Source organism: Pseudomonas sp. CFBP 8770 (assembly GCF_014841705.1).
Lineage (GTDB): Bacteria > Pseudomonadota > Gammaproteobacteria > Pseudomonadales > Pseudomonadaceae > Aquipseudomonas.
The window spans coordinates 1027954-1110161 of the sequence record NZ_JACYUL010000001.1; the positions used below are offsets into that span (position 1 = coordinate 1027954).

Here is an 82208-nt window from a genome sequence, read left to right on the forward strand (position 1 = left end):
CAGTCGGACACCGGCTTCATCTTACTCCGCGGTGCCGCGCGGCGGTCAACGTCCGTCGCCACAAAAACTCCAATGCAGTGAATCGCTTGGCAGCGCACCGGGTTACCTGTGACACTTACGTTGACCGAGTCGTGAACCTTACACCCGCACGCCCGGTCGATAGCTGCGGCCCATTGGTTTACTTGTGCCGCTTTCGGGTCAATGCTGTGGATACCTGCCAGCGGTTGTCATGGCCCGTCTACTTCCTGGAGAACACCCCGTGATACTGATCAGACCCTCGGCCACGCTCAAAGCATGGGGCGCCCACGGCTTCACCGCCACCGGCGTGGTGCTGGCCTTTCTTGCCACACTAGCGCTGTTCGACGGCCAGCCGAAAATCTGCCTGCTGTGGCTGGGCCTGGCGCTGGTGGTCGACGGCGTCGACGGTGCACTGGCACGCAAGCTCAACACCCAGTCGTTGCTGCCACACTTCGACGGCTCGACACTCGATCTGGTGATCGACTACCTGACCTACGTGTTCATTCCGGCACTGTTCATCTATCGCTACATTCCATTGCCCGAATTCACCTTGCTGATCACCGTCAGCATCATTCTGGTGTCGTCGTTGTTCTGCTTCTGCAACGTCAACATGAAGAGCAAGGACAACTACTTCGTCGGCTTCCCCGCGGCCTGGAACGTGGTGGCGCTGTGCATGTACATCATCTCGCCGTCGCCGTGGATCGCGCTGCTCACCGTCGTCGGGCTGGCGCTGCTGACCGTTACCAAGATGAAGTTCCTGCACCCGTTCCGGGTTCGTCGCTTCATGGCGGTCAACATCGCGGTGACGTCGATCTGGTTGCTGTGCACCTTCGTGCTGATCCTCAACCACCCCGCCAGCAACCCGGTGGCCATGGGTCTGTGGAGCTTGATGTCGGCGTACTTCCTGGGTGTCTGCTTCTGGCGCACGGCGGTCGAATGGATCGGCCGCACGCGCACCTAGCAGGCGATCAAGCACTAGCCGGTCAAGCGCCCGGCAGATTCAACATCTCGATCCACAAGGCGCCTTTGCCCGAAGGCGCTTCTGCCGTACGCGTCAGCGCACCCGCTGCGCCCACGGCATAGCTGCCCACCTTGTCGGCCTTTTCCCCGGTCACCAGCAACCAGCGTCCGCTGGGCGAGAAGGCGATGTTGCGCGGCTGCTTCTCCTGCAGTGGGTAGTTGCCCTGGAAGCTCAGCGTGCCGCTGGCAGGATCGGCCTTGAACGCCGAGACCGAACTGGTGGTGCGTTCAGTGATGTAGATCAGCTGACCGTCAGGCGATACGCGAATGTCTGCAGCCCAGATACGTGGCGTCGGATCATCCTTGAGGTCGTTGTTGCCAGCATTGCGAATCTCGCCATGCACCAGATTCAGCGACTTGGGCACGCCTTCGACATGGGCGACCTTGGTCAGGGCGCCGGTCTGCGCGTCGATGGAAAAGCTGTCGACCGTACCGCTCAGTTCGCCCACCACATAGAGAAACTTCCCACTTGGCGCAAATGCGATATGCCGCGGCCCGCTGCCGGCAGTCACCGAGGCATGGCCGTTGCCGATGGGTTCCAGGGCACCGCTGCTGTCATCCAGCGTGAACTGCAGCACCTGGTCCACGCCCAGATTGCCTGCGTAGACGAAGCGGTTGCTGGGGTCGCTGCGCACGGAGTGGGCGTAGGGGCCGGTCGGGTAGACCTTGATGTCTTCGCTAGGGCGGTGCTCGGCATCTATGGGTTGTACGGTCAGCACATTGCCGCCATAGGAGGCGCCCATCAGGTAGCGGCCGCTGCGATCGGTGCTCAGGTAGGCCAGGCTGGCCGCCAACGGGGCCTCGGCGGCGGCGTCCAGTTGGCCGCTGGCCGGGTCGATGCGATAGGCCATGACGCGGAACGGCTTGACCCGAAGGGCGGCGTACAAGGTCGAACCGTCGGGGCTCAGGGCCATGGGGTTGACCTGGTCGCCCGCGTGAGTCTGGTGCACCAGCGTCAGCGATCCAGTGTTCTCGTCCAGGCGGTACTGGGAAATCATGCCGTCCTCGGGGCTCGAGATATAGGCGAAGGTACTGGCCTGGGCCAGGCCGCCGGCGCAGCCGATGGCGGCGGCAAGAAGCAGATGTTTACGCATGGAAGAACCTCGGCTTTGTTGTTGTAGTCAGTCATCCTATGAGTGCGTGGTGACGAAGTAAAGCGCCCCGGCTGGGTACGCTGGGCCGATGGCCAGCGTGCCCAGCCAGGCGCCGCCTACAGGGTGTAGTGGACCAGGTGCGGTGCCAATGGGATGCGCGCGACACCTTCATCCAGCACCAGTGGCTTGCCGTCCAGCAGGCAGCCACGACCACCGTCGTCGCTGCGCTCCACACTGATGTGCACGTGCCCCCCGGACACGCGAACCTGCACGCTGAACCCTGCCCACCGGGCCGCGATACGAGGGTCGAGCAGCAGCCATTGTTTCTCGCGGCGCACACCGAGAATGCCCTCGATGCCGGCGCGGTACATCCAGCTGGCCGAGCCGGTGTACCAGGTCCAACCACCACGCCCGACATGGGGCGCAACCGAATAGACATCCGCGGCGATCACGTACGGCTCGACCTTGTAGCGTTGCACGCTGGCGGCGTCCAACGCATGGTTGATGGGATTGAGCAGGTCGATCAAGACCAGTGCTTCATCACCGCGGTGCTGCCTGGCGAAGGCCAGGATTGCCCACATGGCCGCATGGCTGTATTGCCCGCCGTTTTCGCGCAGGCCGGGTGGGTACGCCATCAAATAGCCGGGATCGTGCGGCGAGTGCTCGAACGGCGGAGTGAACAGCAGCGCGATGCCGTCTGCCGGTCGCACCAGATGTTCATTCACTGCGCTCATGGCCTGCTGGGCTCGTTCGGGCTGCGCGGCGCCGGACAGCACGGCCCAGCTCTGTGCGATCGAGTCGATGCGACATTCCTGATTGCCGTCTGCACCCAGCCACGTACCGTCGTCGAACGTTGCGCGGCGATACCACTGGCCATCCCAGGCGTGGGTTTCCAGGGCGCTCTGCAACTGCAGGTAGGCTTGCTGCCAGCGCCGTGCTCGCGGGCAGTTGCGCCGAGCGGCCAGAGCGATGAAGCGCTCCAGGCTGGCCAGCAGCATCCAGCCCAGCCAGACACTCTGGCCGCGACCCTGCTCACCGACGCGGTTCATGCCATCGTTCCAATCGCCGCTGCCGATCAGCGGCAACCCCATGTCGCCCATCTGCTCCAGGCTGCAGTCCAGCGCCAGGGCGCAATGCTCGTACAAGGAAGCGGATGAGGCACTGGTTTGCGGCAGGAAGAAGCGATCGGTTTCGCCGCTGGCCAAGGGTTCGCCTTCAAGGAAGGTCACAGGGGCGTCGAGCACGCCTTCGTCGCCGCTGCTGCGGACGTACTCTGCCGTGCAGTAGGCCAACCAGGCCCGGTCATCGCTGATGCGGGTGCGCACCCCCTGACCGGAGTGAGGCAGCCACCAGTGCTGCAGGTCGCCTTCGACGAACTGCCGAGCGGCCGCGCGCAGCAGATGTTCGCGGGTCAGGTGCGGTGCTGCCAGGCTCAAGGCCAAGCCATCCTGCAGCTGATCGCGCAAGCCGTAGGCGCCACTGGCCTGGTAGAACGCCGAACGTGCCCACAGGCGGCAGACGATGGTCTGGTACAGCAACCAGCCGTTGAGCATGATGTCCAGTGCCCGGTCCGGGGTGCGCACCTGCACGGCTTCGAGCTTGTCGGCCCAGCTGTCGCGGACGCGTTGCAGCACACCGTCCAGGTGTTCGTGGCGGTACTTGAGCACCAGACGCTGTGCTTGCTCCAGCGACGGTGCCTGGCCGACCAGCCATACCAGCTCGATCTGCTGCCCGGCTGACAACAGCACCTCATGCTGCTGGGCGGCACAGGGATCGAGTCCGGCGGCGCTGGCACCGCTCAGCGGCGTCGAAGAGGCCAGCGCAGCCGGGGCAGCGTAGCGGCCGTGGCGGCCAAGAAACTCGGTGCGGTCGGCCGTCCAATGGCCGATACCACCGGCCAGGTCGGAAAATGCCACGCGTCCGGCAAAGGCGATGGCGCACGGGTTGCGTGCCAGCAGGGCACCGGTACGGGCATCCACCTCGCTGATGAGCCCCGCCGCAGTCGCCGCGCGCGACGCGCCCAGCACCCATTCCAGGTAGCTGAACACACTGAGCCGGCGCGGTTTGTCGCTGAGGTTGCGCACGCTCAGACGGCTGATCTTGACGGCATCGTCCAGCGGCACGTATTGCAGCAGACCCATGTGCAGCTGATTGGCAGTGTGCTCGAAGCGGCTGTAGCCGAAGCCGTGCCGCGCGCTGTAGCGCCCGTTGTCACGTACGGGCCACGCACAGGGCCCGGTGACGACGCCGTTGGCGTTGTCGCGCACGTACAGCGCTTCGCCACTGGGGTCGCCTACCGGGTCGTTGCACCAGGGGGTAAGCTGGTTTTCCCGACTGTTCTGCGCCCACGTGTAGCCGGCGCCCTGGGTCGAGACCTGGAAGCCGAAGTGCTGATTGGCGATGACGTTCAGCCAGGGTGCCGGGGTACGCGCGCCTCGCTCGAGCACGGTAACGTATTCTCGGCCTTCATCGGCAAAACCGCCCAGGCCGTTGAAGCACTCAAGCACTTCCTCGGCCACCTCGGGGGCGCCTGCAGTACTCGCAGCGCTGGTCGCCCGCTGTGGCCACTGCGCTTCGCCTTCAGGTACGACATGTGGCGGACGCAGACCGATTTGCGCGTGGATGTCGCCGCTGTGGGCGCGCAGCACCAGCCGCGCGGTTGCCAGCAACAGGCTGCGCGCATCGCCCGGCAACAGGTCGGCCCGCAGCGTGTAAACCGCGCCGCGGCTCAATACCGCGCTGGGCCCGGGTCGCGATTGACTGCTGCGTACCGCCGTTTCCACGGCAATCTGCAGGTCCTGCTGATAGCTGGCGTCACGCTCGTTAAGGATCACCAGGTCCACGCTCAGGCGCTTCATCCGCCAGTATTCGTGGGCCAGCAGCAATTCGCGCACTTGCGGCAAGTCCTCGGTGTCATCGATCTGCAGCAGTACGATGGGCAGATCACCCGAGATGCCCATTGGCCACAGGCCGGCCTGGCTGCCTGCACCGCGCAGGATGCTCAGCGCGGGTGCGCGCCATCGAGCGTCAGCGTACAACAGGGGCGCGCTGAGGCGTTGGAAGTCGGCTGCCGCCTCGGCGTCGATATCCAGATGGCGCAGTTGCACTTGCGCCTGGGTCCAGGCCAGGGTCTTGGCACGCTCGTAGGCACTGTGCTCATGGTGCTTGTCGATCAGGCCCAGCAGGGCTTCGCGGCTGTCGGCAACCACGGTCCAGAAGGCGATGTCCACGCTCTGGCCTGGCGCGATGCTGAGGCGGTGACGCAAGGCGAACAGCGGGTCGAGCACCGTGCCGACGCTGTTGGACAGTGTTGCGCCGGACGCCAGGGCCGTGGCCTGCAGCAAGGTGTGCTCCCGGCCAAGAAAGGCGGCACGGTCACTTTCGTATTGCACCGGGCTGTCCAGTGGCGTGTCGAGCACTGCGAAGTGAGCGGCCCAGATCTGTGGCTCCTCACTGCTGCGAGGTCGACGAGTAGCCACCAATGCGGCGTATTCGGGCAGGTACTCGGTCACCACGAACAGCTTGGCGAAGGCCGGGTGAGCGCTGTCGGCTGCAGCGACGCCCAGTACCAGCTCGCTGTAAGTGGTCAGCTCCACGGGCCGGATGCGCTGGCTGCGGTTGGTCAAGGTCAGAGAGCGCACTTCGCTGTCGTCCTCGCCGGACACCAGCACAGTCAGGGTACTGGTCAAACCGTCACGGTGGCTGATGAACTGGGCATGGTCCTCGGCGAACGTGACCTCGCCCAGGCAACCGTGCGCGCGGGTGTCGGCGGCGGACCACAGGGTGCCCCGATCCAGATCACGGACGAACACGTGCGAGCCCCACGGGTCCAGTACCGGGTCCTCGCGCCAGCGCGTCACGGCATAATCGCGCCAGCGGCTGTAGCCAGTGCCGAGGCCAGTCAACATCACGCAATAGCGCCCGTTGGACAGCAGATGCGTAATGGGTGCAGCCACCGGCAGACCATCGAGGGCGCGTTGGGTGCGACCTTCCGACGTCTCTGCGGCGAGGTTGTGGCCATGTTCGGCAGCCGCCTGCAGGGCTGCGACATTGGCGGGCATGCGCTCCTGCAACAGCAGCTCGCTGGCCTGGATCATCGGTTCGCGGTGAAAGCGCTCGCGCATGGCGCCGTCGAGCAGCACGTTGGCGATGGCCACTACCGTCATGCCCTGGTGGTGAGCCATGTAGTTGCACACGATTGCCTGCGAAGTGTCTTCGGGCAAGCGTGTCGGGGTGTAGTCGACCGCTTCGTAGAAGCCGTATTGGCCGAGCGCGCCCAAACCCCGCAGCTTGGCGAAATTGGCCCAGGCGCCGGGAGCGTCGACCATCGTTGCCAAAGCGGTGGCATAGGGCGCGATGACCTGGTCATCGCCCAGTCCGCGCTTGAGCCCAAGGCCGGGCACGCCGAAGTTGGAGTATTGATAGGTGAATTCCAGATCGCGCGCGTTGTACGCCGATTCGGAAATCCCCCACGGGATGCCCAGCGACTTGCCGTAGGCCTGTTGACGCTCCACCACCAGGCGTTGGGTCTGGGTCAGCAGGCTGCCGGCGGGGGCGCGCATCACCAAAGACGGCATCAGGTACTCGAACATCGACCCGGACCAGGAGATCAGGGCCGAGCCATTGCCCAACGGTGTGGCGCTGCGGCCCAGGCGGAACCAGTGCCGCGTGGCGACATCGCCTTTGGCGATGGCGAACAGGCTGGCCAGGCGTGCTTCGGAAGCCAGCATGTCATAGCAGTTGCTGTCCAGCTGCTGCTCGGCGACGCGGTAGCCGATCGACAGCAATTGGCGTTTGCGATTGAGCAGAAAGCCGAACTCCATTTCCATTGCCATGCGCCGCGCGGCGTCGGCCAGCGTCCGCAGGCGCGCCGAGGTGTCGCTGTGCAGTTGGCGATCATCCAGATGATCAGCGAAAGCCTGTTTCAATGCTGGCAGCCAGACGCCCTTGGCAGGGCTGGCCGGAATATCCTCCAGCAGCCTGGCGACTGCCTGCTGAGCGAGATCGAACGGGGTCTGCAGGTGCGCTTGTAGCTGGGTTAGTGGCAGGCTGCGGCCTTGCTCTTCGATGACCAGCAACAAGGTGTCGTGCAGGCCGGAGGACGGGTCGAGCGGGCCTTGCTCGGCCCACTGTTCACAAGCGTTGGCCAACGCGATCAGGTGCCCGGCCAGATTGCCGCTGTCGACCGCCGACACGTACACCGGTGGCAGCGGACGCAGGTCCTGGGTGTCGTACCAGTTGTAGAAATGCCCGCGAAAGCGTTCCAGCGTCTGCATGACTGCCAGGCTTGCCTCCAGACGCAACAAGGTCTGGCGGGTGCCCGCCCAGCCGAAATCCCGTGCACTGGCGGCCGTCAGCAGGTACAGGCCCATGTTGGTCGGTGAGGTGCGGTGGGCCACCACCGGGTGGGGCTGTTCCTGGAAATTGTCGGGTGGCAGATGGTTGTCGTCGGCCGTGACAAAGGTTTCGAAGTAGCGCCAGGTACGTCGGGCAATCAGCCGCAAGTCTTGCGCCTGCGTGGCGTTCACCTTGGCCGAGGGGGTAATCGAACTGCTGCGGCTGACCCACTGTGCGATGAATGGGGCCGTTAGCCACAGCAGGGCAAACGGCACGATCAGCCCGGCATTGCCAGGCGCCTGGGCCAGCGCCACGGCGCAACCGGCCACGGCCAGCAGCAGCCCCGGCGCCATACGACGAGCGTGTGCGCCAATACCCGGGCGGGGCGCGGCACCGGCCTGGGCGGCAGTGGTCCACTCCAGCAACAGGCGCTTGCTGTGAAAGACCCGGTACAAGCTGCGGAAAATGGCATCGAGCATCGACCAGGCCTGGTCGGGCAACCACGCCAGGTCGAGCACGAACTGCCAACTGGCCAGGCGCAGGTCATGGGTCAGGCGCTGGCCATGGCTGCGCCAGAGTACCGCCGGGCGCTTGCGCGGCGCGGCCAGGAACAGCGCCAACACCGCGGGCAGGGCGCTGCAGGCGAGCACGGCGAGGGTTGCGATCCAGGCCGCCGGCCCAGGCAGGCACCAGGCGACCAGCAGGGCGCCCAACGTGGCCGGCGCGACCAGCGAGCGACGCAGGTTGTCGATGATTTTCCAGCGGCCGAGTGCCGGCAGTCGCGACTTCATCAACCACGGCAGCAACTGCCAGTCGCCCCTCGTCCAGCGGTGCTGCCGGCGCATCGCAACGTCGACCCGCGCCGGAAAGGCTTCGACCACTTCGATCTCGCTGACCAGCCCGGCCCGCGCGTGAATCCCTTCGAACAAGTCATGGCTGAGCATGCTGTCGTCCGGTACACGGCCGTCCAGGGCGGCCTCGAAGGCATCCACATCGTAGATGCCCTTGCCGGTATAGGACCCCTCGCCGAACAGGTCTTGGTAAACGTCCGATACCGCTGCCGCATAGGGATCCACCCCGCCTGGGCTTGAGAACACTCGCTGGTAGAGGGAGCCTTCGGCGTCGAGCGGCAGGCTCGGCGTGACCCGTGGCTGGAGGATGCCGTAGCCGGTGACTACGTTGCGTCCGTCGCGACTCAGACGCGGTCGGTTGAGTGGGTGCGCCAACTTGCCCACCAGCCGCTGCGCCGCGTCGCGGGGCAGGCGGGTGTCGGCGTCCAGGGTGATCACCAGACGCACGTCCGCCGGCACGGTCTGCTCACCGAAACTGGTGTGCGCATCGCCGCGCAGCAGTCGGTTGAGCTCGTGCAGTTTGCCGCGCTTGCGCTCCCAGCCCATCCAGCACCCCTGTGCAGGGTTGTAACGGCGCTCGCGGTGCAGCAGCATGAATCGCGCGCCGGCCTCGCCAGGCCCGTGCCGCCGGTTGAGTGACGCCACGGCCGCATGGCCGGCCTCGAGCAGGGTCTGATCGCCGGGCCTGTGCTGTTCAGCGGCATCACCGCCATCGACCAGCAAGGCGAAATACAGCTCGCCACAGTTGCCCGACAGGTAGTGCACTTCCAGTTGCTCGATCTCTTCCAGCAGATCTGCCTCGCTGCCCAGCAACGTGGGCACGGCCACCAGGCTGCGCCATGGGCTGGGCACGCCCTCGAGCATGTCCAGCCCCGGCAGGGCGATGGCGCCGAAGGATCGCGTCACCACTCGGTTGAGCAGGGCGCTGGCCAGCTGTGAGGCGGGCAGGGCGCCCAGCACCAGCAATGCCGTCAACCACAAGGCCGGCGCGGCGGGCAGCAGCGCCAGCAGGATGCCCAGCAAGCCTGCAGTCAGTGCCAGCAGCAGGCCGACATAGCCGCCGACGCCCAGCTGCCGTTGCCAGCGCAGCCAACGCAAGCCGACTGATGGGCGAAAGTCTATTGCCGCTTCCAGCAGGGGTCGGCCTTCGGCGATCAGTACGTGGCCAGGATCGGCCTCGCGCTCCTGCTCGGGCCTGGCGCTGGTCAACTGCAGGGCCTGCTCGGCAATCTGCAGTTCGGAAAAGGTGGAGCCGCGTGCCAACTGTTCGATGGCACTGCGGTAAAGATTGCGCGTGGTGAAGTCCATGGCGGCGAAACGGCTGCCCGCACGCAGCCTGGTGTCCACCAGGCTGACGTCTTCGAACCATTGCGCCCAATCCAGTGAAGAAATCTGCCGCAGGCTGGTGATCACATTGCGCACACTGAGGTTGGAAGCTCCCTGGCGCTGCTGGGCGTGACTGACGGCCTGGCCGACGCTGCTGTTCTGTTCGTGCAGGCGTTGCGCAAGCCAGGCCAAGGCCGGGGTCGTGATCGGGTCCTTGTCGCGCAGGCGCTTGGCCAACTGCGCGGCGAACAGTTCCGACAATGGCTCGGCGTTGCGGCTGCGGATGTCCTCGTCCAGCGCACTTTGCGCGCAGCCGGCAGCGAACAGGCGGTCGGCCAGGGCTTCGGCATCCAGGCGGGCGAGGTCAGCGGCGGTGATCTGATCGGTCAGCCGTCGCAGGTTCTCGATCAGCACGATCCGTAGGGTGATCGCCACTGCCCACAACTCGCCGATGGTCAGCGGCTGGACCTTTTGATAGGCGTCGATGAAGCGTTGCAGCGTCGCTGGATCGAAGAAGCTGTCGGTGTGCGCGACGAACGCCCAGGCCAGGCCGAACACCCTTGGGTAGCCGGCGAAGGGCCCGCTCCCCAGCTTGGGCAACTGGCGGTAGTAGCCCACGGGCAGGTCCTCGCGGACACCGCGTACGTGCTCTTCGACCAGAGGGTAGTTGTCCAGCAGCCACTGGGCGGCGGGCACCACGGCGATTCCATCGGCCACGGCCGCCGCGCTGGCACGGTAGGCCACCAGCAGCACCTGGGCGTTATCCTTGAGGCGACGTTGCAATGACAACACCCGTGGCGGCCGGGCGCTCACGGTCTGCGCGGCAGCCAGGCTCTGGGCATGCTGCTCGAGGCGTTCGATACCGAACAGTTCTTCACGTACGGGGGCGGTGGCAAGCCAGGGATCGCTGCGCAGGGCAGCTCGGAAGGGGGTATTCAGAAACGCGTTCATGGCGGTTGTCCGTTACCCGAAGGGGCCATGCAGCATGGCACATCCAGGGATGTGCCATTGGACAGTTCGCCGTCGTTGCGGAGAAAGGCGGGTTACAGGCTGGAACGCAGGGGGATTTCTTCGCGCATGACCTGGTGGCCTTCTTCGGGGTTGCCGATCATTTCATCGTGGGCATTGCCCTGCACCAGAAACAGCTTGATATCGGCGACACCGGACAGCACCTTGCGCGCTTCCTCCACCGAGGCCACGTGCAGGGTCGCACCCTTGGCATCGGCGACCGGCTGTGACACGCCTTCCAGGATGGCGTGCAGCACGTACGAGCCACCTTCCATGGACACCAGGTTCACTTCGCTGACGTCGCCATTGTTGACGTGACTACTCAATTTATCGATGTTCATGCACGACCTCGAAACGGCGTGATGGACCGGAATGGCCATCGCTCTTGCCTCATGCAGGGTTTGAGGCGGGCCACACCGACGGAGTTCAATCCAGTGGCGGCGTGCGGCCCATGGCTGCAACCGAGGTCAGATCTTCCAGCGCCCGGAGGTCCTGGCCAGCAGTTGCTGCAGTCCATCGAGGTTGTTGACCAATTGCAGGGTCAGCAGGCGATAGCCGATCAGCTCACCGGGTACCACATTGGGCGCGTCGGCATCGACGCTGGCATAGTTGCGCTCGAGCCGTTCGGTGGCGCCGTCGCGCAGCGCGCGGGCCATGCCCACCAGTTGCCGGCGAATGTGTCGGTGTTCGCCGCTCAGGCACTGCTGCAGCTGCGCCATGGCATTGCGGTCGCTGCCGCTGGGGCGCAGGTTGGCGAGGATTTCCAGGGTGCTCAGGCACATGCGGAAGTGGCCCTGGATCGCATCCAGCTCGGTCATGGAAATCTTCACTTCCTTGGATACCGACGGCAGCAGCGAGCGCAGCTGGACCATGTTCGCGTTGAGCTTGGACATCAGCTTCAAGTGCTCGTCGGCCGACACCGGCTGGCCACTGATGATACGGCTATGGATGGTGGCGCAGCCGCGCAGGCCGGTGGCCAGGTTGTAGCGCCATGAATACACCGCGTACAACGGCAGGGCGAACGAGAACGCCAGCGCCAGGGCGATACCGATGAGAATGTCTACGGTGCGCCACAGGCCATCGGTGATCGGATTGTCGCCGTGGCCAGCGACGATGAACAGGGTGATGGCCGAAAGCAGCGCGGTATAGCCGCCCTTGCCGATGGCATGGTAGGCGAAGAATCCACACGCTACCGACATCAGCAGGTAGGTCACCATGGGCATTTCGAAGTAGTTCTGCTGGGCCACCACCGCCAGCCCGAGCGCGGCACCGATGAGCGTGCCGTAGGCACGTTCGACCGATTTCTTGCCGATGTTGCCGTGATGCTGCAGGCCGCCGATCACGATCAGCAGGGTGACCGAAGCCCATTCACCGTGCGGCAGGCTGAAGCCGCTGGTCAGCAGAATGGACACCAGCAGGGCAGCGACGATGCGCGCCGCGTGGATCAGGCGGGCGTGCCGATAACGGCGGTAGGGATCGAGCAATGGTCGCAGGACGCGACGCAACCAGACGGGTAGGGCGATAGATTTGAATGCATTCATCCGTTAAATGACCATGGGTGCCTGGAATAAGTCCGCCACGCAGTTGTCGACTTTGGGCTGGAACCTAAATTGTGTCATGGCCGCGGCCATTTATCTCGTTCAAGGAATGCTTTCGTCGATGCCTGCCTTCTCCCGCCTCAAGACTTTTCTGGGCCAGGCCCGGCGCGCCCTGCAACTGGTGTGGGCGACCTCGCCCGGCCTGTTGCTGGGGCTGGTGCTGGCCACGCTGGCTGCGGGCATCCTGCCGGCGCTGGCCGCCTGGCTGGGCCAGCGCATCGTCGATGCGGTGGTGGCTGCCATGCAGTTGCACCAGCAGACCGGCGCGGCACCCTTGTGGCCGGTGCTGCGCTACGTGCTGATGGAAGCCGGCGTGCTGGCATCGCTGGCGGCGGCGCAGCGCGGCCTCTCGGTGCAGCAGGCGCTGCTGCGGGTGCAACTGGGGCAGAAGGTCAATACGCTGATTCTGGAGAAAGCCCAGACCCTGTCGCTGATGCAGTTCGAGGATTCGGAATTCTACGACAAACTGGTACGGGTACGCCGTGAAGCGTCCACGCGGCCGCTGGCGTTGGTAAGCAAGTCGCTGGGCCTGGTGCAGAACCTGATCTCGCTGATCAGCTTCGGCGTCTTGCTGGTGCATTTCTCGCCTTGGGCGTTAGTGATTCTGGTGGTAGGCGCGTTGCCGGTGTTCTTCGCCGAAGCGCATTTTTCCGGTGACGCATTCCGCCTGTTCAGCCGTCGCGCACCGGAGACGCGCCGGCAGAATTACATCGAAACCTTGCTTTCCCACGAAGGCTATATCAAAGAGGTGAAGCTGTTCGGTTTTGCGCCGTTGTTGCTGCAGCGCTACCGCGACACCTTCACCAAACTGTATACCGAGGACCGCCGGCTGACCTTGCGCCGTGACGGCTGGGGCTTCGTGCTGGGCCTGCTGGGTACGGCGGCGTTCTACCTGGCCTACGGTTGGATCGTCATCGATACGGTGAACGGCCATATCACGCTGGGCCAGATGACCATGTACCTGGTGTTGTTCAAGCAGGGCCAGAGCGCGGTGAGCAGCAGCCTCACGGCGATCGGCGGCTTGTATGAGGACGGCCTCTACCTGGCTGATCTGTATGACTACCTGGCTTACCCGGTGCAGCCTGCGCAGGGCGATATCACCCAGGGTGTGATGCCCGGCGACGGCTTGCGTTGCGAAGGGCTGGGTTTCAGCTATCCCGGCGCGAGCCGCGCGACCCTGCAAGGCATCGACCTGCACCTGGTGCCTGGCAAGAGCCTGGCGCTGGTGGGTGAGAACGGGTCGGGCAAGACCACCTTGATCAAGCTGCTGACGCGTCTGTACCGTCCGGACCAGGGGCGCATCCTGCTCGACGGCAGCGACCTTCAGGAATGGCAGGAAGACGCGCTGCGCCAGCGTATCGGCGTGATTTTCCAGGATTTCATCCGCTATCAGTTCAGTGTCGGGGAAAACCTGGGGGTCGGTGACACGCGCGCGTTCGACGATACGCAACGCTGGCGCGAGGCCGCGGTGCAGGGCACGGCCGAGCCGTTCATCGAGGGTCTGGAGCACGGCTATGCGACGCAGCTGGGGCGCTGGTTCGCGGGCGGTCAGGAGTTGTCCGGCGGGCAATGGCAGAAGTTGGCCTTGTCCCGCGCCTACATGCGCCGCGATGCCGACATCCTGATACTCGATGAGCCCACCGCAGCGCTCGATGCCAGCGCCGAAGCGGCGGTGTTCGAGCATTTTCGCGAGTACGCCCAGGGCCGTATGACACTGTTGATTTCCCATCGCTTTTCCAGCGTGCGCAACGCCGATCATATCGTGGTGCTGGAACAGGGCAGGGTGCTGGAGCGCGGCGATCACGAACAATTGATGGCCCAGCGCGGACGCTACGCCGAACTGTTCGACCTGCAGGCGCGAGGTTATCGCTGACCGGCCCACCGCATCACGCCCTTCGCGGCCGATGACCGCTCCCACAGGGGAAGCGCGGTCACTTGTGGGAGCGGTCTGTGGCCGCGAAGGGTGCGCTGCGGTTTTACCGGTTCACCGCGTGCCATTCCTCGCGGGCAGAGCCCGCTCCCACAGGGGATCTGTGATTCGGTCGCGAGAGCCGCCGTCTATGGCTTGATCCCATGATGCGAGTAGCCCGATGCAAGCGCTTTTGGTTGAAATACTGGATGCCGTCCGCCCCTTGATCGGACAAGGCAAGGTTGCCGATTACATCCCGGCGCTGGCCGATGTGCCTGCGGCGCAGCTGGGCATCGCCGTCTACGGCAACGACGGTGAGGTGTTCAGCGCAGGCGATGCGCACACGCCGTTTTCCATCCAGAGCATCTCCAAGGTGTTCAGCCTGGTCCAGGCGATTGGCCATTCGGGTGAAGATATCTGGCAGCGTCTGGGCCACGAACCCTCCGGACAACCCTTCAATTCCCTGGTGCAGCTGGAGTTCGAACGCGGTCGGCCGCGTAACCCGTTCATCAACGCCGGTGCACTGGTGATCTGCGATATCAATCAGTCGCGCTTCGCCGCACCGGCGCTGTCCATGCGCGATCTGGCGCGACGGCTGTCGGGCAATCCACAGGTGATCGTCGACGGTCGGGTAGCGGAGTCGGAATACCAGCACCGCGCGCGCAACGCTGCCATGGCATACCTGATGAAGTCGTTCGACAATTTCCACAACGATGTCGAGGCCGTGCTGCGCAGCTATTTCAGCCACTGTGCACTGCGCATGGACTGCGTCGACCTGGCTCGCGCGTTCTGCTTCCTGGCCAATGATGGCTACTGCAAGCACAGCGGCGAGCAGGTGTTGAGTCGGCGCCAGACCCAGCAGGTCAACTCGATCATGGCCACCAGCGGTTTGTATGACGAGGCCGGCAACTTCGCCTACCGCGTCGGCTTGCCTGGCAAGAGCGGCGTGGGTGGCGGCATCGTCGCGGTGGTACCAGGGCAGTTTACGGTTTGCGTCTGGTCGCCGGAGCTCAATCCTGCCGGCAATTCCCTGGCCGGCATGGCGGCCCTCGAGCTGCTCAGCGAACGGATCGGCTGGTCGGTCTTCTAGAAGTGCGCGGAGCCCCGGCACCTCCGTAGGAGCGGTCATCGGCCGCGAAGGGCGCGACGCGGTATGCCTGAATGACCGCGCTGCCCTTTTCGCGGCCACAGACCGCTCCCACAGAGCATCCCGGCACCTCCGTAGGACCGATCATCGGCGCGATTAAACAAAATGTGACAGGTTGCGGTGCCCAAGCCTGGCGTTGGCCTTTAAACTGCGGCCCTCTCCAGAGGGCACAATGGCATGAACGATTTTCCGACCCGCCGCCGAGTACTCGCCGGCATGGGCATCCTCGGTCTCGGCGCGCTGGCCGGATGTGGCGACAGCAACAAGCTGTCGTTCAAGCACGGCAAAGACCTGAGCAACGAGATTCTCGGCCGCACGTTCCGGCTCAAGGATCCGCAGGGCAACGAGAAGACCCTGTCCAGCTTCCGCGGCATGATGCCCATGGTCTTCTTCGGCTTCACCCAGTGCCCGGCCGTCTGCCCGACCACGCTTGCGCGGGCGGTCCAGGCCAAGAAGCTGATGGGCCGCGACGGCGACCGCCTGCAGGTGATTTTCATCACCCTGGACCCCGAACGCGACACGCCCGAAGTGCTCGACGCCTACGTCACACTCTTCGACCCCACCTTCGTGGCCTTGCGCGGCACCCTGGAACAAACCGCCGATGTCGCCAAGGAGTTCAAGGTGTTCTTCGAAAAGGTCCCGGTCGGCGACACCTACACCATCTCCCACACCTCGACCAGTTACGTCTTCGACTCCCGCGGCGTACTGCGCCTGGGGTTGTCCCATTCCCTCACCGCACAAGAGTGCGCCGAGGATCTGCTCACCGTAATGGAAGTCTGCTGATGAAACCCGTCGCCAAGAAGAACACCGTCCGCCAACTCGCCACGCTCGTTGCAGCCCTGAGCCTGACTGGCTACGCCATGGCCCAGACCACGGTCGAAGATGCCTGGGCGCGCGCCACCGTGCCGGGGCAACCCGCCACGGGCGCGTTCATGACCCTGAAAGCTGACTCCGACAGTACCCTGATCAGCGTACAGTCGCCTGTCGCCAAAGACACGCAGATCCACCAATCGACCATGAATGGCGATGTCATGAGCATGCTCCCGGTCGACGAAGTCAGCCTGCCAGCAGGCGAACCCGTGGTATTCGATGCCAATGGCTATCACGTGATGCTGATGGGTTTGATAACGCAGGTGAAGGAGGGCGACGCGGTGCCATTGACCTTGAAGATCAAGAACGCACAAGGGGAGGAGGAAACTCTGGAAGTTGAAGCCGTGGCCAGGGCACTGAATGCCCCCGACCACGCTCATGCTCATTGATGCACTGACGCGGGGCTGGTGCCAGCGTCAAACACCTACCATCGGCATCATTTGCCGACGGTCTGACCCAGGAACCAGGCGCGTTCTTCCGCCTGGTCGATCCACTCTTCCAGCAGGCTGGTAGTGGACAGGTCGTTGGCTTCGTCGGTAACGCCGTGGGTGGTACGCATGTAGGCAGCCAGTGACTGGTTGTCGTCATGCAGCTCGGTCAGCATATCTTCTGGCGACAAGTCGGCCACGTCGCTGCTGGCAAGGCGCTTGAGTTGCACCATCTGCTCCAGCGAACGCACGGTTGGCTCACCGATCTTGCGGGCACGCTCGGCGATCACGTCGGTGATGGCGTAGATCTGGGTCGCTTGCTCTTCCAGCAGCAGATGGTAGTCGCGGAAGTGCGACCCTTTCATGTGCCAGTGGTAATTTTTGGTCTTGATGTACAGCGCGAACACGTCAGACAGCAATACTGCCAGTTCCTGACCGACCTGGGCCTGGTTCTGCAAGCTGGCGCCTTCGCCTTTCTCGGCCTTGGCCTTCACGGACGATACGGTCTTGAGTTCCTGTTTCACATTGGCAACGGCCATTTGAAATCTCCTGGTACGGGTTTGCGGGATTGGGTCTGTAACCACTATGGAAATCGACCGCAGCAAAACCGGTATTGCTCAGAGATATTTTCTATCCAGCCGATGAAGTGTCGCTATGACGCCCTGCCTCATGGTTTCAAGGCGTCTGCTGCGGGGAAGCTCAAGATGAAGCTCGTTACGCCCTCAGCGCTATGGACACTGACGCTGCCGCCCACCAGAACCATGATCGACTGCACGATGGCCAAGCCCAGGCCACCTGAGTCTCCCGGTTCCGTGCGCGACGGATCGACGCGAAAGAACCGATCGAACAGTCGGGCCAGATGCTCGGGTGCAATGGTGTCGCCTTCGTTACGCACCGTCAGACGAACGAACCCTGCCTCGTCGTGCCGGCTGAGCAGCACCGTGGTGCCGGGGCGGGCATGGCGGACCGCGTTGGCGAGCAGGTTGCCCAGCGCCCGCTGCAGCAATTGCAGGTCGGTCTGCAGGGTGCCGTGCAGCGCGTGCTGCAGGGCGGCGCCGCGCTCGTCAGCGAGCAGCTGGAAGTAGTCACACAGTTCTTCGCCCAGGTGAGCGAGGTCAATGACCTGCAGGTGCACCGGTCGCTGCCCATGGTCGGCACGTGCCAGAAACAGCAGATTTTCCACCATGCGGTTCAGCCGCTCGTACTCTTCGATGTTAGAGCCGAGCAGTTCCCGGTATTCGTCCACGCTACGAGGCTGGTTGAGTGCCTGGCCGGTGCTGCCCAACAGGGTATGCAGCGGCGTGCGGATTTCATGGGCCAGGTCTGCCGAGAACTGTGACAGCCGTTCGAAGCCCTGTTCGAGCCGCACCAGCATGCCGTTGAGCGCCTGGATCGGCGCCTGCAGCTCAACCGGCGCGGCGGTATCGGCCAGTCGCCGGTGCAGATTGCGCAGATCGATCAACGCCAGCGCGTCGGCCATTTCGCGCAACGGCGTCAGGGCGCGACGCACCAGCAACAGGCCGATGACCCAGGCCAGCAGCGCACCGGCAGCCACCGCCAGGTACAGGCGCAGCCGGTAGCTGGCCAGGATCGCCTCGCGCTCGTGCAGGCGTTTGCCAACCATCACCGTCAAGGCTTCGCCGGCTGGGCCCACAGCGTCGCCGGCCAGCAACGAGGCGCCGTGGTCCAGGCGAATATCGGCCCGGCTCGGCTGCCGAGCCAGACCGATGCGCGGTGGATCGCCCAGTGTCTCGCCGTGGGGGTTGATCTCGAACACCACGCTGCCATCGGCGCGCCGTACGCGCAGCACGCTTTCCTGATTGCCGAGCATGTTCTGATACAGCTGCGGGCGCTGCTGCAGCGCGCCCAGGCTGTCGCTGTCGTGCAGCAGGGTACGCACCTGCTCGAGCCGTCCGAGCAGCGCGATGTCGTCGCGGTAGGCGATCTCGGCCGCCAGCGAGCGGTAGAGAAACACCGCGACCACGCTCATCACCAGCGAGCAGACCACCGCCACGGCCAGCGCCAGTCGCCACGCCAGGGAGTGGCGGCGTTCACTCATCCAGGTGCTCCAGCCGGTAGCCCACGCCACGCACGGTATGAATCAGCTTGGGCATGAACGGGTCGTCGACCTTGGCCCGCAAGCGCCGGACTGCCACTTCCACCATGTTGGTGTCGCTGTCGAAATTCAGTTTCCACACCTGGGATGCAATCAGCGTGCGCGACAGCGCTTCGCCAGGCCGGCCGATCAGCATATGCAGCAGGGCGAATTCCTTGTTGGTCAGGTTGATGCGCTGCCCACCGCGGCTGACCCGGCGGCGCAGCACGTCCACCTCCAGGTCTGCCACCTGGTAGTGCTCGACCTCGCGCACCGCGCCCCGGCGCAGCAACGTCCGTACCCGCGCCAGCAATTCGGCGAAGGCGAACGGCTTCACCAGGTAGTCGTCGGCGCCCAGTTCCAGCCCACGCACACGGTCTTCGATGGCGTCCTTGGCGGTCAGGAACAGCACCGGTGTCGCGCCCTGCTGGCGAATCAGCTTGAGCAACTGCCAGCCGTTCAGGCCGGGCAGCATGACGTCCAGGATCACCAGGTCATACGCCTGCTGTTCGATCAGGTAGCGCCCATCCAGCCCATTGAGCGCCACGTCCACGGCAAAGCCGGACTCACCCAGTCCCTTGGCGAGAAAATTCGCCGTTTTCGCTTCGTCTTCAACCAGCAACACACGCATCGTTCAGCTCCTGTACCCGCGCATAGGCTAGGCCTCCGGCGGCCGATTGCCTATTACAAAGTTGTAATCGCTGCGACGGGGTTCTGTCGTGACCGGGTTGCTAAGGTGCCAGCCACTGATCACGGAGACGCTCGATGAAAGCCCTTTGCATGACATTCACCCTGGCTTGCCTGCTGACCACCCAGGCCCACGCCGCGCTGGCCCAGCACCCAGACCTGGACCTGGCGACCGCGCAGCGGCTGGCCAATGGCAGCGGCTGCATGGCCGCCGTGGCGGTGCTGGACCGTGGCGGCAACCTCGTCGTCCAGCAACGCAGCGATGGCGTTGGCCCGCACAACACCGAGGCCGCGCGGTTGAAAGCGTACACCGCGCTGTCGACCAAGACGCCGACGCGGCTGTTCGCCGAGCGTGCCCGCAACAACCCCGAGGCCGCCAATCTGACCTCGCTGGGGCAATTGCTGCTGCTGGGCGGCGGCGTGCCGGTCTACGAAGGCAAGCAGTTGGTCGGTGCGATCGGCATCGCCGGTGCCGGCGGTGCCGAGCAGGACGAAGCCTGTGCGATCAAGGCCACCGAATCCGTCGGTCTGGCCATTCATTCTTGAAGGAGCAATACACCATGTTGAAGAAAATGCTTTTGGCCGCCAGCCTGGCCTCCCTGTCCAGCCTCGCGATGGCCGCCAACCCTCTGAGCGTGCACGTACTGAACCTGGAAACGGGTGTGCCTTCGGCCGGTATCGAAGTGACCCTGGAGCAGCATTCGGGTAACCAGTGGCAACCGTTGGGGCAGGGTGTGACCAACGAGCAAGGCCGGATCGCCGGCCTCTACCCGGAACAGCGTACCTTTGCGCCCGGTGAATACCGGGTCGTGTTCAAGACCGGCGACTACTACCGCAAGGTCGGGCATGAAACCTTCTTCCCGGAAATCCCGGTGATCTTCGAAGTGAAGAACACCGAGCAGCACTATCACATTCCCTTGCTGCTCAGCCCCTACGGCTTCAGCACCTATCGCGGGTCCTAGTCGCAAGCCGCTGCCGTCATCCTTTCACGGTGCCCGGAAAACTATTGCCCTGTAGATGCGGTCTGTTGCACCAGAGCGAGCGTCGCAGGGCAGGGCGCCGGCACATTGCGCAGGACGATGACGGGTATCAATAGATGAAGCAGCTTGATCTGCAGGTCATACAGCAGGCGCGGGCCTGGCTCGGCCAGGGCCGGGGCGTTTGGCTATGCACGGTATTGTCGACCTACGGTTCGGCCCCACGCGGACCGGGGGCGATGCTGGTCGCGCTGGACAACGGCGAACACTGTGGGTCGCTGTCCGGCGGCTGTGTGGAAGACGACTTTCTGGAGCGTGTCGCTGCTGGTTATTTCACACCGGTCAATCAGGTCGTGCGCTACGGCGACGGCGGCCTGGCGCCGACCATGGCGCTGCCTTGCGGCGGCGTTCTCGACGTACTGGTCGAATACCTCGCGCCTGATGCAGGCACGCTGGAGCATCTGGCGCACATCGAGCAGGCGTTCGCCGGCGGCGAACTGGTGGCGCGGCAGGTGGTGCCCGGCAGTGATCGGCGCAGCATTCGTGCAGGGCACATGGGCGATGCACGGGTACGGGTGAGCGACGACGAAATCTGCATACGCATCGGTGCCGTGCAGCGGCTGATTCTGGCCGGCCTGTCGCCAGTCGCCGAATTCTGCGCCGGGTTCGCCCTGACCCTGGGCTACGAAGTGATCCTCTGCGAGCCGCGTCCCGAAGTGCTGGCCCGTTTCGACCTGCCCGGCGTGCAAGTGCATGAAGTATTGCCTGCGGTGTTCATCGCCGAGGGCGGCTGTCATTCGGCAACCGCAGTGGTGGCGTTGACCCATGACCCTCGACTCGATGACCTGACCCTGCTCGAGGCCGTGCGCACACCGGCTTTCTATATCGGTGCCATGGGCTCGATGCGCACCAGCGAGAAGCGCTTCGAGCGTCTCGAGCGCATTGGTGGGTTGGACGCGACCACCCAGCAGCGTATCCACGCACCGATCGGCCTGAACCTGGGCAGCAAGACGCCTGCCGAGATTGCCCTGGCCGTCATGGCGGATATCCTGCGCGTGGCCAACGGAATCGACCGGCAACGCCTATGATCGCTTGGCGGGTGCCTGGAAGCCCTTGAGCCGCAGCGCATTGGCCAGCACGAACATCGATGACAGGGCCATGGCACCTGCCGCGAACTGCGGCGACAGGGTCAGCCCGCTGACCGGGTACAACAGCCCCGCAGCCACCGGAATCAGCGCCGCGTTGTAGGCGAAGGCCCAGAACAGGTTCTGGCGGATGTTGTTCAGGGTCGCCTTCGACAGCGCAATGGCCGTGGCCACCGCACCGAGGTCATCCGACATCAGCACCACATCCGCAGCCTCGATGGCGATGTCCGTGCCGCTGCCCACCGCAATGCCGACATCGGCCTGGGCCAGTGCCGGTGCATCATTGATGCCGTCACCCACGTAGACCGTGAGGCCGTACTCGCGCTGCAATGCTTGCACAGCGGCCACCTTGCCTTCTGGCAGAACCTGCGCCACCACCTGATCGATACCCAATTGGGTAGCGATGGCCTGGGCGGTGCGGCGGTCGTCCCCGGAGATCATCGCCACTGTCAGGCCGAGCCGGTGCAGGGTCTGGATGGCCGCCGAGGTGGTCGACTTGAGCGGATCTGCCACGGCGATCATCGCGGCCAGTTGGCCGTCCACCGCCGCATACAACGGGCTCTTGCCCTGTTCGGCCAGCGTCTGCGCTGCACTGGCAAAGGGCGCTGTGTCCACCCCCAGTTGCGTCATGTAGCGTTCGGCACCGATGGCCACGTCCTGTGCGCCGACCGTTGCGCGAACGCCATGCCCGGTGTGTGCCTGGAAATCCCGCGCCTCGGGCCAGTCGAGCTGAGCGTCCTGCGCCGCCGTCACGATGGCCCGTGCCAACGGGTGCTCGGAAAGCGCTTCCACCGCTGCGAGCAAAGGCAATAGCTGCTCGCGGGTGAAGTTGGGGAGCAGTTGCAGGTCGGTAAGACGCGGTTGGCCTTCGGTGAGCGTGCCGGTCTTGTCCAGTGCCACGACACGCGCGCGGCTCAGCTGCTGCAATGCTTCGCCCTTGCGCAACAGAATGCCCAACTCGGCGCCACGGCCGGTGCCGACCATGATCGAGGTGGGCGTGGCCAAGCCCATCGCACACGGACAGGCGATGATCAGGACCGCAACCGCGTGCACCAGCGCCATGCCCAGGGCTGGCGTCGGACCAAGCCAGTACCAACCGATGAAAGTGGCCAGCGCCAGCACCATGACCACCGGCACGAACCATAATGTCACCCGGTCCACCAAGGCCTGGATCGGCAACTTGCTGCCCTGGGCCTGTTCGACCATGGCGACGATCCGCGCCAGCATGCTGGCGCTGCCCAAGGCGGTCGCCTGGACCCGCAGTGTGCCGTTCTGGTTGAGGGTGCCGCCGACCACGTGGTCGCCGGTCTGCTTGCGCACCGGCATGGGTTCGCCGGTGAGCATCGACTCGTCGACGAAGCTGTCGCCGGCGAGCACGGCGCCGTCCACGGCAATCCGCTCGCCGGGTCGAACCTGCACCACGTCGCCTTGTATCAATTGTTCCAGCGCAATTTCGATCAAGCCCGCCTGGCGTTGCACGTAGGCAGTCTGTGGCTGGAGCCTGAGCAGGCGCTTGATGGCTTGGGACGTGCGGCCCCTGGCGCGCGCTTCGAGGGTGCGGCCCAGCAGGATCAGGCAGATGATCACGCACACCGCTTCGTAATAGACGGCGGCCGTGGCGCTGGGCAGCAGGTGCGGGGCGAACGTGGCCACCAGAGAAAAGCCGTAGGCGGCGAGGGTGCCCACCGCCACCAGCGAGTTCATGTCCGGCGCACCGCGCAGCAACGCCACGGTGCCATTGAGGTAGAAACGTTTGGCGCAGGTGATCAGCACCAGCGTGGTCAGGGCGAACTGCATGACCCAGTTATCCTGTTGGCTGAGGTGTTGTTCGATCCAGGCGTGGACGCCCGGTATCAAGTGCGCACCCATTTCCACTATCACCACGGGCAGTGACAGCACCACCGACCAACGCAGGTCGCGTCGCAGACGCGCGGCGTCCTGCTGGCTTTCCTGAGTGGCCTGCGCCATGGCGTCTTCAGTGCGTTCAAGCGGCCTGGCGCTGTAGCCGGCCTTGTCGATGGCGGCGATCAGGGCCTGCGCGTCCATGCTGCTGCCTTCGACCCGAGCGCGCTCGGTGGCCAGGTTGACCGCCGCTGCCGTCACACCCGGCACCTTGAGCAGGGTGCGCTCGACCCGACCCACGCACGATGCGCAGGTCATGCCGTGGATACCCAGCTCGATCACACCTTCGTTTGCAGCCATGCTGCGTTCCTCCTTCCAGCCTGTACCTCGACTCTGACCCTTCCCACCATGGGAAGGTCAAGCCCCCGCTCGCGCGCGCTCCATGTGGGAGCGGGCTCTGCCCGCGAAGGCCACACCGCGTTCCACCAAGCACAACGCACCAGGCCCTTCGCGGCCGATGACCGCTCCCACGGATATTTACGAACTCATGTAGGAGCGGTCCGTGGCCGCGAAAAGAGCACCGCGGTGCATCAGGCACACCGCGCCAGGCCCTTCGCTGCCAATGACCGCTCCTACGGGTGACGGCAGTCGCGCAGCGGCGGTGAAAATGGCAGCATGGCTGCACAAGAACTGGAGAACCGCCATGAAGATCGTCATCGCCCCTGACTCATTCAAAGACAGCCTGAGCGCCGCCGACGTTGCCTCGGCCATCGCCCGGGGCTTGCGCCAAGCCCTGCCGGACGCGCAGCTCGTCGAGCGGCCGATGGCCGATGGCGGTGAAGGCACCATGCAAGCCATTATGGCGGCGTGCCAAGGCGAACTGCGTAGCCTCACCGTCGAAGGCCCCTTGGGCGAGCCCGCCCAGGCCCGTTGGGGCTGGTTGCCCGATGAGCGTACCGCCGTCATCGAAATGGCCGAAGCCAGCGGGCTGCAACTGCTCCAGCGGCAGCAACGCGACGCCTGCAACAGCAGCACGTATGGCACTGGCCAACTGATCGCGGCGGCTATCGAGGCCGGTGCACGGCGCATCATCCTCGCCATCGGCGGCAGTGCCACCAACGATGCCGGCACCGGCATGCTCTGCGCGCTCGGTCTGCGCCTGACCGACGCACAGGGCAGTGAATTGCCCCGCGGCGGACTGGCCCTGGCACAAGTAGCCAAGGTCGACGCCAGCGGGCTCGACCCACGTCTGGCCGATGTGCAGTTCGAAGTCGCCGCAGATGTCGACAATCCGCTGTGCGGGCCCCACGGCGCCTCGCACATTTTCGGCCCGCAAAAAGGCGCCACCGCCGAACAGGTGCTGGCGCTGGACAAGGCTTTGGGTCATTTCGCCGACCGTTGCGTCCCGGTGCTGGGCCAGGACTGCCGTGATGCGCCTGGTTGCGGCGCGGCGGGCGGCATGGGCTTCGCGGCCAAGGCCTTTCTCGGCGCCTCGTTCCGCCCAGGGGTCGAAGTGGTAGCGCAACTGGTGGGCCTGGCCGATGCCGTCACCGGCGCCGACCTGGTAATTACCGGCGAGGGGCGTTTCGATGCCCAGACCTTGCGCGGCAAGACGCCCTTCGGCGTGGCCCGCGTTGCGCGCGCTGCGGGTGTCCCGGTGGTCGTCCTGGCGGGCACGCTGGGCGAGGGCTACCAGGACCTGTACGCCCATGGCATCAATGCCGCGTTTTCCCTAGCGTCCGGTCCGATGACCCTGGAGCAGGCATGCGCCGACGCCGGTGCGCTGCTCAGCGATCGCGCCCGCGATATCGCCCTGCTTTGGCAGCTGCGCGGTTAGCACGCACGCGCCCCGTGGGTCAGTCGCGCTCGCGCATGAAGAAGCCCGCCACGTACTTGCGGAAGGTCTCCAGGCTTTTGAAGTCGGCCAGGCGCTTGAAGGTTTCGGAACTAGGCTCCGGCCCCAGCGGCTCCTTCATCAGCGAAACCGAAAGGACCCGGTCCAAGTCCGAGCTGAGCACCAGTTCGTCCATCACCATGGCGCCGATCACCGGTCGGCGCATCACGACCTTGACGCCTTTGCTGGCCATCCAGTCGATCAGCGACACCAGCATCTTCAACGCTTCGCGCTCCTCGTCGCGGAACACCGGGAACAGATGCCCGCGGGTCAGCACCGGCACCGTCGCCACATGGACCATTTCATAGAACTGGCTACCGGCGGTCGCTGGTGAGTACAGGGCCAGGGCCAGCAGCGGCCCACTGCTGCGCGCGCCACCCCACAGTAGATGATGGCCCTGGAAATCGAAGCCGGCGTTGCTGCGATCGGTCATCACCTTGCGCCCGACCACGTCGGACACGCAGTCGAGCAGCAGCCCGTAGCGGCGCTGACCGATGAACGCAGTGGAATCCTTCAGGCGTCCCTTGAGCATCATCATGTGCTTCATGTCGATGCGGGTTTCCAGATAGTTGCTCGCCGGCACCCGGTCGATCAGCGGATAGCGTGTGGCCACTTCGCGCAGGTCGGCGAACTGGCGGGTCAGATCCTTCTTTAGATGCGTGGCGTACACATTGAGTCCGGAGGCTTCGATAAAGGTCAGCAGCAACGAGAGCAATCGGTGCTGCTCGCGCCGCTGACTTGCCACCGCGGCGGTGCCAGGCGTGCCGGGCATGGCCGGGGCACGGAAATCGCCAATCAGCTTCAGCGGGACATCGGGGGGCAGCCAGGCAGCCGGCAATGGCCCTTCATCCTCGCGCCCAGGCGCACTGTCGCGCTCGTCATGGATGAAGGGGCAGCCCTCGGCATGCTCGGCCGTGCCGGGATTGTTTTTCAAAAACAGCGTGCCGGTACTGCTGTTGAGCGTCACGTTCATCACCGGCAACGTACCGGGTCGGCAATCGCACGCCAGCCACTGGCCCTGGGTGCGCACCTTCATCAACCATTGATTGGCCTGCAACAGCTTCGGCCCTTCGCTGCGGCCTTCGGCGAATTCTGTCACCAACTGCTGTTCGGCAGGGGTCAGGGCGCGTACTGGCGCGCCGGTTTTTTCGATGATTCTCATGACGCTGCAAACGCCCCTTCAATGAACGGATTCAGGCCGGGCTGGCCACCATGGGACAACGTTCGCGCAGCATGTTTCCATTGCTCGTGCCGCGCCCGAGCCTAGTGCCAGGGCATGATCGATGCGACCCGATCGGCCGCATGAACGAATGCACTAACGGCTTGCCGCGCACTCGAACGACCGCTACCGTTGTAGCCCCAGCCCACTGACAGGAGCCATCACATGGCAAGCACGCAAGCGAGCATCGACATTCCGGCATCGGCCGATCAGGTCTGGAATCTGGTCGCCGGATTCAACTCCCTGGCCGACTGGCTGCCCATGATCCAGCACAGCGAAGCCCAGGAAAACGGCCGTCTGCGTCACCTGACAACGGTGGACGGTACCGTCATCATCGAGCGGCTGGAGACTTACGACAACGCCGCGCGCACCTACAGCTATTCGATCACCGAAGGTCCCTTTCCGGTGAGCGATTACCTGGCGACGCTCCAGGTCATCGAAGTGGACGCCGGCAACTGCCGCGTGGAGTGGGGCGGTCGCTTCACCCCGGTCGGCATGAGTGATGCCGAGGCGGTCGAAATCTTCGACGGTGTCTATCAAGGTGGCCTGCAGGCACTGCGCGGTAACTTCTGATCGAACCGGGCGGGTAAGGGCGGACGGGTCAGGTACCGACGCGGATGCTAGAATGGCGAGCGTCCCCCCTGGCACTCAAGGATCCCCACGGTTTGTCTGATCTGCAGAACCCTCTGTTGCAATACCTCGCGCGGCTGATGCCGTCCAGCCGCACGACCATGCAATACGTATTGCAAGATGCCGCCGACCGGCTGGGCTTCGATGAGGTCGACATTCGCGAGGTGCCTTGGCACTGCCTCGAACCCGGGCACGTTACCTCGCTGGTGGCCGCTCTGCGCGAAGATGGCTACGCCCCCAATACCACCTCGCTTTACGTCAATGCGGTGCGTGGGGTAATGAACGAGGCATGGCGGCTGAGCCTGATCGACCAGGATCACCTGCTCAAGATTCGCTCGGTCAAGCCCATGCAGGGCACTCGCCTGGGCAACGGCCGCAACCTCAAGCGCAGCCTGATCCGCGACCTGATGGAGGTCTGTGCCAACGATCCGCGGCCGCAGGGTCTGCGCGATGCCGCCGTCATCGCTATTTTGTATGGCTCGGGCATGCGCAAGTCGGAGTCGGTCAACCTCGGCCTGGCCCAGGTCGACTTCAGCGAGCGCAGCCTGCGCGTGACCGGCAAGGGCAACAAGGAACTGATCAAATACGCACCCAGCTGGGCATTTGCGCATCTGCAGACCTGGCTGGCGTTTCGCCGCAGCCAGCTTCCCGCAGGGCAGGCCGATGACGACTTTCTCTTCAACCGCATTCGTCGCGGCGCGCACATCACCCGCGAGCGCATCACCAAGCACGCCATCTACTACATCGCCCGACAACGCGGCGCCCAGGTGGGCGTGAAGATCATGCCTCACGATTTCCGTCGCTCGTTCATCACCCGGGTGATCGAAGAGCACGACCTGTCGATTGCCCAGAAGCTGGCCCACCACACCAATATCCAGACCACCGCGGCCTACGACATGCGCGACGACAACGAGCGTCGCCGCGCCGTGGACCGCTTCGACCTTTGAGCCCGTACCGGGTCGACGGCTCGCTCCTGCTCAAGGACGGGCCACTGGCCCCGCAGGCAAAAACCAGTTCAGCAGCAGTGCGCAGATACCGCCAGTGGCCACGCCCGACTCCAGCACATTGCGCAACGCGCCCGGCATGTGGGCGAGGAACTCTGGCACCTGGGCCACACCCAGGCCGAGGGCGAGCGATACGGCGATGATCAACAGCGCCCGGCGATCGAGCTCGACGCTGGCAAGGATATTGATGCCCGATGCGGCCACCGCGCCGAACATCACCATGGCAGCGCCACCCAGTACCGGTTCGGGCACCGCCTGGATCACCCCGGCAACCGTCGGGAACAGGCCAAGCAGAATCAGCATCCCGGCGATCCACACGCCGATGTGGCGGCTGGCGATGCCGGTCAGCTGAATCACCCCGTTGTTCTGCGCGAAGATGGAGCTGGGGAAGGTATTGAAGAATCCGGCCAACAGAGAGTTGGTGCCGTTGACCAGCACGCCGCCCTTGATGCGCTGCATCCACAGAGGGCCCTCTACTGGCTGACGCGATACCTTGCTGGTCGCGGTCACGTCACCGATCGCTTCCAGCGAAGTCACCAGGTAGATGACCAGCATCGGAATGAACAACGCCCAGGAGAAGCCAAGGCCGAAGTGCAGCGGCACGGGCACCTGGAATACGGCGGCCTGGTGCATGCCGGTGAAATCCAGTCGACCCAGGTAACCGGCCAGCGCGTAGCCCATGGCCAGGGCAATGACGATGGCGGCGCTGCGCATCCAGGTCACCGGAATGCGATTGAGCACCACGATGATCGCCAGTACCAGGCCGGAAAGCATGAGGTTTTCGCCGTTGGCGAACGTGCCGTTGGCCATGGCGCCGAACCCGCCGCCCATGCTGATCAGACCGACCTTGATCAAGGTCAGGCCGATCATCAATACGACGATACCCGTCACCAGCGGCGTGATCAGCCGTTTGACGAAGGGCAGGATCCGCGAAATACCGATTTCAACGAACGACCCTGCGATGACCACGCCGAAGATCGCCGCCATCACAGCTTCCACTGGTGTGCCTTGCTGCACCATCAGTGCGCCACCGGCAATCAGCGGTCCGACGAAATTGAAACTGGTGCCCTGCACGATCAGCAGACCCGCGCCGAACGGGCCGATGCGCCGGCACTGGACGAAGGTGGCAATGCCGGAAATGACCAGCGACATCGAAACGATCATGTTTGTATCACGGGCGCTGACGCCCAGTGCCTGGCAGATCAGCAGGCCGGGCGTGACGATTGGTACGATGATGGCAAGCAGGTGCTGCAACGCGGCGAGCAAGCCCAGCAGCGGCCGAGGGCGGTCTTCCAGGCCCAGAATCAGTTCGTCGCTGGGAGGCTGTGGGGTGCTCATGGCAAGGGCTCCTGAGAAAGAGCGCAAAGGCTCGGGCAATAAGAGCGCGAGGGCTCAATCGAAAGGAGCGCGATTCTACGGCGCGGCGCGCATGGGGCAAACCGGTTTCTGCCGACAATGCCCGAACCACAGGCAAGAAAAAGCCCGCACGTGGCGGGCTTCTACACGACAGCGGTGAATCAGTCGTCGCGACCCATGATGCCGAACAGCTGCAGCAGGCTCACGAACAGGTTGTAGATCGATACGTACAAGCTGATGGTGGCCATGATGTAGTTGCGTTCGCCACCGTGGATGATCGCGCTGGTCTGGAACAGGATGCACACCGACGAGAACAGCACGAAACCGGCACTGATCGCCAACTGCAGACCGGCGATCTGGAAGAAGAAGCTCGCCAGTACCGCGCCCAGCAGCACGAAGAAGCCTGCGGTGATGAAGCCGCCAAGGAAGCTCATGTCCTTGCGGGTGATGAGCACGTAGGCCGACAGGCCGCCGAACACCAGCGCCGTCATGGCGAACGCCGAGCTGACCACTTCGGCGCCGCCCTGCATGCCCAGGTAGCGGTTGAGGATAGGGCCGAGCAGGAAGCCCATGAAGCCGGTGAGAGCGAAGGTGGACACCAGGCCCCAGGCCGAATCACGCAGCTTGTTGGTCAGGAAGAACAGTCCGTAGAAGCCGATCAGCACGACGAAGATGTTCGGGTAGCCGACGCGCATCTGCTGCGCGACGTAGGCCATCACGCCACTGAAAGCCAGGGTGAGTGCCAGCAAGCCGTAGGTGTTGCGCAGGACGCGGCTAACTTCTAGCTGCTGCACCTGCGAGCCTTGATTAACTGCATAATCCTGTTCGCGCATGGCGAGACTCCTTTGATTGAACACGTCTGAAACGTTCAGATGCAAAGATCATATCAGACCCTTGCGTAGCCGCTCTATCCAGAGTTTGACAGCGTGTTTCATTCCGGTATTATGGCGCCCGCAAAGCAACCAGCAAGACATTCGGGAAATTGGCAGAGTGGTTGAATGCACCGGTCTTGAAAACCGGCGAACGTTAATAGCGTTCCCAGGGTTCGAATCCCTGGTTTCCCGCCAAACATCGAAAAGCCCCGCATTGGCGGGGCTTTTTCGTTTTCGCTGTTCCAGTAGTGCCATGTCGCGAAACCCACTTGTGCAGGTGTCCTGATTGTTGCGTTACAGCAAGAAAAAGATGTCGAGGTTGATCAGGAAAGGCGTCGTCTACGTGACGGTGATGGGAGTGATGGGCAATTCCGGCAGGATCTTCGATCACCTCTCGGCCTGGCAGCCGTGGCGCCTGGCCAAACAGATGCTTGGCTATGTATTGATGCATTGAGGTATTGATGCATTGAGCTTCTGCGCTTCAGTGCGAAGTCAATCGCCCGCGCAGCGCCGAAACCCCGGCGCGCAGCGCATGGCCGCGGCATGTCAGCACCATCAGCGAAGCCGCGGCCGCCACGGCCATGTCTTTCTGGGCATCCCAGAAATCGCCCTGGGCACCGACGAAGGCCGAGTCGCCCCCGCCCACGTACGCCGCACCTGCCCACTCCATCAGTTCATAGAGCATCGAGGTCGACAGTACCAGCGACCACGCGATCAACGATGCCCATGCGCCCTTTAGCCTACACTTCTGCACGACAATGTCTCTGAGCGGCAGGCTCAGCAACACGCCGTACGCAAGGTGCACGAATCGGTCATATTGATTGCGTTCCCAGCCAAACGCCGCATTCAGATCGATACCGCTGATCCGATGCAGCAACTCGTTGTAAGGGACTTGCGGATAGGTGAAGTGAGTGCCTACCTGATGCAGGCAGAGGAACGCGATTACCATCACCCATGACCGGCGGCTCCATTGAAAGTCGTGGCGGGTGAACCAGGCGGCAAGGGCACCCACCAGTACCAGGATGTTTTCGATCAGCCAGGTTTGCCGGTCCAGCGGCTGCCAGCCCGAGGCGATCACTGCCAGCAGCAACGCCCAGTGCCAGTAGCCGATGCCTGTTGTTCGAGTTTTCATCAGCATGCCCTTTGCCAAATCTCATGCTGCAGTTGATCACCGTACCTTTCATTAATTCGCTTCGGGTTGCAAAGCAAGTGCATGCTGCTCAGCTCCGGGTGGAAGTAATGGAAAAATCTCAAATCAGACTGAACATTTATCGAACTACCACCCGTCGTATCTATCTGCAACCAACGCACGATAGATAGGTCAAGAGACTTACAGCCGCCGGATGCCGGCATCTCCATGACAGGTATCGTCCATGATCGGAATCATCGTTCCCGCGCATAATGAAGAAGCAGTGGTTGCCCAGTGCATCGAGTCGTTGCTGATTGCCGGTGAACATCCGGCCCTGGCGGGCGAGGAGGTCTGCGTGGTCATCGTGCTCGACCAATGCACCGATGGTACCCAGCGTGTGGTCAATCGCTATCCGGTGCAAAGCCTGGTCGTCTCGAACTGCAACGTCGGGCGCACGCGTGCGGCCGGGGCCGAATCGCTGCTGGAGCAAGGTGCCCGTTGGCTGGCGTTCACCGACGCCGATACATTGGTACCACCCACCTGGCTGGTGGACCAGCTGCGCTTTCGCACTGACGCCGTCTGCGGAACCGTTCGTATAGACGACTGGTCGCTGCACGCCGAAGAAGTCCGCGCTCGCTACGATTCGCTCTATACGCCTGTCGAAGGCCACAAGCATGTTCATGGCGCGAACATGGGGGTAAGCGCTCAAGCGTACCGCCGGGTGGGCGGGTTCAAGCCGCTCAAGGCCCATGAAGATGTGCACCTCGTCGCCGATCTGAACGAAGCCGGGGCATCCATTACCTGGACCTCGATCAACTGCGTAACCACCAGCGCTCGTCTGGACTGTCGCTGCCGCGAAGGCTTCGGCGACTATCTGCGCTCGCTGTCGATCAGTGCTTCCTTTGAAGCCGTGGGTTGATCGTGCCTGAGCGTCCGAATGGCGAGCATGAACACTGCAAATAAGATCGGAACTATTTCCAACCGGCAACGCCCTAAATTCAGGCAGCAAGTACGGAGCTTTCGGCTTACATACTTCAAGTACTGTCACTAAACGATGATCAAGGTGAGGCACAACATGAAAAGCGAACAAATCGAAGGCGTAGCAGAAAAGATCGCTGGCAAGGCTCAGGGCGTAGTGGGCAAGTTGGTCGGTGACCATTCCCTGCAAGCCGAAGGCGCAGGCCGTGAAGCGGCTGGCCAGCTGACCAAGACCTACGGCGATGCGTTGAACAATGTGTCTGCCTTCGTCAAGGAAAAGCCAGGTGCCTCGTTGGCCATCGGCGCGGCCATCTTCGTACTGGTCAGCCGCTTCCTGCGTCGCTGATTCTGTTCGATAGCAAAGCTTTTCCCAGATCGTTCGGTATCAGACGTCACGTCGGCTGAACGGTCGGGGAAAGCCGCCCCCAGGGCGCTCTAGTTGCAACCCGTTTTATCCCCAACCCAGCGAATCGCGGATCACACGCCTGTAAGGCGTGCATATTTGCTGCGGCAGGTTTTCGATGTATTCCCGTGCATGGGTCCGAACGTCCCCGGTCAGCCCCTGCAAGTAGCCCACGACATCACAGGCGCTGGGCAGGCGAGCCTCAACGCCGCCGAACCGCGGTGGCAGGGCAGTCCAGATCACTGCGTCCAATTGCCTGTCGTGCGCCCACCGGGCGATGATCCCGGTATCTCTCTGGCTGCGGATGAAGCTGCCGATGCCGTCCTGGCGCGACCGAGGGATCTGCTCGCGCTCACGCAATGCGTCACACGCCTCCTCCAGTGCGTGGCTGTCCAGTAGCGCCCAAAGGGCAGGGCTGACAGGTGCGTTCATGCAGATCGCCGTAGCCAGCTCACCACCGTCGCCTACCCGGCAGAGTTCTACGGGAAACTCGGGTCCGTCCACATGCCAGGGACTGCACACCGGCAATTGATCCGGCTTCCATACCAGTGATCCCCAGGCCAGACACGCTATCTTCATCATCGATTTCCGTTTGAGCGGTGATTGCCTGCAAGTGCAGTGTCAACTCTGGCCGGTCCGAAGGGGCACAAGTTCAGGTCATTGGCTGAACGGGGCTCAGCGTGGCGTGGTGATCATTCCAGCGGCGGTCATGAAAGCAGGGGCGCAGCCAAAGTGGTCAGGCGTTGTTTGTCTTCATCCAGTGCAAGCACGGCGTCCGCCCGTTGGATTAGCCGTCTCGCATGCAACCGGCATTGTGGGCCGAAAGTTTCCGGGCTGATGTCGTGCAGGCTGATGAGGGCTTTGATCATGCGGATGTCGACCTCGAGCAATCCGGCACCGTCGCGTGCCACCAGCGTGAAGAAGTCGTCGAACAGATCGGCCAGTTGCAGGCCTCGGACATGGACTCGGCGGCAATGGGGATCAATGGCTTGGGAGGTAGCCTCGGCAGTGCTTTCCACGTGCCAAGCGGTGAAACAACGGACCCCGCGGCCGATGACGTCGATCACCGTGCCTGAGTCGTTGGTGGCCGGTGAGAGGGCGCGCGAGGCGATTTCCGCCAGGACCGAAATGCCGAACCGCGGGTCCTGTTCGAAGCTCCGGCGCAGGCCGACAGTGACGGCAGCGCGAATGTCTACCGCCAAGGCATCATGGTCCACTTCTTTGGGCGTGGGAGCGTGGCTCGCGCTGTCCTCGGTGAACCAAGCCATGGGCGCGCCGAGGTGCAGAAACGCGCCGGGCAGTATGCTGATGTAGATCTGTAGCCCGTGTTTCTCGCCCAGGGTGCCTAGGGCTGCGATGTCGATATGCTGTACATAACCGGTCTCATCGCTGCGCACGGCGCGGGCCGTTGCCGGGGCAATCAGATCGACCGGGTAGGGCGCCGCGCCCATGTGCGGCCATTGCGCGCGGTTCTTCAGAGATTGCAGCGCCGCGGCCTCGACGCGGTCGATGGTTTCGCCGACCCGGCCTAGCTTGGACAGGTGGTCGATCCAGCGCAACAGCGTGTAGACAATCAGGATGATCATGACGATGGTCACCGCGAACAGCACCACCCGCCCTTGAGCGCCGTAGGCGCCGGTGCTCAGGGCAATGATCCCGACCAGGCTGAAGAGGAACGAACCGATGAAGGTTGCCAGGGCGTTCTGCGTGGTGGTGTCCTCCATCACCAACGATGTGGCACGGGGCGTCACGCCGCTGCTGGCAGCGCTGTAGGCACTGACCATGGTGCTGAGCGAGAAGGTGGTCACCGCGAGCATGCTCGAGGCGATGATGGCCAGGATCTTGTCGACCGAGTCGGCGCCGATCCGCGTAGGCAGGTCGGCGGGTACGAAGTCCTTGAAGACGATGGCGACCAGTGCCGTGGCGATGCCGGTCAGGGAGAACAGGCTTGCGCGGAACCACAAGCGTTTGGTCATCTGACCCAGGGCCCAGCGCCAGCGAGCGATCATCGTGTATTCCTCGGGATTGTCAGTCGGACCGCCAGCAGCCATGCGAGCGCGGCTGCACATTGAGTGCCCAGAGCTGACGAAAGTTTCATGCCACCGTAGGAGCGGTCATCGGCCACGAAAGGAGCGACGCGGTGTATCGGCCATGACGACAGCGGCCTGGTCGATTGCACGGAACCCCGGATCGGTCTGCAGGCTCACAGTGTAGAGACCCTCATTGAAAGGAACCGATCATGGCCGATGACAAGCAACCGCCCGCCGAAGACACCGAGGACCAGACGCCCGCCCATTCCACTCCTGAAGAGAAGGAACGGCTGAAGGATTTCAACAAGGATGGCATCCCGCCAGGCGTGGCCTGAGGCTGGACGACCGCTAACGCAGCAATGGCCCACATCCAAGACTGGAGCAGTTATGAGCAACGATACCAAGCCTGATAACGACCTGGGGTTCGATCCGGATTCCCCTGATCTCGCTGACCCGCAGATCGATCCGCCCAAGCCGGCCAAGAAGCCCGAAAGCGACGCGTCCGAACAGACCGGCGGCGCAGATAAATATCCGCCCTATGGCAGCAAGGACTGAGTCTGGTAGCCTTGTGCAGGCAGCCCTCGGAGCCTGCCTGCCGCAATACGCTGAAAGCGTGAGCGCGCCGCCGCTGCCGAGCGGCCGTGCACCCACGCTGCGACACGTCTCCAGCCATGACATCGCCAGGAGAAGCTCTAGATGATTCCCACCACTGAAATGCGCCGCATCGTCGAAGCCAGCTTCGCGCCCCTCAAGTGCCACTGCACGTTGAATCCGGGGGGCACCATGACGGTCGAGGTGTCCGATCCGGCCAGCGGTCAAGTCGACCTGTTGATGGTAGGTGTCGATACCCAGCCGCTGTCCAGCAGTCGGGCGATAGCCGAACTGGTGGCGCAGCTGCGTGCCGAGCTCAAAGGCAACCAGGAGTGGTTCTGCCGACATGCTCCGCGCGGTGCTACCCGGTCGTGATCAGGCCGGGTCCTTCTGGCGCTGGGGCAGTGCCTGCTCGTTGTTCTCGATGGTCCACAACGGTCTGAACAGTCGGGTCCACATCGCCACGATGACCAGTGTGCTGACAGCGCCGAACAACGCTGCCGGTACCGTGCCCAGCGCCGTTGCGCTGACTCCCGCGCGGAATTCCCCCAGCTCGTTCGAAGATCCGATGAACAGCATGTTCACTGCGCTGACCCGCCCACGCATGTCGTCGGGCGTGGCGAACTGGATCAGCGAAGAGCGAATGTACACACTGATCATGTCCGCTGCCCCCGCGATGAACAGCGCCGCGCACGACACCCAGAACCAGGTGGACAAGGCAAACACCAGATTGGCCACGCCGAACACCGCCACCGCGAGGAACATGCGCTGGCCCATCTGCGCGTTGAGCGGGCGGATGCTCAGATAGAAGCCCATGCCCAGCTCACCCAGCGCGATGGCACTGCGCAGCAGGCCCAGCCCGGCAGGGCCGACATGAAGGATTTCCGCAGCATAGATCGGCAGCAGCGCCACTACGCCACCTAGCAGCACCGCGAACAGGTCCAGGGATATCGCGCCCAGGATGATCGGTCGCGAGGTGATGAAGCGGATGCCGGCGGTAAAGCGACTCACTGCAGTGGTCTGGTCGTCTACCGGGCGTACGATGCGTACGCTGGGCACCCACTGCAGCAGCAACACACCCAACGCAAAGCCCAGCAGGCAGATGCCGAATGTCCAGCCACCAATGGCGGCATACAGCAGCCCGCCCAGCAGGGGGCCGGCAATTACCGCCACTTTCATGATCATGCTGTTGGTGGCAATGGCCTGGGCCAGGTGCTCGCGCGCAACGATCTGCGGCAGCAGGCTCTGCACGGCAGGCCCGGTGAACGCGCGGGTACAGCCGAACACGAACAGCGCGACGTAGTAGGGCCAGGTGTCGACGGTTTCATTCAGCGCCAGCCATAGCAGTGCGGCGGAGGAAAGCACCGACACGCTCCAGCTGATCTGCAGGATCCGCCGCCGGTCGAAGCGATCCAGCAGATCCCCGGCTGGCAGCAGCAACAGTACCATCGGGATGAACTGGGCCAGGCCGACGTAGGCCAGAGTCAATGGATGGCGGGTCATGTCGTACATGTGCCAGGCGACGACGATGGCCTGGATCTGCATGGCGAACATGGCCGCAAGACGTACCATGAGAAAGGCACTAAAGCCGGGCTGGGAGAAAATGGCGGTGGAGTTGCGTTTCAAGGTCGACGTTCTTGTGCCAGTCAATGGGTCGCGCGATCAGCGCATACGTATCAAGATGTTAACGAAACCGAGTGTACGTTATGAGGCGTGAAGTGCGCACGCGGTTGCTCACCGTTCGGGGCCTGCGGCACGTTTCATGTGTCGATAATGACTATTGACGAACGCAATAGTGGCGCCTCGATTCGGCTGGTATCTTTGATTTCGAAGATTGAATACAAGGCCAGGCGCTGATTCTTCCCCGCATAGCGACTGGCCAAGTGCTCTGCTTCAACTCTCTTTGGTTAGATTTTCAGCCACCGCACGTCAGTGCGGTGGCTTTTTTTTTGCCTAGGGCCCATGCCCGATATCCGTAGGAGCGTTCCGTCAGGCACACCGCAGTCAACCTTTCGCGGCCGATGACCGCTCCCACAGGTGGCGGCTATCGCAAGCCATCGCCGATTCCCTGTAGGAGCGGTCCGGGGCCGCGAAACGGGCGCTGCGTTGCGTCAGGTACACCGCAGTCAACCTTTCGCGGCCGATGACCGCTCCCACAGGCACCGCCCACCTCATGTAGGAGCGGTCCGCGGCCGCGAAACAGGCGCCGCGGTCCGTCAGGCCGAATCACTGCGCCGAGAAGGCAAACACTGTGGTGTGGGTGTAGGTCTGGCTCGGATCGAGGCGGGTGCTGGCGAACTTGGGCTGGTTGGGGGCATCGGGGAAGTGCTGGGTTTCCAGGGTGAAGGCACCCCAGTGCGGATAAACCTTGCCACCCTTGCCGCGAACGGTGCCGTCGAGGAAGTTGCTGGTGTAGAACTGCACGCCCGGCTCGGTGGTGTACAGCGTCAAGGTACGCCCCGAGACCGGGTCGGTCACTTTGGCCGCCTCGCGTTTCAAGTCGCCTGCGCTGTCGAGCACCCAATTGAAATCGAAGCCCCCTTGTTTCGGCTCGGCGAATGCCAGTTGTTCATGCTTGGCGCCGATGTGCTTGCCGATGGCGGTAGGCGCGAGGAAATCCATCGGCGTACCTTTCACAGGCGCCAACTCGCCGGTCGGGATCAACTTCGCCGTCACCGGCGTATAGCGGCTCGCATGCAAGGTAGCCACCTGCTTCAGCACATCGCCACTGCCAGCACCGGCCAGATTGAAATAACTGTGGTTGGTCAGGTTGAGTACGGTCGGTTTGTCGGTGGTGGCCTTGTACTGCACGCGCAGCTCGTTGCGCTCGTTCAGGCTGTAGGTGACCTCGGTCGACAGAGTGCCGGGAATGCCCATTTCGCCATCGGGCGAGCGATAGGTGAAGGTGGCCGCGACCTGGTCGGCATCTTGCGTGGCCTTGACCGCCCACACGTGTTTGTCGAACCCTTGGGTGCCGCCGTGCAAGGCATTGCTCTTGTCATTGAGCGGTACCGAATAGGTCTGCCCGTCCAGGCTGAACTTTCCCCCGGCCAGACGGTTGCCGAAGCGCCCGATGGTCGCGCCGAAATACACGGTGGGATTGGCCTGGTAGCCCTGCACGTCATCGAAGCCCAGCACCACATCCGCCACCTGGCCTTTCTTGTCGGGCACCTGCAGGGCCTGCAGGGTCGCGCCGTAGGTGATGATGCTGGCTTTCATACCGTGGCTGTTGCTCAAGGTGATCTTTTCCAGCGGCGTGCCATCGGGCAGCGCGCCGAAGCTTTCGCGGGTCGAAGTCAAGCCTGCCGCATGGGCAGAGATGGAAACAGTCATGAGGGTCAATCCAATAGCGCCGAGCAGTTTTTGATGAATGGGCATGTAAGGCGTTCCGTATGTTTTTATAGGAATGGGCTGAATGCCGAGGTTGGACAACCTGGCTCCAGTGATGGCTGCAATGGCAGGTATAGCTGAAATTCGACGACCGCTTCAATAAATGGTAATACTATTTGCCAGCCCGGCCTCCGCCTCGCTGACGGCAAGATATCCGCCTGCAAGCCTTCGGCAACGTGTGCGTGACGTTACGTTACAAATGCCTATCCGGATATATGGTATGACTATTCATTGATGTTGCTGGACGCTGTAGCTATTCAATAAAAATAAGGAGTTAGCTATGCTGAGTCGTCATGGGATCCGTTCCCTGTGCTGTGCCGCCCTGACCGCCGCGATGTTTGCAGGCTCATCGGCTTCCTGGGCCGAAGAGGTCAAGATCGGTTTTCTGGTCAAGCAGGCTGAAGAGCCCTGGTTCCAGACCGAGTGGGCTTTTGCCGAAAAGGCCGGCCGGGACAAAGGCTTCAAGGTCATCAAGATCGCCGTGCCTGACGGTGAGAAAACCCTCTCCGCAATCGACAGCCTGGCCGCCAATGGCGTCAAGGGCTTCGTCATCTGCCCCCCGGACGTCGCGCTGGGTCCGGCCATCGTGGCCAAGGCCAAACTCAATGACATGAAAGTGATGGCCGTCGACGATCGCTTCGTCGATGCCAAGGGCAACTTCATGGAGGACGTACCGTACCTGGGTATGGCCGCCTTCGAAGTGGGCGAGAAGCAGGGCATGGCCATGGCCGGCGAAGCCAAGAAGCGTGGCTGGGACTGGAAAGACACCTACGCCATCATCAATACCTACAACGAGCTGGACACCGGCAAGAAGCGCACTGACGGCTCGGTCAAGGAGCTGAAGGCGGCGGGCTTGCCCACCGAGCACATTCTGTTCGCCGCGCAGAAGACCCTCGACGTTCCCGGCAGCATGGACGCCACCAACTCCACGCTGGTCAAGCTGCCGTCAGGTGCCAAGAACCTGATCATCGGCGGCATGAACGACAACACCGTATTGGGTGGCGTGCGCGCCACCGAGAGTGCCGGATTCGCCGCAGCCAATGTGATCGGCATCGGCATCAACGGTACCGATGCCATTGGTGAGCTGAAGAAAGCCAACAGCGGCTTCTTCGGCTCCATGCTGCCCAGCCCCCATACCGAGGGCTACAACACGGCAAGCATGATGTTCGAGTGGGTCACCACCGGCAAAGAGCCGCCCAAGTACACCGCCATGGATGACGTGACCCTGATCACCCGCGAGAACTTCAAGCAGGAACTGGAAAAGATCGGTTTGTGGAACTGATCTGACCGATGGCCTCTGCCCCGGCAGAGGCTGATTCTTCACGGCCTGCCGTGATGCCTGCTCTGGAGTTGTATCCATGCGTGTAGAGTCATTGCGTTTCAACGGTATCGGCAAGAATTTTCCGGGCGTGCGCGCGTTGTCGGACATCAGCTTCGAAGTTCGCCCGGGCAGCGTGCATGCCCTGATGGGCGAAAACGGTGCCGGCAAGTCCACCCTGTTGAAGATCCTCGGTGGTGCCTACCAGCCCAGCACGGGCAGCCTGCAGATCGGTGCGCAGACCCTGGTGTTCAAGTCCGCCGCCGAGAGCATCGGCAGCGGCGTGGCAGTGATTCACCAAGAACTGCACCTGGTGCCGGAAATGAGTGTGGCCGAGAACCTGCTGCTGGGCCACATGCCAGCGCGGTTCGGCCTGATCGATCGCGGCGCCATGCTGCGCCGGGCCGCAGAACTGCTGGCCGGTCTGGCCGACGAGATCGATCCGCGTCAGCGCCTGGGTAGCCTGTCCCTGGGCCAGCGGCAGTTGGTCGAGATCGCCAAGGCGATGTCGCGCAATGCCCATGTGATTGCCTTCGACGAGCCGACCAGCAGCTTGTCGGCTCGCGAAATCGACCGGCTGATGACGATCATTGCCAAGCTGCGCGACGAGGGCAGGGTGGTCCTCTATGTCTCCCACCGCATGGAGGAGATATTCCGCATCTGCGACGCCGTCACGGTGTTCAAGGACGGCCGCTACGTGCGCACTTTCGACGACATGGCCGAGTTGACCCACGACCAACTAGTGACCTGCATGGTCGGTCGTGACATCCAGGATATCTATAACTATCGTCCGCGCCCCCAGCAGGGCGAGGCGCTACGGGTGGACGGGCTGCTCGGACCGGGGCTGCACGAGCCGGTCAGTTTCAGCGTCGCCAAGGGTGAAGTGCTGGGCTTCTTCGGCCTGGTGGGCGCAGGTCGCACCGAGCTGTTGCGCCTGCTGTCGGGATTGGCGACGAGCAAGGCGGGCAGCCTGACTCTGGAGGGACGCACGCTGACCCTGGCCAATCCGCGCGATGCCATCGCCGCTGGCATTCTGCTGTGCCCGGAGGACCGCAAGAAGGAAGGCATCGTGCCCCTGGCCAGCGTGGCCGAAAACATCAACATCGGTGCGCGCGACCGCCACCTCACCCTGGGGTGCCTGGTGCAGGGCGCGTGGGAAAAGGACAACGCCGCGCGCCAGATCAAGGCGCTGAACATCAAAACCCCGTCCGCCGAGCAGCCGATCATGTACCTCTCGGGCGGCAATCAGCAAAAGGCCATCCTTGGTCGCTGGCTGTCGATGCCGATGAAGGTGCTATTGCTCGACGAACCCACTCGCGGCATCGACATCGGTGCCAAGGCCGAGATCTACCAGATCATTCATGGCCTGGCCGCCGATGGTATCGCGGTGATCGTGGTGTCCAGCGACCTGATGGAAGTGATCGGCATCAGCGATCGAATCCTGGTCATGAGCGAAGGTGCGTTGACCGGCGAAGTGCTGCGCGAACAGGCGCAGGAATCCAGGTTGCTGCAATTGGCACTGCCGCGCACTCGCGGCTGAACAATAACAACAGAGGTGCTTATGTCTACGCAAAACACGCTGCCGGCGCCCCGCCAGGGCCTCAACCTGCGCCGCTTTCTTGACGAGTGGGTGATGCTGCTCGCCGCGCTGGCGATCTTCGTGCTGTGCACGATGTTCATCGACAACTTTCTCTCGCCATTGAACATGCGCGGGCTCGGTCTGGCCATTTCAACCACCGGCATTGCGGCCTGCACCATGCTCTACTGCCTGGCGTCCGGGCATTTCGACCTGTCCGTGGGTTCGGTGATTGCATGCGCCGGGGTGATTGCGGCGGTGGTGATGCGCGACACCGAAAGCGTGTTGCTGGGCGTGGGTGCGGCCTTGCTGATGGGCCTTGTCGTTGGCTTGATCAACGGCATCGTCATCGCCAAGTTGCGCATCAATGCCTTGATCGCGACCCTGGCGACGATGCAGATCGTGCGCGGACTGGCCTATATCTTTTCCAACGGCAAGGCCGTCGGGGTCATGCAGGAGGACTTCTTCATCTTCGGCAATGGCCAGTTGATGGGCGTGCCGGTGCCGATCCTGATCACCATCGTCTGCTTCATCTTTTTCGGTTGGTTGCTCAACTACACCACCTATGGGCGCAACACCATGGCCATCGGTGGCAACCAGGAAGCGGCGCTGCTGGCGGGCGTGCACGTGGATCGCACCAAGATCATCATCTTTGCCGTGCACGGAGTGATCGGGGCGCTGGCCGGTGTAGTGCTGGCGTCACGGATGACCTCGGGTCAGCCGATGATCGGCCAGGGCTTCGAATTGACGGTGATATCGGCGTGTGTGCTGGGCGGGGTGTCACTGGCCGGGGGCATCGGCATGATTCGCCACGTGATCGCCGGGGTGTTGATTCTTGCGATCATCGAGAACGCGATGAACCTGAAGAACATCGACACGTTCTATCAATACGTGATTCGCGGGACGATCCTGCTGATCGCGGTGATCATCGATCGCTTGAAGCGGCGCTGATTTGCGGAGCGGCTTTCGCGGCCGATGACCGCTCCTACAGGGGAATGCACATCTGTAGGAGCGGTCATCGGCCGCGAATCAGGCGCTACCGCAGCAACGGTCGGGCTCAGACCACCATCGACAACAGCAGGATGAAGATCAGGCCGACGACGGACAGGATGGTTTCCATCACGGTCCAGGTCTTCAGGGTTTCGGTCACGGTCATGTTGAAGTACTGCTTGACCAGCCAGAAACCCGCATCGTTGACGTGCGACAGGATCACCGAGCCGGCGCCGGTGGCCAGTACCAGCAGCTCACGGTTGACGCCGGGCATCATGCCGATGACCGGGGCGACGATACCGGCACCGGTGATGGTCGCGACCGTTGCCGAACCTGTAGCGACGCGAATCACCGCAGCCACCAGCCACGCCAGCAGAATCGGGTTGACCTCGGCCTGTACGGCCATCTGGCCAATGATGTTGCCCACACCGGTATCCACCAGCATCTGCTTGAAACCACCGCCAGCGCCGACGATCAGCACGATGGCAGCGGTAGGCGCCAGGCTCTGGTCCAGCAGCTTCATGATCTTCGAGCGGTCGAAACCGCGCGCCACACCAAAGGTGTAGAAGGCCAGCAACAGGGCCGCGAGCAGTGCGGTGATCGGGTGGCCGATGAAGTCCATCCACTGGCGGAACAGGTTCTCCGCTGGCAGGGCCACGTCGGCGAAGGTCTTGAGCATCATCAGGAACACAGGCAGCAGGATGGTGATCAGGGTCACCGCGAAGCTGGGCAGGTTCTGGTTGTCCGACTCCTTGGCGATCTGGTCCATCAGCTCCTTGGAGGGATTGCCCGGAATGTACTTGGAGATGAACGAGCCGAAGATCGGGCCGGCGATCATTGCAGTAGGCAGGCCGACGATCAGACCGTAGAGAATGGTCTTGCCGATATCGGCGTTGAAGATGCCGATGGCCAACAGCGGGCCAGGATGCGGCGGCACCAGACCGTGCACTACCGAGAGACCGGCAAGCAGCGGAATGCCGATCTTCACCAGCGACACGCCGGAACGGCGGGCGACGATGAACACCAACGGGATCAGCAGCACGAAGCCGATCTCGAAGAACAGCGGGATGCCCACCAGGAACGCGGAGAACATCATCGCCCAGTGAATGCGCTTGACCCCGAACTTGCGGATCAGGGTTTGCGCGATCTGGTCGGCGCCGCCCGAATCGGCCATCAGTTTGCCGAGCATGGTGCCCAGCGCAAGGATGATGCCGACAAATCCAAGAACCCCGCCAAAGCCGTCCTGAAACGACTTCATGACTTTGACGACCGGCAAGCCGGACGTCAGGCCGAGGAAGATCGCTGCGATGGTGAGTGCGACGAAAGGGTGGACCTTGAACTGGGTGATAAGCACGATCAGACCAATGATGGTGACCAGTGCATCGAGCAGCAAGTAAGTGTCGTGAGCTAAGCCAAACATAAAGGTTTGCCTCGTGTTGTCGTTGTTGTGGGCGCAACGGTTGTGGTTGGGGACATCAGGCACTGCTGCGCGGAATGCCCAGACAGCGCTGTCTTCGAGTACCGATCAAGCCAGCGTGGAAGCGCCATGCTCGACCAGCCAATGTTCCACCTGCTGCGCCAGCTCCACGATGGGAGTGGTCGCATCCAGGTCCAAGGTCAGTGGTTCGCCGGTCGGCGCTTCCAGGGCAGCGAATTGGCTGTCGATCAGGCTGGCCGGCATGAAATGGCCGGGCCGATGGGCAACGCGGTTGGCGGCTTCTTCGCGGGTCAATTCGAGAAAGACGAAGCCCAGGCCGGGCACAGCGTCGCGCAGGGTCTTGCGATACTTGAGCTTGAGCGCCGAGCAGGTCAGCACAGGGCGTTGCCCGGACTCGATGCAGGCACGCATTTCCTCGCCCAGGCGTACCAGCCAACCGGCGCGGTCATTGTCGTCAAGGGGGTGGCCGGCGCTCATCTTGGCGATGTTGGCTTCGGGATGAAAGCTGTCGCCTTCGATCAGGCGGCCGCCGCTGCGGCCAACGATGGCGGCGCCGACGCTGCTCTTGCCGCAGCCGGAGACTCCCATCACCACCAAAGCGTTCAGAGGGGCATTCATCTAGTCACTCCTGCTGGGCCGGCCGTTCGTGGATACGGCGCCCTCATCTTATTGATCTTGTCAAAGCAGTCTGGTGCAGCCTGCGGTAATAGCAAGGCACAAATCATTATTGCTCTGGATTCGAGACAGCGCTACCTTACCTCAACTCTTTTTCATTGCAAGTAGATAACAACAAGAATCATGGCGCGAATCGGTTCACGCGCAACTGGCCTGCCGACCCTGGCCGAAGTTGCCAAACTTTCAGGTGTTTCCCCTATCACGGCTTCGCGCGCACTGCGCGGAGTGTCCACAGTCGCTCCGCAGTTGGCCAGCAAGGTGCTGGAGGCCGCGCAGACCCTGGGTTATGTAGTCAACCCGGCCGCACGCGCCTTGGCCTCGGCGCAGAGCCAGTCGGTGGTGGTGCTCATTCCCTCGCTGTCCAACCATTTGTTCATCGACACGCTGGAGGCCATCCACGAAGTGATGCGTCCGCGCGGGCTGGAAGTGCTGATCGGTAACTACCACTACGATGTCGACGAAGAAGAAAACCTGATTCGCAATTACCTGGCCTACAAGCCGGGCGGCATCCTGCTGACTGGCATGAGCCGCAGCGAACGCTCGCAGGCCATGCTGCACAACAGCGGCGTGCCGTGCGTGCACATGATGGAGTTGGGCGCCGGCGGCGGGCGCGCCTGTGTCGGCTTCTCTCAGGAGCAGGCTGGGAGCGTGGCGGCCCAGCATCTGCTGGACGCCGGTCGCCGACGCCTGGGGTACGTCGCCGCGCAGCTCGACCCCCGCGTGATGCAGCGCGCCGAGGGGTTCAGGGCGGCGCTGGTGAGGGCGGGGGTGCATGATCCCCAACTCGAGGTGCTGTGCCCGCAGCCTTCGTCAATCGGCCTGGGCGGGGAGTTGTTCGCTGATTTGATGCAGCGTCATCCAGATGTCGACGGGGTGTTCTTCTGCAACGACGACCTGGCCCAGGGCGCCATCTACGAGGCCCAGCGCCTGGGCATCGCCATTCCGGGACGAGTGGGCATGGTGGGCTTCAACGATCTGCCGGGTTCGGCGCATCTGGTACCGCGCCTGACCTCGATCCGTACCCCGCGCGCCGAGATCGGCCGCAAGGCGGCGCAGATGTTACTGGACAGCATGGCTGGCAAGAGTGACAGCGCCCAGGCAATCGACTTGGGCTTCGAACTGGTCGTGCGCGAAACCTGACGGCGGAATGCCTGATGCCACGCGGTGATGCCGGACGCGGCTTGCGCCGCTGCTACAGGGGATCGCGGCGCTTCTGTAGCGTCGGCGGTGGGAGCGGTGTGTCTGATGCCACGCGGTGATGCCGGACGCGGCTTGCACCGCTGCTACAGGGGATCGCGGCGCTTCTGTAGCGTCGGCGGTGGGTGCGGCGTGCCTGATGCCACGCGGTGAAGCCGGACGCGGCTTGCGCCGGTGCTACAGGGGTGGTGCTGTACATGATGCCGCGCTGGAATTCAGCGCAGGTCGCGTTCCTGGCCAGGGCTGTGGTTGAACAGGCGTTTGTATTCCCGACTGAACTGCGAGCTGCTCTGATAACCCACGCGCAACGCAACCTGGTTGACGTTCATTGCGTCCGCTACCAGCAGCGCACGGGCCTTGAGCAGGCGCAGGCGCTTGATGTACTGCACGGGGGAGGCAAGGGTGTTGCGCTTGAAATGCTCGTGGAACGTCGATGCACTCATGTTCGCCCGTCGCGCCAGATCATCGACCTGCAGCGGCTGCTCGTAATTCGCGTGCAGCCAGGACAGTGCACCGGCGATACGGGCGAATTGGCCTTGCTGTTCCACGAGGGCGCGCAACACATGCCCGTTGGGCCCGCGCAGTGCGGTGTAAAGCACCTCGCGCAAACGCGCCTGACCCATTGCCAGGCGGTCCTGCGGATCGTGCAGACACTGCAGCAGCCGTTCCACGGCCCCGCGCATGGGGTCGTCCAGTGGTACCGCGGTCATCGACTCGGTGGTCTGCGCCTGGCTCGGTCCGGGCTCCATGGCCAGCACCAATTCGCCCAGCAATGTGCGGTCGATCGGTATCGACACGCCCAATAGAGGCAATTGTTCGCTGGCGAAGGTTTCGCATTCGAAGGGCACCGGCAGGGCCTGGATCAGGTAATGGCCGGCGCCGTATTCCAAGGTGCGCTCGCCCAGGTACGCCAGTTTGCTGCCTTGCGCGATCACCATCAGGCTGGGTTCATAGATCTGCGCGGTACGCGCCACGTGGCTGCGACACGAGACGATGCGCAAACCGTCGATAGAGGTCGGGATCCAGTCATCGGCAATGGCCAGCGGGTGGATCAGCTGTACCAGTCGGGCGTTGGCGTCGAGGTGTTTGGTCAGGCTCATGGGATACCACGGATCAGGCATGAAATCAGTTCCGGATGATCGCACGTTCGGGCCCCGTTTGCGGGGTGCTCGGAGGAATGGGCATTCATCGCGCAGGATCGGACATGGCCTCGGGCGCGCGGGAAAGCCACAATCGGGGCCTGATCATTTTCGTTTCGAGAGGTTTACCATGTCCAAGGCACTCGGCTACGCCGCGCTTTCGCCCACCACGCCCCTGGCACCCTTGAGCTTCGAACGTCGCGCCTTGCGCCCTGACGACGTCAGCATCGAAATCCAGTATTGCGGCGTGTGCCACTCCGACCTGCACCAGGCTCGCAACGATTGGGGCATTGCGGTGTACCCACTGGTACCGGGCCACGAAATCGTTGGCCGCGTGGTTGCCGTCGGCGCCCAGGTGCAGAAGTATGCCGTGGGTGACCGCGTCGGTGTGGGCTGCATGGTCGACTCCTGCCAGCATTGCGACGCCTGCCACGCGGACCTCGAGCAGTACTGCCTGGAAGGCCCGACCATGACCTACGCCACGCCTGATCGCGTCGATGGCAGCAACACCATGGGCGGGTATTCCGACAGCATCGTGGTCAGCGAGAATTTCGTGGTACGCATTCCCGACGGCCTCGACCCGGCCAACGCCGCGCCGATCCTGTGCGCCGGCATCACCACCTACTCGCCGCTCAAGCATTACGGCGTCAAGCCGGGTGACAAGGTTGGCATTCTGGGCATGGGTGGCCTGGGCCACATGGGCATCAAGTTCGCCAAGGCGCTGGGCGCCGAAGTGACGCTGTTCACCCGTTCGGCGAGCAAGGCTGCCGAAGGCCGTCGCCAGGGTGCGGACCATGTGATCGTATCGACCGATGCCGAGCAGATGAAGGCCGCCGCCGAGACCTTCGACTTCCTGCTCGACACCATTCCGGTGCCTCACGACCTGAACCCCTACCTGGAAACCCTGCGTTTCGACGGTGTGCACATTCTGGTCGGGCTGATTCAGCCGGTAGATCCTGCCCTGCATGCGGCCAACCTGGTGCTCAAGCGCCGCGTGCTCGCCGGTTCGCTGATCGGCGGTATCAAGGAAACCCAGGAGGTGCTGGATTTCTGCGCCGAGCACGACATCACCTGCGATATCGAGATGCTGGACATCAAGAACATCAACGAGGCGTTCGAACGCATGCACGCCGGTGACGTGAAGTACCGCTTCGTGATCGACATGGCTACCCTCAAGGCCTGATACGGCAGGTTAGAACCTGTGTAGGAGCGGTCCTTGGCCGCGAACCAGGCGCTGCGGTGTGTCATACACTCTGCGGTGTGCTTTTCGCGGCCGCTGACCGCTCCTACGGGTACGGGGTCATCGGTAGGAGCGGCCTGAGGCCGCGAAACGGGCGCCGCGGTGTCCCGTTGCTACTTTATGCAACCATTCCTGCGCTGCAGCCTCAAAGCTGCAATCCGTGCCAGGAACATCCCCGATGTCTTCATCTTCCGCCCGCCCGTTGCGCATCGGTGTGCTGACGCACATCAAACACCCCATTCGCCAACCGTTCGCCGGCGGCCTGGAAGCGTTCACTCACGACGTCACGAGCGGGCTGATGCAGCGCGGCCATGAGGTCACGCTGTTCGCCAGTTCGTCCAGCGATCCGGCGCTCAACATCGTGCCGGTGTGGGATGACACCACTTACAAAGATGGCCGGCGGGCCTGCCTGAGCTCCGAATACATCGAGGAGCATCACGCCTACCTCAAGGCGATGCAGAACATCGACGACCGCCGCTTCGACGTCATCTTCAACAACAGCCTGCACTATGTGCCTGCGACCATGGCCTCGATGATTCGCACGCCGATGCTGACGGTGCTGCACACCCCGCCGTTCTTCGAATTGATCAACGCTTACAGCGGCGAGCGCCGCGCCGGGCACTTCGCGACCATCTCCGAAGCCAATGCGCGGCAGTGGAAAGACGTCATTCCCGAGTGCCATATCATCCCCAACGGCATCGACCTGCAGCTGTGGTCGCCGCGCGCGGCACCGCTGGAGCATGCCATCTGGTTCGGTCGGCTGGTGCCCGACAAAGGCGCGCACCTGGCCATGGACGCCGCGAAACTGGCCGGGGTGCCGCTGCGCCTGGCCGGTCAGGCGGTCGACCCGCGCTACTTCAAAGAGCAGATCCAGCCGCGCTTGAGTGACCAGTGCCAGTACCTTGGCCACTTGGGCCGTGACGAACTGGCCATCGAGCTGGCCAGCGCATCCGCCGCCTTGGTCACGCCCTGCTGGGAAGAGCCCTTCGGCCTGGTCGTGGCAGAAGCGCTGGCCTGCGGCACGCCTGTGGCGGCCTTCGCCCGTGGCGCGGTAGGTGATCTGCTGACCGACGCTACCGGTGCGCTGGCTGCAGGCGGGGATGTCGAAGGCTTGGCTCAGGCGCTGCGCCTGGCCCGGCGCAAGTCACGCCTGGCCTGCCGGCTGCACGCCGAGAGCCAGTGGAGCCACGAGGTCATGCTCGATCGCTACGACACGCTGCTACGGCAGGTGGCCGTCGCCGGTGCCTGAGCGCGCGCAGGTTGGCTACTACGTGCATCACCACGGTTCCGGCCATGGCATGCGTGCTCTGGCCATCGCCAGGCACATGGACTGCGACGTCACGCTGATCGGCTCGCGGTTGCCCGAAGCCGACTACCCCTCGACGATCAAGGCCCTGCATTTGCCCGGCGACACTGCGCCCGGTATGCACGTGGAGAGCTTTCCCGCGCTGCATTATGCGCCCTTGGCCGTGGACGGGCTGCGCGAACGCATGGGGCTTCTGGCTGACTGGATGCGTAGCGCCTGGCCGTGTCTGCTGGTGGTCGATGTATCCGTGGAAGTGGCGATGCTGGCGCGTCTTCTCGGCGTACCGTGCGTGTACATGCGCCAACACGGCGAGCGTACTGATCCGGCTCATCTGCAGGCCTATGCATCGGCCTCGCGCTTGCTCGCGCCATACCCGGCCTCGATGGAGTGCAGCCAGATGCCCGATTGGGTGCTGGCCAAGACCGATCACTGCGGTTGGGTGTCCCGTTACAGCGAACGCAGCAGCGTGCAGGTCGAGCCGGAGCATGGGGCGGTGCTGGTGATCACTGGACAGGGAGGCACGGCATTTACCGTGGATTCGCTGATTGCCATTGCCAGACGCTGTCCCGATGATCGGTTTCGGGTGGCCGGACCGTTGCCCGCCAGTGACCTGCCGTTGCCGGCAAACCTGACACTGCTGGGGCAACTCGCCGACCCCTTGCCGGAACTGCTGCGCGCCGAGATCGTGGTGGGCAGTGCCGGTGACAATGTGGTCGCCGAGGTCGCACACCTGGGCGGTCGCTTGATCGCCATCGCCGAGCAGCGGCCGTTCGACGAGCAACGCCTGCAGGCGTTGCAGCTCGAAAGGCTGGGCGTCGCGCTCGGTGTGTCCGGCGTGCCAGAGGCAGACGAATGGCCGGCCCTCCTGCAGCGGGCTCGGCACTTGCCCGGTCGCAGCGGCTGGCACGGGTTGCTCAATGACAACGCCGCACCGGACGCCGCCCGCATCATTCTGGATACGCTGCACCGGCATTTCGGATCGAAATAAGGAAGTAATGGCGCGCTCAGCCCGCCTTGAGCGCCAGCGGCGGGATGAACGCCTCGAGCTCGGCTTCCACCGCCTCGATGATGCGCTCGACGTCGGCAGCATTCATGACCGTCGCACAGGGCAGCCCGGCGATGGCCAGCAGGGTTTCGCCGCTGCTGCGGTCGAACAGCCTGGCTACCATGCTGCTGGGCGCGTCCATACTGCCCTCGAAGCCCATGGGGTGAAAGTGCCAGCGCATGACCTGGCAAGCGTTTGGAAATGTCATCTTGTTCATCGCGCCCACCTGTTGCACGCCGCACGTGGCAGGGCAGACCATCCGAATGGATAGCCTGTCGAGTGTTAAAAGTAGCACTGCCTGGATGACAGCTGTGCGCTTTGGCGCAAATACCGCGCGATTTCACCAAGTTTCATGATCTGCGTCAGTTTTTGCAGGACGCAAGCGAGGAGGCATCCGGTTTGCCGACCACGACATCGCAGCCTCCGGGCTTGAGCAGGATGGTCAGCAGCGCCGAAAGCAGCAGCGCTCCGCTCATCAACAGATAGGACGCGCCTGGGTTGCCGGTACTGGCGTTCAGATAGCCGACCAGGTAGGAGCCGGCGAACGAGCCCAGCGCGCCCATGCTGTTGATCAGCGCCATGGCGCCGCCGGCCACGTTGGCGGGAAGGATTTCCGGCACGATGGCAAAGAACGGACCATAGGGCGCGTACATGCACGCCCCGGCGATCACCAGCAGTGCATAGGACCCCCAGAAATGCTCGCTGCCCAGCGCGTAGGAGCCGTAGAACGCCAGTGCCGCCAGCAGCAGCGGCGGCCAGACGAAGCGCTTGCGCCGTTGCATACGATCGGAAAACCAGCTCACCACCAGCATGCCGATGACCGCCGCGAGGTAGGGCAGGGAGGACAGCCAGCCGGCCTCGATCATGTCCATCTGCGCGCCCTGCTTGAGAATCGACGGCAGCCACAGCACGAAGCCGTACACGCCCACGCTCCACAGGAAGAACTGCAACGACAGGGTGATGACCTTGCCCGAACGGAAGGCTTCGGCGTAGTTCTTCACCGGCTTCATGCCCACCTGCTCGGCGGCCAGGGCCTGCTGCAGGTCGTCCTTTTCCTGTTGGCTCAGCCATTTCGCCTGGGCGGGGCGATCATCGGCCAGGCGCCACCAGATGAATGCCCAGATGACGGCGGGCAGCCCTTCGATGATGAACATCCAGCGCCAGCTGTAATGCTGGATCAGATAGCCGGACACCACCGACATCCACAGCATCGTCACCGGGTTGCCGAGTATCAGGAAGGTGTTGGCCCGCGAGCGTTCGGCGCGGGTGAACCAATGGCACAGGTACACCAGCATCGCGGGCATGACCACGGCTTCGACCACGCCGAGCATGAAGCGGATCACGATCAGCCAATAGGCGCTGGAGACGACACCGGTCAAGGTGGCCAGGCTGCCCCAGAGGATCAGGCTGACGAAGATCAACTGCTTGACGCTGTGCTTCTGCGCATAGATCGCGCCGGGGACCTGGAAGAAGAAGTAACCCAGGAAGAACAGGGCACCGAGCAGCGACGACAGGCCTGGCGTGATGTTCAGGTCGGCGGCCATGCCCGAGGCTGCGGCGAAACCATAATTGGCCCGGTCCAGATAGGCCAGGCTGTAGGTGATGAAAACGATTGGCATGATGTACCACCAGCGACGGCTGGCGAGTTTCACGGTCTGGCTGTGCATGGTCTGACTCCTGAGCATTTTGTAATTGTCGCAACAGGTAGGGCGTTTTGAATCAAGGGTTCAGCGTGCAACGTTTTGCGGGTGTCTTTTTTGCGTGCGTCAGTGGCGTTCGTCCTCGATCAGCGCGGCGCGCGTCGGCAGGCCCTCCATGTCGCCCGGGTTCTGCACGGTCAGGCTGCCGATCCAGTTGCCGCGCGCGGCGGCCTGGGCCAGGTCACGACCTTCGAGCAGGGCACTGATGACGCCCACGGCAAAGCCGTCACCCGCGCCGACCGTGTCCACCACCTTGGCTACCGGACGGCTGGCCACGTAGCCTTGCCGCTCGGCGCTGCAATAGAACGCGCCGTCCGCGCCCAGTTTGATCACCACCGCTTGCACACCCAGGTCCAGATAGAAGCGGGCAATGTCTTCGCAGCGCTCGTGTCCGGTGAGCAACTGTCCTTCGGCCAGGCCTGGCAATACCCAGTCGGCGAGTGCAGCCAAGCTGTTGATCTGCTCGATCATGTGCGCCTGGCTGGGCCACAGCGACGGGCGCAGGTTGGGATCGAACGAGACACTGCGGCCTACCGAGCGCATGGCGGTCATCAAACCGCGGGTCAAGGCATTCATGCTCGGCGACAGCGCTGGGGCGATGCCGGTGGCATGCAGGTGACGGGCATCGAGCAATCGCGCAGGTACGTCGGCGATGCCCATATGGCTGGCCGCCGATCCGCGGCGAAAGTATTCGACCGTGGGGTCGCGGCCATCGTCCTGCAGCGACTTGAATTGGAACCCGGTGGGGTGCTGTGAATCCACGCCGACATGGCTGCAGTCCAGGCCCTCGCGCTGCAACGCCGCGACGATGAACCGACCGAGCGAGTCGTTGCCGACCCGGCTCAGCCAGGCGACGTTGAAGCCCAGCCGCGACAGGCCGATGGCGACGTTGTTGTCGGCGCCGGCAATGCGCTTGTGGAAACGCTCGACATCCGCCAGTTCGCCGGTCTGCTCGGCGACGAACATGGCCATGGTTTCACCGAAACTCAGTACATCGAACTCAGCCATGGGCCACCTCCTGCGCAGCGGGGCCAAGGCAGGCGAGGGTGGCCACCTGGGCTTTGCCGGCAGCCAGCAGGTCGGCGCCCTGCAACGGGTACTCGATGGCCCGCACCAGGCCTGGTGACATGTGGCAGAGCAGACGCGACCATTGATGCAGGTCGCTCAGCTCGGGCGGCGTGGCGACCAGCTTGCCCGCTGCCGTGCGTCGTACCGCTTTGCAGTGGATGTACTCGACGAAAGGGCCCAGCTGTCGGGCGGCAGTCGATACCGACTGTTGCTGCCATTGCCAGTTGCCGATGTCGAAGGTCATGCCCACCGGCAGGGCTTGCCGGGCGGCTGCGGTGAAGAAGTCGACCAGAGGGTCGATCCGTCCACCCTGAGTAGTCTGGTCGTTCTCGATCAGCAGGCGCACGGGTTGATCGCGCAACTGGTCATGCAACAGGTGCAAGTCGCTGGCAGTGGAGAAAAAGCCCAGCGAGACCTTGAGCCAGATCGCGTTGCACGCAGCCGCGCAAGCGAGCGCCTGTTGCAGCTGCGGATTGGGCGCAGCCTGGCCGGGCTGCCACAGTTCGAGCGGCGAGGAATAGACACAGGTCAGGTCTTGCGCGGTGATCGCGCTGCGCAGGGAGGGCGCATCGAAGTCATCGAAAAGCTCCTCGCGCAGTTCGATATGGCTGGCACCGGTCTGGGCAACCAGCGGTGCCAGGCTGGCCTGACCCTGTGAACGGACGTGGTCCGCGCCGAAACTGGAAAGGCTGATGGAGACGGGATAGGGATGCATTGTTATTGTCCTCTGAAACCGGTTTCAAATTTGAGCCTGCGCAAAGCGCACCTAGCGTGCTCGGTCAGCGTGGCGGTGTGGAACCTCGAATGATCAAATCGGGGGTGAAGTGAAACGTCTGGGCAGGACCTTGCGCACCCTGCAGCCGCTTCAACAGGCATTCCAGGGCTTGCACGCCGATGGCATGGGTGGGTTGGGCGAGGGCGGTGATACCGTTGCCTACCAGCGGGTACCAGTCGAGATCGTCGAGCGCGATCAGCCCCACGTCTTCCAACGCCAGGCTGCCCAACTCCCGCAAGGCCAGGGTGCACGCCAGCGCCGCCACGCCATTGGCGCAGAACAGGGCCTTGGGCCCGACGTCGGCGCTGGCGAGGAACGTGCGCAGTTGCTCGCCAAGGTTGGCACCGGTGTAGAACACCGGGCCGCCGGTGCGTTGTGCGAAGGCCTCGATGCGTTCGGTACGGGAGCTGGTGCCATCGACCGCTTCACTGACCAGAGCAAGGTGGCGATAACCCTGCTGGTGCAGATGGTCGAGGGCCATGCCGACGGCCATCCGGTTGTCCAGCCCGACGAGGTCGCTGGGCAGGTCGGCCACCTTGCGGTCAACCAGCACCATGGGCAGTTCCCGTTGCAGCTCGCGCAGCTCATCCAGGTGGTGACCGAGGGTATTCACGATCACGCCTTCGACGTTGTAGGCACGCATGGCCTGCAGCTGCTGTCGTTCCTGTTCCGGGTCGCGATCGGTGTTGCACACCACTAGGCTGTAGCCATGGCGACGGCAGGCGGTTTCCACGCCATGCATGACGGCCACCGAGTAGGGGTTGCGGATATCGGCCATGAGCATGCCGATCAGGCGCGTGCGACCGCGCTTGAGGCCACGGGCCATCTGATTGGGGCGATAGCCGAGGTCGTCGATGGCGCGGGCGATGCGTGTGGCGATGACGTCGGACAGCAAACCGCGATCATCACCGATGAAGCGCGAAACACTGGCCTTGGATACACCTGCGCGCTCGGCAACGTCGAGCATGGTCACGCGGGGGCGCACAGGAACGGAAAGACGGGTCACGGCCTGAGTCCTTTTATGGATGTTATGGGCAGGCGATCGTTGGATTGAAACCGGTTTCAGGAAACACCAAATCGAAGTGCTCGTCAACGGGGGCGGTGGATTATTGCAGGTTGCAGGAAACTGAACGCCACGGTGCATCAGGCAATCCGCGGTGCCCCTTTCGCGGCCGCTGACCGCTCCCACAGGGGTACCGAGATCCCGTTTGGCACAAGTGTACGCGGTCCAACTGTGGGAGCGGTCCGTGGCCGCGAATCGGGCGCCACGGTGCGTCAGGCACTCCGCGGTGCCCCTTTCGCGGCCGCTGACCGCTCCCACAGGGGTACCGAGATCCCGTTTGGCACAAGTGTACGCGGTCCAACTGTGGGAGCGGTCCGTGGCCGCGAATCGGGCGCCGCGGTGCATCAGGCACTCCGCGGTGTGCCTTTCGCGGCCGCTGACCGCTCCCACAGGGGTACCGGGATTCCCTGTGGCACTGGTGTACGCGGACAAACTGTGGGAGCGGTCCGTGGCCGCGAATCGGGCGCCGCGGTGCATCAGGCACTCCGCGGTGTGCCTTTCGCGGCCGCTGACCGCTCCTACAGGGGTACCGGGATTCCCTGTGGCACAGGTGTACGCAGACAAACTGTGGGAGCGGTCCGTGGCCGCGAATCAGGCGCCGCGGTGCATCAGGCACTCCACGGTGTGCCTTTCGCGGCCGATGACCGCTCCCACAGGGGTACCGGGATTTCCTGTGGCAGGGGTGTATGCGGACAAACTGTAGGAGCGGTCCGTGGCCGCGAATCAGGCGCCGCGGTGCATCAGGAACTCCGCGGTGCCCCTTTCGCGGCCGCTGACCGCTCCTACAGGGGTACCAAGATCCCGTTTGGCACAGGTGTACGCGGTCCAACTGTGGGAGCGGCCCGTGGCCGCGAATCGGGCGCCGCGGTGTGTCAGGCACTCCGCGGTGTGCCTTTCGCGGCCGATGACCGCTCCCACAGGGGTACCGAGATCCCGTTTGGCACAGGTGTACGCGGACAAACTGTGGGAGCGGTCCGTGGCCGCGAATCGGGCGCCGCGGTGTGTCAGGCACTCCGCGGTGCCCCTTTCGCGGCCGATGACCGCTCCCACAGGGGTACCGGGATCCCGTTTGGCACAAGTGGATGCGGGTCCTTTGTGGGGGCGGACGCTGCGGGTCAGCCGGCGGCGACCACGGTGATTTCCACCAGCAGATCGGGTGCGGCCAGGCGGGATTCCACGGTGGCGCGCGCCGGGGCGTGGCCTTCGGGTGCCCAGGCGTCCCACACTTCGTTCATTCCAGCGAAATTGGCCTGGATGTCCGAGAGCCACACTTGCGCGGTGAGGATGCGGGTCTTGTCCAGGCCAGCCTGCTCCAGGAAGCTGTCGATCTTGGCCAGCACCTGGGCAGTCTGGCCCTTGATGTCCAGGCTTCGGTCGGTGGCAGTCTGCCCACCCAGAAAGGTGAAGCCGTTGCACTGCACGACACGGCTCATACGTTGGTTGGTTTCGATGCGCTTGATGTCCAGCATGGTGTATTTCCTCACGAGTGGATAAAGGATGTTGCAGGTTGTTCGAGCGTCGTCGCCGATTGCGCGAAACGCCCGATGGAAAAGGGGTCGAGACTGATCGGCGAGGGCTCGCCGAGAATCTGCTGCGCCAGGCGCTGACCGGTCCCGGGACCCATCTGGAAACCACTGCCGCAGAAACCGAAGGAATAGCTCAGGTTGTCGGCCTTGCAGCTGGCGCCGATCACTGGGATGTCATCGGCGGTAAACGCCTCGACACCGGCCCAGACCCGATTCACACCCAGGTTACGCAAGTGGGGAAACAGGTCGGTTACCGTGCGCGCGCTGGTGCTCAGCCGGTCCATTTGGACCTCGCCATGGCGCGCGGCGAACTCCACCGAGCCCACCAGCTTGCCGCCGATCACCACGGTGCCGTTGGCGAACTGTTTGAATGACAGCGCCCGGCCCGTAGCGCCCAGTACCGGCGCGCAGAATGGGGCGACCCGGTGAGTGACCATCAGCATCAAACCCTGCGGATGCACCGGCACCGGCTCGCCGACCTGTGCCGCCAGTTGCGCCGCCCAGGCCCCTGCGGTGACCACCAGGTGCTCCGCTTGATGCACGCCCGACCGCGTCTCGACCCGCCAATGAGTGGCGCTGCGCTCGATGCGCAGTGCCGGCGTCTGCTCCAGGACCCGTACTCCCAGCCGCTGCGCAGCCAGGCGAAACGTGGTAACGGTGTGGTACGGCACGGCATAGCCGTCGCCGCCGACCCAGATACCACCCACCACATGGGGTGCCACCGTAGGCACCAATTCGAGCACCTGCTGCCGATCGATCAATACCTCATGGGTGAAGCCCAAGGCTTGCAACTGCTCCACACGGCGCTGGCATTCCTGCAGTTCAGCGTCGTTCTCGGCCAGTTTCAACTGGCCGCTGGCGACGAAGCCACCGTCCTCGCCGAGCACGTCCTGCAGGCCATGCCAGAGCGTTCGCGAGGCCAGAGCCAAGGGGATTTCCGCCACATGGCGGCCCAGGGTGCGCACGCCACCGGCGTTCACCCCGGAGGCATGGCGACCGCAATACTCGGCCTCCAGCACAGTGACACGGACCCCGGCGCGAGCCAGGTGCAGGGCGGTGCTGAGGCCGTGGATGCCGCCGCCGATCACCAGTACATCAGCGCCCGAGCGCAGGCGCTCAGTCACCGGCCAGCTCCCCGAGTGTGATGGGCTTGATCGGCGGACGAATCCGGTAGTAACCCACGTCGGCTGCGGGCACCTCGCGGGCATCGGCGATCACTTCGGTGACCGTCAGGCCGCACAGGCGTCCCTGGCAGGGCCCCATGCCGCAACGGCCGAACGACTTCGCCTGGTTCGGACCGGCGCAGCCCATGGCGACGAACTGGCGCAACTGGCCGGCAGTGACTTCCTCGCAGCGGCAGACAATGACGTCGTCAGCCGGGATCCGATGCTCGTCGCGGGGCCGGTACAGCGCGTCGAGAAACGGCCGGATGCGCAGATTGTCGGTCAGCGCCCGGCGCAGCTCGACGCCACGCTGATCGCGTTGCGGAGCGCCCAGCGCGCCCAGCCGAGCGGCGATGCCCAGGGCAGCCAGGCGGCCCTGCACCGCCGCCGCCTGCGCACCGCCGATACCGCCTCCGTCACCGGCGACGAACACCCCTGGCACGTCCAGTTCGCCCCAGCTGTCTCTGAGCGGGCTGAAGCACAGCTGCTGCGGGTCCCAGGCGTGGGTCGCACGCAGCGACTGGCTGAATTGAATATTGGGCACCACCCCTTGGTGCAGCAGCACGCAACGACTGGCGATGCGTTGCGCCTTGCCGTTGGCGGTGAAGCTCAGCGCCTGGGCCGAATCACTACCCTCGATCGCCAGCTGCGAGGCGCCGGTGAAATGGGCGATGCGCGCCTGGCGCAGACTGCGCATCAGCTCCAGGCCCTTGCGCAGGTAGGGCCAGGCGCGCAGGGCCGAGACCAGGTGACGCCGCGCGCGCCAGTAGTCGTCGCGGTGCGTGGTATCGACCAAGGCCTTGATCGGCACTCCGGCACGCAAATACTGCCAGCCCAGCAGGTACAGCAAAGGTCCGCAACCGGCCAGCACCACTGGCTCGGTGGGTACTGCGCCAGCGCTCTTGAGCAGGATCTGCGCCGCGCCCGCAGTCATCACTCCCGGAAGGGTCCAGCCACGGATGGGGAAGGGCCGCTCCATGGCGCCAGTGGCCAGCAGGACCGCGCGGGCCTGCAACGTGTGCATACGCCCACCCTGCAGGTAGCTGACTTGGTGATCACGACCCACCTGCCACACCGCAGCTTCCTTGAGGTGCCGCACCGGCGTGTCCGCCAGGGCCTTGGCCAGCACGTTGCCGTGGGCATAGTCCGGTCCCAGCAAGTCGCGCCGGCTCAGCGGCGCCAGGGTGATACCGCGATAGATCTGCCCGCCAGGGCTGCCTTGCTCGTCCAGCAGGACCACGTCGAGGCCCAGCCCGGCCAGCTCGGTGGCACCGGCCATGCCGGCCGGGCCGGCGCCCACGACGACGACGTCGACGGATTCGGGGGTCATGGCTGCACCTCCAGAACGTTGACCGAGGGAACCTCGAACTGCAAGTCGCGTGCGCCTTCCTGAGAGCGCACCTGCATACCGTCGACCACATCGATCAGGCAACTCTGCCGATTGGGCACGCCATCAATGCTGACCAGGCATTCGAAACACACGCCCATCATGCAGTAGGGCGCGCGCGGCGATTCGCTCACCGGCGTGGCCCGGAAGCGCTCGATTCCGGACATCAACAATGCCGCCGCCACGCTGATGCCTGGCGGTACGCTCAACGCCTCGCCGTTGAAGCTGAAGGTCACACTGCGGCTGCTGCGGGTTTCGCCGGCCACCGACTGGAACAGCGGGGCGCGGGTGGGGGCTTCAATGGGCATGGGCAAGCACCTTGTCGCTGAGAAAACGTTCACCGTTGAACACGGCCAATTCGTCGGGCTGAGCCGCCCCCATCACCCAGGGCGCGATGCGCAGGGCGTGGGCGGCGGCCAGGGTCACACCGCTGTGGCAGGTGATGACGAAGGCCCCGGGGTGGGTCGACGACTGCTGGTAGATCGGGAAACCGTCCGGGCTCATTACCCGCAAGGCACCCCAGGCACGGATCAGGCGCACATCGCGCAGCAGCGGAAACGTGGCCACGCCACGCTGGGCGATCGCCGAGAGCACACCGGTGGAGGTGCTGTCGTCGAAGCCGACTTCTTCCATCGAGTCGCCCAGCTGCACCGTGCCTTCGTCGGTCTGGCGGACATTGATGGTGGGATAGTCGAGAAACGGCTGGACCCGCTCGCTGACCAGCACCTGCCCGCGGTTGGGTGCGACCGGTGCATGCAGGCCGACCTGCGCGGCCAGCCCGGGGTTGCCCAGGCCGGCTGCGAGTACCACGCGCGGCGCACAATAGGCCTGCTCCCCGGCCCAGATGCGGAAGTCGCCGGCACTGCCCTCGATGCGCTGGATGTGCTGGCCGCCTGCGAAACGCGCGCCATGACGTTGCGCGGACGCGTGCAGGGCGCGCAGCAGCTTCAGCGGGTTCACATGGCCGTCCTGGGGGGTATAGCTGGCGCCGATCACGGCCTTGCCGATCAGCGGCAGGCGCGCCTTGAGTTCGGCGGCGTCGAGCATCTCGAAGGGGTAGTCACCGACCGCCGCCTGCAATTGGCGCAGGCGCGCCTCGCGCTCCAGCAGTTCCTCGTCGCTGAAGCACATGTGAAAGCCACCCGGCTGCTTGAGGCTGACATCCACGCCACTGTCGGCCAGCAGCGTATCGCGCAGGCCGGCCCAGCGTTGCGCCGAAGAACGCGTCCAGCGCGCATAGTCGGGCAGGTTGTAGCCCTTGCCCTGAACCCAGACCAGGCCGAAATTGCCGCGCGAGGCGCGGAACGCATCGTCGCCCTGGTCGAGCACCACGGTGTCGGCGCCGTTGCGCGCCAGGCCGTAGGCCACCGCCGTACCCACCAGCCCGCCGCCGACGACGATCACGTCGGCCTTGATCGCTGCTGCCGTCGAGCGCTTCATTTGCCTTCTCCTATGAGCACGCGGTCCAGGCCTACCAGGCGATCCAGCACCAGCATCAAGATCAACGTGCCAACGATCAGCACCGTCGAGACTGCCGTGATCAACGGGTCGATGGTCTGGGAAATCTGGTTGTACATCGCCACCGGCAAGGTCGTGGTGCCGGGCGTGGCAACGAACACGGTCATGGTCAGCTCATCGAAACTCTGGATGAAAGCCAGCATCCAGCCGCCGACCACGCCGGTGCGGATGCGTGGCAGGATCACCCGGTGGAACGCCGTCCAGCGCTTGGCGCCCAGCGACAGCGCGGCCTGCTCGATGTCTTTCTCCAGACCGATGGTGGAGGCCAGCGTCAAACGCAGCGCATAGGGCAGCACGACGATCACGTGGGTCAGGCACAGCGCCCAGAACGAGCCGCCAATCTGCGCGATGGAGAAGAAGCGCAGGAAAGCGATCCCCAGCACCACGGAAGGAATCATCAGCGGCGAGAGCAGAAAGCCGGTCAATGTGCCGCGGCCGGGGAAGTCGTAGCGGCTGATGGCCAAGGCCGCCGGGATGGCCAGCAGCGAGGCGATGGTGGCCGACGCCAGGCCCAGCTTGATCGACAGCATGAATGCGTCAAGCATTTCCTGATTGTCCAGCAGGGCCCTGAACCAGCGCAGCGACAAGCCGTTGGTGGGCAGTGACAGATACCCCTTGTCGGTGAACGCCATCGCCATCACCACCAGCAGCGGCGCAACGATGAAGCCGATGAACAGGGTATGGAACAGCAGCGAGAAAAAACCGTTCTTGTGCATGGCGGCCTACTCGAAGACTTGCTTGAAGCGGCGCTCGGCCAGCTTGCTGCAACCCAGAATGATGATCAGATTGGCCACCAGCAGGAGCATGGCGATCGCCGCGCCCAGGGGCCAGTTGAGGGTGCCGAGGAACTCGTCGTAGGCCGCAGTGGCGACCACTTTCAGCCGGCGTCCGCCGATGATTGCCGGGGTGGCGAAGGCCGAGGCGGCGAGGGCGAAGACGATGATCGAGCCGGAAAGAATGCCGGGCATGATCTGCGGCACGATGATGCGCCGGAACACCGTCAGCCGCGACGCGCCCAGAGACAGGCCGGCCCACTCCACCTGCAGGTCCAGTCGCTGCAGGGTGGCCCACACCGCGATCACCATGAAGGGCACCAGCACATGGGTCAGGGCAATGATCACGCCCACTTGGGTGAACAGGATTTTCACCGGTCCGTCGGTGACGCCCAGGGCTTGCAGGGCATCGTTGATCAAGCCGTTGTTGCCCAGCAGAATCGCCCAGCCGAGGGTCCGCACCACCACTGAAATCAACAACGGGCCCAGTACCACCAGCAGGAAGGTCGAGCGCCAGCGTGGCGCCATGCGCGCAATGATGATGGTTTCCGGGACGCCGAGCAGCACGCACAGTACCGTCACTGCAAGGGCCATCGCGCCGGTGCGCAAGAAGATCTCGTGGAAATAGTCGTCCTTGAACACCTCGATGTAGTTGGCCAGGCTGTACACCGGCAGCACGCCTTCGGTGTCGCTGAACAGGTTGAGCGACAACAGCGCGGTCAGCAGCAACGGAGCCAGCAGCAAGGCAATGAATACCAGCAGTGCCGGGCCGCTGAGCAGCCACGGCGCCGCGCCGACGTGTTCGGCGTCATACCTGGCCATGGGCAGCCTCCCGGTCGAGCAGGCGCAGGTCGTCATCCGACCAGTCCAGGCCGACTTCGCTACCTTCGGCCGGCGGCAGATGGCCCAGGTTCGGTTGGGTCATGTGCACCGGGCCCAGGTGACTGTCGATAGCGATCAACCACAGGTTGCCGAGAAAGACCCGCAGGCCGACCCGCCCATTGATGCGGCCCAGGCCCGGCTCGGTCAGACGAATCTTCTCGGGTCGTATGTAGACGTTGACGTCCTGGCCCAGCGAGCGATCCTCATGCGGCACCTGCAGCAGGGTGTCACGCACCTGCACGTGGCAGCAGCGCTCGTTGCGCAGTTGCACGGCACCGGCAAAGGCGTTGGTCTTGCCCAGGAACGCCGAGGCGAAGGGCGAATGGGGCCGTTCGTAGGCTTCGAACGGGGTATCGATCTGCACGATGCGCCCGCGCTGCATGACCGCGATGCGGTCGCTCATGGTCATCGCTTCGACCTGGTCATGGGTGACCAGGATGGTCGTGATGCCCAGTTCACGCTGGATGGCGCGCAGCTCGATGTGCATTTCCTCGCGCAGCTTGGCATCCAGGTTCGACATGGGTTCGTCGAGCAGCAGCAGGTTGGGGCGGATGGCCAGGGCGCGGGCAATCGCCACTCGCTGGCGCTGCCCGCCGGAAAGCGCCTTGGGATAACGCTCGCCAAGCCCGCCAAGACGCACCAGGTCAAGCGCCTCGACCACGCGTTTGGCACGCTCGGCCTTGGCCACGCCGCGCATTTCCAGGCCGAAGCTGATGTTCTGCGCCACCGTCATGTGCGGGAACAGCGCGTAGCTCTGAAAAACGATGCCAAGGCCGCGATCTTCCGGCCGTACGTGAGTGATGTCGCGACCGTCGAGCACGATCCGGCCTTTGGTGGGTTGCACGAACCCAGCGATCGACTGCAGGGTGGTGGTCTTGCCACACCCGGAAGGGCCGAGCAGGGCGACGAACTCGCCGTGCTGTACTTCCAGGCTCAGACCGTCGATGGCCTTGAACGTACCGTAGTTCTTGACGAGGCCTTCCAGTGTCAAAAATGCCATGGCTTTGCCACGCAGGCATGCGCCTGCGGCTCCAGGAAAAGGTCGGGAAAGTTCGGACGGGCGCGCGGATCAGCGCTCGACGGTACGGTTCCAGCGCGTGGTCCACTCACTGCGCTGCTGGTTGATGGTCTCCCAGTCGACTTTGATCAGCGCACTGACTTTGTCCGGCCCATAGGGCATGCGCGCGGCGATCTCCGGGCTCAGCTCGACGGTCTTGTTGACTGGCGCAAAACCGTTCTCGTGGGCCTGGATGGTTTGCACTTCGGGCGACAGCACGTACTGGATGAACGTCTGTGACAGTTCCGGCTGGGCGTTGGGTGTCACCCCGCAGGCGGCCAGTTGCAAGGCCACACCACCTTCCTTCGGGTAGATGAACTTGAGCGGGAAACCGGTACCCTGCAACGCCACCGCGCGACCGCTGCCGTAGACCGCCATGACCACGTCGCCGTTCTGCATCATGCCGTCCATTTCCCCTGGCGCCGACACCCAGGCCAGCACGTTCGGACCGATCTCGTCCTTGAGCGCCTTGAAGCCGGGGTCGATGTTCTTTTCGCTGCCGCCGCGCAGGCGCGCCATTTCCACAAGTGTGTGCAGGCCGTAGGTGTTGGTCACCGGGGGCATGCCGAGCAGTTGCTTGTAGCGTGGGTCGGCCAGGTCTTCCCAGGAGTCGGGGGCGTCCCAGCCGCGCTTCTTGAAGGCTTCTTCGTTGTAGCCGATTCCGGTAGCGACCATGCCGATACCGGTGGCCTGCGGGCTGAGGCGAGCCAGCGGGTAGAGGTCCTTGTACACCGGCGCATCGCTGAGCTCGCCGCACAGGCCCTGCTGGAGTGCCTGGTACATGGGGCCGTCATCCATCATGGCGACGTTGATCTGCTGGCGACCCTTCTGAGCCTGCAGCTTGGCCAGGGTTTCAGTGGAGTTACCGGCGACGTAGACCACTTTGACGTCGTGCAGCTTCTCGAAGGCGGGAATGATCTTGCTCTTGTACATCTGCTCGGTGGAGCCGCCGACACCAGCAACGTAGAGGGTCGGGGCGGCGTGGGCGCTGGCGCCGCTCAGAGCGGCGAAAGCGAGGGCGACGCGCAGGGAAGTGAGGCGAAAGGACGGTTGTTGGCTATTCACAGACTATCTCCGAAGTGCAGGGGGCAGATCGAACAATGCGTCGGTCGCTCCGGCGAACCGGGGCCACGCATGCGCTGTGCATGCTCCCGGCCATGGGCGGCGCCGGGTAACGCATCTTGGTGTGCGCTATGTGTATGTGCTGCTGGACTTGAGTATTGCGAGCGTGACGGTATATGGTCAAATACGGATATCGGGTCTAGTCATGCATATTTGATATGGAGGCGTCAGTGAACCTGAGGCAGATCGAAGCGTTCCGCAGTGTGATGCGCATGGGCTCGATGACCGCGGCGGCCGACGTCCTGTACACCTCGCAGCCCAATGTCAGTCGGCTGATCGCCCAACTCGAGCTGAGCACCGGGCTGAGCCTGTTCAAGCGCGCAGGGGTGCGATTGATCCCGACGCAGGAGGGCCGCGCGTTCTTTCAGGAGGTCGAGCGCGCGTTCGTCGGGCTCGACAGCCTCAAGCATTCGGCGAAGAACATCCGCAATCTCGGCACCGGGCGCCTGCGTGTGGCGGCCGTGCCGTCGACGGGCATGAGCGTGATTCCCGAGGTGCTCAAGACGTTCACGTCGACCCGTCCGGAGCTGACCGTCTCGTTGCACGTGAACTCGTCGCCCACCGTTGAACAGTGGGTGAAATCGCAGTTCTGCGACATTGGCATCGTGGTGCATCCGGGCGATGTGGCGAATCATCAGGTCGAGTTGCTGGCCGAGATGGCCGCCGTCTGCGTGTTGCCGGCGGCGCATCCCCTGGCAGAGCGCCAGAGCATCACCTTCGCGGACCTGCAGGGGCAGCCGTTCGTGTCGCTGTGCCACGGAGACGGCACGCGGGCGCTGGTCGACGGGCTGTTCGAACAGGCCGGTGTGGAGCGAGTCATGGCCCTGGAAGCGCAATACAGCGCGATCAATTGCGAAATGGTTGCGCACGGCATGGGCATAACCCTGGCTCACCCGCTGGTGGCCAGGGATTACCTGCACCGCCAGATCGTGGTTCGACCCTTCCGCCCGGATATTCCCTTGCCGACTTACGTGATCTGGCCCCATGCGCAGAACCGCACCCTGTTGGCCGAGGATTTCATCGACACCCTCAAGGCCCATTACCAACACCTCACCACATCCCCGTAGCCCACCTGCAGGTCCGCGGTTGTCTGTGGGAGCGGGCTCTGCCCGCGAATCGCACCGCGGTGTGTCAGGCAATCCGCGGTGTCCCTTTCGCGGCCGCTGACCGCTCCCACAGGGATACCGGGATTTCCTGTGGCAGGGGCGTACGCGGACAAACTGTGGGAGCGGTCCGTGGCCGCGAATCGGGCGCCGCGGTGCATCAGGCACTCCGCGGTGTCCCTTTCGCGGCCGCTGACCGCTCCTACAGGGTGCTAGATAACCTGGTCGGCCAATGGAATAGCGTGGGCCATGTCTTCGGTACCGGCCTGGGCTTTGTGCAGGGTCACCGGGATCGACTTGGCGGCGGGCACCTTGCTCTTGCTCGCGTAATGCCACAAGGGCACCAATGCATTGCATTCGGGGTAGTAGGCGCCCGCGCAGTTGATCGGAATATCGTAGGCGATGATCTGCAGTGGCCCTACCTCGCGGCGCACCTGTGGCTCGATGGCGGTACGAATCGTGACCCAGTCGCCTGGATTGAAACCCAGTCGGACGATGTCGTTGCGGTTCAGGAAGATCACACTGCGCGTGCCTTTGACCCCGCGAAAACGGTCCTCGTAGCCATACACCGTGGTGTTGAACTGATCGTTGCTGCGCAGCGTCATCAGTTGCAGCACATCGCGCTGTCCGGCGTTCTGCGAGACGTCGTCGTCCTCGTCGAGCGTCTTGGCAGTGACGAACTGCGCCTTGCCCGAGGGCGTGGTCCACTGACGCTCGCAAGCGCCCAGTGGCCGATGGAAACCACCGGGCTCCCACATCCGCGTTTCCATGTCGTGAAAGATGTCCGGATAGATCTGCGCGATGGCTTCGCGCACCCGTGCGTAATCCTGGCGCCACAACTCCCAGGGAATCTGCTCACTGCCATTCAACGTCGCCTGGGCCAGGCCGGCGATGATCGCCAACTCCGCGCGCAAGTGCTCGCTGGCAGGCTCCGCGCGACCTTCCCAGGCGCGGATGCAGCCGGTGCTGTCCTCGGTGGTGTAGACCTGGCGACGACCGTCCTGCACGTCGCGCTCGATGCGCCCCAGGCACGGCAGCAGCCAGCCATGCTGGCCTGGGAACAGGTGCGTGCGATTGAGCTTGGTGGCGATCTGTACGTTCAGGGTCAGCCCAGCCCAAGCCGGCTCCATACGTTGGGTGTCCGGCACCGCGCGTAGAAAGTTGCCGCCCAGGCCGATGAATCCCTTGACCGTACCGGCCACGATGCCCTCGCAGGCATCCACTGTGGCCATGCCCTTGTGCTTCGGGACCTGTATGCCGAACAGCGACTCGATCTTGTCGACCGGAACCTTGGCTGGATCCTCGGTGATGCCCACGGTGCGCTGGCCCTGCACGTTGGAGTGCCCGCGCACCGGGCAGATACCGGCACCGGGCTTGCCGATGTTGCCGCGCAACAACAGCAGGTTGACCAGCATCTGCACGTTCTGCACGCCATGGCGATGCTGGGTCAGCCCCATGCCATAGATGATCATCACCCGGTTGCTGCGCGCATACACAGTGGCAGCGGCCTCCAGCGCCGCGCGATCCAGGCCGCTGCGCTGTTCCAGCGCGGCCCATTCGTGCTGGTCTACCTGGGCCAGGAATTCATCGACGCCCTCGGTGTGCTCGGCGATGAAATCATGGTCGATCACCGCCGGCCGGCCGTCGGCACGCGCCGCGCGGTCCATCGCCAGCAGGGCCTTGGCGATACCCATCACCGCCGCCGTGTCACCACCGATGGCCACCTGGTGATACTGCGTGCTGATCACCGTGGAATCGGGGCCGAGCATTTCCACCGGCGATTGCGGATTGACGAAACGTTCCAGACCGCGCTCGCGCAGCGGGTTGAAACTGATGATCGGCACCTGGCGCTTGCGCGCCTCCTGCAGTGGATGGAGCATGCGCGGGCTATTGCTGCCCACGTTCTGCCCGAAGAAAAAGATGCAGTCGGTCAGCTCGAAATCCTTCAGGTTCACTGTTCCGACCGGCACCCCGATGCTTTCCTGCAGGCCCACCGACGTGCTTTCGTGGCACATGTTCGAGCTGTCTGGCAGGTTGTTGGTGCCATAGGCGCGGGCCAGCAACTGGTACATGAACGAGGTTTCCAGCGAGGCCCGTCCGGAGGCATAGAACACTACGCTGTCCGGCTCCAGCCCACGCAGTTGCTCGCCGATGCCCTGGTAGGCTTCTTCCCACGTGGTGGTCACATAACGATCACTGGCCGCCTCGTAACGCATCGGATGAGTCAGGCGCCCGTTGCGCTCAAGTTCATAGTCGCTCCAGGTGCGCAGCTCGCTGAGGCTATGCTTGGCAAACAGCTCGGGACCGGTGCGCAGCGCGGTCAGCTCCCAGGCGGTCGCTTTGGCGCCGTTTTCGCAGAATTCCAAGGCATGAGGATTGCCCGGCTTCGCCCAGGCGCAGCTGACGCAGGCGAAACCGTCGGGCTTGTTTTGTCGCAACAGCGCAGCAGGGCCCTTGCCCAGGGCTTGCTGGCGCCAGAGGATATTCATCACCGAAAACGCCGATCCCCAGCCTCCGGAAGACGAGGTGTAGGGTTGATAGCGCGCTTTGGGATGAATGATCTGCATGGTCTCGTTCCTCGGGTGCGGATGCCTCGGTGCATGAGGCCTGCATTTACGACGGCCCGTGATCGGCAAAGGTTCGAAGAGCTTTGCGCGGCGCTGGCTGCAGACCGTTCTCGCACACGTCGACCGGCATCAACCCTCTGCCGGTGCTGGCGCCACGGCGGCGATTGCGCTAAAACCGATGGCACCCTTTGGCAAAGGCGTCTATTTTGAATGCAAAATACAAAAAGCAAGGGAGAGACAGCATGACCAGCTCCGCCAAACGCCCGATCAAGGTCCCGTTCACCGGCCCGGCACTGCTTGCCACGCCGTTGCTGAACAAGGGCACCGCCTTCACCGCACAGGAGCGCGACACCTTGCACTTGCAAGGCTTGTTGCCCCAGCAGATCGAGACCATCGACCAGCAATGCGCGCGGGCCTACCACCAGTTCCAGGCATGCTCGACCGACCTCGAACGTCACGTACTGCTGCGCTCGATCCAGGATTCCAACGAGACGCTGTTCTACCGCCTGGTCGACGACCACATCGACGAGATGCTGCCGATCATCTATACACCCACGGTCGGCAAGGCCTGTCAGGAATTCTCGCGCATCTACCGCAGCCATCGCGGCCTGTTCATCAGCATCGACGATGTCGAGCGCATGGACGAAATCCTCAACAACGTGACCAAGGACAACGTCAAAGTCATCGTCGTCAGTGACTGCGAGCGAATCCTCGGCCTGGGCGACCAGGGCGTAGGCGGCATGGGCATTCCCATCGGCAAGCTGTCGCTGTACACCGCTTGCGGTGGCATCAGCCCGGCCTACACCCTGCCGGTGGTGCTCGACGTGGGCACCAACAACCCCGAGCGACTTGCCGACCCGCTTTATTTCGGCCGCCGCGAAGAGCGCGTGCGCGGTGAACGCTACGAAGCCTTCGTGCAGGCGTTCGTCGAGGGCGTGCAGCGGCGCTGGCCGGAGGCGATCCTGCAGTTCGAGGATTTCGCCCTGAGCAATGCCATGCCACTGCTCGAACGCTTCCGCGACCAGCTGTGCTGCTTCAACGACGATATCCAGGGTACCGCCGCCGTCACCGTGGGCACGTTGCTGGCCGCGTGCAAGGTCAAGGGCCAGAAGCTTTCCGAGCAGACCGTGGCATTCGTCGGCGCCGGTTCCGCCGGGTGTGGCATCGCCGAGCAGATCATCACTGCCATGCAGCTGGAAGGGTTGAGCGACAAGGAGGCGCGCAGCCGTGTCTATCTGCTCAACAGCAAGGGCCTGCTGACCGACCGCCAGCCCGACCTGTACGACTTCCAGCAACGCCTGGCCCACGACAGCGGGACACTGAGCTCGTGGTCGTTCGCCGGGCAGTGGCCCACCCTGCTGGAGGTGGTGAGCAACGCCAGGCCGAGTGTGCTGATCGGCGTTTCCGGCAAAGCCGGGCTGTTCACCGAAGAGGTGGTGAAGACCCTGTACCAGCATTGCCCCGCGCCGATCGTCATGCCGTTGTCCAACCCCACCTCACAGATCGAAGCTCACCCCAAGGACATCCTGCAGTGGACCGAAGGCAATGCGCTGGTGGCCACCGGCAGTCCGTTCCTGCCGATCGAAGTGCTGGGCCGTACCTTCCCGATCGCTCAATGCAACAACTCCTACATCTTCCCCGGTGTGGGACTGGGTGCCATTGCCAGCCGGGCCACGCGCATTACCGACGGCATGCTCATGGCTTCGGCACAAGCGCTGGCCGACAGCGCGGCGGCGGGACAGATGTTGCCACCCTTGCGCGACGTGCAGGCGGTCAGCAAACGCATCGCCCTGGCGGTAGGCTTGGCGGCGCAGAAGGACGGTGTGGCCGCGCCGATGGATGAGGCCGCGTTGCGCGAGGCAATCGACGTGCATTTCTGGAAGCCGGAATACCGCGCCTACGAACGCCAGCCTCTGTAGCGCGCCGCAGCTCAGGCCAGGTTGTGGCTCTTCATCCAGCCCAGCCCGGCCTCGGTGCCATTCAACGGTTTGTACTCGCAACCGACCCAGCCCTGGTAGCCGATCCGGTCCAGGTGCTGGAACAGGAAACGGAAATTGATTTCCCCGGTGCCGGGTTCGTGGCGGCCGGGGTTGTCCGCCAGTTGCACGTGACCTATAGCATGCAGGTGCGCCTGCAGCGTGCGCGCCAGATCCCCCTCCATCACCTGCATATGATAGATGTCGTACTGCAGAAACAGATTGTCGTGGCCCACCTGTTCGCGGATCGCCAATGCTTGCTGTGTGCCGTTCAGGTAGAAGCCGGGCATGTCGCGGGTGTTGATCATCTCCATCACCAGGCGAATGCCGTGATTCGCCAGCGCTTCGCTGGCGTAGCGCAGATTGTCGACGAGGGTCCGTTGCACCTGCTGCGGATCGCTGCCCGGTGGAGCGATACCGGCCAGGCAGTTGATCCGGGTATTGCCCAGCACCTTGGCATACTCGATGGCCGTGGCCACGCCGGCGCGAAACTCCTCGCGGCGGTCCGGCAGGCAAGCGATCCCGCGCTCGCCGCTATCCCAATCGCCGGGCGGCAGGTTGAACAATACCTGGGTCAGGCCGTGCTGCTGCAGTCGCGCCTTGATCTCGGCGCTGTCGAAGTCGTAGGGAAAGAGAAATTCCACACCCCTGAACCCGGCCTTGGCGGCGTGGGCAAAGCGTTGCAGGAATTGATGTTCGGTGAACAGCATCGAAAGGTTGGCACACAAACGAGGCATGGCGGGCTTCTCCAGGCAGGAGGCATGGCGACGGGCAAGCCATCCAGGCTGGCCCGCCGCCTTACCGATCTTGGTTATCGTACTCCTTGCTCAGGATTGTTTCGCGCCTGATGTCATTGCGCCAGAGGTCACTTGGGCACCGCAATAGCCACCGGCGCGGCAGATGTCGGAAGCTCATAGACGAAGCGATTCTGTGGGCGCATGCGGAACGACAGCACCACGCCAATGGCCAACAGCACGATGCTGACCATGAACGGCAGCTGCCAGTTGCCGAACTTGTCGATCAGCAGTCCTGCGGCCACCGGGCTGATGATCGCGGCCATGGCCGATCCGGTGTTCATCATGCCACTGGCGGTGCCGCAATGGTCCGGAGCGATGTCCATGGGAATCGCCCACATCGGCCCGATGGTCATCTCCGAGAAGAAGAACGCGATGGCCAGGCAAGCCAGCGAAACGTACATGTCGTGGGTGAACATCAGTGGCAGCAGGGCCACCAGGGTCAACGACAGGCAGATCGCAACCATCAGGCTGCGCGCCCGGTTCAAGTTGCCGGTGCGCTTGTAGATGCGATCACTGACGATGCCGCCCAGGGTGTCGCCGACCACGCCACCGAAGAATACGGTCGAGGCGAATATGGCCGTGCTTTTCAGGTCCAGGCCCATGTTCATGAAGTACATCGGGACCCAGCTCAACAGCAGCCACAGGGTCCAGCCGTAGCAGAAGTAGACGATGGTGACCGGGGCCATGCGCCGGAACAATCTCCCCCAAGGCAGCTTGATGGTGTTCTTGGGCTTGGGTGGGGGCAGGGCATCGAGCTCCTGCTGGGTGATGCGCGGGTGATCCTTGGGTTGCTCGGTGAACACCAATGCCCACAGCGCGACCCAGACGAAACTGATGCCGGCACACACATAGAACGACTCGCGCCAGCCATAGGTCGCCATCACCGCAACCATCGCCGCCGGCGCCAGCGCGTTGCCCAGGCGGGCAAAAGCATGGGTGATGCCTTGAGCGAAGCCGCGGTTCTCCTTGCCGACCCAGCGCGACATGGCCGCAGTGGCGGCGGGGAAGGTGGCGCCTTCGCCCAGCCCCAGCAACACCCGCGCCACGATCAGCGAGACGAACCCGCCGGCCATGCCGGTGAGCACCGTGGCGCTGGCCCAGATCAGTCCGCACACCACCAGGGTGCGTTTGGCGCCGAAACGGTCACTGACCCAGCCGCCGATGATCTGGAACACCAGGTAGGGATAAGCGAAGGCCGAGAAGACGATGCCGATCTCGGTTTTGGTGAGGTTGAACTCCTTGCCGAAACCGACCGCGGCGGTGCTGACGTTGACCCGGTCCAGGTACGTGATGAAATACATGGCGCACAGCATGACCAGCACCATGGTAGTAGGGCGCAGATATAACCGCTTCATGTTCTATCTCCAGTTTCTTATTGTTTACGCCTACGGGCGTTGAGTCGGGATAGTCAGTCGCATCGGGCGCGGCCAGAGGCAGCGCCGTTGGTTTCACTCGCGGCGCAGGGGCACGTGCTGTCCGCCCAGGTAATCCATCGCGGCCAGCACGCCGCTGGCGTCCAGTTTCACTCCGGCCATCTGCAGGCCCATTTCGCAACCGCTCAGGGTGGCCATGAGGGTCAGGTCGTTACAGTCGCCCAAATGACCAATACGGAACATGCGCCCCTTGAGTTTGCCCAGGCCGGTACCCAGCGACATGTCGAAGCGTTCGTAGATGGTTTTGCGCACCTGGTCGGCGTCGACGCCTTCGGGCGTCATCACACCCGTGAGCACGGGGCTGTAGACGCTGGGGTCGGCGCACTGGATGGGCAGGCCCCAGGCCTGCACGGCAGTGCGACAGGCTTGAGCCAGGCGCTGATGGCGGGCGAAGACGTTGTCCAGGCCTTCGCCGAGGATCATGTCCAGCGCTTCGGAGAGCCCATAGAGCAGGTTGGTGTTGGGGGTGTAGGGCCAGTAGCCGGTCTTGTTCATCTCGATGATGTCATCCCACGCCCAGAAGCTGCGCGGCAGGCCGCCGCGCTGGCTGGCCTCGATGGCCTTGGGCGACAGTGCGTTGAAGCTGATACCGGGCGGCAGCATGAGGCCTTTCTGCGAGCCGGAGATGGTCACGTCCACGCCCCATTCGTCATGGCGGTAATCAGCCGAGGCAAGCCCGGAGATGGTGTCCACCAGCAACAGGGCAGGGTGCCCGGCGGCATCGATGGCCCGGCGCACGGCGGGAATGTCGGAGGTCACCCCGGTGCTGGTTTCGTTGTGCACCACGCACACGGCCTTGATCCGGTGCTCGCTATCCTGCTCCAGGCGCGCCTGGATCATGTCTGCGCGCACGCCACCGCGCCAGCCTTCGATGCCTGGCAGGCCGATGAATTCGGGCTTGAGCCCCAGGCTGATGGCCATCTTCTGCCAGAGGCTGGCGAAATGGCCCGTTTCGAACATCAGCACCTCATCGCCTGCGCTCAACGTGTTGCACAGTGCCGCTTCCCACGCACCGGTGCCTGAAGCGGGGTAGATGATCACGGGGTGGCGGGTCTTGAAGATCTGCTGAATGCCTTCGAGCACCTTGAGGCCCAGTTCAGCGAACTCGGGGCCACGGTGATCGATGGTCGGGTAGCTCATGGCGCGCAGGATGCGATCGGGCACCGGGCTGGGGCCGGGGATCTGCAGAAAATGGCGGCCGGCAGGATGGAAGTCGAGCTTGAGCATGGGTGAACCCTTTGTTGTTGTATTTTGAATGCAAAATTACATTAGCAGTTGGGCCCGCTGTGTCAAACCACTGAATTGCGCTAATATCGGCTCAGATTCGCGCTTTTTAGAATAAGAAGAGCTCGCGTTAACCCATTGATACAAGGAGTTTGCATGCAGTCTTCGTCAATGGCCGCCCCGGCCACGCCCGCGCTGCAGTTGCCACGGCTCGAACGGCAGCGCCTGCACGACACCGTGGTAGAGCACCTGCGTGGGTTCATCACCGAAGGGGTGCTGCCGCCCGGGACCAAGCTGAACGAGCGCGAATTGTGCGAGACGCTGGGTATTTCCCGCACCCCGCTGCGCGAGGCATTGAAGGTGCTGGCCGGGGAGGGCTTGATAGAGATCAATCCCAACCGCGGTGCCAGCGTGGCGCGCATGAGCGAGCTGGAAATTCGCGAAGCGTTCGAGTTGATGAGTGGTCTGGAAGCCTTTGCCGGCGAACTGGCATGCGAGCGCATCACCGAAGCGGAGCTGGACCAGATCAAGGCTTTGCACAACGCCATGGTGGTGAGCAAGAGTCAGCATGATCTGGTGGGCTACTACCAGCGCAACCGCGCCATCCATGACTTGATCAACCTGGCTTCGCGCAATTCGGCACTGCGCCAGATGTATCTCACGGTGAACCGCCGCCTGCAGGCGCTGCGTTTCCTGTCCAACCAGCAGGCGCCGAAGTGGGATAGGGCGCTGCATGATCATGAACAGATGATCGAGGCCCTTCAGGCCCGCGATGGCAAGCGCCTGAGCGCGATCCTGCGCCAGCATCTGCTGGAAAAGCGTGATGCGATCATGTTGCTGGTGCAGAACAGCGACCGCCCCTGATCCAGACACACCGCGCCGGCGGCCCACGCGGTGTGACAGGTCGAACGCGTCGGTCAGCGCAGTGTCAGCGGAATGTTCATATCCTTGACCCGCTGGGCGGTATCGACGCCGACACCACCGGCCACGAACGATGACTCAAGGGTGGTGCCTTTGCTGGCCCCCAGAGATACGTCCAAGGCGGCGAGCGGCACTCCCGCCAGAGCCCCCCAGCTCGATTGCTGCGCAAAGACATGGCCGTGGTAATGGCGGCGTATCGCATCACCCTCGTCCACGGGGGTATCCTTGAAAAACGCCAGGTTGTCTGAAATCGTCAATTGCCCCGCAGCGGTCACCGAAGCCGCATGGGTGGCCAGCCTCTGCGCCGAAATGCCGATGTCGCCTCCTGCCTTCATTGAAAATCCGTTATGGATACGGTCAGTGATTCGTGCACGCTCTTCATCGTCGGCCGCCACGAAGTGATGCCCGGGCAGGTCGTTGTCCAGCCACACGGCCTCGTTACGTAGACCCATGGCTTCCAGGCTACCGGTCAGCTGGATATCGCTGGCTGCAAGCTTGATATCTCCGTGGCTGTCAAGCGCCGCGCCGGCCACGTCGAGCATGTCGCCTGCCGTCAGCCGCACAGAGTCTCCAGCGATGCTGCTGCGCGCCTGCGACTCGCGGAACCCTGCGTTGCTCCAGCGGACGTCCTGCAGCTCACCTGGCACCGGACCCCACTGCGGCCCGCTCAGCTTGAAACTTTCCTGCTCGACCATGCCGCTGATCCACAGGTTGCTGTGAGCGTCGATATTCACCGCCTGGTTGGCCGAAAGGTGCGAACCGGCGACGGTGATATTGCCAGCTCTGAACCGGGAGCCGCGTGCACGTAACGAAAGCGTGTCGCGCGCCGTCACCACCGTCGACGCGTTGCCTTGCGACGTGCGTTCGAAGCTGCGCAGCACCTCATCGGCACCCGGACGCGCACCTTCCAGATGCACGCTCTTGCTGGAACCGACAATGACCAGGTCCCCTTGGCTGTCCACGCTCACTTTCGCACCGGCGAGCCTGGCGGCACTGATACGGATGCCTTCGCCGCCTATGGACAAATCGCCGTCGCGTGCGTTTATTTGGGCTTGCTGCTGATAGACGTCTTCTCGATAGGCCTCGTGCGCGCGGCTGCCGGACAGAGTGACACGGCGCACGCCGCTACCCTGGGTGGACGTGCGCTTGAGATCCAGCCCGCTGATATCCGTTTCGCCAAACCCGCTGATACTCACGGACTGAGCCCCGTCAATCCAGGCGCCGGTCAGCTTGGCGCTGGGCAGGGCGATGGAACCGCCCTGGATATGGGTGGACTGCGCACGTTCGACGTAGGTAGAGGCGCTGTCTTCGGGGGCATCCGAGGAGCCCAGTCGAACCGTACGCCAGCTCTTGTCCACCTTCGCTCCGGCTTTGAGTCCTCCGCGTACCGTGTACATGCCCACGAACTCCGGACCTTCGATACGGGTCGCCGCCATCTCGATACCGTTGCCATCGAGTCTGACCGTGCTCGTGGACATGACGCTGTTGCCGACATGGCGCAGGGCGCGTTCCTCGATCCGCGCGTCCAATTCGCCGGGTGCCAGGGTGAACCACTGGTCGTCGGCAGTTGCCTGTCGCCGCACCAGGGTCTGGTTGCTCAACGCGTCGAACGTCAAGCGGCCACCGGCGCGAGCGTCAATCAGCTGTCCGCTCAGTGCAAGCGACGTCAAGATCATGTCGCCGGAAGACGCAAGCCGCAGGTCTGCGGTACCGGCGTCGATCGAGGCCTGCGCGTGCTGCCCATCGCGCATGACGGCGGAACTCATCGTCAGTGCTCCGGCCGAGGTGATTTCGATGCCCTGAGCGGCGCGCAGTCGGCTGACGCCCATGTTCACGCCGGCACCGGCGTGGGTGCTGATGATCTTGATGCGCCTCGCGTGCATGGCACCGAGCAGGCTGGCGTCGACTGCCGTGGGGGCTTGTGTGATGTCGCTGGCTGTCAGGGTCTGCGCATCGAGCCGCTGGCGACCGAGCAACAGGCTCAAATCTCTCCCCGCAGTCAGCTCGCCGTAGGTCTGCAGGGAGGGGGCGATCAACTGCACGGAACCTGCTCCGCCATCCACGCCGTCCTGGCCGACTACCAGGCCCGGTTGCGCCGCGCGCGTGTCGTAGGACTGGATACGGCCATCCCCGAGTTCGGCAGTGGCCACTGCGAACGTTGCGGTATTGGCCTGCTCCAGGGCCAGGCGCGCACCGTTGAGCACGATGCCGTTGGGGTTGCTCAACACGTAATCGGCAGCCTGGCCAAAGATGACCTGCTCGCCGGCGACAGTAGAGCCCCGACTGCCTACGACCTCGTTGAGAATGACGCTGGCGGCCCTGTCACTGAACTGCGCGTTGCTATCGACATCGAGGGTGACACCGCCGATCTGCGCCTGGCCTGCAGACAGGCTGTTGTTCAACACCAGGCCAGCGGTACCGACGTTGTAGTCCTGCCAGCGGTTATGGGAAAGGCCTTGCGCATTCGGCGCGACGATACCGACGATCGGCACCTGCGCCTGAACGTCGACGATGGCGGTGCCCATCGGTCCATCGACCGCCAACAGCTCATCGGCCGAGACAGGATTGAGTGTGGCGAGCAGGACGGCCGAGACGGCCAGCCCAAGCGTGTGCCGGGCGAAGGCGTGGCGGTTGAGCGCGACTGGTTGCATGATGATGCTCCTCTCTGGGGGCTATGGAATGTTGGCAAAGCGGCGGGACGAATCCGCCCGCGGCCACTCTAGAGAGGAGCGAGGCATGGCAGTGAGTGCAGGAATGATCCTTGTTTGTAGGACGTGTCTGTCAGATTGCAGAGGCCGTCGTTGCTTCAGCCGGCGTTGAACTCCACCCGCTCCGGTATCCGCCTCATCAGTACCCGCCCGCCGCGAATCGATACCCGCGCCTTGGCCTGCTGACGCACGGCTTCGTAGTCGTTTTCAGCCCCCAGGATCACCATGTTGGCCGGGCGGCCTGCGGCGATGCCGTAGCGCTCGCCCAGGTTCAGTGCGCGGGCGCTGTTGTCGGTGACCAGGTCGAGCGAGCGCTGCAGGTCTTCGAAGCCCATCATGTGGCAGATGTGCAGGCCGGCGTCCAGCACCCGCAGGATATTGCCGTTGCCCAGCGGGTACCACGGGTCCTTGATGGAGTCCTGGCCGAAGCAGACATTCATGCCTGCTCGATCCAGCTCGGCTACGCGGGTCACGCCGCGGCGCTTGGGAAAGGTATCGAAACGTCCCTGCAGGTGAATGCTTTCGGTGGGGCAGGAAACGAAGCTGATCCCCGACTGCTTGAGCAGGCGGAACAGTTTCGAGCAATAGGCGTTGTCGTAGGAGCCCATCGCGGTAGTGTGGCTGGCCGTTACCCGGCTGCCCATGCCACGCACACGGGCTTGTTCGGCAAGCACTTCGAGAAACCGTGAATGCGGATCATCGGTCTCGTCGCAATGCACGTCCACCAGGCAACCGGTGCGCTCGGCCAGGTCCATGAGGAAGCTGATCGAGCTGACACCCTGCTCTCGAGTGTTCTCGAAGTGCGGAATTCCACCCACCACATCGGCCCCCATGGCCACCGCGCGTTCCATCAGTTGGCGCCCGTCAGGGTAGGACTCGATCCCTTCCTGGGGAAACGCCACTATCTGCAGATCGATCAGGTGGCGTGCTTCCTCGCGCACTTCGAGCATGGCCTTGAGCGCACCCAGGGTCGGGTCAGTCACATCGATGTGCGTGCGCACGTGCTGGATGCCGTGTTCGGCGAGCATGCCGATGGTGGTCAGGGCGCGCTGCTTGGTGTCTTCGTGGGTGATGCTCGCCTTGCGTTGACCCCAGCGTTCGATGCCTTCGAACAGCGTGCCGCTCATGTTCCATTGCGGATCGCCGGCCGTGAGGGTGGCATCGAGGTGAATGTGCGGCTCGACCAGCGGCGCTATCAACAACTGCCCCTGCGCGTCGATGTCATCGCCCTGCGCCAGGACCTTGTCGGTCTGAGCCTGGACCGCTGCAATGCGGGCACCGGTGCACGTGACGGTGTGCAGGCCCTCGGTCTTGCGCAACCTGGCGTTGATGATCTTCATGGGGGCACCCTTTGTGTAAAAGCCGATGACCAATGTTGCCATAGTTGTCCGCCGGCCCCCGGAAAAAAACTGCGGCGCGGTCCGCGGGCGGCGGTCACGCAGGCGCCGTGAACAGCTCGCGGCGTGCACCTTCGGTGATGGCCACGATGCCGGGATGCTTGACCTTGCGCTCCACCGAAATCACGTAGAACGACTCGGTGACGGCTTCTGTCTGCCCGATCAGCCGCACCTGGTACTGGGTCATGATTTCATCGGCAATGACACTGGGCGCGATGAAGATGCCGCTGCCCGACTGCCCGAAGGCCTGCATCAACGCACTGTCGTCGAACTCGCCGACCACCCGCGGCAGCAGGCCCTGATCGCCGAACCAGCGCATCAGCCGACTGCGCAGCACGCTCTCCTGACCGGGAATGAGCAGCGGTGCGCCGTGCAGGCATTGCGGGAAGTCACCACCATGGCGCGCGGCCAACTGCTCGGTGGCGAAGAAGCTGATGCCGCACTCGCCCAGCTTCTGGCTGTAGCCTTTGATGTCCAGGTGTGATGGCATCGGACTGTCGGAGATGACCATGTCCAGACGCTGGATCGCCAGGTCGGCCAGCAGCCGTTCCAACTTGTCTTCGCGGCAGGTAATGCGCAGCGGTTCGCTCAGTTCCATGGTCGGTGCAATCAGCCGATAGACGATCGACTTGGGTACCACATCCGCCACGCCCACCCGAAAAGGGATCTGTTCCTCATCGGGTTGGGTCCGCAGCACCGCCTCCAGTTCTCCGCCAATCTGAAACATGCGCTCGGCATAGGGCAGGGCCTGGCGGCCAGCCTCGGTCAGCTCCAGGTGCCTGCCAACACGCCGAAACAATTTCACACAGAACGTTTCTTCAAGCAGGCTGATCTGACCGCTAATGGTTTGTGCGGTGAGGTTGAGTTGCTCACTGGCACGCACGATGCTTCCAGTGCGCGCAACGACCCAGAAATAGTGAAGCTGACGATAATTGAGCACGGCGACCTACACTTCGTAAAAACCGAAGTGTAACTGGTAAAAATACGAATTTTCCAGAGGTGTCCGTGTCTCTAGAATGGCTCGCTAGCAAAGAGCCAGTAGTTGGGGCTTGCTAGCGTGCGCGGCACCAGCCGAGCCTCTCCAGACATTCAGCGAACCGTGATAAGGGCAGGAACGATACATGGAATACCTACTGGAACTGGCTTCAAGCCCCACCGCCTGGGTGGCATTGGTGACCCTGGTGATCATGGAAGTCGTGCTGGGCATCGACAACCTGATATTCATCTCGATTCTGACCAACAAGCTGCCCAAGGAAATTCAGGCCAAGGCACGCCGTATCGGTATCAGCATGGCGCTGATCCTGCGCCTGGGCCTGCTAAGCACCGTGGCTTACATCGTCCAGCTGACCGAGCCGGTTTTCTCCGTGCTGGATCACTGGTTCTCGTGGAAGGACGTCATCCTGATCGCCGGTGGCTTGTTCCTGCTGTGGAAAGCGACCAAGGAAATCCACCACACCGTGGACCCGGTCGATCAGGAAGAAGCGAAGATCGGCGACAAGGTCAGCATGAGCTTCGCTTCGGCGATCGGTCAGATCCTGGTGCTCGACCTGGTGTTCTCCATCGACAGCATCATCACCGCCGTGGGCATGACCGAGCACTTGCCGATCATGATCATCGCCGTGGTCAGCGCCGTCATCGTGATGCTGGTGGCTGCAGAACCTTTGGCCAAGTTCATCAACGACAACCCAACGGTGGTCATGCTGGCCCTGGGCTTCCTGATCATGATCGGCATGACGCTGATCGCCGAAGGCTTCGGTGCACATGTGCCTAAAGGCTACATCTACGCAGCGATGGCGTTCTCGGCGACGATCGAGGGCTTGAACATGTGGTCGCGCAGGTCCAAGCAGCGCAAGCTGGCGGCCAATCGCGAGGTGTAAAGGCGGCAGACAAAGCGAGGGGGCATGGATGCCCCCTTTTTTTTCGCCTGTGTTTTTTGGCTGCCTCGACGTTGTGTACCGGCGAGTCAGACGTGCTGAGGCGTCCCGGCACGACGGGGTGCAGCGGGCACAGAGCGCTTGGTTACTTGCGGCTGCGGCTGCGGTTGAGAATGCTGGTGGCGGCGAGCGATTCGCAGCACCCCCCAGAGCATGGCGGCCGCCACGGCCATCCAGCCAGCGATCAGGCCGAAGATTGTCATTGCAAGGCTCATCACTACCTCCATTGCTTTCGCGTCTTCTAGGTCACGTAATAGATGACCTTGAGGGTCCGTGCGCGTTTCAACCTATTGACGAAAGGTCATTTGCGTGAGTCGGTCGCAGCTGTGGAACGGGCTGTGATTCAGCCGCTATCGCGCTGGCTGCGGGAAATCTATGATGGCCGTTCGGGCGGCACGTTGGGCGCCGCCCCGGATCTGGGGAACACCATGCTGCCGAAATCGAACGTCATGACCACGGTACTGGTTGTCTGCAGCCTGGTAGCGAGCCTGACGGGTTGCGCCAGCAGCAACGGGCCGGCACTGCCAGGGCTGGCGGACCGAGTGGAGCTCAACGGTGTACCGTTCTATCGGGGCAACGCCAATCTAAGCGGCTCGATGGTGCTGGCCAGCATGCTCTCGCAACAAGGCATTACCATTACACCCGGGTTGCTTGATCCGGCTCTGAAATTGCCAGGTGAAACGGATCGACTGCAGCAGAACATCACGCGGGTAGCCCGCGAGTATGGCTTGCTGGTGTATGCGCTTGATCCGCAGCTCAATGCGTTGCTGACTCAAGTGGCGGCGGGTAACCCGGTGTTGCTGCGCTACAGCGAAGGCTCGGCGTTCTGGTCGCAACCGCGGTATGCGCTGTTGGTGGGTTATGACCGATTCAAGCGGCACGTTCTGTTGCGCTCGGGGATGAACCGACGGCTGCCGATGGATTTCGACAGCTTCGATTCGGCGTGGAAGAGCGCCGGCGCCTGGGCCATTCTGGTACAGCAGCCCAACCAACTGCCGGCCAAGGTCGATCGCCAGCGCTGGCTGGACGCAGCCCGCGAAACCGCTGCCGCCGGCCAGGAACCCGCCGCCGCCCGCGCCCGCAAAGCCCTCGGCTCCTGAATATCTTCCCCTGTAGGAGCGGTTATCGGCCGCGAAAGGCGCCGCGGTGTACCGCAAGGATCTCGATGGCCCTTTCGCGGCCACGGACCGCTCCCACATGGGGTGGCGGGTTACCCGTAGGAGCGGTCATCGGCCGCGAAAAGGGCGCCGCGGTGTGACAGGCAAAGCGCCTATACCGCCGACGCGGCTTGCGCCGCTGCTACAGGGGATCGCGGTGCCTGTAGCAGCGGCGCGAGCCGCGT

Annotated in this window: 70 protein-coding genes and 1 tRNA gene; 30 read left to right on the forward strand and 41 right to left on the reverse strand. The window is 63.6% G+C overall.

Annotated elements, in window-relative coordinates; translation table 11 throughout:
* Positions 1–259: 259 nt before the first annotated feature.
* Positions 260–979 carry a phosphatidylcholine synthase gene (gene pcsA, locus IFT98_RS04465; RefSeq protein WP_240998720.1) on the forward strand — a complete coding sequence of 240 codons (720 nt, stop codon included), beginning with the start codon at positions 260–262 and terminating at the stop codon, positions 977–979.
* Between the two features lie 22 nt (positions 980–1001).
* Here the strand turns inward: pcsA and IFT98_RS04470 are convergent, their stop codons facing one another.
* The 4 genes from IFT98_RS04470 to IFT98_RS04485 form a co-directional block, all read right to left on the reverse strand.
* The gene (locus tag IFT98_RS04470) at positions 1002–2132 is read right to left on the reverse strand and encodes a lactonase family protein (protein ID WP_192047156.1); all 1131 of its coding nucleotides are present in this window, start codon (positions 2130–2132) and stop codon (positions 1002–1004) included.
* Between the two features lie 116 nt (positions 2133–2248).
* Positions 2249–10597 carry a GH36-type glycosyl hydrolase domain-containing protein gene (locus IFT98_RS04475; RefSeq protein WP_192047155.1) on the reverse strand — a complete coding sequence of 2783 codons (8349 nt, stop codon included), beginning with the start codon at positions 10595–10597 and terminating at the stop codon, positions 2249–2251.
* Positions 10598–10689: 92 nt separating this feature from the next.
* Positions 10690–10995, reverse strand: coding sequence for a DUF6482 family protein (locus IFT98_RS04480; RefSeq protein WP_122715265.1), 306 nt, complete (start codon positions 10993–10995; stop codon positions 10690–10692).
* 126 nt (positions 10996–11121) lie between these two features.
* On the reverse strand, positions 11122–12195 hold the full coding sequence (locus IFT98_RS04485; protein ID WP_192047154.1) for an FUSC family protein: 1074 nt from the start codon (positions 12193–12195) through the stop codon (positions 11122–11124).
* Between the two features lie 118 nt (positions 12196–12313).
* On the opposite strand from IFT98_RS04485, the gene IFT98_RS04490 reads away from it, so the two are divergent.
* The 4 genes from IFT98_RS04490 to IFT98_RS04505 all read left to right on the forward strand — a co-directional run bounded on the left by IFT98_RS04490 (position 12314) and on the right by IFT98_RS04505 (position 16567).
* Positions 12314–14125 carry an ABC transporter ATP-binding protein gene (locus IFT98_RS04490; protein WP_192047153.1) on the forward strand — a complete coding sequence of 604 codons (1812 nt, stop codon included), beginning with the start codon at positions 12314–12316 and terminating at the stop codon, positions 14123–14125.
* A 217-nt stretch (positions 14126–14342) separates the two neighbouring features.
* Positions 14343–15251 (forward strand): glutaminase B, encoded by a 909-nt coding sequence (glsB, locus tag IFT98_RS04495; RefSeq protein ID WP_122476984.1) that lies wholly within the window; start codon positions 14343–14345, stop codon positions 15249–15251.
* 234 nt (positions 15252–15485) lie between these two features.
* A complete protein-coding gene (locus IFT98_RS04500) occupies positions 15486–16091 on the forward strand; it encodes an SCO family protein (RefSeq protein WP_192047152.1) in 606 nt (201 codons plus the stop codon).
* A complete protein-coding gene (locus IFT98_RS04505) occupies positions 16088–16567 on the forward strand; it encodes a copper chaperone PCu(A)C (protein ID WP_446730809.1) in 480 nt (159 codons plus the stop codon). The genes IFT98_RS04500 and IFT98_RS04505 overlap by 4 nt, the downstream gene beginning before the upstream one ends.
* 47 nt (positions 16568–16614) lie before the next feature.
* Here IFT98_RS04505 and IFT98_RS04510 read toward each other — a convergent pair whose 3' ends face one another.
* The 3 genes from IFT98_RS04510 to IFT98_RS04520 all read right to left on the reverse strand — a co-directional run bounded on the left by IFT98_RS04510 (position 16615) and on the right by IFT98_RS04520 (position 19332).
* Positions 16615–17145, reverse strand: coding sequence for a Dps family protein (locus IFT98_RS04510; RefSeq protein ID WP_192047150.1), 531 nt, complete (start codon positions 17143–17145; stop codon positions 16615–16617).
* Positions 17146–17273: 128 nt separating this feature from the next.
* Positions 17274–18665: a heavy metal sensor histidine kinase gene (locus IFT98_RS04515; RefSeq protein ID WP_192047149.1), complete on the reverse strand. Its 1392-nt coding sequence runs from the start codon at positions 18663–18665 to the stop codon at positions 17274–17276.
* Complete coding sequence (locus tag IFT98_RS04520) at positions 18658–19332, reverse strand: heavy metal response regulator transcription factor (protein ID WP_192047148.1); 675 nt, start codon at positions 19330–19332, stop codon at positions 18658–18660. The genes IFT98_RS04515 and IFT98_RS04520 overlap by 8 nt, the downstream gene beginning before the upstream one ends.
* A 134-nt stretch (positions 19333–19466) precedes the next feature.
* On the opposite strand from IFT98_RS04520, the gene IFT98_RS04525 reads away from it, so the two are divergent.
* The 3 genes from IFT98_RS04525 (at position 19467) to IFT98_RS04535 (ending at position 21453) form a co-directional block, all read left to right on the forward strand.
* Positions 19467–19934 (forward strand): heme-binding protein, encoded by a 468-nt coding sequence (locus IFT98_RS04525; RefSeq protein WP_192047147.1) that lies wholly within the window; start codon positions 19467–19469, stop codon positions 19932–19934.
* A gap of 14 nt (positions 19935–19948) precedes the next feature.
* Complete coding sequence (uraH, locus tag IFT98_RS04530) at positions 19949–20350, forward strand: hydroxyisourate hydrolase (RefSeq protein WP_122797714.1); 402 nt, start codon at positions 19949–19951, stop codon at positions 20348–20350.
* A gap of 134 nt (positions 20351–20484) precedes the next feature.
* Positions 20485–21453: an XdhC family protein gene (locus IFT98_RS04535; RefSeq protein WP_192047146.1), complete on the forward strand. Its 969-nt coding sequence runs from the start codon at positions 20485–20487 to the stop codon at positions 21451–21453.
* Here IFT98_RS04535 and IFT98_RS04540 read toward each other — a convergent pair.
* Entirely contained in the window at positions 21448–23712 is a 2265-nt protein-coding gene (locus tag IFT98_RS04540; protein ID WP_192047145.1) for a heavy metal translocating P-type ATPase, read from the reverse strand. The two genes, IFT98_RS04535 and IFT98_RS04540, sit on opposite strands and share 6 nt — an antisense overlap.
* 343 nt (positions 23713–24055) lie before the next feature.
* Here IFT98_RS04540 and IFT98_RS04545 point away from each other — a divergent pair, with 343 nt between their 5' ends.
* Positions 24056–25189, forward strand: a complete 1134-nt coding sequence (locus IFT98_RS04545) for a glycerate kinase (protein ID WP_192047144.1) — start codon at positions 24056–24058, stop codon at positions 25187–25189.
* A 19-nt stretch (positions 25190–25208) separates the two neighbouring features.
* Here the strand turns inward: IFT98_RS04545 and IFT98_RS04550 are convergent, their stop codons facing one another.
* Positions 25209–26408 carry a hypothetical protein gene (locus tag IFT98_RS04550; RefSeq protein WP_192047143.1) on the reverse strand — a complete coding sequence of 400 codons (1200 nt, stop codon included), beginning with the start codon at positions 26406–26408 and terminating at the stop codon, positions 25209–25211.
* 222 nt (positions 26409–26630) lie between these two features.
* On the opposite strand from IFT98_RS04550, the gene IFT98_RS04555 reads away from it, so the two are divergent.
* Positions 26631–27038, forward strand: a complete 408-nt coding sequence (locus tag IFT98_RS04555; protein ID WP_192047142.1) for an SRPBCC family protein — start codon at positions 26631–26633, stop codon at positions 27036–27038.
* Positions 27039–27082: 44 nt separating this feature from the next.
* Positions 27083–28042 carry a site-specific integrase gene (locus IFT98_RS04560; RefSeq protein ID WP_192047141.1) on the forward strand — a complete coding sequence of 320 codons (960 nt, stop codon included), beginning with the start codon at positions 27083–27085 and terminating at the stop codon, positions 28040–28042.
* A 30-nt stretch (positions 28043–28072) separates the two neighbouring features.
* On the opposite strand, the gene IFT98_RS04565 is transcribed toward IFT98_RS04560, so the two are convergent.
* Both IFT98_RS04565 and IFT98_RS04570 read right to left on the reverse strand, forming a co-directional pair.
* The gene (locus tag IFT98_RS04565) at positions 28073–29437 is read right to left on the reverse strand and encodes a nucleobase:cation symporter-2 family protein (RefSeq protein ID WP_192047140.1); all 1365 of its coding nucleotides are present in this window, start codon (positions 29435–29437) and stop codon (positions 28073–28075) included.
* Between the two features lie 179 nt (positions 29438–29616).
* Positions 29617–30288 (reverse strand): Bax inhibitor-1/YccA family protein, encoded by a 672-nt coding sequence (locus IFT98_RS04570; RefSeq protein WP_043189407.1) that lies wholly within the window; start codon positions 30286–30288, stop codon positions 29617–29619.
* A 143-nt stretch (positions 30289–30431) separates the two neighbouring features.
* Here IFT98_RS04570 and IFT98_RS04575 point away from each other — a divergent pair.
* Positions 30432–30522: transfer RNA gene (locus tag IFT98_RS04575), tRNA-Ser, on the forward strand.
* Between the two features lie 91 nt (positions 30523–30613).
* Positions 30614–30781, forward strand: coding sequence for a hypothetical protein (locus IFT98_RS04580; RefSeq protein ID WP_192047139.1), 168 nt, complete (start codon positions 30614–30616; stop codon positions 30779–30781).
* Positions 30782–30808: 27 nt separating this feature from the next.
* Here the strand turns inward: IFT98_RS04580 and IFT98_RS04585 are convergent, their stop codons facing one another.
* A complete protein-coding gene (locus IFT98_RS04585) occupies positions 30809–31459 on the reverse strand; it encodes a DUF2238 domain-containing protein (RefSeq protein ID WP_192047138.1) in 651 nt (216 codons plus the stop codon).
* Between the two features lie 241 nt (positions 31460–31700).
* On the opposite strand from IFT98_RS04585, the gene IFT98_RS04590 reads away from it, so the two are divergent.
* On the forward strand, positions 31701–32375 hold the full coding sequence (locus tag IFT98_RS04590; RefSeq protein ID WP_192047137.1) for a glycosyltransferase: 675 nt from the start codon (positions 31701–31703) through the stop codon (positions 32373–32375).
* 156 nt (positions 32376–32531) lie between these two features.
* Positions 32532–32780 carry a CsbD family protein gene (locus IFT98_RS04595; protein ID WP_122477013.1) on the forward strand — a complete coding sequence of 83 codons (249 nt, stop codon included), beginning with the start codon at positions 32532–32534 and terminating at the stop codon, positions 32778–32780.
* A gap of 105 nt (positions 32781–32885) precedes the next feature.
* Here the strand turns inward: IFT98_RS04595 and IFT98_RS04600 are convergent, their stop codons facing one another.
* Both IFT98_RS04600 and IFT98_RS04605 read right to left on the reverse strand, forming a co-directional pair.
* The gene (locus IFT98_RS04600) at positions 32886–33416 is read right to left on the reverse strand and encodes a hypothetical protein (protein ID WP_192047136.1); all 531 of its coding nucleotides are present in this window, start codon (positions 33414–33416) and stop codon (positions 32886–32888) included.
* A 128-nt stretch (positions 33417–33544) separates the two neighbouring features.
* Entirely contained in the window at positions 33545–34846 is a 1302-nt protein-coding gene (locus tag IFT98_RS04605; protein ID WP_192047135.1) for a DUF2254 domain-containing protein, read from the reverse strand.
* 230 nt (positions 34847–35076) lie between these two features.
* On the opposite strand from IFT98_RS04605, the gene IFT98_RS21065 reads away from it, so the two are divergent.
* From IFT98_RS21065 to IFT98_RS04615, 3 genes are all read left to right on the forward strand, one after another.
* Complete coding sequence (locus IFT98_RS21065) at positions 35077–35202, forward strand: hypothetical protein (protein WP_090358366.1); 126 nt, start codon at positions 35077–35079, stop codon at positions 35200–35202.
* Positions 35203–35254: 52 nt separating this feature from the next.
* On the forward strand, positions 35255–35422 hold the full coding sequence (locus IFT98_RS04610; protein WP_192047134.1) for a DUF6021 family protein: 168 nt from the start codon (positions 35255–35257) through the stop codon (positions 35420–35422).
* Between the two features lie 141 nt (positions 35423–35563).
* The gene (locus tag IFT98_RS04615) at positions 35564–35833 is read left to right on the forward strand and encodes a DUF1652 domain-containing protein (protein ID WP_122715286.1); all 270 of its coding nucleotides are present in this window, start codon (positions 35564–35566) and stop codon (positions 35831–35833) included.
* On the opposite strand, the gene IFT98_RS04620 is transcribed toward IFT98_RS04615, so the two are convergent.
* Both IFT98_RS04620 and IFT98_RS04625 read right to left on the reverse strand, forming a co-directional pair.
* Positions 35834–37084, reverse strand: coding sequence for an MFS transporter (locus IFT98_RS04620; protein WP_192047133.1), 1251 nt, complete (start codon positions 37082–37084; stop codon positions 35834–35836).
* A gap of 600 nt (positions 37085–37684) precedes the next feature.
* Positions 37685–38836, reverse strand: coding sequence for an aldose epimerase family protein (locus IFT98_RS04625; RefSeq protein ID WP_192047132.1), 1152 nt, complete (start codon positions 38834–38836; stop codon positions 37685–37687).
* Between the two features lie 292 nt (positions 38837–39128).
* Here IFT98_RS04625 and IFT98_RS04630 point away from each other — a divergent pair, with 292 nt between their 5' ends.
* The 3 genes from IFT98_RS04630 to araH all read left to right on the forward strand — a co-directional run bounded on the left by IFT98_RS04630 (position 39129) and on the right by araH (position 42693).
* The gene (locus tag IFT98_RS04630) at positions 39129–40130 is read left to right on the forward strand and encodes a substrate-binding domain-containing protein (RefSeq protein ID WP_192047131.1); all 1002 of its coding nucleotides are present in this window, start codon (positions 39129–39131) and stop codon (positions 40128–40130) included.
* Between the two features lie 76 nt (positions 40131–40206).
* Complete coding sequence (gene araG, locus IFT98_RS04635; RefSeq protein ID WP_192047130.1) at positions 40207–41706, forward strand: L-arabinose ABC transporter ATP-binding protein AraG; 1500 nt, start codon at positions 40207–40209, stop codon at positions 41704–41706.
* A 21-nt stretch (positions 41707–41727) separates the two neighbouring features.
* The gene (gene araH / locus IFT98_RS04640) at positions 41728–42693 is read left to right on the forward strand and encodes an L-arabinose ABC transporter permease AraH (RefSeq protein ID WP_122477025.1); all 966 of its coding nucleotides are present in this window, start codon (positions 41728–41730) and stop codon (positions 42691–42693) included.
* 106 nt (positions 42694–42799) lie between these two features.
* Here the strand turns inward: araH and IFT98_RS04645 are convergent, their stop codons facing one another.
* Together IFT98_RS04645 and IFT98_RS04650 are read right to left on the reverse strand one after the other, a co-directional pair.
* The gene (locus tag IFT98_RS04645; protein WP_122477027.1) at positions 42800–44152 is read right to left on the reverse strand and encodes a GntP family permease; all 1353 of its coding nucleotides are present in this window, start codon (positions 44150–44152) and stop codon (positions 42800–42802) included.
* Between the two features lie 105 nt (positions 44153–44257).
* Positions 44258–44788 carry a gluconokinase gene (locus tag IFT98_RS04650; protein WP_122715290.1) on the reverse strand — a complete coding sequence of 177 codons (531 nt, stop codon included), beginning with the start codon at positions 44786–44788 and terminating at the stop codon, positions 44258–44260.
* Between the two features lie 180 nt (positions 44789–44968).
* On the opposite strand from IFT98_RS04650, the gene IFT98_RS04655 reads away from it, so the two are divergent.
* Positions 44969–45985 carry a LacI family DNA-binding transcriptional regulator gene (locus IFT98_RS04655; protein ID WP_192047129.1) on the forward strand — a complete coding sequence of 339 codons (1017 nt, stop codon included), beginning with the start codon at positions 44969–44971 and terminating at the stop codon, positions 45983–45985.
* 272 nt (positions 45986–46257) lie between these two features.
* Here the strand turns inward: IFT98_RS04655 and IFT98_RS04660 are convergent, their stop codons facing one another.
* A complete protein-coding gene (locus IFT98_RS04660; RefSeq protein WP_192047550.1) occupies positions 46258–47142 on the reverse strand; it encodes an AraC family transcriptional regulator in 885 nt (294 codons plus the stop codon).
* 169 nt (positions 47143–47311) lie between these two features.
* Between IFT98_RS04660 and IFT98_RS04665 the strand changes: the two genes are divergently transcribed.
* The 3 genes from IFT98_RS04665 (at position 47312) to IFT98_RS04675 (ending at position 50715) form a co-directional block, all read left to right on the forward strand.
* Positions 47312–48364 (forward strand): NAD(P)-dependent alcohol dehydrogenase, encoded by a 1053-nt coding sequence (locus IFT98_RS04665; protein WP_122478292.1) that lies wholly within the window; start codon positions 47312–47314, stop codon positions 48362–48364.
* A 235-nt stretch (positions 48365–48599) separates the two neighbouring features.
* On the forward strand, positions 48600–49670 hold the full coding sequence (locus tag IFT98_RS04670; RefSeq protein ID WP_244650794.1) for a glycosyltransferase family 4 protein: 1071 nt from the start codon (positions 48600–48602) through the stop codon (positions 49668–49670).
* Positions 49663–50715, forward strand: coding sequence for a hypothetical protein (locus IFT98_RS04675; RefSeq protein ID WP_192047128.1), 1053 nt, complete (start codon positions 49663–49665; stop codon positions 50713–50715). Before IFT98_RS04670 ends, IFT98_RS04675 begins: the two co-directional genes overlap by 8 nt.
* A 16-nt stretch (positions 50716–50731) precedes the next feature.
* Here the strand turns inward: IFT98_RS04675 and IFT98_RS04680 are convergent, their stop codons facing one another.
* The 14 genes from IFT98_RS04680 to IFT98_RS04745 form a co-directional block, all read right to left on the reverse strand.
* On the reverse strand, positions 50732–51007 hold the full coding sequence (locus IFT98_RS04680) for a DUF1652 domain-containing protein (protein ID WP_192047548.1): 276 nt from the start codon (positions 51005–51007) through the stop codon (positions 50732–50734).
* Positions 51008–51134: 127 nt separating this feature from the next.
* Positions 51135–52439 carry an MFS transporter gene (locus tag IFT98_RS04685; protein WP_192047127.1) on the reverse strand — a complete coding sequence of 435 codons (1305 nt, stop codon included), beginning with the start codon at positions 52437–52439 and terminating at the stop codon, positions 51135–51137.
* A 99-nt stretch (positions 52440–52538) separates the two neighbouring features.
* Complete coding sequence (locus IFT98_RS04690; RefSeq protein WP_192047126.1) at positions 52539–53480, reverse strand: sugar kinase; 942 nt, start codon at positions 53478–53480, stop codon at positions 52539–52541.
* The gene (locus tag IFT98_RS04695; protein WP_192047125.1) at positions 53473–54255 is read right to left on the reverse strand and encodes a TIM barrel protein; all 783 of its coding nucleotides are present in this window, start codon (positions 54253–54255) and stop codon (positions 53473–53475) included. Before IFT98_RS04695 ends, IFT98_RS04690 begins: the two co-directional genes overlap by 8 nt.
* Before the next feature lie 64 nt (positions 54256–54319).
* On the reverse strand, positions 54320–55282 hold the full coding sequence (locus IFT98_RS04700; RefSeq protein WP_192047547.1) for a LacI family DNA-binding transcriptional regulator: 963 nt from the start codon (positions 55280–55282) through the stop codon (positions 54320–54322).
* A gap of 1211 nt (positions 55283–56493) precedes the next feature.
* Positions 56494–56847, reverse strand: coding sequence for a Rid family hydrolase (locus IFT98_RS04705; RefSeq protein WP_192047124.1), 354 nt, complete (start codon positions 56845–56847; stop codon positions 56494–56496).
* Positions 56848–56858: 11 nt separating this feature from the next.
* Entirely contained in the window at positions 56859–58028 is a 1170-nt protein-coding gene (locus IFT98_RS04710) for an NAD(P)/FAD-dependent oxidoreductase (RefSeq protein ID WP_342214125.1), read from the reverse strand.
* On the reverse strand, positions 58021–59397 hold the full coding sequence (locus IFT98_RS04715) for an FAD/NAD(P)-dependent oxidoreductase (protein ID WP_192047122.1): 1377 nt from the start codon (positions 59395–59397) through the stop codon (positions 58021–58023). The genes IFT98_RS04710 and IFT98_RS04715 overlap by 8 nt, the downstream gene beginning before the upstream one ends.
* Complete coding sequence (locus IFT98_RS04720; protein WP_192047121.1) at positions 59394–59762, reverse strand: (2Fe-2S)-binding protein; 369 nt, start codon at positions 59760–59762, stop codon at positions 59394–59396. The genes IFT98_RS04715 and IFT98_RS04720 overlap by 4 nt, the downstream gene beginning before the upstream one ends.
* A complete protein-coding gene (locus tag IFT98_RS04725; RefSeq protein WP_192047120.1) occupies positions 59752–60894 on the reverse strand; it encodes an NAD(P)/FAD-dependent oxidoreductase in 1143 nt (380 codons plus the stop codon). Before IFT98_RS04725 ends, IFT98_RS04720 begins: the two co-directional genes overlap by 11 nt.
* Entirely contained in the window at positions 60891–61688 is a 798-nt protein-coding gene (locus IFT98_RS04730) for an ABC transporter permease (protein ID WP_192047119.1), read from the reverse strand. Before IFT98_RS04730 ends, IFT98_RS04725 begins: the two co-directional genes overlap by 4 nt.
* A gap of 6 nt (positions 61689–61694) precedes the next feature.
* Positions 61695–62567: an ABC transporter permease gene (locus IFT98_RS04735; protein WP_192047118.1), complete on the reverse strand. Its 873-nt coding sequence runs from the start codon at positions 62565–62567 to the stop codon at positions 61695–61697.
* Entirely contained in the window at positions 62554–63627 is a 1074-nt protein-coding gene (locus tag IFT98_RS04740; protein WP_122797687.1) for an ABC transporter ATP-binding protein, read from the reverse strand. The genes IFT98_RS04735 and IFT98_RS04740 overlap by 14 nt, the downstream gene beginning before the upstream one ends.
* A gap of 69 nt (positions 63628–63696) precedes the next feature.
* The gene (locus IFT98_RS04745; RefSeq protein WP_192047117.1) at positions 63697–64749 is read right to left on the reverse strand and encodes an extracellular solute-binding protein; all 1053 of its coding nucleotides are present in this window, start codon (positions 64747–64749) and stop codon (positions 63697–63699) included.
* Between the two features lie 227 nt (positions 64750–64976).
* Between IFT98_RS04745 and IFT98_RS04750 the strand changes: the two genes are divergently transcribed.
* Positions 64977–65873 (forward strand): LysR substrate-binding domain-containing protein, encoded by an 897-nt coding sequence (locus IFT98_RS04750; protein ID WP_122797685.1) that lies wholly within the window; start codon positions 64977–64979, stop codon positions 65871–65873.
* Between the two features lie 248 nt (positions 65874–66121).
* On the opposite strand, the gene IFT98_RS04755 is transcribed toward IFT98_RS04750, so the two are convergent.
* Complete coding sequence (locus IFT98_RS04755; protein ID WP_192047116.1) at positions 66122–68476, reverse strand: FdhF/YdeP family oxidoreductase; 2355 nt, start codon at positions 68474–68476, stop codon at positions 66122–66124.
* 242 nt (positions 68477–68718) lie between these two features.
* On the opposite strand from IFT98_RS04755, the gene IFT98_RS04760 reads away from it, so the two are divergent.
* A complete protein-coding gene (locus IFT98_RS04760; protein WP_192047115.1) occupies positions 68719–70395 on the forward strand; it encodes an NAD-dependent malic enzyme in 1677 nt (558 codons plus the stop codon).
* An 11-nt stretch (positions 70396–70406) separates the two neighbouring features.
* Here IFT98_RS04760 and hyi read toward each other — a convergent pair whose 3' ends face one another.
* From hyi to IFT98_RS04775, 3 genes are all read right to left on the reverse strand, one after another.
* Positions 70407–71189: a hydroxypyruvate isomerase gene (hyi, locus tag IFT98_RS04765; protein ID WP_192047114.1), complete on the reverse strand. Its 783-nt coding sequence runs from the start codon at positions 71187–71189 to the stop codon at positions 70407–70409.
* A gap of 128 nt (positions 71190–71317) precedes the next feature.
* On the reverse strand, positions 71318–72604 hold the full coding sequence (locus IFT98_RS04770; protein WP_192047113.1) for an MFS transporter: 1287 nt from the start codon (positions 72602–72604) through the stop codon (positions 71318–71320).
* 93 nt (positions 72605–72697) lie between these two features.
* A complete protein-coding gene (locus IFT98_RS04775; protein ID WP_192047112.1) occupies positions 72698–73909 on the reverse strand; it encodes a pyridoxal-phosphate-dependent aminotransferase family protein in 1212 nt (403 codons plus the stop codon).
* 153 nt (positions 73910–74062) lie between these two features.
* On the opposite strand from IFT98_RS04775, the gene IFT98_RS04780 reads away from it, so the two are divergent.
* The gene (locus tag IFT98_RS04780) at positions 74063–74770 is read left to right on the forward strand and encodes a GntR family transcriptional regulator (protein ID WP_122797679.1); all 708 of its coding nucleotides are present in this window, start codon (positions 74063–74065) and stop codon (positions 74768–74770) included.
* 53 nt (positions 74771–74823) lie between these two features.
* Here IFT98_RS04780 and IFT98_RS04785 read toward each other — a convergent pair whose 3' ends face one another.
* The 3 genes from IFT98_RS04785 to nhaR all read right to left on the reverse strand — a co-directional run bounded on the left by IFT98_RS04785 (position 74824) and on the right by nhaR (position 79872).
* A complete protein-coding gene (locus tag IFT98_RS04785; protein ID WP_192047111.1) occupies positions 74824–77478 on the reverse strand; it encodes a two-partner secretion domain-containing protein in 2655 nt (884 codons plus the stop codon).
* Between the two features lie 155 nt (positions 77479–77633).
* Positions 77634–78875 carry a cytosine deaminase gene (codA, locus tag IFT98_RS04790; RefSeq protein ID WP_192047110.1) on the reverse strand — a complete coding sequence of 414 codons (1242 nt, stop codon included), beginning with the start codon at positions 78873–78875 and terminating at the stop codon, positions 77634–77636.
* Positions 78876–78969: 94 nt separating this feature from the next.
* Positions 78970–79872 carry a transcriptional activator NhaR gene (gene nhaR / locus IFT98_RS04795; protein ID WP_122478191.1) on the reverse strand — a complete coding sequence of 301 codons (903 nt, stop codon included), beginning with the start codon at positions 79870–79872 and terminating at the stop codon, positions 78970–78972.
* Between the two features lie 181 nt (positions 79873–80053).
* Here nhaR and IFT98_RS04800 point away from each other — a divergent pair, with 181 nt between their 5' ends.
* Positions 80054–80809, forward strand: a complete 756-nt coding sequence (locus IFT98_RS04800; RefSeq protein ID WP_122715317.1) for a TerC family protein — start codon at positions 80054–80056, stop codon at positions 80807–80809.
* A gap of 86 nt (positions 80810–80895) precedes the next feature.
* On the opposite strand, the gene IFT98_RS04805 is transcribed toward IFT98_RS04800, so the two are convergent.
* Positions 80896–81081, reverse strand: a complete 186-nt coding sequence (locus tag IFT98_RS04805) for a hypothetical protein (protein WP_192047109.1) — start codon at positions 81079–81081, stop codon at positions 80896–80898.
* 213 nt (positions 81082–81294) lie between these two features.
* On the opposite strand from IFT98_RS04805, the gene IFT98_RS04810 reads away from it, so the two are divergent.
* Complete coding sequence (locus IFT98_RS04810) at positions 81295–81966, forward strand: peptidase C39 family protein (RefSeq protein ID WP_192047546.1); 672 nt, start codon at positions 81295–81297, stop codon at positions 81964–81966.
* Positions 81967–82208 lie beyond the last annotated feature (242 nt).

Coding starts and splice junctions, on each gene's coding strand:
- IFT98_RS04470 (WP_192047156.1), bottom strand. CDS start 2,132: ATGCGTAAACATCTGCTTCTTGCCGCCGCCATCGGCTGCGCCGGCGGC.
- IFT98_RS04475 (WP_192047155.1), bottom strand. CDS start 10,597: ATGAACGCGTTTCTGAATACCCCCTTCCGAGCTGCCCTGCGCAGCGAT.
- IFT98_RS04480 (WP_122715265.1), bottom strand. CDS start 10,995: ATGAACATCGATAAATTGAGTAGTCACGTCAACAATGGCGACGTCAGC.
- IFT98_RS04485 (WP_192047154.1), bottom strand. CDS start 12,195: ATGAATGCATTCAAATCTATCGCCCTACCCGTCTGGTTGCGTCGCGTC.
- IFT98_RS04490 (WP_192047153.1), top strand. CDS start 12,314: ATGCCTGCCTTCTCCCGCCTCAAGACTTTTCTGGGCCAGGCCCGGCGC.
- glsB (WP_122476984.1), top strand. CDS start 14,343: ATGCAAGCGCTTTTGGTTGAAATACTGGATGCCGTCCGCCCCTTGATC.
- IFT98_RS04500 (WP_192047152.1), top strand. CDS start 15,486: ATGAACGATTTTCCGACCCGCCGCCGAGTACTCGCCGGCATGGGCATC.
- IFT98_RS04510 (WP_192047150.1), bottom strand. CDS start 17,145: ATGGCCGTTGCCAATGTGAAACAGGAACTCAAGACCGTATCGTCCGTG.
- IFT98_RS04515 (WP_192047149.1), bottom strand. CDS start 18,665: ATGAGTGAACGCCGCCACTCCCTGGCGTGGCGACTGGCGCTGGCCGTG.
- IFT98_RS04520 (WP_192047148.1), bottom strand. CDS start 19,332: ATGCGTGTGTTGCTGGTTGAAGACGAAGCGAAAACGGCGAATTTTCTC.
- IFT98_RS04525 (WP_192047147.1), top strand. CDS start 19,467: ATGAAAGCCCTTTGCATGACATTCACCCTGGCTTGCCTGCTGACCACC.
- uraH (WP_122797714.1), top strand. CDS start 19,949: ATGTTGAAGAAAATGCTTTTGGCCGCCAGCCTGGCCTCCCTGTCCAGC.
- IFT98_RS04535 (WP_192047146.1), top strand. CDS start 20,485: ATGAAGCAGCTTGATCTGCAGGTCATACAGCAGGCGCGGGCCTGGCTC.
- IFT98_RS04540 (WP_192047145.1), bottom strand. CDS start 23,712: ATGGCTGCAAACGAAGGTGTGATCGAGCTGGGTATCCACGGCATGACC.
- IFT98_RS04545 (WP_192047144.1), top strand. CDS start 24,056: ATGAAGATCGTCATCGCCCCTGACTCATTCAAAGACAGCCTGAGCGCC.
- IFT98_RS04550 (WP_192047143.1), bottom strand. CDS start 26,408: ATGAGAATCATCGAAAAAACCGGCGCGCCAGTACGCGCCCTGACCCCT.
- IFT98_RS04555 (WP_192047142.1), top strand. CDS start 26,631: ATGGCAAGCACGCAAGCGAGCATCGACATTCCGGCATCGGCCGATCAG.
- IFT98_RS04560 (WP_192047141.1), top strand. CDS start 27,083: ATGCTAGAATGGCGAGCGTCCCCCCTGGCACTCAAGGATCCCCACGGT.
- IFT98_RS04565 (WP_192047140.1), bottom strand. CDS start 29,437: ATGAGCACCCCACAGCCTCCCAGCGACGAACTGATTCTGGGCCTGGAA.
- IFT98_RS04570 (WP_043189407.1), bottom strand. CDS start 30,288: ATGCGCGAACAGGATTATGCAGTTAATCAAGGCTCGCAGGTGCAGCAG.
- IFT98_RS04585 (WP_192047138.1), bottom strand. CDS start 31,459: ATGAAAACTCGAACAACAGGCATCGGCTACTGGCACTGGGCGTTGCTG.
- IFT98_RS04590 (WP_192047137.1), top strand. CDS start 31,701: ATGATCGGAATCATCGTTCCCGCGCATAATGAAGAAGCAGTGGTTGCC.
- IFT98_RS04595 (WP_122477013.1), top strand. CDS start 32,532: ATGAAAAGCGAACAAATCGAAGGCGTAGCAGAAAAGATCGCTGGCAAG.
- IFT98_RS04600 (WP_192047136.1), bottom strand. CDS start 33,416: ATGAAGATAGCGTGTCTGGCCTGGGGATCACTGGTATGGAAGCCGGAT.
- IFT98_RS04605 (WP_192047135.1), bottom strand. CDS start 34,846: ATGATCGCTCGCTGGCGCTGGGCCCTGGGTCAGATGACCAAACGCTTG.
- IFT98_RS21065 (WP_090358366.1), top strand. CDS start 35,077: ATGGCCGATGACAAGCAACCGCCCGCCGAAGACACCGAGGACCAGACG.
- IFT98_RS04610 (WP_192047134.1), top strand. CDS start 35,255: ATGAGCAACGATACCAAGCCTGATAACGACCTGGGGTTCGATCCGGAT.
- IFT98_RS04615 (WP_122715286.1), top strand. CDS start 35,564: ATGATTCCCACCACTGAAATGCGCCGCATCGTCGAAGCCAGCTTCGCG.
- IFT98_RS04625 (WP_192047132.1), bottom strand. CDS start 38,836: ATGCCCATTCATCAAAAACTGCTCGGCGCTATTGGATTGACCCTCATG.
- IFT98_RS04630 (WP_192047131.1), top strand. CDS start 39,129: ATGCTGAGTCGTCATGGGATCCGTTCCCTGTGCTGTGCCGCCCTGACC.
- araG (WP_192047130.1), top strand. CDS start 40,207: ATGCGTGTAGAGTCATTGCGTTTCAACGGTATCGGCAAGAATTTTCCG.
- araH (WP_122477025.1), top strand. CDS start 41,728: ATGTCTACGCAAAACACGCTGCCGGCGCCCCGCCAGGGCCTCAACCTG.
- IFT98_RS04645 (WP_122477027.1), bottom strand. CDS start 44,152: ATGTTTGGCTTAGCTCACGACACTTACTTGCTGCTCGATGCACTGGTC.
- IFT98_RS04650 (WP_122715290.1), bottom strand. CDS start 44,788: ATGAATGCCCCTCTGAACGCTTTGGTGGTGATGGGAGTCTCCGGCTGC.
- IFT98_RS04655 (WP_192047129.1), top strand. CDS start 44,969: ATGGCGCGAATCGGTTCACGCGCAACTGGCCTGCCGACCCTGGCCGAA.
- IFT98_RS04660 (WP_192047550.1), bottom strand. CDS start 47,142: ATGAGCCTGACCAAACACCTCGACGCCAACGCCCGACTGGTACAGCTG.
- IFT98_RS04665 (WP_122478292.1), top strand. CDS start 47,312: ATGTCCAAGGCACTCGGCTACGCCGCGCTTTCGCCCACCACGCCCCTG.
- IFT98_RS04670 (WP_244650794.1), top strand. CDS start 48,600: ATGTCTTCATCTTCCGCCCGCCCGTTGCGCATCGGTGTGCTGACGCAC.
- IFT98_RS04685 (WP_192047127.1), bottom strand. CDS start 52,439: ATGCACAGCCAGACCGTGAAACTCGCCAGCCGTCGCTGGTGGTACATC.
- IFT98_RS04690 (WP_192047126.1), bottom strand. CDS start 53,480: ATGGCTGAGTTCGATGTACTGAGTTTCGGTGAAACCATGGCCATGTTC.
- IFT98_RS04695 (WP_192047125.1), bottom strand. CDS start 54,255: ATGCATCCCTATCCCGTCTCCATCAGCCTTTCCAGTTTCGGCGCGGAC.
- IFT98_RS04700 (WP_192047547.1), bottom strand. CDS start 55,282: ATGCTCGACGTTGCCGAGCGCGCAGGTGTATCCAAGGCCAGTGTTTCG.
- IFT98_RS04705 (WP_192047124.1), bottom strand. CDS start 56,847: ATGCTGGACATCAAGCGCATCGAAACCAACCAACGTATGAGCCGTGTC.
- IFT98_RS04715 (WP_192047122.1), bottom strand. CDS start 59,397: ATGACCCCCGAATCCGTCGACGTCGTCGTCGTGGGCGCCGGCCCGGCC.
- IFT98_RS04720 (WP_192047121.1), bottom strand. CDS start 59,762: ATGCCCATTGAAGCCCCCACCCGCGCCCCGCTGTTCCAGTCGGTGGCC.
- IFT98_RS04725 (WP_192047120.1), bottom strand. CDS start 60,894: ATGAAGCGCTCGACGGCAGCAGCGATCAAGGCCGACGTGATCGTCGTC.
- IFT98_RS04730 (WP_192047119.1), bottom strand. CDS start 61,688: ATGCACAAGAACGGTTTTTTCTCGCTGCTGTTCCATACCCTGTTCATC.
- IFT98_RS04735 (WP_192047118.1), bottom strand. CDS start 62,567: ATGGCCAGGTATGACGCCGAACACGTCGGCGCGGCGCCGTGGCTGCTC.
- IFT98_RS04740 (WP_122797687.1), bottom strand. CDS start 63,627: ATGGCATTTTTGACACTGGAAGGCCTCGTCAAGAACTACGGTACGTTC.
- IFT98_RS04755 (WP_192047116.1), bottom strand. CDS start 68,476: ATGCAGATCATTCATCCCAAAGCGCGCTATCAACCCTACACCTCGTCT.
- IFT98_RS04760 (WP_192047115.1), top strand. CDS start 68,719: ATGACCAGCTCCGCCAAACGCCCGATCAAGGTCCCGTTCACCGGCCCG.
- hyi (WP_192047114.1), bottom strand. CDS start 71,189: ATGCCTCGTTTGTGTGCCAACCTTTCGATGCTGTTCACCGAACATCAA.
- IFT98_RS04770 (WP_192047113.1), bottom strand. CDS start 72,604: ATGAAGCGGTTATATCTGCGCCCTACTACCATGGTGCTGGTCATGCTG.
- IFT98_RS04775 (WP_192047112.1), bottom strand. CDS start 73,909: ATGCTCAAGCTCGACTTCCATCCTGCCGGCCGCCATTTTCTGCAGATC.
- IFT98_RS04780 (WP_122797679.1), top strand. CDS start 74,063: ATGCAGTCTTCGTCAATGGCCGCCCCGGCCACGCCCGCGCTGCAGTTG.
- IFT98_RS04785 (WP_192047111.1), bottom strand. CDS start 77,478: ATGCAACCAGTCGCGCTCAACCGCCACGCCTTCGCCCGGCACACGCTT.
- codA (WP_192047110.1), bottom strand. CDS start 78,875: ATGAAGATCATCAACGCCAGGTTGCGCAAGACCGAGGGCCTGCACACC.
- IFT98_RS04800 (WP_122715317.1), top strand. CDS start 80,054: ATGGAATACCTACTGGAACTGGCTTCAAGCCCCACCGCCTGGGTGGCA.
- IFT98_RS04805 (WP_192047109.1), bottom strand. CDS start 81,081: ATGAGCCTTGCAATGACAATCTTCGGCCTGATCGCTGGCTGGATGGCC.
- IFT98_RS04810 (WP_192047546.1), top strand. CDS start 81,295: ATGCTGCCGAAATCGAACGTCATGACCACGGTACTGGTTGTCTGCAGC.